Raw genomic sequence first — 115,343 nt, forward strand, 5'->3', positions numbered from 1 at the left:
GTCTTCTTCGTGGATGAGCGCTTCGTGCCGCCGGACCACGCGGACAGCAACTACCGCATGGTGGAGGACACGCTGCTCAAGCCGCTGCGGCTGCCCTCCTCGCAGGTGTTCCGCATGCAGGGTGAGCGCGAGGACCGCGACACCGCCGCGCGAGAGTACGAGGCCACGCTCCCGCCGGTGCTGGATGTCGTACTGCTCGGCATGGGGCCGGACGGGCACACGGCCAGCCTCTTCCCCGGCCACCCGGCGCTGGAGGAGCAGCAGCGGCGGGTGCTGGCGATAGTGGGCCCCAAGCCGCCGCCGTGGCGGATGACGTTGACGCTGCCGGTGCTGCTTTCGGCGCGCGCCGTGCTCAACCTGGTGGCGGGCGCGGGCAAGGCGGAAGCGGTGCGCCGGGCGCTGGCGGGGGACGTGTCCCTGCCGGCGGCACGGGTGACGAACACGCAGTGGATGCTGGACCCGGCCGCCGCCGGACGGTGAGCGGCAGGCGGGACAGGACTTCTGGAGGAACCATGGGTGACACAGCGGGCGCGCAGTTCGGCGTGGCGGGCATGGGAGTCATGGGGGCGGCCCTCGCCCTCAACATCGCGGACCACGGCTTCCGGGTGACGGCGTGGGACCGCCACACCGAGCGCATCGACGAGATGCACAAGAAGTACGGCCACGAGGAGCTGAAGGGCACCGCGTCGCTGGAGGAGTTCGTCCAGCGCCTGGAGCGCCCGCGCCGGGTGCTGCTGATGGTGACGGCGGGCGCGGCGGTGGACCAGATGATGGAGCGGCTCTTCCCGCTGCTGTCGCCCGGTGACGTCATCATGGACGCGGGCAACTCCTGGTTCCTCGACACGCGCCGCCGCGAGGAGCTGTGCAAGACGAAGGGACTGCACTTCCTGGGCATCGGCGTGTCGGGCGGTGAGGAGGGCGCGCGCCACGGCCCGTCCATCATGCCGGGTGGCCCGCCGGAGGCGTACGCGCTGGTGCGCCCCGTGCTGGAGGCCATCGCCGCGCGCGCGGAGTCCGGCCTGTGCGTCACCCACGTGGGGCCGGACGGCGCCGGCCACTTCGTGAAGATGGTGCACAACGGCATCGAATACGCGGACATGCAGCTGCTGGCGGAGACGTACGACGTGCTGCGCCGGGGCCTCGGCCTGAGCGCGGAGGCGGTGGCGGACCTGTTCTCCAAGTGGAACCAGGGCATCGCCGAGTCCTTCCTGCTGGAGACCAGCATCCAGGTGCTGCGCAAGAAGGACGCGGAGACGGGCAGGCCGCTGGTGGACCTGGTGCTGGACAAGGCGGGCCAGAAGGGCACGGGCAAGTGGACGGTGCAGGTGGCGTTGGACCTGGGCGTCCCGGTGCCCTCCATCGCCTCGGCGCTGGACGCGCGCAACCTGTCCGTCATGAAGGACGAGCGCGTGGCGGCGAGCGCGAAGCTGAAGGGCCCCACCGAGGCGCTGTCGGCGGAGGAGAAGGCGCAGCTCGCATCCTGGGCACATGACGCGCTCTACGCGGCGCGGGTGGTGACGTACGCGCAGGGCATGCGGCTCATCCAGGCGGCGTCCACCGAGTACAAGTGGAACATCTCCCTGGCGGAGATGGCGCGCATCTGGCGGGGCGGCTGCATCATCCGCGCGAAGCTGCTGACGCCGCTGCGCGAGTCCTTCGAGAAGCAGCCGGCCCTGCCGAATCTCATGGTGTCGGACGCCTTCGCGCCGGTGCTGGAGAAGATGGCTCCCGCGTGGCGCAGGCTGGTGGGCGTGGCCGCGAAGGCGGGCATCCCCGTGCCGGTGTTCAGCGCGTCGCTGGCGTACATGGACAGCTACCGCAGCCCGGAACTGCCTCAGAACCTCACGCAGGCGCAGCGCGACGCCTTCGGCGCGCACACGTACCAGCGCCGCGACAGGCCCGAGGCCGGCTTCGTCCACACGGAGTGGAACAAATAGCGCGCGGTGCTCACCAGGGCATGCGAGGCCGGGGGTGCGGGAAGCCCTCGGCCACGAGCGCGCCGGTTTCTCCGTTGTCGGAGATGGAGCAGATGAGGGCCCGGTTCGAAGAGGCGTAGCCCCGCGTGAAGGAGCGGGTCGCGAGACAAAGCGCGGCCACCCCACTGGCCGCGCCGATGTCGCCGAACGACACGGCGGGAAACACGGCCCGTGACGCGCTGAAGTCGACGTGCTCGTGCAGCAACTGCTGGGCATGACCCCAGACCCGTGCCTTCCACTCCTCGCCATTGAGGTCCAGGAGCAGCTCTCCCCGGAAGGGCTCACGCAGCCCCGCCGCCCCCAGGGCCGTCTTCACCGCGGTGGCCAGGTTGCGTCCCCACCCGGGCGCGAGGTGACTCCGGGAGCGCGGGGGAGCGTCTTCATCGTCCACCTCCAGGGGCTCGGGCGCGGGCCCTCGCACCGCGGCGAGGATTCGGGCTTCAGCCCGGGCCTCTCGCTGCTGCGCGGGCCAGGCCTTCTCCACCAGCACGCCCGCGGCGGCCTCTCCCGGACACAAGCCCACGGGACGCTCGGCGGTCTTCAACCGCCCCTGCTGGATGAGCTGGCTCATGCTGAGGTGGTCCAGCCACGAATCAGCCCCCAGCAGGAGCACGCGCTCCAGGCGGCTCTCGCGGAAGAGCTCCTGGATGTGACTCATCGCGATGGCGGCCCCCGCGGCGCCGCTGGTGATGAATCCGTTGGGAATCATCCGCAGGGGCAGCCCTGACAGGTCCGCCAGCAGCTCCGCGCAGTACTTCGACAACAGCGAGGGGACCTCCGGCTCGGGCCAGAGGAATCGCTCGAACGAGACCTCAGGAAGCACCCAGGCGACGCCCGTGCCCGCCCAGAAGCGGGAGTCCTCGCTCCCCGGCAGCCTCCCATAACGGACGAGGTCCTCCAAGGCCGTGGACGCCAGACGGACCCAGGCACCGGACTGGATGAACCCTTCGCTGAAGCCCTTGATGGGGGCCCCGGGCACGGGAGCCTCAAGCTCGCCCTGGTCGAATGACGTGTAGCCAGTCAGGGGATGACGCCCAATCAGTCCCGCCCGCTGCGCCGCGCTGGTGGTCACCACGTCGAACCCCAGGTTGGACACCATTCCCAGACCGCTGATGACCAGACCACTCGCGGATGACATCAGCGCCTCGGCTTCGGCAGGGAACGGAACGACTCGGGGACCTGCCAGCTCTGCGGTGCCGGGAGCTGACGGAGGTGGAACTTCCGGGCGATGCCGGGCGCGAGGGGATGCTCCGGCGCCACGGACAGCCGGGCCCGCCGGGCCAGCTCCAGCAGCGCCAGCACCTCCGTGGACACATGCGCCGTGGTCGCCGCCTCATCGGCGTTCAGCTCCTCGAATCGCCGAGCCTTCTCATAGGCCTTGACCTTCTGTTCGATGAGGCCTTCCAGTCCCTGGTCGAACAAGCGCTGATCGGCGTCCAGGAGGCCACGGCAGATGTCGAGGCGTGGGTCGGGGTTCTCCTCCGCCAGCTTCGCGAAGCGCTCCAGCTGCGGCTGCAGGGACTGGCGGGGGACGTTCCCGAAGAAATAGGCCATCGGCAGCCACACGGCGAAGAAGTCCTCCTCGTACTCCCGCGTGGTATCCGGCGCCGGTGGGCAGAGGGAGGCCATCTCCCGCGTCGCTTCGTCATCCCCGCAGGCGACGGCGTCGAAGAAGGCCTCGGCCTTCGACGTGAGCTTCTCCTTCTCGGGCGCGGTGCGGAGGAAGTGCACGAAGGCCCGGGAGCTCTTGAAGAGGTACGTGAAGAAGGGACGCGGGTCGCTCGTCGCCAACAACGAGCCGACAGCGAGCCGGCGGTAGAGCATGCAGACGTGCTGATAGTAGCGAAGCTCGGGCGCCGCCTTGATGACGTGCGGGAGCACCTCCTCGAGGGCGACACCCGAGTTCTTGATGGCGATGGGCAGGAAGTTCGGCTTCATGTTTCACAGCTCGCCTGTTGGCGTTTTCCCGAGCCGGCGGCCCGCGGCCCCACAGCGTACTCCCTGGGGCCGTCACCTGTCTTCTCCACGAGGCCCGCTTGCTTGACGCTCTCTCGTCGTTCCGGAACACTCGTGGCTCGGACACACGCAGCCCCGAGGCCACTTCATGTCGAAGAGCAAGGACTCTGGTCATTTTGGAGACGCGAAGCTCGACACGCTCCATGACATCCAGAAGAACACGACGGAAGGAGGCGCCTGTCTCACGGGGCACTCAGCGGACTTCAAGGACTTCAAGAACAAGGTCTCCTGCAACTACCGGTATCAGGGCCACGAGCAGGCGGACTCGAACGGCGACATCAAGTCCCGGCTGCACAGCTACAACGACAATCTGCCCGAGCGCCGCATCGAGACCTCGGCCTACCAGGCCAAGAAGGGCGGCATGACGCCCGACCGCTACTGCGCCCACCTCGCCATCCCGGAGCCGGGTGACTGGGACGTCCGCGGTCCGTTGAAGTCCGTCCGGCGCAGGACCTTCGACAAGTCGAAGGTGCGAATCCCCGCCGGCTACAACTTCACCCAGGACACCTGGCCCTACTGGAACAACGCCCACCACCTCATCCCCAAGGGGACGTTGGAGAAGAAGATTTTGGAGCAGGAGTACAAGGTCAGCAACATCATGCAGAAGGCCCTGCTCAAGGCCAAATACAACGTCAATCACAAGCGCAACATGTTGATGATTCCCCAGGACCGGGAGGTCGCGGCCCTGCTCAACCTGCCGCGACACATCCAGCTCAAGGATGATGACGCGCCCTCCCTGGCGGCCAGCTGCACGGACCACCCCATCTACAGCGCGATGGTCAAGGAGGTCGAAATGGGGTTGAACAAGATCATCGACGACTACAAGAGCATCTGCGACGGCGCGAAGCCCAAGCCGGGCGAGGAGCACGAAATCCCGGACGTGGACCTCGACAAGTCGAAGCTGGAAGACCTGTCGGAGCTGCTCCTGCAGATGCACTTGAACTGGGGCAAGCCAGGTGGCACCGGTCCCTCCCTGGACAAGAAGGCGACCCAGGTCCTCAAGAAGATTGGCCGGCTCTAACCCGCCACACGGAAACGCGTACGGATGCTCTACTACCTCATCTACCTGGACACCGATGAAGACCCGGCCTTCTGCTTCCTCGATGCTCCCCCCGAGGGACTCGGCATCAAGAGCTACAAGCTGGGGCACGGCAAGGAAGTAGGGGCGGACTACCCGGCGGACGCACGCATCTACATGGCCGACCGGTACAAGGGCATCCAGGTCCCCGACCTGGTCGGCAACACCTGCGGCATGCTGGTGACCAGCAAGCGCGTCAAGGACGCCTTCGCGCGGGTGAACCGGGGGCCCGTGGAGTACCTCCCCGTGGCCATCTACAACCACAAGAAGCGCGTCGCCTCCCCGGACCACTTCATCCTCAACCCGCTGGGCACGGTGGACTGCCTGAACCAGGAGGCCTCGGACATCGTGTACAACCAGGACAAGGTGGTCCGCGTCCGCAACTTCGTGCTCGACCCGGCGAAGCTCCAGGACGCGCCGGACCTCTTCCGGGTGCGCGAAGATTCGTACGCGTATGTCATGAGCGACCGGGTGCTCCAGGAACTGAAGGGCATCCAGCCGCGCGTCACCAACTTCGTCTTCGAAGAGCTGGACCAGGTCCCCTCGAAGGCGTCTGGGGCGCGGAGCTCCTAGCGAAGGGGCCCTGCCCCCCCGGCACGCGCCCCGGTGCGCTGTCACCCCGACTTCGGCGGAGTGGACCGCAGCTCCGCGCGGCGAATCTTCCCACTCACCGTCTTGGGCAGCTCGGTGACGAACTCGATGTCGCGCGGGTACTTGTACGGCGCCGTGGTGTGCTTCACGTGCTCCTGGAGCTCCTTCGCCAGCTCCTGGGACGCGGAGTGCCCGGGCGCCAGCACCACGTAGGCCTTGATGCGCTGGCCAATCTTGTCGTCCGGCACGCCGATGACGGCGGACTCCGCCACCGCGGCGTGCTCCAGCAGCGCGGACTCCACCTCGAAGGGGCCCACGCGGTAGCCGGACGTCTTGATGACGTCGTCGGCGCGGCCCACGAACCAGAAGTAGCCGTCCGCGTCCCGCACCGCCCGGTCTCCCGTCACGTACCAGTCGCCCCGGCGGCAGGCCGCGTTGGCACCCTCGTCGTTGAGGTAGCCGTGGAACAGGCCCACCGGCCGCTCCGGCGCCACGCGCACGGCGATGTCGCCCTCCTGCCCGTCCGCCACCTCGCGGCCCGCGTCGTCGATGACGCCCACCGTGAAGCCCGGCGACGGCTTGCCCATGGAGCCCACGCGCGGCTCCACCGAGGGGAACATGCCCACCACCACCACCGTCTCCGTCTGCCCGTAGCCCTCGCGGATGTGCAGGCCCGTGGCCTCCTTCCACGTGTCGATGACCTCGGGGTTGAGCGGCTCGCCCGCGCTCACCGTGTGCCGCAGCGAGGACAAATCGAAGCCCTTCAAGTCCTGCAGCACCAGCGCCCGCCACGCGGTGGGCGGCGCGCAGAAGGTCGTCACCTTCTGCGACTCCAGCACCTTGAGCAGCTTCGCGGGCTCGAAGCGGCCGCGGAAGTCGTAGACGACGTTGCACGCGCCCTGGCTCCACGGCCCGAAGAGCTTGCCCCACGCGCACTTCGCCCAGCCGGTGTCGCTCAGCGTCAGGTGCCTGTCGTCCGGCGTGAGGTCCAGCCAGTACCGCCCGGTAATCACGTGCCCCAGCCCGTAGCTGGCGTGCGTGTGCAGCACCATCTTCGGCATGCCGGTGGTGCCGGACGTGAAGTAGATGAGCATCGGGTCGTCCGCGCGCGTGGGCGCGAAGCCCTCTCCGTGCGCGCCCGTACCCGCCGCCCCCGGCGTGTAGCGCACCCACGGTGACGGCGCGCCCTCCCCCACCGCCACCCAGGTCTCCACCCGGCCCGTGCCGGCGAGCCCCTCGAAGCGGTCCAGGCAGCTCACGTCGGCGATGACGGCGTTGGCGTCCGCGGCCACCAGCCGGTAGCGGATGTCCTTGACGGTGAGCATGGGCGTGCCGGGCATGAAGACGATGCCGGCGCGGATGCAGCCCAGCACCAGGAACCACCACTCCGGCACGCGCGGCATGATGATGAAGGCCCTGTCGCCCTTGTGCAGCCCCAGGCCCGTGAGGAAGCGCGCGGCGTGCAGCGAGTGCCGCCGCACGTCCTCCCACGTGAAGCGCTGCTCCCGCCCCGCCTCGTTGGACCACAGCAGCGCGAGTGCGTCTGGCCGCTCGCGCGCGTGCCGGTCCACCACGTCCGCCGCGAAGTTGAAGTGCTCGGGCCGCTCCCACCGGAAGTCACGGCGGGTGGCCTCGTAGTCGCGCGGGTTGCGCGGGGCGGATGGGGGCATGAGTCACTCCTGGGGAAGGACCTCACCCAGGAGCCTGCCACGTGCCCCCCCGCGCCGGCCTCGCCTTCCGGGGCGCCTTCGCCCGGTGGACGACACGCGCGGGTCCCCAAAAGCGAAGAGGCCGGCCCTGTGCAGGCCAGCCTCTCCGAAGTCCACCTGCCTCCGTCACCGGAGGCCGCGCGTCAGTTGATTTCGGCGCAGTGGAAGAGATTGAGCCTTTCGTACGCCTCGCAGCTGCGCAGCGTGGCCAGCAACTGCTGCTCGGCGGCGACCTTGCGGCCCGTCAGGCCCTCGCTCCGCGCGAGCTCGCGCTCCACCACCAGGCTCAGCCACGGGTCCCTGGAGTCGCGAGCGAACCGCTGGAGCGCCTCGAGCGCCTCGGCGTCCTTCTGTGCCTCGCCCGTGTACACCAGCGCGCCGAAGTAGAGGTCCCACTCCTTCGAGCGGCGCAGCGCCTCCAGCATGCCCGGCGGCGGCTGTCCCTCGGACACCAGCTTCGCGTACTCGCGGGCCAACGGAGCGCGCGCGCTGAAGTCACGTGCCATCATGTCCCGGACGTAGTCCTGCAGCACGGCGCCGCCGCCCACGCCGTCCAGCTCGACGGCCAGCGGCCGCAGCGCCGCCACCTGGTCCGGCGTGGTGGCCGTGCGCACGGACTCGTAGAGCGCCGCGCGAGCCGCCGCCGGCTGCTTCTGCGCCAGCTGCTTCACGTCCGCCGTGCCCGCGGCCAGCTGCTGCCACGACTCCTTCACCTCCTTGCGCCACCGCGCGTCCTCGGTCTCCCGCAGGGTCTTCAGCTCGTTCGCCCGGGTCAGCGCCTCTTCCACCCATCCCGCGTCCTGCCCCGGCACCGCGGCCGCCTCGCGGAAGGACTCCTCCGCCTGCTTCGAAAGCCCGCGCCCCTGCAGCGCCAGCCCGCGGTTCCACAGCGCCTGCGGGTGCTTCGGCTCCTGGCGCAGCGCACTGTTGAGGAACTCCAGCGCCTCCTCGTACCGCCGCCGGCTCAGGACCACCGCCGCGCGGTCGTCCTTGTCCTTGCCCTCGTACCGCTGCCGGCTCAGGGCCACCACCGCGCGGTCATTGTCCTTGTCCGCGGACTCGGGGGCGCGGGCCAGGAAGGCCTCCGCCTGCTGCCAGTCCCCGCGCAGCCCGTACGCCGCGGCGATGCCGCGGAAGTCCTGCCGCTCCTCCAGCTCCGCCAGCGGCCGCAGCGGCAGCGCCTCCGAGGAGGTGCTCGTGCCGCGCATGGGCTCGAAGCGGCGGAAGTGGTCCGCGTTCGGATGGCTCAGCCGCGCCGCCAGCGTCCGCGTGTCCGCGCTGGCCAGGAAGACCTCGGACGGCATCCGGGGCTCCGCCTGCATCTGGTAGACGCCCACCGCCGCCAGGCCCGCCGCCAGCGCCACCGGCACCGCCGCCCGGTAGGCACGGTGCAGCCACGGGCGCAGCGGCGTCACCTTCCCACTCCCGGCCTGCTCGGCCCCGGTGCCCGCCAGGGCCCGCGACGCCAGGAGCTCCAGCTGGAGCAAATCCCTGAGGCCGACCTCGCACTCCTCACAGCGCGTCAGGTGCTGACGAAAGGCGTCCGCCTCGGTGGCGGACAGCTCCCCGTCCACGAAGAGGTGCAGCTTGGTGCATGGCGTGTTCATGAGCTCGTTGCCCCCTGCTCCCGGGCTACCGCCACCTGGGGCAGCAGCAGTTCCTTCAGGTCCCTGCGCGCCAGGGTGAGCCAGCTGCCCACCGTGCCTACGGGAACGTTGAAATGCTCGGCGATGGCCGTGTAGCGCTTGCCCTCCGCGTGGAGCCGGTAGGCGTCACGCAGGTGCGGCTTCAGTCGCTCGATGGCCTTCTGGAACTCGTCGGTGTTCACCAGCTCCCAGTTCTCCTGGGAGTCATCCGGCGACAACGCCGCGTCCTGAACCAGCGCCAGGTGAGGCAGCCCCCGGGTCTCCGTCCGCTGTCGGCGGCAGTAGTCCAGGAAGCGATTCGTCATGGTGGTGCAGAGCCAGGCCGCCGCCGCCGAGTCCGTCCTGTCCTTCAGGTGCTCGAACTCAGGCATCGCTCGCTCGAACGTCTCCTGGACCAGATCTTCCGGCTCCAGGCTCGAGCGTGCGCACAACCGGCGTGCCAGGCCCAGAAGGCCCGGACGATGCTGGCGGATGAACGCTTCGAAGCGCCGCCGCTCCCGGTTGAAGAGGTTTGCCATGATGCCCCACGCTTGCGCAGCTGGTGGTTTCCCACCAAAGACGCGCGGCGGCCCAATCCTTGAGAAGAAAAAAAGCTGCCGCCAGACAGTAAAATGCCCGGGAGGGTGAAAAACCCTTTCCGGGCAGGAGGATCAGCCGTTCTGGGCCGCGTCGCCGCTGGCGTCCGCCAGGGGAGGCGTGGCCGGCGGGGGCAGCGGCTGGCGCGGGCGCTGGACGTCCGCGTTGGTGGCGCAGTCCACGTAGGTGTTCTTCACGTTGGGCTCCCCAGCAATCGCCGCAAGGGAAGGGCTCTTCTTCGTTTCATTGGCACCGGGCGTCATGGCGCTCGCTCCTCGTGCTGGCGACAGGCAGCACGGACAAGTTGCGGATGTATGTAAAACGCAAACGGTCGCATTCCTTAACATGCCGATTGCGATTTCGTGAGTAGCCCCGGGTCGGACTGACTCCAGGAATCCAGGGAGTTCCAAATGAGCAGGGAAAATTCGCGGCTGACACCCGAGTGGCAATCGTGGCTGGTGGAGAACCTGGCGCTGGGGGTGAGTCACGACGAGGCGGTGCGGGCCCTGACAGGCTCGGGCGTGGCGGAGGACGTGGCGCGCGAGGAGGTGGCCTCCGTCCTGGCGCACCCCTACTACCAGGCGGCGCTGCGCGTGGGACGCCGGTATGGCTGGCTGGAGTCCGTCATGGACACCTACAGCTCGCTGCACCGGCAGGCGGGCGGGCACCAGACGCTGGAGCGGCGCGAGGGGCTGAGCCCGGAGGAGTTCTTCACGCGCTACTACTTCGGGCACCGTCCGGTGGTGCTGCGCGGCTTCATGGAGGACTGGCCCGCCCTGCGGCGCTGGACGCTGGCCTACCTGGCCGAGCGCGCGGGGGACGTGGAGGTGGAGGTGATGACGGGGCGCAACGCCAACCCGGACCATTCACCCGAGTACGAGAAGCACCGCTCCACCATGCGCTTCCGGGACTACCTGCGAATGATTGAAACGGGGGGCGAGACGAACGACTACTACATGGTGCCGCGCAACGAGAACTGGGCGCGGGAGGGCTTCGGTGCCCTGCGCGAGGACGTGCGAGCGCCCCGGGGCATCATCGACGCGGACTCGGGCCCGGACATGATGACGCTGCTATTGGGCCCGGCGGGCACCGTCACCCCGCTGCACCACGACAACATGAACGTGCTGCTGGCGCAGGTGATGGGGCGCAAGCACGTGAAGCTCATCCCCTCCTTCCAGCGCCACCTCATGTACCCGCGCTTCGGCACCTTCAGCGAGGTGGACGCGGAGCGCCCGGACCCGGCGCGCCACCCCCTCTACGCGGAGGCGAACGTGGTGGAGGCGGTGCTGGAGCCGGGGGACCTGGTCTTCATCCCCGTGGGCTGGTGGCACTGGGTGCGCGCGCTGGACGTGAGCGCCTCGGTGACGTTCCACCACTTCCGGGTGCCCAAGGGGAACACCTTCCTGCCCACGCCCCGCTGAGCCTTCGCGGCGGGCTACTGCGACGTCTCCACCAGCAGCACGAACTGCGTCCAGGCGTTGCGCGAGTCGCGGGCCAGCCACTTCTGCCGCTCGTCGCGCAGGGCCACGGCGGGCGTGGAGCCGGCGCGGATGCGCTGGCGCACCCCGTCGAAGAACCGGCCCGCGGCGTCCGGGATGTCCACGGTGGAGGCGAGCACCGCCCGCGCGCCCGCGTCGATGAAGGCGGCCGGCAGGCTGAAGGGCTCGTGGGTCGAGGAGGAGGCCAGCCGCCCCGCGCTGCACGCGGCGAGGAAGACGAGCGGCGCGCCCGCCAGCTTCTGCTGCCGGACGATGTCCGCGGTGAGCGCGTAGCGCCCGTTGCCCTCCGGCGACAGCACCACCAGCGACGCGTCCGACAGGGCGGGGTCGCTGATGCCGTGCGCGTGAATCTCGATTTCGGTGGCGTCCGCCATGCTCGACAGCACGCGCGAGGGCGTCGCCTCGGAGCCCGACAGCAATTCCGGCGGCGTGGGCTCCGGCTCCGGGGAAGGCGTCCACGAGGGCAGCCGGGGCAGTTGCAGCAACGAAGGGGCCTCCACGCTGGAGACGACGAGCCGGCGCCCGCTGGACGCGGTGCGCGGCTGGGCCGTCTTCCCCATGCGGAAGCTCCAGGCCATGTCCGGCGGCAGCAGGTCCGTGCGGCCGAAGACGGGCGCCCAGGCCAGCACGTCCACCCGCTCGCAGCCCCGCAGCACCTGCCGCAGCTTCTCCGGGACGAGCTTCGACGTCGGGCTGCGCGAGAAGGGCTCCTGGCGGTTCCCCTCGTATGCCCCCTCCACCTGGCCCTGGGGGCCGCGGGCCACCACCACCGCGCGCTCGTGGTGCACCGCCGCCGCCAGCGCGCACCGCTCGGGCACCGACGTGCCGAGCTGCGCGGCCATCAACTCCAGCACCCGGGGGTAGTCGCCCGTGCGCCCCGCGTCGGTGACGAGCGACGAGTAGCTCAGCGTCCACGACTCGCGCGCCATCGTGTCCGCGCGCGGGAGCTTCTGCGCGTCGCTGATGACGCGCTCGAGCAGGGCCTGGCCCTGGGCATGCTCACGGTCCAGGGCGAAGCGTCCCTCGATGTAGTGCGCGTAGACGGCGTCGCCGGGCGTCGGGTTGGAGACGCGGGTGGCGGCGAGCACCTGGCGAAGCTGCTCCGCGTCTCCCGGCGCGGGGCGGGCGCGGGCCATCTCCGCGAAGGTGGCGCCGAACACCACGTCCAGCGGCGCGGAGGGACACGCGGTGGCGGCCTCCAGCGCGCGGCGCGCATCTTCCGGCCGCATGTCCAGGTAGTGGATGTGCGCCAGATGGATTTGCGGCCAGTAGCAGGTGAGGCTGGCGCCCTTGCGCCCACCTCGCGCGGACCACTCCTCCACGTAGGCCCGGGCGCTCGAGAAGTCGCCGCGGTCTCTCGCGATGTGCGTCAGGTTTTCCAGCGACGTCAGCTCCAGCTCCCACTCCCGCAGCTGGCGCGCCCACGTCCACCCGGTGCGGGCGTGCTGCTCGGCCTCGGTGAGGCGCCGCAGCCCGGCGTAGAGGATGCCCAGGCGCAGCTCCAGCTCCACGCAGCCCGCGGAGAAGGCGCCCTCGCGGCAGCGCTGCAGGGCGCTGAAGAGCCGCTGCTCGGCCTTCCACCACTCGCCGTCCGCCGTCTCCTTCCGGGCCTGCTCGCGCTCCAGGTAGAAGTTGAACCAGGGGTCCTGCTGGCGCCGGCCGCGCTCCACCGCGTCCGCCACATACCCCATGGCATTGCCGCGGGTGCGCAGCAGCGCCCCCGCGAAGAGGTCGTCCTCGCTGGAGGCGCGCAGCGTCTCCAGCAGCGCCTCCGGAACCGGGCCCTGGGTGCGCACCAGCTCCGCGTAGCCCTTCGCCAGCGGGGCGCGGCGGGTGAAGTCCCGCGTCGCCACCTTGCGCACGTAGTCCCCCAGCGTGGAGCCGCCCTGCAGCCGGTCCAGCTCCTGCGCGAGCGGGAGCAGCGCCAGCGCGCGCTCCTTCGACTGTGCCGAGCGGACCACGTCATAGAAGCTCTGCCGCACCACGCCCGGCTGCTGGCGGGCCTCCTCGAGCGGCAGCGGGGCCCGGGGGTCCTCCATCAGCGCCAGGGTGGCATCGCGGGCGCCCTTCCACTTCCGGGCGCGCTCCAGCGTCTCCTCGCGCAGGGCGAGGGCGTGGGCATGGGCGTCGCGGCCCCAACCCTGCTCGTTGAGCGTGGCCACCTGCTCGTAGGTCTCCGACGCCTTCATGGTGAGCCCCATCTCCTGGAGCACCAGCGCGCGGTTCCACAGCGCCTGCGCGTGCTTCGGGTGGGCGGCGAGCACCGCGTCCAGCAGCCGCAGGGCCTGCTCGTGTGCCCCCCTCGCCAGGTGGACGGCCGCCAGGTCGCTGTCCCGGTTCGGGGAGGCGGGCATGCGCTCCAGGAAGGAGGCCGCCTGGTTCCACTCGCCCTGGAGGGCATAGGCCGCGGCGATGCCGCCCCAGTCACCCACCTCCTCCAGCTTCGCCAGTTCCTTCAGCGGAATGGGCTCCGGGGGCACGGGACAGCCGCCGGACGAGACGCGCGGCCGGTACTTGTCCGCCTCGGGGTGGGTGAGCCGGGCCTCGATGCGTGCCGCCGCCCGCCGCTCGGCCCAGAACTGGGGCGTGACGCCTCCGCCGTCCCCCTTGGAGGGGCTCCGCGCGAGCAGGACAGTCAATACGAGCACGGGCGTCGCCAGCGCCAGGACCAAGAGCTTGTCGTACGCCGGCTTCAACATACTGCCCCCTCGGGCGCCACCCCCAAGCAGTCGCCCACCTATCTGGTTCTACACCAACATCCCCTTGCCGCCGACTGCGCCGCCGGGCATCCCCCCATGCCGCGGGGCGTCTCGACGTTCCTCAACCCACGGAATTCCCGTATGCACGGGCACGAGCCCGTCCGGTTCCGGTATTTCCCAGGGGCTTTTCGAGGCCCTCGCGAAACACCCTCCCCTGCGGACGGGCCGCGCTGGGCCCCGTGGCCAGGCCGCAAACCGACCGGCCTTCACTAGAGACGATGTGCGCCGGAATCCTTGAATGACTCCCTGCGCGCATCCCTCTGTAATCATTGCATCCGCAACGTTGAGACGAAGGCACTAGCGGGGGCCCGCAGGGCAGGTCGCCCTCCGAAGGAGAGCGCGGGCGCGAGGCCGGGTGGGGGTTGGCAGACGGGCGTTGGCGGGAAGCGACACGCCGGCCCGGCTGTCCCATTGCGCCAACCCGAGACGAAAGGACCTCGCTTGCCGCATCTCCTTCGCCATGTCGCCCTGTTGTCCCTGCTGCCCATGCTCGCTTCCGCGGACGTGGCGTGGAAGGGCGACTTCGAAACGGGAAACATTTCACAGTGGACGCGCTCCCAGGCCGTCGCCAACAGCCGGCTCCAGGTCGTGTCGGACGTCGTGCGCGAGGGCCGCTATGCGCTGAAGGCCATCGTCCGCCAGGGGGATGACCCCATCGGCGCGAGCGGCAACCGCAACGAGCTGCTCTACATCAGCCAGGAGAAGACGGGCTCCACGTGGTTCTACAAGTGGAGCACCCAGTTCCCGAAGAGCTACCCCAGCTCCGACGCGTGGCAGGTCTTCGCCCAGTGGCACCAGGAAGGCTGCTGCGGCTCCCCGCCGCTCGAGTTCTTCGTGAACGGCGAGGAGATGAACATGCGCGTGGGCGGCGCCACCGGCACCGTGCTGTGGCAGGCGCCGCTGGACCGCGGCACGTGGCACGACTTCGTCCTGGAGGTGAAGTGGTCCTCCAACAAGAAGGTCGGCTACGTGCAGATGTGGCACAACGGCAAGCTGGCGGTGCCCAAGACTTTCGCGGCCACGCAGTACGGCAGCGAGTTCAACTACCTCAAGCTCGGCCTGTACCGCGACGACACCATCCGCCCGGAGGCCTTCGTGTACCACGACGGCTTCACCATGGCCTCCAAGCTGGAGGACGTGATGCCCCCTGCCCCCGCGCCGACGCCGGAGCCCACGCCCGCGCCGACGCCCCAGCCGCCGCCGGTGGTGACGCTGCCGGACCCGAGCCCCGCGCCCGAGACTCCGGCGGAGGAGGAGCCCGAGGCGCCCGTGGTGCAGACGCCCACCCCCGGCACCCAGCAGCCCGGCCTGGGCGCGCTTCCCGGTGACGACCTGGGCAGCGGCTCGCCCGCGGACGGCTCGCGTGTACCCGGCACGGCGCCCCAGGGCTGCGGTGCCTCGGCCACCGGCACGGGAGGCGTCCCCATCATGGCGGCCGCCGGCCTGCTCGCCGCCTTCGCGCTGCTCGGTCGCCGGCGGAAGCACGCCCACGCGGCCGCCCGCTCGCGGCGCTGACAGCAGCGGCCAGCCCCCCTGACGCACCCGGCGGGTCCATCCTTCGAGGATGGACCCGCCTTCTTTTTTCCGGGGCCGGGAAAAAGAAGCCAAAAAGCCGTGTCGATCTCCCGCGACGTCGTTCGTCGCAGGGTTGGAACCCACACAGGAGACTTGAAGCCATGGCGACCAGCATCTTCGTGAACCTGCCCGTGCAGTCCCTCAGCCGCTCCGTCGAGTTCTTCAAGCAGCTCGGCTACACGTTCAATCCCCAGTTCACCAACGAGAGCGGCACCTGCATGGTCATCAGCGAGAACATCTACGCGATGCTGCTGGTGCGGGACTTCTTCAAGACCTTCACCGACAAGGAGGTCGCGGACCCCTCCAAGGTCGTCGGGGCCATCATCGCCCTCTCCGCGGACAGCCGGGCCGCCGTGGACACGCTGGCGGACAAGGCCCTGAAGGCCGGCGCCACGAAGGCGAAGGACCCCCAGGACTACGGCTTCATGTACCAGCGCAGCTTCCTGGACCTGGACGGCCACCACTGGGAAGTCTTCTGGATGGACCCCAAGCACGTCCAGCCGCAGCAGTAGCCCGCGAAAAGCAACGGGCCCGTCCCCCGGAAGAGGACGGGCCCGTCAGGGGCTCCCACGTGACGACGGCGCGGTCAGTGCGCGCCTTCCACCTTCACGCCGGCGGCCGGCTTCTTGAGCATGAACACCAGCACCAGCGACAGGGCGAAGATGGCGGTCAGCACCGTGAAGTTGGCGTTGAACGCGCGCACCAGCGCCTGGCCGTTGATGCGCTGGCTGAGGATGCTGTAGGCGGCGCCCAGCGGGTCCGCCACGCGTGAGCCCACCGCGCCCCGGATGGCGGCGACCTGCTCCTGCGTCACCTGGCTGTAGGCGTCCACGTGCGACGTCAGCGCGGTGAAGTTCACCTTGGTCGTCCGGCTGAGCGCGCTGCTCATCCACGCCGTGCCAATGGAGCCGCCCAATTCACGCGTCAGGTTGTAGAGGCCCGCCGCGTTGCCGCGCTGGTCCGGCCGCAAGTCACTGAGCGCCATCACCGACAGCGGCACGAACACCATGCCCAGGGAGCAGGCGCGGATGAACACGGGCAGGATGAGCGTGGCCTCGTCCGCGGTGCTGGACAGGTGGCCGTTGGTCCACAGCGACAGGCACATGCCGATGATGCCCAGCCCCACCAGCATCCGCCCATCCACCTTCCCGCCGAAGCGGCCGATGAGCGGCATCAGCAGCAACTGGATGACGCTTCCCTTGAGGAAGATGAGGCCGATGTCGAGCGCCGAGTAGCGCATCACCGTGCCGCAGTAGAGGCTGAAGAGGAACGAGCCGGCGAACAGCGCCGTGCCGACGATGAAGTTGATGCCCGTGGCCGCCGTGTACGAGCGGTTGGCGAACACGCGCAGGTCCACCACCGGCTGCGGGGTCTCCAGTTCGTGGACGATGAAGGTGATGAGCGACACCCCCGCCACCACCGCGAGCAGCGTGATCTTGGCGCTGTCGAACCAGTCCTCGCGGTTGCCCTCCTCCAGCACGAACTGGAGCGAGGCCATGCCCACCGCCAGGAGGCCGATGCCATACCGGTCCACCTTGTCCTGGGTGGGCTCGAAGGCCGGCTGCTCGATGTGGCGCCACGCCATCCAGGCCGCGAACAGGCCCACCGGCAGGTTGATGAGGAATATCCAGTGCCAGCTCGCCGCCTCGATGAGCATGCCGCCCACCGTGGGCCCGAGCAGCGGCCCCGTCACCGCGCCCAGGCCGAAGAGCGCGCCCGCCATGCCGTGCTCCTGGCGCGGGTAGCGGGCGAAGAGGATGGCCTGCGAGGTGGGGATGATGGCGCCGCCGCCGATGCCCTGGAGGATGCGGAAGACCACGAGCGACGGCAGGTTCCACGACAGGCCGCACAGGACGCTGGCCGCGGTGAACATCAGGATGGAGGCGGTGAAGTAGCGCCGGTAGCCGAAGCGCCGCTGCAGCCAGCCCGTCATCGGGATGACCACCACGTTCGCCATCATGTAGCCGGTGGACACCCACGCAATCTGGTCCAGCGGCGTGCCGAAGCTGGCGCGGATGTCGCTGAGCGCCACGTTCACGATGGAGATGTCCAGCACGGACATCAGCGCCGCGGCCATGGCGGCGATGGTGATACCGGCCTTGGAGCCGGTGATGGTGTCGCCCTGCATGACTAGCGGCCCTTCGTATTCACGGTGACTTCGGCGCTCATGCCCGGACGCAGGCCCGCATCCTTCAGCTCACCATCGAAGCGGATGAGCACGGGGATGCGCTGCACCACCTTCACGAAGTTGCCGGAGGCGTTGTCCGGGGGCAGCAGCGCGAAGCGCGCGCCGCTGGCGCCGGCCAGGCTGTCCACGTGGCCCCTGAACTCGCGGCCGCCGAAGGCGTCCACCGTGAGCTCCACTTCCTGGCCGGGCTTCATCTCCCCGACCTGGTCCTCCTTGAAGTTGGCCACCACCCAGAGGTCGTCCTGCGGCACCAGCGCCATCAGCGGGCGCGCGGGGTCCACCACCTGGCCCACCTCCACCGTGCGGCGGCTCACCACGCCCGCCACCGGCGCGCGCACCTGCGTATAGGACACGGCCAGCTCCGCCAGCTTCAGCGCCGCCTGGGCCTGCTTCAGCTTCGCCTCGGAAAGCCGCACCGCCGCCTGGGCCGCCTGCACCTGCACCGCCACCGTCTCCGCCGCGGCCAGCTTGCCCTGCGCTGCCTCCAGGCCACCGGACGAGCCCTGCACACCGGCCTCCGTGGACGTCAGCCGCGCGCGCGACACGTCCAGGTTGGCCCTCGCCTGGTCATACCCGGCCTGCCGCGCGTCCAGGTCCGCCTGGGTGACGGCGCCCTCCGTCTTGAGCGTCTTCACGCGGCCCAGGTCCGACTCGGCCAGCTTGAAGCGGGCCTCGGCCGACTGCACGTCCGCGCGCGCCTGGTCCAACGCCGCCCTGGACGAGCTGATGCCGCTGGAGGCCTGCACCACGCCGCCGCGTGCCTGGCGCAGGTTGGCGCCGGCGTTCGTCTCGGTGAGGGCGAGCTGTGCCTGGGCGCTGGCGAAGCCGGCCTCCGCGCTCAGCACGTCCGCACGCGCCACGTCCAGCTTCGCGTTCAGGTCCGTGGCGTCCAGCTCCACCAGCACGTCGCCGGCCTTCACCGGCTGGTTGTCGCCCACCAGCACCTTCGCCACCTGGCCGGAGATGCGCGGCGCCACGTTGGCGATGCGGCCCTCCACCTGGGCGTCGTCGGTGGACTCATGTCCGTACGTCAGCGCGTAGCTGACGCCGCCGCCCAGCAGCGCCACCGCCAGCAGCGCGGGCAGCACCTTCTTCGCCCGCGACGAGCGCGGGGCGGCCGGCTTCGCCACGACGGCGGCGGGGGCCTTGGGTTCGATGCTGGGGATGTCCTTGTCGAGATTCGCGGTCTGGGTGCTCATGAGAGGCTCGGGTGATGCGGTGACAGATGGTTCGGTGGCTAACCATCCGGCCCCGCGAATACATCCGACGGGGCCAGAAGGAAGGAATCAGGGGTGTGGAAGGGAGGGCTTCAGGGGTCCCGGAGGGCGGGGATGCCCGAGCTGACCTTGGACATCAGCTCCTGGAGGGTGGCTCGCTCGGCCTCGCTGAGAGGAGCCATGAGGCCGGAGATGCGGCGGTAGTGGTCCGGCAGCATGCCGTCGAGCAGCTTGCGCGCCTTGGCGGTGAGCTTCACCGTGTACATCCGGCGGTCCTCGGGGTGGTCCTGGCGGGAGATGAGGTCGTCCTTCTCCAGGGTGTCGAGGAGGCCCGTCATGGTCGCCCGGCTGACGCACGAGCTCTCCGCCAGCTCCGCCGGGGTGAGGCCCCGCCCGCTCTCCGCGTCCTCGCTGGAGAAGAGGCGGATCAGCACGACGAAGCGGCCCATGGAGAGGCCGTGCCGCGACAGGTGCGCGTCGTAGGCCCCCGTCAGCTCGTGCGCCAGGTGCAGCATGGCGATGCACGTCTGGATGGCGCTCATGTCGAGCTGGGGGAAGCGCTCCGCCAGCCGCTTCAGCCGCTCGTAGCGGGGCACCGGAGGGAGCGATAGGAAAGGTGGGTTTCGTGCGGCCACAGTAACCTTACAATAAGGGACCTAACTAAATTCGCAACCCGAAGTTCGGAGCGCTTCTCATGGGGCGACCGGGCCGTCCAGGCGGGATGACGAGCGCCCGCCTGCCCGTCTGATGGGAGGCATGCCACGGCTTCACGGGAGGGGCGGGAGGCGTGGCGTTAGGAAGGGCTGAGATGGACGTGAAGGACCCCACGGTGCAGGCGGCGCTGCGGCGCGCATGTGAGGAAGCCGGACTGCCGGACTCGCTCCGGGGCTGCGTCTACCCGCTCCTCAGGGACCCGGAGGGCGAGTGGCCCGCGTGCTGCGGTGGAGGCTGCCTGCCGTGCTCCTCCACGCTGGCGGACGTGGCGGTGCGCACGCTGGAGCTCCTGGGCACGCCGCGGCGCGCGCCCGTCTGACGGGGTGGGCCCGGACCTGGGGGCGCGCGTGCCGCCTGGCGACATACGCTCACGGGCATGAACCCCATCGTCCATGGCGAGCTCGCGTGGCTCGCCGCCCAGGGCCTGCGCGAGCGCAGGGACCGCATCCTCGTCGTCTGCGCAGGGCTGGCTCCGGACCTGGACGGGCTCAGCCTGCTCGGAGGCAAGGACTGGTACGAGCGCTATCACCACGTCCTCTTCCACGGGTACGTGGGCGCGCTCGTCACCATGGCGGTGTGCACCGCGCTGGCGCGGCAGCGGGCGTGGGTGGCGGGCCTGTCACTGCTGGCCTTCCACCTCCACATCGTCTGCGACCTCGCGGGCAGCGGGCCCGGCTGGCCCATCCACTACTGGTGGCCGAACAGCATGCGCGAGTGGTTCTGGGACGGGCAGTGGGACCTGGCCTCGTGGCAGAACAGCATCATCGGCCTCGCGGCCACGCTGGCGTGCCTGGCGTGCGCGCTGCGCTTCCGGCGCACCATGGTGGAGGTGTTCTCCCCGCGCTGGGACGCGGAGGTGACGCGCACGCTGCGGCGCCGGTTCCTCGGGGAGGTGGACTCCCCGAGCTCCACGCCGCCGGTGCGGTGAGTCACTGCGGCTGCTTGCACTCGCGGCGCAGCGCCTCCACGCGGTCCTTGGGCATGGCGCGCACCGTGGCGGGCACCAGGGCGCGGAAGCGCTCGCAGCGCTCCGTCACGTCCTGCTCCTGCTCCAGTTGCTTCAGGGCCACGTCCGCCGCTTGCGACGGCTGGCCCTTGCGCTGGTAGAGCCGCTCCAGCAGCACGTACGAGCCCTCCGGCCGCGGGTTCTCCGCCACCTGGCGCTTCGCCGCGTCAATCGCCTCGTCCACCCGGCCCTCGCGCTCCAGGTCCGACGCGCGCTCCAGGTCCTCCGTCTGGGTGCAGTACGGAAGCAGCGACCGCACCTTCTGCATCATGTCGCTCTTCGACTGGTACAGCTTCGAGTCCACCGAGCGCCAGATTTCGCAGCGCGTGCCGCGCCGCTCGCCCTGGATGAGCTTCGACACCTTCTCCGCCACCTTCGTCGCCGCATCCGTCCGCCCCAGCTTCTCCAGCCGCTTCGCGAAGTTCAGGTGGTCCATCGCGTCCTGCGAGTCCCGGTACGGGCTCACCTCCAGGTGCTTCTCGTAGCTGCGCACCGCCGCGTCCACGTCGCCCTCGTTCAGCTCCGCCTGGGCCAGGTCCTTGTTCGCCTGCGGGTGGAACGGGTTGAGCGCCACCGTGCGCTTGAGCAGCGACACCCGCAGCGACTCGCTCTTCTGCCTCAGACTCAGCTCCCAGTAGGCCCGTGCGTCCTTCGTGCCCTTGTCCACCAGTCGCTGGTAGATGCCGAGCGCGCGCTGCTTCAGCTCGCCCCGTGAGCGCGCCTGCGGGGACTCGCGGAAGGACGTGTTCCAATACCCCTGCGCGAGCGCGAGCTGCACGTCGTTGTTGTCCGGGTCCCTGCGCTCCGCCTCCTGCAACAGCTTCACGGCCTTCTCGCAGCCCGCCTTGTCGAAGCCGTCCGATGCGCAGTTCTCCTGCGCCAGGCGGATGCCCTCCTTCGCGTCGCTCGACAGCACCGAGGGGGCCGCCACGGAGGGCGTGAGCGCGGCCGATTGCGGCGAAGGGGGCGCCGCCTGCGCGCGCTCCGGAGGAGGCAGGGCCTGGGCCTGGGCGTGGGACGGCAGGGGGACGAGCAGCGCCAGCAGGCACACGCAGCGGACATGAAACGCGGTCATGGAGGGTTCCTTCCTCATCGCTGCACGTGGACGTGGTCCGCGGCCGGGTCGTTGCAGTCGAGGAACGTCACCGGGCCGTTCTCGCTGAAGCTGTTGTCCTCGCCCGCCACGCGGATGCCCGCCAGCTCCACCACGCACATGAGCTGCCGCGCGTCCTTGCCGGGAATGGAGAGGCTGCGCGGGTCCAGATCCAACGCCAGCCCGCGCGTGTGCCGGCTGTTGATGGTGCCCGAGCCGATGAACTTGTTGCGCTGCGGGTTGCGGAACGCGCTGGTGATGATGCGCTCCAGGCTCACCCGGGTGGCGCGGTTGTTCGCGGGCGTGTCGGCGATGCCGTTGGGCCCGGCGCGGATGACGCCCGCGCAGCCGCCGTTGACGCGCGCGCCGACGCACACGTCGTCTCCCTTCGGCTCGGTGTCCCCCAACGCTCCCATCATCAGCACGGCCTGCCCGGGCGAGACCACGGTGGAGGAGGGACTCGCCGCCCGCGTCCCCACCGGCACCACCTGCACGTCGTCGTTGAGGATGCGGTTGACCTCCGCCTCCACGTCGCTGAGCAGCTTCTCCAGCTCGCCCGGCTTCTCCTCGACGATGATGGAGTAGTTGCCCCGGTTGAGCGTGGTGCGCCCCGGCACGCTCACGTTCGTCAGCGTCGGCTGGAAGGTCGTGCCGTAGTCCACGTACTCCTGCCGGAGGATGTCCGCCTCCTCCTGGCGGATGAAGGAGGTGGGCGGCAGCTTCGCCTCCAGCGTCCCGCCCTCCAGCACCAGCGTGGCCACCACCTCGTACTCCAGCGGAGGGTTGGGGTCCCTGCTGCCCGTCCTGGGCAGCGCCGAGGTGCCCTTGAAGACCAGCTCCGGGCCCGTCGCCACCGCGGGCACCGCGGGCCCGGACTGCGTCCCCACCGGCTTCACCGTCCAACGGATGCGGTCCACCAGCCCCGGCTCGCCGCCCTCCACCCGTGCGTGCGCCACCATCTCCTCGCGCGTAACGAAGGACGTGCGCGCCGTCGTGCCCTCGCGCCGGGTGAAGATTTCCGTGAGCGCCAGCGTCACCGGCTGGCCCCCAATGTCCTTCGTGACCTCGACCAGGGGGGGAGGCGGCGCGCCGCTGCCGCCCGTGGCCGGGCCGGCATCCTCCTTCGCCTCCTCGGTTCCGCACTTGCAGCCCGTGGCGAGCACGACGCAGGTCAGCCCCGCGGCCAGCCACCAACGTGGATTCCTTTTCACGAGCGCTTCACCCCCCGCCGCGCCGTCCGAGGTGACTCCCGTCGGGCGCGGCCGTGTAGCGACGCGCGCATCTTGCGTGAGCCGCCACGCGCCGCCGCGCGCTCCCGGGTCGCGGATGTCCGTGGGAGGACGCGCTCGCGCGAGACGACGCACTGCCCGACGCTGCGCCCGTCCCCGGGGGCAGCGCGCCCCTCTCCGCCGCCCCTCCCCGCGAGTCACCCACACGGTGAACGGAGCGACAGTTGCACCGCGGGCGGGCTGCCTGCGCGCCGCGAAGCAGGCCCTTCCCGCCCCGCCGCGCCGGGGCATCCTGCCCCCGATGGGGCGATGTGCCCCACTTCGACGGGGCCGGGCGCCCCGGGCCGCGGCCGCTTCCCGAGGGATGCTCCCTCCACGGGAGGCTGGCACGGCCAATGCTCCTGCTCCGGTCAGCCGCGCGAAACCCCGCGCGGCGCACCGGAGTGAAACCTCATGAAGCGCACCCTGTCCCTCGTTGCTGGCCTCGGACTTTCCCTTGCGTCGCTGGGAGCCTTCGCGGCCCCGCCGAAGGCCGCCACCACCGACGGTCAGAAGCCCGCCGCCGCTGCCCCGGCGAAGCCCGCCACCAAGGGCAAGAAGGCCAAGGCGCACGCCGCCGCCCCCGCCAAGCCTGCCCCGGCACCCGCCGAGGGCTCCAGCGGCAACTAACCGCCGCTTTCCTTGCAGCACTCGCGGTACGTTGTGAGTACCTACCTCCGGTCCGTGAGCTCCACCCCCTCGCCCACGGACCGGGGAAGCCTCTACAGACCTCCCGTGAGACTCGCTCGCAAGTTCACCCTGGCCCTCGTCCTGCTCGCTGTCGCCGTCATCTCCGGCCTGCAGTACATCCAGGTGCGCCGCGAGCTGGAGCGCTCCGCGCTGGACATGCAGCACGACCACCGCCTCCTCGGCCACACGCTCGCCGGCGCCATCGGCAAGGCGTGGCAGCTCGCCGGTGAGCGGGAGGCCCTCACCCTCCTCCACCAGTCCAACCGCTTCCAGGAGCAGGTGCACCTGCGCTGGGTGTGGCTCGACGGTGGCCCCGGCACCCCGTCCCTGGACGGCTTCCCGCCGAGACTGCTCGCCACGCTGCGCGCGGGGCAGGACGGCTCCATGGTGGACCCGAGCCCGGAGCCGGGCCTGCTGCACTCGTACACGCCGGTCATCATCAACAACCAGCGGCTGGGGGCCATCGAAATCACCGAGTCGCTGGGCGACCAGCAGCAGCACGTGCGCACCGTCGTGGTGGGCACCATCGCCGCCACCGCCGCGATTACGGCCGCCTTCTTCGTGGCCGCCATGGCCATGGGCCGGCGCCTCGTGGGCGAGCCCGTGGACCGGCTGGTGAAGCTCGCGCACCGCATCGGCCAGGGCGACCTCACCGCGCGCGTGCAGCTCCCCCAGCGGCGCGGCGACGAGCTGACGACGCTGGCCAGCGCGATGAACCGCATGGGCGAGCAACTGGAGGAGACGCGCGCGCGCCTCGCCTCGGAGACGGCCGCGCGGCTGTCCGCGGTGGAGCACCTGCGGCACGCGGACCGGCTCACCACCGTGGGCAAGCTGGCCTCGGGCGTGGCGCACGAGCTGGGCACGCCGCTCAACGTCGTCATGGGCCGCGCGAAGATGATTTCCAGCGGCGAGGCCGAGGGCGAGGAGGTGAACGAGTGCGCTCAAATCATCTCCCAGCAGGCCCAGCACATGACGGGCATCATCCGCCAGCTCCTGGACTTCGCCCGGCGCCGCGCGCCCCACCGCGCGCCGGAGGACGTGCACGGCCTGGTGGAGCGCTCGCTCAGCCTGCTGCGGCCCATGGCGTCCAAGCGCAGCGTGGCGCTGGAGGCCCAGGTGCCCGCGGGGCTGGCGCTGGAGGCGGATGGAGGACAGGTACAGCAGGTGCTCACGAACCTGGTGATGAACGCCCTGCAGGCCATGAAGCGCCCGGGCACCGTCCACGTGCGCGCCGAGGAGGTCCGCGCCACACCGCCGGCCGCGGAGGGCGGCGCCGAGGCCGACTACGTGCGGCTGGACGTGGAGGACCAGGGCGACGGCATCCCCGCGGACGTGCTGCCCCACGTCTTCGAGCCCTTCTTCACCACCAAGGACGTGGGCGAGGGCACGGGCCTGGGTCTGTCCGTGTCCTACGGTCTGGTGAGAGACCATGGGGGCTGGATTGGCGTGCGCAGCGAGCCCGGACGCGGTAGCTGCTTCTCCATCTACCTGCCACGAGGAGGGAACTGATGCCGGGCCGCGTCCTGGTCGTCGAGGACGAGCGCGAGATGCGCGCCATGCTGGAGAAGGGCCTCACGCGCCGGAGCTTCACGCCGGTGGCGATGCCCTCCGCGGACGAGGCGCTGGCGAAGCTGGCCGCCGAGGACTTCGACGTGGTGCTCACCGACTTGCGCATGCCCGGCATGGACGGGCTCGCGCTGTGTGAGCGCATCGCCCTCAACCGCCCGGACATCCCGGTGGTGGTGGTGACGGCCTTCGGCAGCCTGGAGACGGCGGTGGCCGCCATCCGCGCGGGCGCGTACGACTTCGTCACCAAGCCCATCGACGTGGACGCGCTGGTGCTGGTGCTGGAGCGCGCGGTGCAGCACCGCGCCCTGCGCGAGGAGGTGCGCCGGCTGAGGCAGGCGCTGGGCCGACGCGACGACGGCGGCGCGGTGGTGGGCGAGAGCCCGGCCATGAAGCAGGCCTACGCGCTCATCGACCGCGTGGCGGACCTGGACTCCACGGTGCTGATTACCGGCGAGAGCGGCACCGGCAAGGAGGTCGCCGCGCGCGCCGTGCACACGCGGGGACGCCGCAAGGACGGGCCCTTCGTGGCCCTCAACTGCGCGGCCATGCCGGAGGCGTTGCTGGAGAGCGAGCTGTTCGGCCATGCGAAGGGCGCCTTCACCGATGCGAAGGCGGCGCGCACCGGACTCTTCGTCCAGGCGCATGGCGGCACCCTCTTCCTGGATGAAGTGGGGGAGCTGCCCCTCACGCTCCAGCCCAAGCTGCTGCGCGCGTTGCAGGAGCGCGTGGTGCGCCCGGTGGGCGGAGACACGGAGGTGCCCTTCGACGCGCGCATCGTCGCGGCCACCAACCGCGACCTCGAGCTGGCGGTGGAGGAAGGCCGCTTCCGCGAGGACCTCTACTACCGGCTCAACGTCATCGGCATCGAACTGCCGCCGCTGCGCGCACGCGGCAACGACGTGCTGGCCCTGTCCCAGCGCTTCATCGAGCAGTTCGCCGCGCGCACCGGCAAGCGCGTGGAGGGCCTGTCCCCCGCGGCGGCGCAGCGGCTGCTCGCCTACGGGTGGCCGGGCAACGTGCGCGAGCTGCAGAACTGCATCGAGCGCGCAGTGGCGCTCACCTCCTTCGAGCAGCTCACCGTCGACGATTTGCCCGAGCGCGTGCGCAACTACAGCCAGCCGAAGGCGGTGCCGGAGAACACGGACCCGTCGGAGCTGGTGACGCTGGAGGAATTGGAACGGCGCTACATCCACCGCGTGCTGGAGGCGGTGGGCGGCAGCCGCACGCTGGCCGCGCGGGTGCTCGGCGTGGACCGCAAGACGCTCTACCGGAAGCTGGAGCGCGACGACGAGGCGAAGAAGCCCTGAGTCAGGGGAGCGACTGGAGGACGAGTCGCGCGAGGGCCTCGAAGTCCCCGTCGAAGTGGTGGCCGCCCTTTCGTGCCACCACGCGCCAGCCGGGCCTGGGCGGCAGCTTCGGGCACAGGCTCTCCGACGCCTCCTTCGCGCCGTAGACGCACAGCAACGGTGTGTCGCCGAGCGCCTCCACGTCGGGGAGGACGGGAAGGCTGGGGTGCTTGCCGATGCCGAAGAGGTCGGTGACGTGCACCTCGAACTCCGCCTCCTGTCCTGGAGCGATGAGGGCCACCAGTCGCAGCCGCTCGCGCAGCTCCGGTGGCAGGCGGGCCGCGATGGCCGGCACCAGGTCCGCGCCGCGCGAGTACCCCACCAGCAACACGCGCTGCCGGCCCCACGCGGGCAGGTAGTGCCGCAGCGCGCGCGCCACGTCCGCCGCCGTCTCCTCCGGCGTGCGCCGCTTCCAGAAGTAGCGGAGCGAGTCGAGCGCCACCACGGGAATGCCCGCGTCCGAGAATGAGGTGGCCAGGGCCCGGTCCAGCGCCGCCATGCCGCCGTCGCCCGTGACGATGAACGCCAGCGTGTCACTGCCCTGCGTCTTCGCGGCCACCTCCACCAGCGGCAGGTCCTTCACCGCATCCGAGGCCGTGGAAGGCAGCGGTGCGGGCACGGAGGCCGCGTCATAGGCGGACAGCAATTGGGGCAGCGTGCGCGCCGGCACCAACTGCTGGCCCGAGGTGTGCCCGTGCTCGCGCCCAGGCCCCGCGCAGAAGGTGACAGACAGGGACTTCGCCGGGTGCACGTCCATGCCCACCGCGCCGGTGAACGTCCCCGCGGGAGCCTGGGCCAGCGCGGCGTCCGCCAACCCCGCGCCGGCGCCCACGCCGACGAGCGTCGGGTGGAGGTACTCGGGCAGGCCCGCGTGCTGCTGGAAGCCCTGGCTCAGTGCCTCCAGGTCTCCCGCCGGGTACGCACAGCCGGACTCGCGCTCCAGCGCGCGCAGGTATGCCCGCGCGTCCACGCCCAGCACCAGCGCGCCGTGCTCCGCCAGCACCGACGCCAGCTCCGCGCCGCGCCCGCTTCCCGGGGGTCCGTCCGACAGCAGTAGCGCCACCGACGCGGGCGGGGCCCTGGGGCGCGTCACCACCACCGTGCCCAGCCGACCGAAGCGCGCGGTCTCCGAGCTCGCATCCACCGGCACCGCGGCGCACGTGGCGAACAACAACCCCAGCACTACGAGTCCCCTGCGTCTCATCGCGCCACCACCCCGCCCAGTCCTCGCGACACCAGCGCGGAGACGTTGGCCAGCACCCGGGGCAGTGCCAGCCCTCCGGGCGATGCGAGGAAGCGGGGCGCCCATGCCGGCTTGAACTTCTCCTTGTACTGCCGCAGCCCCTGGAAGTTGTAGAAGTGCTCGCCGTGCCGGAAGAGGAACGCGCCCATCCGGTTCCACATCGGCGCCAGGCTCCGGGCCTCGAAGCCGCTGAAGGGCGCCATGCCCAGGTTGAAGCGGCCATAGCCCTGCCGCCGTCCCCACAGCATCAGCGACACGAAGAGGAAGTCCATCACCCCGTGTGGACTGCCCGGTCGGTAGCGCATCAGGTCCAGGCTCAGCTCGTCCTTCACCTCCGGCGCCCACACGTTGGCGAACCCCCAGGGCCTGCCGTCCCGGCGCACCACGGCCACCGGCCCCTCCTCCAGGTAGCGCGGCGAGAAGTAGCCCAGGCTGAAGCCCTTCTCGCGCGTGTGCTTCTCCTCCAGCCACGCGTCGGAGATGGCCTTCAACTCCGGCAGCAGCGCCGGCACCGCCTCGCGCGGCAGCACCTCGAAGGTGAGGCCCTCGCGCTCCAGCTTGTGCACGATATGGCGCAGCCCCCTGCGCTCCGGCCCGTCCAGGCCGAAGTCCGCCAGTGGCACCGTGGCCTCCTCGCCCAGCTTCAGCAGCGACAGTCCCAGGTCCAGGTAGCGCGGCAGCGACCTCGCGCACACCTGGTAGAAGCAGGCCTGTCCCTCGTGCCGGTCCGCCAGCGCCTGGAAGTGCCACGCCAGCTCCGTGGCCTCGCCCTCCGGCCCCACCGGGTCCCCCATGGACACCCAGCTGCGCCCGGCCACGCCGTACATGAGGAAGGCCGAGCCCCCGTTGTTGAAGAGCAGCGACTTGTCCCCCACCAGCGCCAGGTACGCCGCGGACTCCGGTGAGTGCGACACCAGTGGCCGCACGCGCGCCAGCGCCGCCGCGTCCGGAGGCCGGGGACGTGCGGACGCGGGCCGCAGCAACGCGGCCACGCCGAACAGCAGCCCCGCGCCCAGCACGCCCACCGTGGCCCGCATGAAGCGCGGCGCGTCCCCGCCGAAGGTGAACTGCCACCACAGCGCATGGCTGTAGGCCACGTGCCGGTACGCGAGCAGCCCCAGTCCCACCGACGCGGCCACCACCACCCCCGTGGCCAGCAGCCACCCCGGGCTGAAGACGTCCTCGAGCAGCGACGCGCGCCGGTGGAAGCGCGCGCGGAAGGGCACCAGCGCCAGGGCCAGCGCCAGGAGCAGCGCCGCCTCCTCGTAGTCCACGCCCTTGATGAGCGAGAACACCGCGCCCGCCACCAGCGCCACCTGCGTCATCACGTAGGCCCCATCCAGCCGGCGCTGGAGCCCCTGCGCCAGCACCAGCAGCGCCAGTCCGGCCAGGCTGCCCAGCAGGTGCGACGCCTCCATCAGCGGCAGCGGGACGAGGTCCTTCAGGAAGGACAGCCGCTCGGGCACCGTGGGCGTGGCACCGGAGAAGAGCAGCACCGCACCGGCGATGAAGGCCGCCGCGGACGCCATCCACGGCACCACCGGAGCGAAGGTGTCCCGCGTCACACGCGCCGCCCGTCCCAGGCGCTCGCGGTGCAGCCCCACTTCGTGGAGGGCCAGGAGCAGCACCGCCACGGTGAAGGGCAGCAGGTAGTAGACGACGCGGTAGACGAGCAGCGTGCCCAGCACGAGGGGCGCCGGCACGGCGGGCGACAGCGCCGCGAGGATGAGGGACTCGAACACGCCCAGTCCTCCGGGCACCTGACTGGCGATGCCCGCCAGTTGCGCCAGCGCGAAGAGTGCCACCAGTCCCGGCAGCGACACGCCCGCGCCCTCGGGGAGCAGCACCCACAGCACCAGCGCCGCCAGCGCCCAGTCCAGGCACGACACCGCGAGCTGGGCCACCGCCAGCCCGGGCGTGGGCAGCGTCACCTCCACGTCGCGCACCCGCAGCGGGCGGCGCACCCACGCGCAGGCCCCGAGGTACACCAGCAGCAGGCCCAGCATGCCCAGCCCCAGCGCTCGCGCCACCTCCGGCGGGAGTGACAGCAGCGCCGACGCCCCGCGGCCGGCCACCAGCGCCGTGCCCGCCACCGCCAGCAGCCCCGACCAGAACGTGAGCGCGTTGAAGGTGGCCACCTGCGCGACGTCCAGCGCGGACAGGCCGTGGGCGGAGTAGAGCCGGTAGCGCACCGAGCCTCCGCTGAAGAACGACATGCCCACGTTGTGGCCGAAGGCGTAGCCGATGAAGGACGTGAAGCCCACGTGCCGGTACGGCAGCCCCCGGCCGACGTGCCGCAGCGACAGCACGTCATACAGCGTCAGCGCGAGGTAGTTCGCGCCGGTGACGAGCAGCGCCAGCAGGACGCGGCCCGGGGGAATGGCCGCCAGGCCCGCCCGCACCTCCCCGCCCCGCAGCGTCGCCAGCTCGCGGTGCAGCACCCAGGCCGCCACGCCCAGCAGCACCAGGGGCAGCAGGGCGAGGGCCACGCGCCGCAGCCTGTCCATGCAGAAGCCCTCCCCTCCACCAGCATGCGCATGCCACGCCCGGCGGGCACTGCCAGCCAGGCAGGGGCTCAGCGCGGCGGCGGCATGAAGCCGGGCGGAAGGCTCAGTTCTCGCCCGGCGCGGGCTCCAGGCGCACCTCGAAGAGCTTCGGCCACAGCTTGCCCGTCATGAACATGCGGCCGGTGCCCGGCTCCACGGCGATGCCGTTGAGCACCGCCTCGTTGCTGCGCAGCTGCGGGGCCACCGCGCGCGTCAATTCGGACGCGTCGATGACGGCCACCACGTGGCCGGTGTGCGGGTCGATTTCGAGCACCTCCGAGGTGTGCCAGACATTGGCGTAGATGACGCCGTTGGCGCACTCCAGCTCGTTGAGCTGGTCCACGGGCTGGCCCTGCAGCGTCACCTCCACGGTGCCCAGCGGACGGAAGTCCTCGGGCGCGTGGAAGGTCAGCGTGGAGCTGCCGTCGCTGCGCACCAGCTTCCCCTCCCAGTAGCACAGGCCCCAGCCGTCACCCTCGTAGCGCGTGGTGCGCTCGCGGCGCGGGGGCATGCCACTCCACGTGAAGAGCAGCCCCTCCGTCCAGGTGAGCTGGTAGAGGCGCTCGCCGTCGCTGGCCAGCCCTTCCGTGAAGATGTCGCCCAGCTCCTCCATCCACACCGGCTCCGCGGAGTCGAAGGAGAGCTGGCGCAGGGTGCCCTCGTGGCCGGTGCTCTCGAAGAGGTGGCCCTGGTGGAACACGAGCCCCTGCGTGAAGGCGTCCGTGGAGTGCGGGTACTCGCGGACGATGCGCGCCACGCGCCGCAGGGGCGTGGCGCCCTCCGGCACTTCCGCGACGGACCGGTGCGCGGGCGTGCACGTCGCGCTCAGCGCGCACAGCGGCAACAGCCAGGAGGACTTCCGCAGGGAGGGCTTCATGGGTGCGCACCTTATCGCGCGGCACTGGCCGCGTTGACCAGCGACTCAGCGCGGTGGAGGGACGAGCGCCTCCACCGCGGCGCAGAGGTCCTCCATGGCGAAGGGCTTGTTGAGCACGCACGACGCGCCGAGCTGCTTCGCCTCCTCATGGAGCTGCGCGTCACCAAAGGCGGTGATGAGGATGACCGGTGTGGTCCACCCCTCGCGCCGCAGCCGGGCGAGCACCTCCAGGCCGGAGTAGCCGGGCATGCGCACGTCGGTGACGATGAGGTCCGGCACCAGCGTCTGCGGCGCCAGCAGCCCATCCACAATCGCCTGCACCAGGTGCGGCCCGTCGGGCGCGTCCACCACCTCATAGCCCCGGCGCATCAGCGCCCGCCGCAGCAGCACGCGCATCTCCGCCTGGTCCTCCGCCACCAGGATGCGCGGCGCTCCGCGCCCGTCCGCCCACTCCCGGGTCGAGCCAGGCCGCTGTCGCGACGCCGCCTGCTCATTCACGTTGTCTTCCGGCCCCATCATCAATGTCGGCTCCTTGGGAATTCGTGGTGGGCTCGTCAGACAGAGCATTCGCCATGCCACGCCCGCTTCCTCGGAGCGGGGCGCGTTTCCCGCGGAGAAATGCCCCGACCGGGGCACTTTGCCCCGCCCCATCCCGCCCCATCGGGGCGCTCGCACCCGCCCATCTAGAGGAAGACACGCCCTGTCTTGGATTGGCCCGGGGCCTGCAATGACTCGCGGCATCGGTTCGGGCGTGGGGAGTCGCACGAAGGTCCCCAGGCACCAATGACCGCCGCGTGGAGTCGGGGGACGCCTCGCGCGCGGTCATCGCGTCCACCCTGCGCCCGGACCGAGATTTCCACCCTTTTGAGGCCGGACTCCCTCCGGCCCACATGGAGAACGAACGATGCCTTGCTCGCTCCCGACCCGCCGCCTCCTCGGTGCCCTGGCCCTGCTTCCCGCCGCGACGTTCGGCAGTGCCTGCGGCCAGGCCCTGGGCACCGCGTCCGCCGCGACTCCCACGGCCGCACTCTCCGCGCCCGCGAAGCCTGCCGCCTCGCCCAACGTGCCCGTGCAGCAGGCGCTCTACAGCCCTGCGGCCTCTGGCGCGCCGGGCACGCTCACCTCGCTGGCGCCGCTGGTGGACGCGGTGAAGGGCGCGGTCGTCAATGTGGAGGTGACGTCGCGGCCGCGCCGTGTGTCCGGCATGCAGGGCCTGCCGCCGGGCATGGCGGAGCGCTTCGGCCTGCCGCCCGGCATGGGCTTCGAGGGCCAGACGCCGTCGCGCCAGGGCGCGGGCTCCGGCTTCATCATCGAAACGGGCGGCATCGTCCTCACCAACAACCACGTGGTGGAGGACGCGGACGTGGTGCGCGTGAAGCTGGACGACGGCCGCGCCTTTGATGCCGAAGTGCTCGGGAGGGACCCGCTCACCGACGTGGCGCTCATCAAACTCAAGGGCGCGCCGGGCAACCTGCCCTCCGTGCCGCTGGGGGACTCGGACGCGCTGCGCGTGGGCGACGCGGTGATGGCCATCGGCAACCCGTTCGGCCTCGCGTCCAGCGTGAGCGCCGGCATCCTCTCCGCCCGGGCGCGCGACATCCACGCGGGGCCCTATGACGACTTCCTCCAGACGGACGCCGCCATCAACCCCGGCAACTCCGGCGGGCCGCTCTTCAACATGAAGGGCGAAGTGGTGGGCATGAACACGGCCATCATCGGCGGCGCCACCGGAATCGGCTTCGCGGTGCCCAGCAACCTCATCCGCAACCTCCTGTCGCAGCTCCAGGACACGGGCGCGGTGCGACGCGGCTGGCTGGGCCTGTCCGTGCAGGACCTCACGCCGGACATCGCCAGGGCGCTGGGCGTGCAGGCGACGAAGGGCGCGGTGGTGGCCGGCGTCAACCGAGGCAGCCCGGGCGCTCGCGGCGGCCTGCGCGAGGAGGACGTCATCACCTCCGTGGAAGGCAAGCCGGTGGACTCGGCGGGCGCGCTCACCCGCGCGGTGGCCCAGCTCAAGCCCGACAGCAAGGTGAAGCTGGAGCTGCTGCGTGACGGCAAGCCGCAGACGCTGGAAGTCACGCTGGGCACGCGCCCGGCCATGGAGGGCGAGGAGGAGGTGGCGCCGCGCAATGGCACCGCGTCCCAGCGCCAGCGCATCGGTGTGCAACTGAGGGACACGGAGAACGGCCCGCAGGTGATGGCGGTGGAGCCCGGCAGCCCCGCGGACAAGGGCGGCTTGGTGCCCGGCATGGTGCTGGTGCAGGTGGGTGACCAGAAGGTCTCCAGCGCGGCGGAGGCGGTGCAGGCCTTCACCTCCGCGAAGCCCGGCGCGCCGGTGCTGCTGCGCGTGCGCGCCCCCAACTCCGACACCGCCCTGCTGCGCGCGGTGGAAGTGCCGGAGCGCTGAGGTTCCGCGTTCAGGCTTTGCTTGGACAAACCCCGCACAAACGGGAAGGTTGTCCAAGCCCGGGGCGGCGCGGTGGGGGACGACCCACCGGGTCGCCCCGCGGCCGTCCGCCCGATTCTGAATTGGCAGTGGACCTGACGTAGAGTGTCGTCCCGTGCCGCGCTGCCAGACATGCGGGCGGCGCTGGGAGGGTTCCCACGCGCCGTGTCCGCCAGGCCCACCCCTTCCCGGGGGAGGCCCCGCGCCGTCCGCCGTGCCCTCCGCGCCGCCCACCGTCCCGGGCTACCAGGTGGAGCGGGTGGTGGCGCACGGGGGCTTCGGCGTGCTGTTGGGCGCGTGGCGCGCGTCGGATGGCAAGCGGGTGGCCATCAAGGTGGCGCGCAGCGGCAACGTGCTGGGCAGCGCGCAGCTCGTCCGCGAGTCCGAGGCCCTCAAGGTGCTGGGCCCGCCCACCGTGCCCGCCCTCTACGAGTTCGGCACGCTGCCGGGCGGCGCGCGCTTCCTCGCCATGGAGTACGTGCCGCTGCCCACGCTGGCCGAGCGCCTCGCGCACGCCTCCGGGCCCCTGCCCGCGGACGAACTGGCCGCGCGCGCCCTGGCCGCGGTGGACACGGTGGCCGCCGTCCACGCGCGCGGGCTGGCCCACTGCGACTTGAAGCCGGAGCACCTCTTCCTGGACGAAGTCGCCGGCCGCATGCGCGTCTTCGACTTCGGGCTGGTGCGCGGCACCTCCACGGAGGGAATCGCCCTGCCGGTGGGGGCCACGCCCAGCGACACGTCCGGCTTCGCCGGCACCGCGGAGTACATGGCGCCCGAGCAGTGCGCGGGCAACCTGGACGTGGACGCGCGCACGGACGTGTACGCGCTGGGCGTGCTGCTCTACGAGATGCTCACCGGCCGGCCGCCCTTCTTCGGCGTCACGCCGGACGTGCTCCAGGCCCACCTGTCCCTGCGGCCGCCGCCGCCGTCGGACTTCGCGCAGGTGCCGCCCGCCCTCGAGGAGGTGGTGCTGCGCTGTCTCGCCAAGGAGCGCGCGCGCCGCCCGGAGGACGCCGCCGCGCTGGGCACCCTGCTGCGCGGGGCCTTCGAGCACGCGCACCGCGCCTCCGATTCAGCCTCGCAGCGGCCGGTATCCCCCGGCGAGCCGCGCCCCGCCCAGGTGCGCCGCTCCGTCGCCGTCCTCTTCCTCACCTCGCGCGCCAACCCCGTGTCCCTCCAGAAGGCGCTGGGCTCCTACGGCGGACACATGGCCTTCACGGACGGGCCGCGCATCGCCGCCGTGTTCGACCCGGACGTGGGAGAGAATCCGGTGCGCCGGGCCATGCGCGCCGCCGAAGGGCTGGCCGAGCGCGGGCTGGCCCCGGGCGCGCTGGTGGACGTGTCCGCCGTCACCGTGCAGCGCCGCCCCACCGGCGCGCCGCGCTACCTGGGCGCCATCTTCTCGCGCGAGGACCACTACCCCACCGGGCCGGACGCGCACGGACTCCTGCTGACGCCGGCGGCCGCCGAAGCAGTGCCGGAGGTGCCCTGCATGGAGGTGCCGGGCCTGCGCGGCCTGGTGCGCCCCGCGCCCCCGGGGGCCGCGCCGCGTCCGGACATCACCGTCCTCCAGCTCGGCAGCGAGGTGCTGGTGGGCCGGGAGGTGGAGCTGGCCTCGCTGCTGGAGAGCGCGCGCTCGGCGGTGGGCGAGGCCGCGCCCACCGTCGTCACCGTGCTGAGCGAGCGGGGCCACGGCAAGAGCCACCTCGCGGCCACGCTGGCCCGCAGGCTCCAGGCGCTGCTGCCGCACACGCGGGTGTACTCCACGCGCTCGCGCGAGCCGGTGCAGGGCGACCCGGACGGAACCCTGCGCACGCTGCTGCGCTGCGCGCTGAGCGCCTTCGAGCACGACGACACGGACTCGGAGGAGCAGGGCTACGCGGCGATTCAGCAGCGACTGGGCCCCACGCTGGGCACGGAATTGTGGCCCGGCGTGGCCGCGACGCTGGGCTGGTACGCGCCGGGTGGGCCGGAGCTGCAGAGCTGGGCCGCGGCGCCCGGCGCGCTGCGCTCGCTGGCCATGCGCGCCGCGGGCGAGTTGCTGGCCGCCAACGCCCGCGAGCGCCCGCTGTGCCTCATCGTCGACGACGCGCACTTCGCCGAGGAGACTGCGCTGGACGCGCTGGAGTACGCCTGCCTCGCGGAGGCCAGCGTCCCCCTGTGGGTGTGCGTGCTGGCGCGCCCGGGCTTCGAGAAGAGCCGCCCCACGTGGGGCACCCGCGCCGCCCGGCAGGCCACGCTGTCGCTGGCCGCGCTGCGCGCCGACCAGGCCCAGCAGTTGTGCCGCATGCTCCTCAAGCCGGTGGAGAACGTGCCCGCGCAGGCGGTGGAGCGGATTGTCGAGCGCGCCCAGCACGTCCCGCTCTACGTGGTGGAATTGGTGCGCGGGCTGAAGCGCCAGGGACTGGTGCGCCAGCGCGCGCCGGGCGGCAGCTGGTACCTCGTCACCGACGGGCTGGAGAAGGTGCCCGAGCTGCGCCTCGTGGAGTGGCTCGCGGACCGTGAACTGGGCGCGCTGCCTCCGTCGCTCGCCGCGCACGCGCGCCTGTGCGCGCTGCTGGGCACGGACTTCACCGCCGCCACCGCGGAGGGCGTGGTGCGCGAGCTGGAGCGTGACGGCGCCGCGGGCGGCTTCCCGCTGGACGCGGGCCACGCGACGAAGCGCCTCCTGGACTCCGGTCTGCTGGTGGCCCACCGGCAGGAAGGCCTGAGCTTCCGCAACGAATTGCTGCGCGAGGCGGTGGCCGCCACCCTGCCCGCCGCGGAGCGGCTGCGCATCCACCACGCCGCCTACCGCTACTACCTGGGCAACGCGGGCGCCAGCGAGCGCCAGCGGCTGCCCCGCCTGGCGCTGCATGCCGCCGCCGCCGGCCTGCGGGACGAGGCCGCCGCGCTCTCCATCGACCTGGCCGAGTCCGCGCGCGGCCGCCACGCCTTCCTCGACGCGGAGGCCATGTACACGCGCGCGCTGGAATTGCTGGAGCCGACGGACGAGCTGCGGTGCCTCACCGCGCTGCGCGGCCGGGGCCTCATGCGCATCCGCATCGGCCGGTATGACGACTCGCTGGCGGACTTCGCCGCCGCGCGCGAGAAGGCCCGCCGCCTGGACGACACGCGCACGGAGGTGGAGCTGCTGCTGGACGAGGCCATGGCGCTGGACTGGACGAACGACTACGCGCGCAGCGAGGCCCGCGCGCTGGACGCCCAGGCCCTGGCGGCCCGCGTGGAGTCGCCCTACGTGCAGGCCCGCTGCTGCTGGCGCTGGGCCGCGCCCAGTTCCGCAAGGGCGAGTGGCAGGAGGCGCGCATGCCCCTGGAGGCCGCCGCCGAGCGCGCCCGCCGCCTGGGCGACGCGGGCTACGAAACGCAGGTGGTGGCGCAGTTGCTGCTCGCCGTCATCCTCCCCAACCTGGGCGACATCGACGAGACGGACCGGGTGCTGACGGAGGTCATCGACGCGTGCACCGAGCGCGGAGACCGCTTCCACCTGGGCAGCGCCATCAACAACCGCCGCAACCTCTGGGTGGCGCGGAAGGACCTGGCCAGCGCGCTGAAGGACCAGGAGCGCTTCATGCACCTGGGCCGCGAGCTGGGCATGGTGGGCTGGGAGTACTTCGCCGAGCACAACCTGGGCGAGCTGCACTACCAGGCCGGCGACGTGGAGGCGGCCACGCCGCACATCGCCCGCGCGATTGCGCTGGAGCGCCGGCACCCGGAGGTGGCGCCGCGTCCGTGGGCGCTCTTGCTGCAGGCGCGGGCCATGGCGTGGACGGGCCGGCACGCGCGCGGGCGTGAGCTGCTGGCGCAGGTGCGGCAGGTGCTGGCGGACGGCCGGCACGGCGTGGACCTGAGTCCCTCGGAGGAGGTGCTCTTCGCCATGGTGGAACTGGCCACGCGCGAGGCCACGGCGGACGCGTGGCGCGCGCTGCGCGAGCGCTCCGCCCAGGTGTCCGTGGAGCAGGAGCCCCTGGAGGTGCTGGAGATGATGGGGCTGGCGGCGCTGCGGCGGAACGACTTCGACGAGGCCGCCCGCGTGCTTCAGGAGGCGCTGGAGCGCGCCCTCCACGTGCCGAACCTCATGGAGGGCCGCATCCGCCGCTCGCTGGAGCGCGTGAGGGACCTCACCCCTGCTGCATGAGGCCCAGCGCCATCAGCGCGGCGATGAGCACTCCAGTCAGTGACTCGCCGGCAATCGCGCCCGCGCCGAACCTGACAATGCCCCTTCAAACTGAGCGGGCCGCTATCCGGTCCTGCTTAGCATGTGCGCGGACCACAACTCCGCAACAGGATGGTAGGGGGTATCAAGAAACCCACTCCCCGTTGAATGCGATCTTATTGACCCATACCGCCAAGGCTCCCACTTAGATAATTACGATGCCAGAGCCGCTTTGACACCCTGAAGTCCACACAGAAGCATCCCACACCACACCATTCTCCTAATTAAGACGAAGTCCCCATAAAGACTTCACCATCAAGAACTACCAACATGAACCGAGCTCACAAACCATGCGCCTAATCAATTTCAACGCATCCAAAGTCCACGGATACTTAAACTTCAACATAAACTTCAACGACAACATAACATTTCTCGTCGGACTAAACGGCTCAGGCAAGACAACTGCACTACGCCTCATAATGGGCCTAATAACTCCCTCCCTGGAGAACCTTGCCGAGATTGAATTTGACTCCTGCTCAATCAAAGTTCGCGCAGAGCAGGAGTTTGAAATCATCGCCACAGACAAGGATGACCGCATCTCCGTTAGCATTAGCGGCCATTCCGAGACGTTCGTCTTTGACAAGCCAGACCCCAGCATTCTTGCTGGCTCGCGATCTCGACACGAATACTTCACGAGGCTCCAGACCGAATCACGACTGCATCCTGTTGTCATGAAGATCGCCCGATCCGCCACCCCCATGTTTCTTGGGCTCGATCGGCGATTCCTCGCACAAGAGCGCGCTATCACAGAGCGGACTTTCGACGAGCCCATCTATGAGGCCAGACAATCAGTCGTATCTGCACGCCACTCACGCAGAGACCTAGGTGCAAGTCTTCAGGATGTTCAACTACTAGTTCGAGACACGATGGCGGAACTTCGCACAAAACAAGAGGAAATTGACGGCGAACTTCGACGCAAAATCATTATCGATGCCTTTGCATATGTCCCTACCAATTCCGGCATTGTCTTCCAAGGCCCTTCACCAGAAGTAATTGCTTCTTTCAAGAAAAAGAAGGCGTCAATCGAGCAAGCCGTTGGCAGCCTTGGAGTCAACCCATCAGAAGTGGAGGAACGCCTGACGGAGTATTTTAATCGAATGGAGAAGGTCATCGGGGCGTTCGACAGTTTCGAGCACGCTCGAGGAACAAAGAAACAGCGCACTCCTCCTGCCGATCTCGTCATGGAGTGGATTGTCAACAAGCCACAAGTTGACCGAATCAACACTCTATTTCAAATGATCGAGCGATATGTGGTCATGCGAGCAGGAGTTTCTGCCCCCATAGACAACTTCCTTTCCCTCATAAATAGATTTCTCGCACAAACCAGCAAGAAGCTTGTCCTATCCGCTCAGGACTACCTAGCTGTTCAATTCGATTCTGGCGAGTCACGCCCCCTCTCCGCGCTCTCATCAGGAGAGCGCCAAATCGTAGTAATGTTGGCGCATTTGTCTCTCAATAAGCGTTCCGAAACCGAGGGAGTCTTCATTGTCGACGAACCGGAATTGTCACTCCACATTGCTTGGCAAGAAATGTTCGTGGATGCCATCCGCCAAGCCAACCCTTCGGTACAATTAATCCTAGCAACACATTCACCCGCGATTATTCTTGGCAGAGACGACCTCTGCGTCGTGGTTGGTGGGGTAAACTAAATGCTCAAATGGCCAGCAAAGGCACTGGAGAGCATTGCTACACTCTTCCAACCACTGCAGGACATTGACGTATACGTCGAAGACGAAGGTTCTGAGATTTTCTACCTAGAACTGCTATCGCGACTAACAGACGGCGAATTCAAGATCGTGAGAGTCTTACCACTTGGCGGACGCAAGCGCGTTATCGAGAAGTGCCAAAGCGCCCAAGGCAATGGTCGCCCATCTATTTTCATTATTGATGGAGACCTTGAATGGGTAAGAGGAGGCAGCCCCCCTCCACTGAAGGGCCTTTATCACCATGATGCCTACTGCATCGAGAACTACCTATTCTGTGCTACTGCCGCCACAGAACTCATAGCCGAGTCCCACGGCAAGCTTTCGAGGCAGCAAGCTCGTGATTTGCTTTCTTGGGATTCGTTCTTGAGCCAGACCATCACCCCACTTGTCGAACTTTTCTGCGTCTTTGCAGCAGCTCAGAAGCTGGCACCCTCAGTACCGACTGTAAGCAGAGGAGTCGGAGCCATACTGACACCAAGTAGGAAAGGGGCTCCGTCTCAAGTCGACAAGGACCGACTCAATCAACTTCGAAACGAGGTAAGCGCAGAGGTCATTTCCGCGACTGGCAAAGAAGCATTCGATGCAGCCGTCAAGGAGATCAGCGATCGAGTCAACTCCCTGTCTGCTAAGCATTCGGCTATTTCAGGCAAGGACTTTCTACTACCACTACTCCGATTTCGCATCATCACCCTGGCAAAGTCACAACACCCTGATGACTCATTTCGATTCAGACTTGCAAAGCACTGCTCCCTTGAACGACTCACCCCTCTCAAATCGGCCCTAAAGAGCGCCGCACAGAAGAAGTAGGGACCGTTCAAAGACGATTGTGCCTCCGTGAAAACACACGTTCGTCAGAACACTGCTTAATCAGAATCCTGCTCAAGACGGGCGACTGTAGAGGCGTCGGCAGGAATGAGATGGCGGGGCCTCTGCGCACAACCAGGCCAGCTGCTTCGGCAAGGCGAGTGCGTCCGGCCGTCTCCCTCTCGACCACCATTCGCCGGTCGCGGTAGGGACGGCCCTTCGCCGTTTCCGGCTGAGGCCGCCCCCCGCACAGATCCCAGCGAGCGGAACTACCGCACTGGGCTCTTGCCTCGGGTTCTGACGTCAAACCGCTCCTCGGGCCAGGGATGCAGGATGCGGGCGGGCGGAATCCACCGTCGAACGAGCCTGGCCATCTTCTCCCAGTTCGTCCGGTCTCTCTGGCCGCGTCGCCGCAGCGTATCCGTACGGCGGATGACGTGCCGGGCCGCTTGAGGACGGGCGAGTGCTGTGCTCAGCGGTGTTCGCGAGCCTGGGCGTGAGCGGTTGGGTGGGTTGAAGCCGAGAGAGGAGACTCAGGAAGAGTTGACGGCACGCAGGTGCTTCCACTCGTGCGGCAGCAGCTCACCGATGGTATCCGTACGGCGGATGACGTGCCGGGCCGCTTGAGGACGGACGAGTGCTGTGCTCAGCGGTGTTCGCGAGCCTGGGCGTGAGTGGTTGGGTGGGTTGGAGCCGAGAGAGGGGACTCAGGAAGAGTTGGCGGCACGCAGGTGCTTCCACTCGTGCGGCAGCAGCTCACCGATGCGCGAGTCGGGGTGGGTCTGCACACGCAGCAGCACGTCCGCGAGATACGCCTCGGGGTTGACGTCGTTGGCCTCGCAGGTGGCCACCAGCGCGTAGAGTCCGGCGAGGTTCTCGCCCGCGGCCTCGTGGCCGACGAAGAGAAAATTCTTGCGGCCCAGAGCTGCCCTACGCAGGGCACCCTCGCTCCGGTTGTTATCCAAGGGCAGGCGCTCATCGGAGACGAAGCGGCTCAGGGCGTCCCATTGCTTCAGCGCGTAGGAGATGGCCCCGCCCAGCGGCCCCTTCGGCGGATGCCGCGGAGCCTGCTGCTCGAGCCAGACTCGCAGACGCGCGAGGACGGGCGCGCTGTGCAACTGGCGCAGCTCTCGGTGGGTGGCCGTGCGCACCACGTCCGCCTCGCGCGCCTGGGCCTCCACCCGGTAGAGCGCGAGGATGAGGTCCATGGCTTCGCGCGCTTCGGGCGCGGTGGCGAGCGCGTCGAAGAAGCGGCGCCTGCAATGCGCCCAGCACCCCACGCGCTTACGCCCGTCCGGCAGCGTCACCGGGTTGTAGCCGGTGTACCCGTCCACCACGAGCGCGCCCGTCGTGCCACCCAGCACGTCCAGGGGCGTCTTGCCCCCGCGCCCCATGCTGAAGCGGTAACCGATGAGCCACTCGCCCTTCTCGTTCTGTGTGAGAAACGTCCAGAGGTAGCCCAGACGCGTCTTCTTCACGTCCAGTACGCGCAGCGGCGTCTCGTCGGCCCACACCACCTCGGCGGACGCAATGCATTGCAGCAGATGCCGGGACAGCGGCAGCAGCACCGAGGCGGACAGGTGGAAGAGGTCCGTCAGCGTGCTGCGACTCATCGGCACGCCGCCCCTCTCAATGCGCTGGGCCAGCCGGTGCAGGGGCATGGCATCGGCGCACTTGGACGTCACCACGTGGGCGAGGAAGCCAGGGCCATACTCGCCCTTGTCCACCACCTTGGCGGGTGCGGGTGCTGTCACCACGCCCCCGCCGCACTTGCACGAGAGGACTTCCTGCACGTGCACCTGCCGCTCGAAGCGGGCCGGCAGGTACTCGTACACCTCGGTGGTGCGGCCCTTGCCCAGCAGCTTCAAGTCCTCGCTGCCGCAGGCGGGGCAGTGACGCGCCTCGGCCGGGACGGTGTGGTGAATCTCACGCGTGGGGCACTGCTCCGCCCTGCGGGCCGCGCGCTCGCGTCGCTTCTTCAGCGCCGCCTCGTCCCGTGCCGCCTTCGACTCCGCACTCGCCTCTTCCCCGCGCAGCTCGGCTGCCACGGTCGGCAGCTTCTCCGCCTTCTTGCCGAAGACGTGGCGCTGGAGGGCCGCCATCTGGCCCTTGAGAGTGTCCAACTCCCCGCCGATGCGGCCCACCTCGGCCTTGAGTTCCTCGGCTTCCTCGCGCCAGGGGCAGTGGTGGTCGAGTGGCAGCGGACGGGGCACCCGCGAGGAACAACCCGTCGGGTGGGCCATTGCCCGCGTGACGTGCTCAGCTCCCTGGCCGTCCTGGGGGCGTCCAGGCGGGCTGGCGCTTCACCTCGGCCACGTCGATGCCGTCCAGCAGCATTGCCAGCTGCGTGGCGTCGAGCGCGACGGACTGCGCGTCGGCGTCCACCGGCGGCAGTCGGAAGCGGCCCGTCTCCAGGCGCTTGTAGTACAGGACGAAGCCGCCCCGGCTGAAGGTGAGGATTTTCACCCGGTCTCCTCGCCGGCTGACGAAGGCGAAGAGGTGGCCCGAGTAGACGTCCTCGCCCCAGCCGGTGCGTACCAGGGCCATGAGCCCGTCTATCGACTTGCGCATGTCCACCGGCCCGGTGGCCAGCAGGATTCGCACCGAGGCCGGCAACGTCAGCACGCCGTACGCCCCAGGGACGCCACCAGTCGCGCCACGTAGTCGACGTCCGTGCCCGACGCGAAGCGCACGCGCGCCCCACTGACGGTGAGCACCTCCAACGGCATCCCCTCCGCCATGGGCGCTCCGCTCATCTGCACGGGCAGCAGGCGCACGGGCGGCTCCGCCTCGGTACTCACCTGGCGTCGACGCCGGTACACCCACGACTGCAGCGTGCTCAGCCGCAGCCCCCGGCTCTCGGCGAAACCCCGCTGCGTCTGCCCGCTCGCTTCGAACTCCTCGGCGACGCGCGCCCACTCCGGCTTCTCAGCTCTCTTCGGCACCCGACAAGGGATGACCTGACTTGCTCATCCCCTCAAGGCCCTGCGGCACGTCGTCCGTCGTACGGATACCACCGATGAGCGAGTCGAGGTGGGTCTGCACACGCAGCAGCACGTCCGCGAGATACGCCTCGGGTTGACGTCGTTGGCCTCGCAGGTGGCCACCAGTGCGTAGAGTCCGGCGAGGTTCTCGCCCGCGGCCTCGTGGCCGACGAAGAGAAATTCTTGCGGCCCAGAGCTGCCCTACGCAGGGCCCCCTCGCTCCGGTTGTTGTCCAAGGGCAGGCGCTCATCGGAGACGAAGCGGCTCAGGGCGTCCCATTGCTTCAGCGCGTAGGAAATGGCCCCGCCCAGCGGCCCCTTCGGCGGATGCCGCGGAGCCTGCTGCTCGAGCCAGACTCGCAGACGCGCGAGGACGGGCGCGCTGTGCAACTGGCGCAGCTCTCGGTGGGTGGCCGTGCGCACCACGTCCGCCTCGCGAGTCTGGGCCTCCACCCGGTAGAGCGCGAGGATGAGGTCCATGGCTTCGCGCGCTTCGGGCGCGGTGGCGAGCGCGTCGAAGAAGCGGCGGCGGACATGCGCCCAGCACCCCACGCGCGTACGCCCGTCCGGTAGCGTCACCGGGTTGTAGCCGGTGTATCCGTCCACCACGAGAGCGCCCGTGGTGCCCCCCAGCACGTCCAGGGGCGTCTTTCCCCCGCGCCCCATGCTGAAGCGGTAGCCGATGAGCCACTCGCCCTTCTGGTTCTGGGTGAGAAAGGTCCAGAGGTAGCCCAACCGAGTCTTCTTCACGTCCAGCACGCGCAGCGGCGTCTCGTCGGCCCACACCACCTCGGAGGCCGCAATGCATTGCAGCAGGTGCCGGGACAGCGGCCGCAGCACCGAGGCGGACAGGTGGAAGAGGTCCGTCAGGGTGCTGCGGCTCATCGGCACGCCGCCCCTCTCAATGCGCTGGGCCAGCCGGTGCAGGGGCATGGCATCGGCGCACTTGGACGTCACCACGTGGGCGAGGAAGCCGGGGCCATACTCGCCCCTGTCCACCACCTTGGCGGGCGCGGGCGCCGTCACCACGCCCTGGCTGCACTTGCACGAGAGGACTTGCTGCACGTGCACCTGCCGCTCGAAGCGGGCCGGTAGGTACTCGTACACGTCGGAGGTGCGTCCCTTGCCCAGCGGCTTCAAGTCCTCGCTGCCGCACGCGGGGCAGTGGCGCTCCTCGGCCGGCACGGTGTGGAGAATCTCGCGCGTGGGCGCTTGCTGGGCCTTCCGGGCTGCGCGCTCGCGTCGCTTCTTCAGCGCCGTCTCGTCCCGCGCGGCCTTCGCCTCCGCGTCCGCCTCTTGCCCACGCAGCTCGGCTGCCACCGTCGGCAGCTTCTCCGCCTTCTTGCCGAAGACGTGGCGCTGGAGGGCCGTCATCTGCCCCTTGAGGACGTCCAGCTCCCCGCCGATACGGCCCACCTCCGCCTTGAGCTCCTCGGCTTCCTCGCGCCAGGGGCAATGGTGGTCCAATGGCAGCTCTCGTGGCACCCGCGAGGAACAACCCGCCGGGTGGGCCATTACCCGTGTGACGTGCTCAGCTACCTGTGCGCCTCGGGGGCGTCCAGGCAGGCTGGCGCTTCACCTCGACCACGTCGATGCCGTCCAGCAGCATCGCCAACTGCGTGGCGTCCAGCTGCACCGACTGGGCGTCCGCGTCCACCGGCGGCAGCCGGAAGCGGCCCGTCTCCAGCCGCTTGTAGTACAGGACGAAGCCGCCCCGGCTGGAGGTGAGAATCTTCACCCCGGTCCCCACGGCGGCTGACGAAGGCGAAGAGGTGGCCCGAGTAGACGTCCTCGCCCCAGGCGGTGCGTACCAGGGACATGAGCCCGTCTATCGACTTGCGCATGTCCACCGGACCGGTGGCCAGCAGGATTCGCACCGAGGCCGGCAACGTCAGCACGTCGCACGCCCCAGGGCCGCCACCAGTCGTGCCACGTAGTCGACGTCAGTGCCCGACGCGAAGCGCACGCGCGCCCCGCCGACGGTGAGCACCTCCAGCGGCACCCCCTCCACCACGGGCGCTCCGCTCACCTCCACGGGCAGCAGGCGCACGGGCGGCTCCACCTCGGTCCTCACCTGGCGCCGACGCCGGTACACCCACGACTGCAACGTGCTCAGCCGCAGGCTCCGGCTCTCGGCGAACTCCCGCTGCGTCTGCCCGCTCGCTTCGAACTCCTCGGCGACGCGCGCCCACTCCGGCTTCTCGGCTCTCTTCGGCATCCGACAAGGGATGACCTGACTTGCTCATCTCCTCAAGGCCCCGCGGCACGTCGTCCGTCGTACGGATACGAGCGGTCCGACAACACGTCCCGCACGCAGTTCGCTTCCAGGTCGACGAGGATGGAGCCGTAGGTGAGTCCGTTACGCATAGCCCAGTCGTCAATTCCCAGGACGCGGGAGGGACTAGGAGGGGGCAACGGCGCGCGGCGAATCAGTCGCAGCAGGTTGCCTAGGCTGGGGTATCGCCAGCCAGAGGAGCAGCCTGCTCCCAGCTTCTGCACCGACCGTCATGGCGACGGCGCACTGAGCCGTGGCCAGCCTCCAAGTCCGCCGGGATTTACGAGGCAACAAGCGGGGCACACGCTCTGCGAAGTGCGTCGAAGGTATTGCGTGTTTCAACAGAGGAAGCGGCGCATGTGCAGTTCTAGCTACACAACACGCCCGGCAGAGGGCTGGTCCTGAGAAGCAAGCCGCAAGCATGTGCTCAGGAAACGCTGGAGCGCGTGAGGGACCTCACCCCTGCTGCATGAGCCCCAGCGCCATCAGCGCGGCGATGAGCACACCCGTCAGTGACTCGCCGGCAATCGCGCCCGCGCCCAGCGGGGCCACGTTGCGGTCCGTCGCGTCCGGCCAGCGCCTGCGGGCCAGCGCCATGCCCACCGCCCCCAGGCAGATGGACACCGCGTAGAAGGCCGGAAGGATGAAGCCGATGCCCATGGCCAGCGGCAGCGGCAGCCACTTCGCCGCCCGGCTCTTCGCCGCCAGCGTCAGCGCCGCGCCCACCACCGCCGCCACACCTCCCGCCAGCCCCGCGTGCGGAGGCAGCCCGGCCAACCCGCGCACCGCCAATTCCGCCACCGCGCGGAACTGGGTGGCGAAAGGCGCCGGCAGCGCCTGCGAACCCAGGCCATAGGCCTTCGCCAACAGCAGGTAGGCCGGCACCGCCACCAGCGAGCCCGCGAGCACGCCCACCAACTGCGCCACGAGCTGCCGGCGCGGCGAGGCACCCAGGAGGTGCCCCGACTTGAGGGACCACATGCTGACGCCCGTCTGCGCCGCCGCGCCCGACGTCACCGCGCCGGACGTCACGTTGGGCGCCATCGCCCCGGGCAGCAGCGCGCCGAACACCACCTGCGTAATCTGGCCCATCTGCGACACCGGTGACACGTCCGTCTGCCCCGCGCCGCGCGCGCACACCGCGCACAGGGGCAGCACCAACACGAGCGCCAGCAGCATGTACGGCACGCTCAGGCCGAAGACGAACGCGCCCAGCCCCACCGCCAGCGCGCACGCCGCCAGGCCCACGCCCACGGCCCAGCGAGGCAGCGCATCCGCGCGCCCCAGCGAGCCCACGTCCTTCGCGGCCCGCAGGAAGTCACGCGCCTGCACCGCCAGCGCCGCCAGCGCCGAGCCCACCAGCAGCCCCACGCCCGGCCAGGTGAGCCACGTCACCATGTCTCCCTCGTAGCCGGCGGCCTTGAGGATTCCCGAGCCCTCCAGCCACGGCGCGAGCACGCCCCACCCCACCACCGCCCCGGCCAGCATGCTCAGCCCCAGGCGCAGGCCCGTCATCATCCCAATCGCCAGCAGCATGGGGCTCCAGCCGATGCCCCACGTCAGCGACGCCGCCGGCACGCCGCCCAGCGAGCCCGGCATCGCCGTCATCCCCGGCAGCACCTTGAACGCGTCCCGCAGCGCGGTGATGGCCACGGACACGCCGGCCACCGCCGCCAGCAGCCACCCGCGGTGCCCGGTGCGGACCTCGGGCTGGGTGGGCGCATGCATGGCGGTGATGAGCTCCGCGGTGGCGGTTCCAGTGGGAAAGGGCAGCGCCTCCTCCACCACCAGCCTGCGCCGCAACACGTGCGCGGCCAGCACGCCCAGCGCGCCCAGGGCCACGCTCCAGGCCACCACGCCCCAGCCGGGCACGGACAGGCCCAGGAGGCTCAGCGCGGGCAGCGCGCCCAGCAGGCCCGCCGCAGCGGGCATGGCGCCCACCGCGGACGCGGCCGTCTGGGTGACGTTGTTCTCCAGCGGTGTGTACGGCGAGCCCCGCCGCCGCGACACCGTCGCCAGCGCGCTGAAGCCCAGCACCGCGGCGGTGACGGAGCCGCTCTCCCACCAGCCCGTCTTCAACCCCATGTACACGTTGGTGACGGCCAGCAGTCCACCGATGAGCAGCCCCATGCCCAGCGCGCGCGCCGTCAACTCCCGGGGCGCCTCCGGCGTCGGGGCCACGGAGGACAGCAGCGGCCGTCCGTCGGAAGGAGCCGGCTCGGCCACCGGGAGGCCGGAGGCGGAGGGGCGCACGGGAGGACTCATCGCACCGCCGCCTCGGCGGAGCGGCCCACCAACTCGCGAAGCTGCGTGAGGTCCAGCGGCTTGGAAATCTTGAGGTTGGGCACTTCGCGCAGGAAGGAGACCGTGCGTGGGGTGAAGGCGCCGCCCGTCATGAACACCATGCGTCCTGCCTGCTCCGGGGCACAGCGGCCCAGCTCGTTGTAGAGGTCCATGCCCGTCATGCCGGGCATCATCACATCGCACAGGATGAGGTCGTAGCGGCTGCCCTCGCTCACCAGCCGCAGCGCGGCCTGCGCGCTGTTGGCCGTCGCCACCTCGTGGTCCGCCGCCAGCGAGCGCTGCAGCGCCAGCGTCACGTTGGGCTCGTCGTCCACCACCAGGATGCGCGCCCGCGCGTTGTTCTGTACCGCGGCGGCCAGACGCGGCAGCACCTCCAGCTCGCGCGTGGCCGCGCGCAGCACCACGCGGAAGGTGCTGCCCCGGCCGGGCTCGCTCTCCGCCTGGATGGAGCCGCCCATGGACTCGATGATGCCGTGGCAGATGGACAGCCCCAGCCCCGTGCCCACACCCACCGGCTTGGTGGTGAAGAACGGGTCGAAGATGCGGCCCAGCACCTCCGCATTCATGCCCACGCCGGTGTCGCGGACCTCCACCACCACCCGGCCCCGCTCCTCGGCGCGGATGACGACGCGGATTTCGTGCTCGTTGGCGTGCGGGCCGTCCTCCGGAATGGCCTGCGCCGCGTTGAGCAGCAGGTTGAGGAACACCTGGCACAGCCGGGACTCGCTCGCCTCCACCGGGGCCACCGGCTCGAACTCCGTCACCAGCCGCGCGCGGTGGCGCACGACGTTGTCCGCCATCTTGCACGCCAGCTCCACCGCCCGGCGCACGTCCACCGGCATCAGCCGCTGCTCCTGCTCTCCACGCGCGAAGACCTTCAAGTCCCTCACAATCGTGGCGATGCGCTCGGCGCCCTCCGTCGTCTCGCGCACCAACTGCTGGAGCGACGCGACGGGCGCCGCGGGCACCACGTGCTCCAGCCGGTCCAACCCCTCGCGGATGAGGTGCAGGTTGACGAGCATGTAGGCCAGCGGGTTGTTGATTTCGTGCGCCACCCCCGCACCCAGCGTGCCCACCGACGCCAGCCGGTCCGCCACCACCAGGTGCGCCTGGAGCTGCTTGCGCTCCGTGGTGTCGCGGTGGACCATGATGTTCGCAATCGCGCGCCCCTCGCTGTCGCGCAGCGGCACCACCACGGACTCGCACCAGCACGTGGTGCCGTCCCTCCGGCGGAACTCCAGCTCCCCGCTCCAGCGTCCCTGCTTCTCCAGCGCGGTGAGCACCTGCGCGGTGGTCTTGTCGGACTCCTCCGGGTGCAGCACGCTGAAGAGCGTCTGTCCCAGCGCCTCGGACTTGTTGCGCCCGAACATGCGCTCCGCGCTGGTGTTCCAGTCGATGATGCCTCCGCCCAAATCCGTAATCACCACGCCGTCGTAGATGCTCTCGAAGATGAGCGACTGGCGCTGCAGCTCCTGCTCCGCCTGCTTGCGCGCGGTGATGTCCATCACCGTGCCCGTCACCCGCGCGGGCGTGCCGGACGCGTCGCACAGCACGTCGCCTTTGCACGAAATCCAACGCCAGCCACTGCCCTGCGGTTCGATGCGGTATTCCACATCCACCTGCGTCTTCTTCTCCAGCGCGGCGCGCAGCACCTCGCGCACGCGGGGCAAATCGCCGGGATGCACCACCTCGTCCAGGTCCATGGCCCGGCCGGACAGCTTGCCCACCGCGAGCCCCAGCAGCCGGTCCACCTGCTCGCTCCACGTCACCCGGCCGCTCTGCGCATTCCAGTCCCAGATGCCCACGCGCGCGGCGGACAGCGCCTGGCGCAGTTGCTCCTCGCGATGCTCCAGCACCTCGCGCTTGGAGAAGCGGAAGACGGTGACGGTGCCAATCTGGAGCCTGTCCCCCTCCTGCAATTCGGCGGTGGTGACGGGCACGCCGTTGAGCAGCGTGCCGTTGGTGGACTCGAGGTCCGTGACGTGGCAGCCGCCGTCGTCGGTGCGGATGATGCGCGCGTGCTTGCGCGACACCCCGTGGTCGTCGATGCGCACCGTGGCCTCGGAGCCACGACCGATGGTGTGCTCGCCCGGCTCCAGCCGATACGCCTTGCCGATGGCGGCCGGTGTCGTCGTGCTGATGAGGATGAGGCAGGCACCGGTGGAAGACGGCGGAGCCAAGGCAAGGCCCGCGCACGTCGTGAGGTCATCCAGCGTCGTCATGTCCACTCCCCCCGGCGCCCACCCGCGGCCCCGAACGACCCACCCGACCCCTGCCGCTGCGCGTGTCGCCACGTCCCGAAATCCAGCAGCCCCGGGCACTTGCCGTCCAATCCCCCCGGGTGTGGTGGGAACCCCGAGCATATGCCAGCCGACACCCGGCCTGCCCGAAGGGCACCGGGCTGACAGGTGGTGAACGCACGGACGGTATTGATGCAACCAGACGAGCCTCAGGGGCCCGGGCCGTGCAGCGGGTACATGGAGGAATGGTGGTAGAGTCGTCCACCCATGGCGGCGGATTCCGAGAGTACCTTCCGCATCCAGGCCCGGTCTGACCTCGGCGCCTTCGAGCGGGAGCGTGGAGAGACGACCAAGGCCGAACGCGGCCCGGGAACGCTGGCCGGTGAGTACGTCCTCAAGGCGCTGCTGGCCTCGGGTGGACACGGCAGCGTCTACGAGGCCGAGCACCGCATCCTCGGGCGCCGGGCCGCGGTGAAGGTGCTGCACCCGCACCTCGCGGATCAGGGCGAGATGCTCAAGCGCTTCGTGCGCGAGGCGCGGGTGGTGAACCAGATTCACCACCCCAACATCGTGGATGTCTACGACTTCGGCCTGATGCCGGACGGCAGCCCCTACTACGTCATGGAGCTGCTGACCGGGCGCACGCTGAGCCAGGTCGTCCAGGAGCGCGGCAGGCTGTCCGCGTCCCGCGCGCTCGCGTACCTGGAGCCGGTCTGCGCGGCGCTGGATGCCGCGCACAAGGCCGGCGTCGTCCACCGCGACTTGAAGGCCAGCAACGTCCTCGTCATGGAGGAGGGCGAGCGTCCCCGGGTGAAGCTGCTCGACTTCGGCATCGCCAAGCTGCTGTACGCGGAGCCTTCGCAGGAGGGGCTCACCATCGCCGGCCAGCGACTGGGCACCGCGCACGCCATGGCGCCCGAGCAGTTCCGCGGCGGCCCCATCGGTCCGCACACGGACATCTACGCGCTGGGCGTGCTGCTGCACCAGTTGCTCACCGGCCGCTACCCCTTCCAGTGCGAGGACCGCATGGAACTGGAGCGGCTGCACCTGGAGGCGCCCGCGCCCCGGCCCAGCGCGATTGCTCCCGTGTCTCCGGCCGTCGACGCGGTGGTGCTGCGCTGCCTGGAGAAGGACGGCGGCCGGCGCTACGGCAGCGTGGGCGTCTTCCTCGCCGCGCTCAGCGAGGCCGCGGAAGAACCCGTGCAGCCCGCCCGCCGCACCCGCCTGGCGCTCGCCGTCCACTGCGAGGTGGTGCTCGCCTCGTCCGCCCAGGACGACGACGCCGTCTACGCCGTGCTGGCGGACGTGCTGGACGGACTGGAGCAGGGCCTGCGCGGCGGAGGCTTCCTCCTCGCGCTCCAGTCCGGCACCACGCTGCTCGCCATCCGCCCGCTGGAGAATGGCGCCCCCAGCCCGGAGCGCACCGCGTACCTGCGCGAGGCGGAGAACTCGCTGCGCATCCTCCAGCAGGCCGCGCAGAAGCTCGCCGACCCCGTGAGCGCCCACGTCCACCTGTGCATGCACCTGGGCCAGGCCGAGACGCGCGGCGACTCCGGCGAGTCCGAAGTCGTGGGTGGCCCCGTCACCGACGTCGGCGCCTGGAGGCTGCGCGCCGCGGACGGCTTCGCCCTCACGCCAGCCGCCTCACTCGCCCTGGAATTTCCGGAGCCTGAGTAATCACTGGAACACAGGCGAATCTGTGAGTCCAAGACAACCCGTTTCGCACCACACACACCGGGTGTCTGTGTTTTAACCCAGACGGCAATATTCCATCTGGTCGCATTTCATCTCACCGCCTCGCCTCGTCACACTTCCCTTACCTGCCAGCGACAGCGTTTTTGTTTTTCGACGCTGGAACTGGTGGGCGCCACGGCGACCGGCCGCAAGCCGGGCGCTTCAAGCGGGGGGAGTCATGCGCCTCACACCAGCATCGCAGTCTCGCAGTGGAAGTCGTGTCAGCCGTGAGTGGAGCCAACGCTGGCTCACCTGGGGCCTCCTGGGACTGACACTGGGGGTGGGAAGCGCAGGATGCGGTTCAGCAGACGTGCCCGACACGAGCCCCGACGCGAGCCCCGGAGACGAGCTCGGGGTGGTGCTCGCGGCAGAACAGACAGACAACGGCCTGTCGACGAATGGCTTGTCAACAAATGGCCTGTCAACGAATGGCCTGTCAACGAATGGCCTGTCGACGAATGGGCTCTCCACCAACGGCTTCAAGACGTGGTTCAACCAGGACGTCGCCACCGCCAACGCGGTGATGCAGTACGTGGTGAAGTGCGCGGTGCCGGCGGGGCAGACGCGCAGCTTCACCAACCCACTGACGGGGGTGACGTACACCTGGGCCGGCAGCCTGGGGCTGGCGTCGGCCTGGGCCTCGGGCTCGACGGCGACGGAGCTGGAGCAGGAGGTGGTGTCCGCCTGCCTCGCGGCGCACGCCAACAAGTACGGCATCCACATCCCCATCTCCGTGCAGGGCCGCACCGCGCAGGGCGCGGTCATCCCCTACACGAGCTCGGAGCTGTCGACGTACAGCGAGCAGGAGGCGTGCTTCTTCGGCAACCTCTTCGACGGCACCGGCATCTTCGCCGCCAACGACCGGGCCTACCTCAGCTCCGAGGAGAGCACCTCGCGCGCCTGCGGACTGTCCTCCAGCGCGACGGCCTCCGACTGCCCGCCCATCGTCCACATGGGCTCGTGCGCGAGCCTGTGCGAGCGGGCCGGCCCCTCCTCCGACCCGAAGCCGTACTACCTGCGGTGCACGTACAACGGGAAGAACTACCGGCCCATCTCCACGCGCATCCGGCCGCAGGAAATCTACCGGTGCGGCGACGGCACGTGTCAGTTCACCGAGAAATGCGGCACCGGCACGGCCTACAACAACTGCCAATCCGACTGCGGCACGTGTGGGCCCTGAGCGGTGCGAGGCCTTGACGTGGCTCGAAGTCCGCGCCGCGTGTCTCGTGACGCCGCGCGGCCCCGCTACCGCTCAATCACAAACACAGGCCCGCCGGAGCGGCCCCTCCGGCGTGTTGCGCGGCGGACACCCTCCTGCCCGGGGGCCCGATGCCCCGCCGGACAGCTGGAGACCTCTCGGGTTTTGATATAGCGAGACCCTCCGCGGGTTGTCTGGCGAAGCCTCCAGCGCCTGGGGGTCTGGATGAACACGGAACACATGCTGGAAGCGCCGGAGGGCACCGACCTCGCCGGCGTCGCGGTGGACGGCCTGCTGTGCGAGGCGCCACCGGAAGCGGGGCCCTCTCCCGATGGCCACCCCGAGTCGCTGGAGTCCTGGCTTCCGGCCCGTGAGGCCTGGGAGGAGGAGGGCGCGAACCGCGACAGTCCTTCGCGACGAGGCCAGCGCGCGTGGAGGGGGGAAGAGGCAGAGCCGCTGGAGGCCAGGGACAGGCCGACGTTGAGAATCCGGGCGCCACTGGTCCCCGAGGCCGCGACTCCGGCGAGCGTCATGTTCCGCGCCACGGCGGTGCTGGGCATGGCCCTGGGGCTCGCAACGGCGGTGCTGGCGGTGCTCGGGTGGCGGCCCTCCGTGAAGCTCTCGGACCTGGTAGGCCCCCAGCCTGGGCGGGACGCAGCCGTGACTCCGAGGAAGACGCCCGAGCCTCCAGCCCTGAAACCACAAGCCCGCCAAGGTGTGGCTCGCCCCCCGGACAAAGCCGCTGTCAGTCCGTGACCTGTCTGTACCCGCGCTCCTCCACGGCCATGCGCCCACGATAGCGACTCCATCAGAGCGGCCATCCACGCGCCTGATGCAACCACTCCCACGCGTCAGTCTTTACTACTATCTCCCGAATTACCGGGAGAAGACGCATGACCGGTGGTTGCGTGGGTGCCCGAGCTGTCGCGGCGTTGGCGCTGATGGGACTGGTGCTGCTGTCGGGTTGCCAGGGCTGGGGAGGCCAGCGGCTCGAGCCCTGGCTGGAGAGCACCCCGCTTCGCTACCGCCCCGCGTCGCCTCCACCGTTTCCCCGTGCAGCGCCGCGCGATGATGGCGGAGGCGGCACCCTGGGCGGCGCCGAGCTGGGCCGCTTCATGGCCTTCGTGCGCGAGAAGCAGGTGGCACTGCGCCGTCCCCGGGTGACGGAGGCCGAGCGCCGCACGGGGGAAGCGGCGCTGCTGGAGCTGCTGGCCTGGCTGAATGAGCGGAGCGAGGAGCAGCTGGCGCGCGAGGAGCCGGAGGAGGTGTACCTGCGCTTCAAGGTGGCGCGGGTGCAGCGGGGCCGCGAGGCGGACGCGCGCGACAGGGCCGTGGAAGCGAAGCTGGAGGAGCACTGGCAGTGGGCGCGGGAGCGCAGCCGGCTGCTGGCCTCGCGACACTTCCGCAAGGCGGGCCGCGAGTGGCTGGTGACGGAGAGTGCGCTCTACGAGGGCGCGCAGGACGCCCTTACGTCGGCGGTGCTGGCCTGGGCCTACGCGCACACGGAGGACCCGGACTACCTGCGCAAGAGTCCGCAGGAGGTGGCGGTGTACCTGCTGGCGAAGCGCAGCGCACTGGCCACGGCGCTGGAGTTGGGCCACGCGTCGCCGCCGCACCTGGACTGGGTGCCCGAGTCCATGGAGGCCGTGCCCGTCGAGGAGGTGCTGGTGGAGGTGGCGGTGGGGCTGGTGCCGCTGGTGGGTGAGTCGGCGGACCTGCTGGGCGCGGCGACGGGCGTCAGCGTGCTGGGCCGGGAGCTGAGCCCCGAGGAGCGGCTGCTGTGCGCGGTGGCGGTGCTGATTCCCGTGGTGGCTGGCAGCGCGCTGGCCGAGGGCGCTGGTGCTTCAAGGGCGGCGCTGCTGACCGGGCGAGGATTGCAGGAGGCGCAGGTGCTCCAGCGCGTGGCGCAGCATTTGGCGCCCGGGGAGGGAGAGCGGGTGCGGCGACTGCTGCGGCTGGCCGGGCAGGGCAGGACGGTGCCCGCCGAGGAGCTGAAGTGGATGCACGCGCTGGCGCAGCGGCTGCGCGGCCCGTTGGCGGAAGTCGCGGAGGCGGTGAAGGCGGGGGCCCGGGTACCGCTGCTGGGCTCGCGCGCCACGGCGGAGGGCATGAGACTGGTGCCGGGCAGTGCCGAGCACCTGGCGCAGGCGTGGGTGGACTACCAGTTCCGCCACCCGGGCAGGTATCCACACTTCGAATTCGCACCGGACTCCACGTGGGAGCGGATGTACCGCACGGTGCTGGAGAACAAGGGCAAGGGAAGTGAGTTCGAGCAGCAGGTGCTCAAGGCGCGAGGCTACGAGAAGAACACGGCCATGATGCTGCCTCCGCCCGGTAGCAGTGTGGAGCAGGGCTTCATCCCGGACTCGGTGGTGGGGAGTCCCGAGGAGCTCGTGTGGGGCAGGCCCTACCGCTTCGTCGAGGTGAAGGGCCGAGCGGAGATGTCCCTCACCGGCAATCTCGAAGCCATGCTCGACTATGTCGAGAGATATGGCGGGCATGTCGAGGTATGGTTTCGCTCGGCGCGACACTCCAGCGGACAGACCCGCCTTTCGGAGCCTCTGCACAAGCGACTCACCGAGCAAGGCACCCGAAGCGAGGCGTTGGTCCGGTGGTACCCTTGAGTCAGTGATGGCACCACGCCACCTCAGTACCTCCATCCATTTGCCGCCAGGCCCTCCGTCCTCGGAAGCCATGCGCAAGCTCGTTCATCTCCTGTTCAACGAGTACCGCTGGTTCCGGCCCGTGCACTTCGGACGGGCACGCATGGTCGGACGTCTGGACGCCGCCGACCAGGACTACAGCGCGCTGCTGACCTACTTCGAGGAGTTCCAGAACATCACCATCACCGCGCACACGGACCGGGACTACGTGATGGTCTTCCCAGCGAAGAATGCCGCTCAACCCTTTGCGGGAAAACTCATCTGGGGAACCTCCATCACCGAGGCGAAGAAGCCTGGATGGCGAGGCGCGCACCTGAATCAGGTGGCCGAGGTCATGAAGCTGCTGGACTCGCCCCTGGCCCAGACGGGAATGGCCGATGACATGGACCGCAAGACCCTGCGGCTCGTCCCCAGCCCTGACGGCTTCGGCTCCATCGAAACCTTCACCGTCCGAGACCCCAGCGAAGGCCTCGCCGGGCTCTACTGGCGCAACTTCTTCGGCCCGCCCTTCGTGCGCCTGTTCGGAGACCACCTCCTGTCCCTCCCTCCGGACACCGTCCAGGAGCTCGGCGGCGGGCGCATCCTCGTCCAGCCCTACGCGCTCCCCACCCAGGTGATGACGCCGGAAGGAAATGCCGCCGAGCAGCGCCTCATCACCGTGCTCGGTCCCGAGTGCTTCTATGACCACTCGCGGCACCGGAAGCCCACACGCTGCCCGGAGCTTTCTCTACCCACACCGTGATTCGCCGCGCGCAACGGACGCGAGAACATCCAGTCGCCAACGTCGCGGCATCCCGGTAGAGCGCCACCTGACAAGAATCCGAGCAGGGCAGCGGGGGGCACGCCGGTTCCTCACCTCTGCTCCCTTGCCGCCACCCCCATCCCGGTGTTGACTGCACGGGTCTGCCGCGACTTCCGGGCCCCGTTTGTGGGCAGGCACCGACCGCCGGAGCAGGATGTGATGACGCTACGAGCGAGGGTGTTGCTGATGGCGGCGGTGGCGCGGAGGCGCGGAACGCTCCGGCGCGCCTTCGACGCGGTCCACGGCCCCACCGGCCGGCCCCGTCGCGAGGACACCACGCTGCTGGAGGACACCGTGCGGGAGCGGACGGCGGAGCTGGAGGCCGCCAACGCCAAGCTGTCCCGCAGCCTGGAGCAGCTTCGCGCCACCCAGGCCCAACTGCTCTTCGCGGACCGGCTGATTGCCCTTGGCCGTATCGCCGCCGGCGTGGGTCACGAAATCAACAACCCGCTCGCCTTCATCCTCAGCAACCTCGAGTACATCCACCAGGAGCTCCAGCAGAAGGCGCAGCTGTCCGAGCAGGAGCGCCAGGAAGTCCTGGAGGCCCTCGCGGAGACGCGCGACGGCGCCGAGCGCATCCGGCTCATCGTCCGTGACTTGCAATCGCTCTCACGCGCCGAGGACGTGGGCACCGGCCCGTCGGACCTGGCCTCGGTGCTGCGCACGGCGGCGAAGATGGCCATGCACGAGCTGCGTCCCCGCGCGCGCCTGGTGGTGGAATGCGAGGGCGTGCCGCCGGTGCAGGGCAACGGCTCGCGGCTGGGCCAGGTGTTCCTCAACCTGCTGCTCAACGCGGCGCAGGCCATTGCCCCGGGCAATGTGGCGGAGAACGTGGTGCGCGTGGTGGCCCGGACCGCCCTGCCCGGCCGCATCGAGGTGGAGGTGAGCGACACCGGCTGCGGCATCTCCCCCGAGCACCGCGAGCGCATCTTCGACCCGTTCTTCACCACCAAGCCGCTGGGCGTGGGCACCGGCCTGGGGCTCGCGGTGTGCCATGGCATCGTCACCTCGCTGGGCGGCACGCTGACGGTGGACAGCGCCCCGGGCCGGGGCAGCACCTTCCGCGTCAACCTGCCCGTGGCGGGCGCCTTCGCGCAGCCCTCGCGCCCTCAGGCGGACGCGGCGGCCTGAGCACGCCCCGCAGCGCCAGCTCCGCGTCCAGCGTCGGCGTCACGCTCGCGTCGTACCGCGTCATCCCCACCATGGGCGGCGCGTACAGGTGCAGCGACACGGCGCCATGACGGGATGCGTTGTGGATGCGGTGGATGGTCTCCGCGCGCTCCAGGAGGAAGTCCCCCTCCTCCGCGGCCGAGCGCTCGTCGGGCAGCAGCCGGTCCCCACCCCAGGCGTAGCGCGTCTCCTGGAGCTGGCCGCGCACCACCCAGGACACCCCCGAGGAGCCGCCATGGTCATGCACCCGGGAGACCTGTCCCGGCAGCCAGCAGACGAGCAGCAGCTCACACGCGTCCGTCCTGTCGAGGACGCGCCGCGCATAACCCGCGGCGTCGTAGCGGACGAGCGACTCGAGGAGCCGCCAGTCGGGCCGGCTCGAGCGGAGCCGCTCCACCAGCCAGTCCAGGGACGGCACCTCATGGGTCTGCTCTGGGAGCGACCAGCCGAGCACGTCCATGGCCCTGGGACAGCCCTCGCTCCCTTCCTCGCCGGAGTGCTCGCGCATGGTGTCCTCCCGGGTGTGCGTCGGAGTGTGCGCATCGTCTCCGACCCTGGCCAGGGTGGATTGTCACCTTGTCGCTCGTGACGCCTGGACGGTGGGCAGCCTCCGAGGGTGCCCCCGGGGCGGACACGACATACGATTGCGGCGTGCGAGCACAGATGGGTTGTTGGGACGTGGCCATCGTTGGAGGGGGGGCCAGCGGGACGCTGCTGGCGTTGAACCTCTTGAAGAGCGCGAGTGCGCCCCTCCGCGTCGTACTCGTGGAGCGGAGCGGACGGGTGGGCCGGGGCCTAGCGTACTCCACGGACAGCTCGCGTCACCTGCTCAACGTTCCCGCCGGGAGGATGGGCGCCTTCCCGGACGACCCCGAGCACTTCCTGCGCTGGATGCGGCGCGAGGCCCCCGACACGGCCCCCGGCGACTTCGTCCCGCGCCAGCGCTACGGCCACTACCTGGAGTCGGTGCTGCGGGACTTCGTCGCGCACGCGCCGACGGGCATCCACCTGGAGGTGGTGGCGGCGGACGTGGTGTCGGTGCGCGAGGACGCGGGCCGGGTGCTGCTCTCGCTGTCGGGCGGTGGACAGCTGGAGGCGCGCGCGGCGGTGCTGGCGCTGGGCAACGCGCTGCCGGCGGACCTGCGGGTGCCGGACGGAGGGCTGTACGCGAGCGCGCGCTACCACCGCTCACCGTGGGCGCCGGGGGCGCTGCTCGACGTGGGTCCCCGGGACACGGTGCTGCTCATCGGCACGGGGCTCACCATGGTGGACACGGTGCTGTCACTGGAGGAGCGCGGGCACCGGGGCATCATCCACGCGGTGTCACGGCACGGGCTCCTGCCGCACGTGCACCGGCGCGGAGCGCTGAGCTACTCGACGACGTATTCATCTCCCGGCATCCGGGACGTGCTGCGCGCGCTGCGCCAGGAAGTGCTGCGGGTGTGCGAGGAGTGGGAGGGCGCCGACGGCCGCATGCACCCGATTCCCATCCGCATCCGCGCGGTGCTGCGCATCATGCGCCAGGAGGTGAAGCGGGCAACGGACGCGGGGGCGGACTGGCGGACGGTGGTGGACGCGCTGCGCCCGGCCACGGTGCCCCTGTGGCACCGGCTGACGGAGGGCGAGCGGCGGCGCTTCCTGCGCCACCTGCGCTCGCACTGGGAGGTGCACCGGCACCGGATGGCGCCGAGCATCGGCGACACGGTGGAGCGGCTGCGCGGCGAGGGCCGGCTGTTCCTCCACGCGGCGCGCGTGCGGAGCTTCCGGCTGGAGGACGCGGGCGTGGAGGCGCGCCTGCGGCCGCGCGGGGACACCCAGGAAACCGTGTTGCACGTACAACATGTAGTCAACTGTACCGGACCCGAGGGCGCCATCACCCGGGGCCACCCGCTGCTCAAGGCCATGGCGGATGCGGGGCTGGTGAGCCCGGACGTGCTGGGCATGGGGCTGGCGACGGACGGGGACGGCGCGCTGCTCGACTTGAGCGGCCGGGCCTCCGGGCGGCTCTACACGCTGGGCCCGCCGCGCCGGGGCGAGCTGTGGGAGACGACGGCCGTGCCCGAGATTCGCACCCAGGCGCGGGCGCTGGCCGAGCACCTGCTGCAGCGGCTGGGGCCCGCGCCGGTGACGCGCGCGCCGGTGGAACTGGAGCACGGCGGGGTGCCGCTGGAGCGTTGAGCGGAGGACTCCGGCGGGACGGTGCGCCCGGCCCGAGCGGCGAACCAGGGCGGGAGGACGCCTCGGGACTTCCGGCGCGCTGCTCGTGCGGAGGGCGCCCGGACAGGCGGTGAAGTCCTCCAGGCGACAGGAGGGAACCCCGGTGCGCGGCATTTCGTGAGAACCTCGGGGCGCCTCGCTGGAGTCCCCCCGCATGCCCTCCCCCCGACCCCTCCTCGCCCTTGCCGGCGGCGTGCTCGCCATCATCCTCGCGAGCCTTGGAGGCGTGGCGTACGTGACGCTGCGCACGGGACCGCTGGCCGAGCGGCTGGTGCGGGACGTGGAGGCGATGGCCCGGACCCGCTACCCGCGTCCGTCGCATGTGACACCCGCGGTGCCCGGGACGTTCGCGCAGCACCTGGACCCGCTGATGGGAGAGGTGCTGCGGCTGTACCGCGAGCGGTCCGTGGCCTTCCAGTCCGTGGCCCCCGCATTTCCGTGCCGCGCCGTCATCGAAGGCCGGGAGCCTGTCTCCGCGCTGCCCACGCCGTGCCAGGAGGAATGGAAGAAGGGACGGGAGCTGGTGGCACGGGTGCTGGCGGCCACCCACGCGGAGGAGGGCGGGCTGCCGGAGGGGATGGGAGACCTGGCGTCTCCAACGCATCCGTACGCGGACACGGGTATGCCGGCGCTGCTGCATGTGATTCAACTGGCCGCGCTGGAGACTCGGTTACTGCTGGCGGAGGGACAGGCGGAGAAGGCGGTGGACACCTGCCTGGACACGCTGGCGCTGAGCCGGGAGCTGACACTGGGTGGAGGGCTGATAGGACAGATGACCTCCGCGACGGGACAGGGGCTCCTGTACCGGCCCTGCGCGGCGGCGCTGGATGCAGCGCCGATGGAGCGCAAGCGGAGCGCGGTGGCGCAGCTATCGCGGCTGGCGGAGGGGCAGCTGCCCTTCTCGCAGATGCTGAAGCAGGAGTCCGTCGTGATGCAGCTCATGCTCTTCGGCGAGCTGATGCCCGCGGAGCTGCTGGCCGCGCTGCCGGAGGGTGCTCGGGAGGCCGCCACGAAGCCGCCCGCCCTGTCGATGGCCCTGGAGGATTCCCTCACCACCCGGTTCATGTGGCGGAAGGTGGTGGAGGGATTCGACGCGCTGATTGCAGTAGCGGACCGCGAGCCCGCGGCACGGCGGCGAGCCTTCGAGACCTTCGACGCACAGAGCGCCAGCGCGCTGTTCCCCGTCGATGGCCCGAGCGGCGTCAACTACAGCGAGTACGCGGAGCGGGTGGACCTGGCCCGGCTCCAGCACGACGCGCTCATCTCCCTGGTGGAGGCGGACCTGAAGCGCACGGAGGAGGGCCGCTGGCCGGAGCGGGTGACGAGCCGGGCGCACCGGTCCTTCGTGCTGGAGTCCAGCAACCTCGGCGAGGCCCGGCTCAAGCCCTGCGCGCCCTCGCAGGCGGAGCAGGCGCTGCGGGTGACGGCGGATGTGCCTTCCGGCGTGTGGGTGCGACAGACGCCGTGATGAGGAACGCCGCGGCCGCTTGAGCCCCGCCCGCCCCCTCCACCCCCGAGCAGGCAGGCCACGACCGCCAGCCTGTCCGGGTGCGCCTCGAGGGCTACCTTCCTGGCGGACCTCACACAGCCGGGGAGCGAGCATGGGCCTGTTGGCACACACGAGTCTGCGCCTCGCCGAGCGCGCGGGAAGTCGTCGGGCACTGGAAGGACTGGGCGGGCTGCCCATGGGCGCGCTGCGCAGCACGTGGCACCAGGTGAACGACCTGCGCATCCACACGCGCGTCTCCGCCCAGCCCGTGCCGGGCCGCGCGTGGAGCGTCGTCCTCCTCCACGGCCTCGTCGCGTCCAGCACGTACATGGTGCCCACCGGCATGGGCCTCGCGCCGTACTTCCGCGTCTACGCGCCGGACCTGCCCGGCTTCGGCCGCAGCCAGAAGCCCCGCCGCCCGCTCGACGTGGCCGGCCTCGCGGACTCGCTCGCCGCGTGGATGGACGCCGCCGGCCTCGAGAACCCCGCCCTCGTCGCCAACTCCTCCGGCTGCCAGTTCGCCGTGGACTTCGCGTCGCGCTACCCCGAGCGCTGCGGACCGCTGGTGCTGCTCGGGCCCACGCTCGACACCCGCCACCACGGCACCCCGAAGCAGGTGGTGCGCTGGCTCGCGGACGGCGTGCGCGAGCCCCCGTCCCTCAACGTCATCATGGCGCAGGACTACCGCACCTTCGGCCTCCTCCGCGCCCTGCGCTCCCTCCGCTCCGCACGCAAGGACGTGCCCGAGGAGAAGCTCCCCCACGTCCGCTCACCCGTGCTCGTGGTGCGCGGCGCGAAGGACCGCATCTTCCCGCGCACCCGCGCCGAGGCACTGGTGCAAAGCCTCCCCCAGGGCCGCCTGGAGGAGGTGCCCGGCGCCGGCCACACACTCAACTTCAACGCGCCGGAAGCCGTGGTGAAGCTCATCCGCCGCTACCTCTACGAACTGGAGGCGCGCGGCGAAGCCCAGCCCTGACTCAGGCCGACGACACCGCCACCGAGCCCAGCCCCTCCACCGTCAACTGCACCCTGTCTCCGGGCCGCAGCATGTGCGCGGCCGTCGCGGCGCCCGCCAGGACGATGCTCCCCGCCGGCAGCACCTGCCCGCGCTGCGCCAGCAACTCGCAGAGCTGGATGACGGACACCACCGGGTCCCCGGAGATGGCATCCGAGCGCGCCGCCTGCACCACCTCGCCGTTGACGGACATCTTCATCTCCAGCCGCGTCAAGTCGAGCGCGCGCGGCGGATGCTCCGCGGTGCCGAGCACGAACAGCGATGACGACGAGTTGTCCGCCACCACGTCCGGCAGGGAGAAGTACTTGAAGTCCCGGTAGCGTGAGTCGAGGATTTCCATCGCCGCGAAGACGGACGCGCACGCATCCAGCACCTGCTCGCGCGTCACCTTCCCGCCCAGCTCGCGCGAGGTGCGGAAGGCAATCTCCGGCTCGATTTTCGGGTGGATGCCCTGCCCCACCTGGATGACGCCGTCCGCCGGCACCTGCATCCGGTCCGTGAGGACGCCGTACACCGGCGAGTCCAGGTTCATCTGCCGCCGCTTCGCCTCCGAGGTGAGCCCCATCTTCAGGCCCACCACGCGCTCACCCCGCGACAGGCGCAGGCGGATGCCGCCCTCTTGGATGGCGTAGGCGTCCGCCAGCGCGAGGTGCGGCAGCTCGCGGGTGAGCGGCGCCACCTCGCGGCGCTCCAGGCGCGCGGAGTCCAGCGCGAGGGCAAGCTGCTCGTGGTCCACAGGTGCGGTCATCCCCGTCCCTCTCTCTCTCGTCAAAAGTGGCCGGCGAGCTTCTGGCACCCGCGCGCGGGCGCGCAAGCACACCGTGCCGCACTGTCAGCGGTTGAAGGCAACCAGGGTCATGAAGGCCAGAAGCGCGAGCGTCCCCAGGGCGACGAGCCCGTACGCCCCCACGCTCACGAGCCGCGCATTCCCCGGCACGCCCACCCGGCCCAGCCCCCGGTAGACGACGGCGATGCCCGCCAGGAAGGTGGCCGCCGTCAGGCCGAGCGTCACCATCATCCCGAAGCCCGCGCGGGCGCCCAGCGCCTTGCCCGCAATCAGGAGCCCCACCATCAGCCACGCACCGGAGATGAAGAGACTGCCCGCGAAGGTCGCAGCCGCGACGAGCAGCCCCCGGACGGCGGTGTTCATGACGGCACCACCCTGTCCAGGGTCAGCGGCTCCAGCACGCGCGCGTCCGGGGTGTTCACCATGCGCCGGCAGGCTACCCGAGACGCCGGGAGGACTCACGGCGCCCCGCGTGAATATTGGCCTTCGCCCTCCGTCCTGCTGCATAACGTCGATAGCCCAGGCCGGACGGGCCCATTCGGTTCAAGGAATCTCTTCATGCGACACACTCCATGGATTGTCTCGGCAGTGCTGCTCACGGCGACCGCGGCGAGCGCCCGCGACGAGGACCGCCGTGACGACGGCTTCCACGAGCACGACGGCTTCTACCTGCGCCTGCAGGTGGGCGGTGGCTACAACCGCGCCTCGGTGGTGGGCGAGGACGTGGCCGTCAAGGGCGGCGCGGCCGGCGTCAACGCCGAAATCGGCGCCGCGCTGACGCGCAACTTCATCCTCTACGGGAAGCTCTTCGGCACGTCCGTGCCCAGCCCGGACATCGAGGTGGGCGACCTGACCATCGAGGGCCAGGACGAGGACGTGAGCCAGAACTACGGGGCGCTCGGCGTGGGCTTCACGTACTACATCATGCCCGCCAACGTGTACCTGTCCGGCGCGCTCTCGTTCGCCCAGCTCACCATCAACGAGAACGGCGAGAAGATTGCCGAGACGGACGTGGGCGGCGGCCTCCACCTGGGCATCGGCAAGGAGTGGTGGGTGAGCAAGAACTGGGGCCTGGGCCTCGGTGCCGAGCTCGCGCTCGGCCGCGTGCCGGAGAAGGACGAGAGCGCGAAGTGGAACGTCGTCAACGGCATGGTCTTCCTGTCCGCGACGTTCAACTGAAGTGACGGCACGGTGGGCGGCCCCGTGCCGCCCGCCTCAGCCCTGCTGGTTGAGGTTCGCCGCGACGGAGCGCACGGCGAAGCGGGGGCTGAAGCGCACCATGAATGCGCCCAGCCAGTTGAGCACGCCGTGCACCGCGAGCACGCTCCCGCGCATCATCGCCGCGTAGGCGTGGGCGGCCACGTCCGGCGCCTTCGCCACGCCGGACCGCTGGAACAGGCGCGACTTGTGGTTGCCGGCCCGCTGGGCGAACTCGGTGTGCGTGGCGCCGGGGCAGTGGCACGTCACCGTCACCCCGGTGCCATTCAGCTCGTGCGACAGCGCCTCCGACAGCGACATCACGAAGGCCTTGGTCGCGTAGTACGTGGCCATGTACGGCCCGGGCTGGAAGCCGGCGGTGGAGGCGACGTTGAGGATGCGCCCGGCGCCGCGCTCGCGCATGGGCCGCGCGAACAGGTACGTCAGCTTCAGCAGGGAGGTGCAGTTGACCTGCACCATCTCCGCCTCGCGCGCCAGGTCCTGCTCCAGGAACGCGCCGGCGGAGCCGAAGCCCGCGTTGTTGACGAGGAAGTCCACCGTCAGCCCCTTCGCGCGCACCGCCTCGAAGAGCTTCTCGGGCGCGTCCGGCTGGCCCAGGTCCGCCGGCAGCACGTGGGCCTTCACCCCGTGCTCCTTCTCCAGCTTCTCCGCGAGCGCCTCCAGCCGCGCGGCGCCGCGTGCCACCAGGATGACGTCGTGTCCGTCCCGGGCGAAGCACTGCGCGAACTGCTCGCCGAGTCCGGCCGAGGCGCCGGTGATGAGGGCCACTTTGCGCGACATGAGTATTGCCTCCTGGGGCACCTTATATCTTTTGGCATTGCATTCATGCACGCGGGCGGGAAAGCCTTCCCCCATGTCCTCTGACAAGACTGACGCGGAACTCGAAAGTCCCCAGCTCGCGCGCGACGGCTTCGACGTCGCCAGCTTTCGCGACCTGCTCGCCCGGCTCAAGCGCGGGGAGCTCGCCGAGGCCGCGGCGCCCACGAGCGCGCTGCAGCCGCTCCACGAAGGCGACGTCCAGCCCCTGCCCCGCCCGGGCACGCCCGACTACGAGAAGTACCGCGCGCGCGGTGAGGAAGCGTTCCGCAAGGGCCAGGTGGCCGCCCTCATCGTGGCCGGCGGCGCGGGCACGCGCTTCGGCGGCGCGGTGAAGGCGCTGGTTCCCGTCTACGGCGAGCGCACCTTCCTGGACATCAAGCTCGAGGAGGGACGCCGACTGGAGGCGCGCTTCGGGCGTCCGGTGCCCATGGCGGTGATGACGTCGTACCTCACGCACGACGGCATCGAGGAGCACCTGAAGAAGACGGGGCAGACGAAGAACGTGCACCTGTTCCGCCAGCGGATGCTGCCGCGCCTGACGGCCTCGCATGAGCTGTGGCGGGACGCGGAAGGCCAGCTGTCCTTCGCGCCGTCGGGCCACGGCGACGTCTTCCGCGCCCTGCGCGACAGCGGCGTGGGCGAGGCGCTGCGCAAGCAGGGCGTGCGGCAGGTCTACTTCTCCAACGTGGACAACCTCGCCGCCACGCTGGACCCGGCCGTCATCGGCATGCACCTGGAGCTGGGCAAGCAGATGACGGTGGAAGTCACGCCGCGCGCCAACCCCGGCGGTGCGCTGGACGCGGGCGCCGCGCCGGTGCGGCTCAACGGCATGCTCCAGCTCGTGGAGAAGGTGGACCCGACGAAGCACGCCACCATCTCCACCAACAACATCACCTTCGATTTGGAGCCCCTGCTCGACAAGGCCATCCCCATCCCCTACCGCGTCGTCACCAAGAAGGTGGACGGCCAGTCGGTGATTCAGTTGGAGCAGGTGACGGCGGAGGCCAGCAGCCTCACCCGGACGGACGGCCAGCCGCTGCTGCCCGTGACGTTCATCGAGGTGGAGCGCGTGGACCCGGCCAACAGTCGCTTCGAGCCGGTGAAGGCCCCGGAGGACTTCCCGCGCGTGAAGGACCGCCTCCGGGCGCGGATGGGGAGCTGACGCTCACCGGGGGAGGACCACCTCGAAGCGGCTGCCCTGTCCGGGCGTGCTGTGGACGTGGACCTCCCCACCGTGGGACTCGACAATCTGCCGGGTGATGTAGAGCCCCAGCCCGAGTCCCCCGTAGTGCCGCTCACTGACAGCGCGGCCGAAGCGCTCGAAGATGCGCGACAGGTGCTCGGGGGCGATACCGATGCCCGAGTCCTCCACGACGATTCGCACGTGGGCCTCGTCCCCGCAGAGCGACAGGTGCACGGGCTTGCCCGCGCCGTACTTCAGCGCGTTGGTGAGCAGGTTGGTCACCACCTGGTCCACCCGCAGCCGGTCCCAGCTGCCGCGCATGTCGTCCCGCGCGTGCAGCGTCACCGGGCACCCGGCCTGGTTGGCGGGGAGCGAGAAGCGCGTCACCACGTCGCGCGCCAGCTCGGCCAGGTCCATGGGCTCGCGGTCCAGCGTCAGCCGCCCGCTGGAGATGCGGGACACGTCCAGCAGCCCATTCACCAGCGCCGACAGCTTCGTCACCTGCCGCTGCACCACGTCCAGCTGCGAGGCCACCGTCGCCGTGGGAATGGTGGGGGCGCCCTTCTGCGTCTCCCGCCGCAGCGACTGGAGGCGCAGCTGCATCGGCGTCAGCGGTGTCTTCAACTCGTGGCTGGCGATGGAGAGGAACTCGTCGCGCAGGAGCACCGACTTGCGGGCCTCGCGGTAGAGGATGGCGTTGTCCAGGAGCAGCGCGGCCCGGCGCGCGAGGTCCTGCGCGGTGACCAGGTCCGCCTGCGTGTAGCGCCGCGAGGGCTGCACCGCGAGGAAGGTGAGCGCGCCCAGCGAGCGCCCGCGCGCCAGCAGCGGGACGGACATGATGCAGTGGAAGCCCACGGCGCGCATGACCTCGTAGTGCCGCTCGCTCACCGATACCTTGCGCAGCCACGCGTCGGAGACGTCGTCCACCAGCACGGACTCGGCGCTGCGCACCACGCGCGTGGTGGGGTGATTGGAGCCGGGGGCGCCGGGCGGGAAGTCGCGCACCTCCCGGGCGAGCGCCTCGTCCGCGGTGTCCGCGTGGGCCACCGACATGCGGTGCACGGTGCCCGAGTCGTCCACGACGTCCACGAAGCACCAGTCCGCCATTGTCGGCACGGTGAGCCAGGCGAGCGCGTCGAGCGTCGCCTTCGGGTCGAGCGAGGAGGAGGTCAGCACACGGCTCGCCTCGGACAGGAAGGCCGCTCGCTGCTCGGCCACCTCCGCCAGGGTGCGCGCCGCCTGCTCCTCGCGCAGCAGCCGCTCCAGCTTGCCCTCGGCGGCCCGCATCGGGGCGAGGTGGGTGTTGATACCCACCCACTCGCGGGCGGTGCCGTCCTCGTTCAGCAGCGGCACGCCGCGCGCGAGGGTGGGGAAGTACGAGCCGTCGCTGCGGCGCAGCCGGTACTCGCACTCGTAGTTGCCACCCATCAGGGCGGTGCGGCGCACCACGTCCGCCACCCGGGCCTGGTCCTCCGGGTGGATGGCGGACATCCATCCCCAGCCGGAGTATTGCTCGTGCTCCTGCCCGGTGAAGTCGCCCCAGGCGGTGCACAGCCGGGTGATGGTGCCCTGCGCGTCCGCCATCCACACCACCTGCTTCGACGCGCGGACGAGCGCCTGGAAGCGCTCCTCGGACTGGTGGAATTGCTGGCGCAGGGTCGCGTTCTCCTCGCGCAGCCGCACGGCCTCCAGCGCCATGCCCGCCAGGTCCGCCAGGCTGTTGAGCGCGGCCTCGTCCTCCGGCGTGAAGTCCCTCCCCGACTCCGCGTCGAAGACCTGGAGGGTGCCCGTGGCGCCCTGGAGGGGCACCGACAGCCAGCCCCGCGACGGGGCCGGACGGGCCTCCCAGGAAGGGAGCGGCTCGCGCCTGCCATGCTCCAGCCTGAGCCGCGTCTTCTCCGTACGGGGGAGCGGCGTGCTCGAGCCCGGGGGCGGAACCAGGTAGCCGCCCCACGCCTGGTAGGCCTTCGACAGCGACGTGGCGAACAGGGGCTGCGGCCGGCCGGCGTCAGCCCCCACCGTCACCGTGGCCTGGTGTGCCCGGACCAGGCCGCGCGCCGTCTCCGCGAGGAGGAAGAGGGCTTCCTCGAGCGTGGGCGCGGTGGAGAGGGACCGTGGGCCCTCCCCCTCGGACGGGACCTGCGGCAAGGGCACGGCGGGTTCCATGGGCATGGTGAACGAATCCCCTTGAGCCAGAACCCCTACGGGACACGTCCACCTCCGCCGGGGCCGCCCCGGGCACGGGACGGCCGCACACCAACCGGGCAGGCGCGCGGAGACCGCGGACTCAGCGCGTGTCGAGGACCCCCAGGTCGAGCTCGCGAAGACTCGCCGGCTCGGCGACCACGTCAATCTGTACGACCTTCCCGTGCAGGAGCGTGAAGCGCAGGGCGAGGAGCAGCCGCCCGCGCGGAGCCACGACGATGCCCACCGCCCCATCCACGAGCGCGGGCCGTGCGGAGACGGCGCCGCGCGAGACGTTGAGCGCCAGCGTGGCCGCGGTCCGTGCACCGCGAAGGTCCGTCGGTACACCCGGGGGCACGGAGGCGCTGTCGGCGCGGAGCACGACGTCCGGGTCCAACACCGCGAGCAGCGCGTCCAGGTCCCCGGCGCGCAGGGCCGCGAGGAAGGCGTGGACGGCGGCGCGCTGAGGGGCGAGCTCGGCCTCGGGAATCGCGGCGGCGCCCTGCACGCGTCGTCGCGCGCGGCTCGCGAGCTGCCGGGTGGCGGCCGGGGCGCGCCCGACGATGGGGGCAATCTCCTCGAAGGGCATGGAGAAGAGGTCGTGCAGCACGAAGGCGACGCGCTCGGCGGGCCCCAGGGTGTCGAGGACCACGAGCAGCGCGAGGCCCACGGAGTCCGCCATCAGCGCCTCCTGCTCGGGGGAGGCTCCGCCCTCGCGGTCGAGGAGGGGCTCAGGCAGGTGCACGCCCTGGGGCTCCTCGCGCCGTGCCTCGCGGGCGCGCAGCAGGTCCATGCACACCCGAGAGACGACGGTGGTCAGCCAGCCCCCGAGGTTCTCCACGCCGCTCGTGTCGGCGCGGCTGAGCCGGAACCAGGACTCCTGGACGGCGTCCTCCGCCTCGCCCAGCGAACCAAGCATCCGGTAGGCCACCCCGCGCAGGTGGGCCCGGTGTGCCTCGAATCGCTCCGCCAACCCCTTTTGTTCGTGCATCGGTCACATCTCCTTTTCGCGATTCGTCATCCCCGTGAAAGCCCGATGAACCCCGAAGGAGATGGCCATGCAAGCACGAATGAAGAACCCCGCGATGCTCCACCCCGAGGCCCTACAGGCGCTGATGGCACTGGCGAAGGCCTTGAAGCAGGGCGGCGTGCCCGCACACACGCTCGAGCTCGTCCACCTGCGCGCCAGTCAAATCAACGGCTGCGCCTTCTGCGTGGACCTGGGCGTGCGCGAAGCCCGCAAGGCGGGCGAGACGGATGAGCGCCTCTTCGCGGTGGCGACGTGGAGGGAGTCGCCGCACTTCAACGACGCCGAGCGCGCGGCACTGGCGTTCGCCGAATCCGCCACCCGGCTCAGTGACCGCCCGGACCCGGTGCCCGACGACGTCTGGAAGGAGGCCGCGCGATACTACGAGGAGCCCGCGCTCGCGCAGCTCGTCATGTACGTCGCCATGACCAACATGTGGAACCGCCTCAACGTCCCGACGCGGCAGGTGGCGGGCTCGGGCTGGTGAGCGGCAGCTCCACCGTGAAGGTCGCCCCCTGCCCCGGCGTGCTGTCCACGAGGATGCGGCCGCCAAGCCCGCGCACCACCTCGCGCGAAATCCACAGCCCCAGCCCGAAGCCCCCGTAGTTCTCAGACACCGCGCGCTCGAACTTCTCGAAGATGCGGGGCTGGTCCTCGGGGGCAATGCCCATGCCCTCGTCGCGCACCACCAGTCGCGCATGCTCTCCGTGTTTCCGGATGGAAACGTGGATGGGCTTGCCGGGCCCGTACTTCATGGCGTTGCCCAGCAGGTTGTCGAGCACCTGTTCCAGGCGCAGTCCATCCCAGCACCCGACCACCGGCTCGGGTGCCTCCAGCGTGGATTCGCACTTCGCGCGCACGAGCTCGTCCTTCCACCGGTCCACCGCCTCCACCGTGAGCGCGGCCAGGTCCACCGGCTCCCGGCGCACCGGCAGCCGGCCTTCGGACATGCGGGACACGTCGAACAGGTCCTCCACCAGCTTCGCCAGCCGCTGCAGGCGCGTGTTGGCCGTCTCCAGCTTCGTCACCCAGGACTCCAGACCCGCGGCCCGGGCCGGGTTTCGCAGCGCGCCCAGCAGCCCCTGCATGTAGAGGCGCATGGGCGTGAAGGGCGTGCGCAATTCATGCGAGGCCACGGCGAGGAACTCGTCGCGCTTGCGCAGCGCGGCCTGGGCCTGCTGGTACAGCCGTTCCCGCTCCTCGGAGAGGGCATTCACTTCGGCGAAGCCCCGCGCGTTCTCCAACGCGGCGCCAGCCAGCGTGGCGATGTACTCCGCGATGCGCAGCTCCTCCGGCCCGAAGGCTCCCGCCAGCTTGTGGTTGGTGACGCGGAAGACGGCCGCGACTTCACCGCGCACCAGGATGGGGGCGCACAGCACCGAGCGTGCCTCCACGCAGCCCGCGCGCTCGAGCTCCTCCGTGGAGGGAACGAAGGGACGCCGCTGCTCCAGCGCGCGGCGCATGAAGGGGCCGAGCCTGTCATCGGACAGGGCGGGAACGAACGACCCCTCCGGAGTGACTTCGACGAGCACCGGGTCCTCGCCGCGCAGCAAGCCCGACACGGCCTCGCACACGGCCAAGCACACCGCCCCCCGCGTCAGCGCCGAGGCGATGGCGCGCCCTGCGGCCAGGATGCGGGGGAATCGGTCCACCAGGGACAGGCTCGCCGGGACTTCCTCGACGGTTGCGGGCTCCAGCGCCGCGCGCATCGGCCGCATCGCCTCTTCGCCAGCGGCGGCATCCCCGGCTGCCTCGGGCCACCCCACGGCCGCGCCCACCTGGGCGCGGGCCAGCAGAGTGCGGGCCCGCTCGTAGCGCATGTCCAGGCGCTCGGCGATGGCGAGGCTCCGGCCGAAGTACCGGCGCGCCCGGGCATTGCGTCCTTCCATCGCGGCCATCAGCCCCAGCTCACGGAAGATGCTCGCGAGGTTGTTCCGGAAGGGCAGCGGGTGACGGCACTCCCTCCGGGCAATGGCCCTGGCCTGGCGCAACAGCCCGGCACAGACGGAGAAGGCCCAGGGTGGCACCTGGGCGGCCTGCTCCCTGAGGGCCCTCACGAGCAGTGCCCGGAGCTCGGCCAGAAACAGGGTGACGCGAAGCTTCGAAGCCGTCGCATGTTGGAGGGCCTGTCTCAGGGCGGCCACGGCCTGCCCGGCCTGTCCCACGCGGAGGAGCCGGAGTCCCTCCGCCTGAAGAAGCTCGGCCCTGCCGAGCTCGAAGCCATACGTGGGGGCGTCACCCGCGGAACGCGCAAGCTCCGCGGCGATGGCTTCCGCTGGCAGCAGCCCTTCCGATGCGCTCGCCCAGAGCTTCAGTCCGAGGCCACACATGATGGGGTTGTCGCACGCCAGACCCTTGCGGTACCGCGCCTGACCGCGGGAGACGGCAGCCGGCAGGTCCCCCAACAGGTAGAGCCCGATGCCCAGGAAGTCATGGGCATTGCCGGACCGCCACTCATGGACCCCACCCGTCTGCCGGCGCAATCGCGCCGCGCCAAGACCGGCCTCGACACTCTCCTGGTACCGCGCGCAGGAGAGCAGCGTGAACTGATACGCGAAGAGCGTGCCTCCATGCTCGTAGACGTCACCGAACGACTCTCGCAAGGCCAGCGCCCGATGGAAGTACGTCTTCGACCAGGCCAGGGCCAGGACCGCGAGGAAGAGGGGCACCCGCGGAATGAATTGCACGAGCAGCGCAAGCCCGGCGCCGTGGTTCGCGTAGGCCGTTGCCAGCTCCGAACCGGGGGCGTACTGCCCGGCGGTGTTCAGTCCACGCAGGTGGGCCCACAAGGCGGTGGCCAGCGGCCGGACCCGGGCCCAATACGTCTGTGAGAGCCTCGCGAGCAGGTGTGCCGTGAGCAGCGCCTCCCCCTCCAGGGAGGGCGAGCGGTGGACCCACCTCTTCAGCCGGGGGATTCGCAACACGTGGATGAGCAGCTCCCAGAGCAGGAACACGGTACGGGACGCGAGGCTGCGTGGAACCCACCGTCCAAGGATCCGGAGCGCGGACTCCATCCGGTCCGCGGCGTCCTCTCCTTCGAACCGGCCGAACAAGACTTCTCCCCGCCGTCCCTCCAGTCGGGCCCGGTCCAGGCGCGTCGTGGCGAAGGCTTGCGCCCGTGCATAGGTCGGCTCGGCCCCCGGGCATCCCCGGATGCGCAGGACGTCCCCCAGTCCTTCCAGGATGCGCATCCGCGTCGCGTCGTCCGCGTCCACCGCCCCGCGGTCGGCCAGCCGGTAGTAGCGCTCGGCGACATCCAGTGTGTACCTGCGCCGGGCCTCTTCCGCTGACTTCAAGGCATGGGGCCACGCACGCTCCGGAGCTCCCGCCTCGTCGAAGTGCCACGCCAGCTCGAAGCTCCGCTCGGGAGCCCTGCGCTCCAGCTCCATCGCGGCCGCGAGGTGCAGCGCCCGCTGCTCCTCCGCCGGGAGTTGCTCCAGCAGGGTCTCCCGGATGAGGTCGTGCGCGAAGGTGTACTGGCCCCGGGGCAGCTCCGCCCAGACGAGGCTGCGCCGCCGGGGCTCCTCCAGCAGGGCGATGGCCCGCTCCCGGTCCTGCTTCACGAGGACCGCCACCTGGTGCACCTCGAACTCCCTGCCGAGCACGGCCCCCGCGGCCAGCAGGGAGCGCGACTCCTCCGGCAGGTGCGCCAGACAGTTCAGCAGCAACGAGGCGGCCCTCAGTGAGGAGCGCACCTCCGCGAGCCGCTCCGGCACCACGTGCCATCCGGAGGCCACGGGCTCCATGGCCCCGCTCTCGACGAGCCCTCGCACCAGCGCGGCGGCCATGAAGGGGTTGCCTTCGGAAATCCTGACGACGACCTCCAGCGCCGCGTCGGGCAGACGCCCCGCCATGGACTCCGCCAGGTCCCGCAGGTCCGGCGCGGTGAGCGGCGGCAAGGAGAGGTGGAGCATGGGAGCCCTGCGGCGGAGCAGGTGTCCCTCGGGCACCGCTTCCGTCCGGAAGGCCGCCACCACGGTGACGAACTGGCGGGCTTGCGGTGCATCCTTGGAGGGCGTCCCCAGCGCGGCGAGCAGCTTGAGGGTCAGCTCATCCGACCACTGGCAGTCATCCAGCAGCACGAGGGCCGGAGTCTCCGCGTCCCCCAGCACCCTGACCACTGCGGCGAGCGCCCGCACCATGCGGGCTTCTCCCAGGCTCTCCGGCCCTTCGACCTGACATTCGGCGGCAGGCATCTTCAACATCTGTTCGAGCTTGTGAGAGTCGGCACAGAGTGCACCGAGGGTTCCCCCACCCGCTCGCAGTGCCTCGGCCAAGGCGGGGGAGCGCTCCACGGCCGAAGCCAGGTCTTGCAGGACGCCCAGCAGCGCCTGCAGCGGCTGCGGAGCCGCGTGGTTCATGGCCTGGCCACGGAAGACCCGTGCTCCATGCGCCAGGGCCCGCCGCTCCAGCTCATCCAGCAGCATCGTCTTGCCTCCACCCGACACGCCCTCCACGAGGACGAGTCCCCCTTCCCCCCGCGCCGTTGCTTCCCGCGCGCGCTCCAGCGCCGTCAGCTCCTGGGCCCGACCGACGAAAGCGGGCTCGATGATTCGGGGGTGACGGTCGGTCCTGCCCACCACCACGGCCGGGTCCGCGAGGCCGCGCGCCAGCTCCACGGCAATCTCTTCGAGGTCTCGGAGCGCAGCCTCCGCCGACTGGTAGCGCTCGCGCGGCTCCTCGCACAGCAGATGCTGAACCACCTGCTCCAGTGCGCGAGGAACAGGCAGCCCCCGGGCGCGCAGCTCCGGGACGGTGCTGAGGTGCTGCTGGAGGAGCTCTCCCAGCGTCTTCCCCGGAAACGGGAGCGTCCCGGCGAGGCACTCGAAGAGCATCAACCCCACGGCGTAGAGGTCGGAGGCCGGGCCTGGCTCGGCGGCCATGAGGCCCAACTGCTCGGGAGCGAGGTACTGGATGGCGGGAAGGGGGAGCGCCAGGAGGGACGCTTCCCGGAAGTCCTCCAGCGCGAGCCCGAAGTCGATGAGCGCCGCCTCCTGGAACGTCCCTTCCGAGGCGATGACGACGTTGGAGGGCTTGAGGTGGCGATGAAGCACCCGCTGGGCATGGGCCTCGTGCAGCACTCGCAGGAGGCCCTGCCCCAGCATGAGGGTTTCGTGGAGCGCGAGCGGACCCCGCGCCAGCCGCTCAGCCAGCGTTCCGGACGAAGCGTCGGGGCGCACACGGAGCAGCGACTCGCCTTCCACCCCGCTGTGCAGGGGAGGCGAGAGCCAGGGGCTGCGCAGCTCGCGCAGGACGTCGTCGTCTCGCGACATGCGATCGAAGGCCCCCACCTTGAGCGCGTGAAGGGGCGCCGTCTTCATCACCACCGCGGCGCCCGTGGCGAGGTCCGTCCCCTGCCACGTCTGGAGCGCGCCCTGTTGGTGAAGACACTGCTGCTTCAGGAATCGCTCATCCCCCCGCGGGGAGGAGCAGTCCTCGGTGGCACGGTTCCGTTCGCCGGTCATACGCATTGCAAGGCCTCCAGCGGTCCTCGAAGGCAGACAGCGCACGACGGGGATGTGATGCGCCCCGGAGAAGGACCTCCGGCCAGCTATGCGCCCGGAGTGCCGAGGAGCGCTGCCCGGTGCGCGCGCACCCAGGACTCGAAGGAGCGCCAGCCAACCTCGGGAAACTCCCGGCGCAGTCCGGCGACGTCCGCGCTGAAGCCCGTGCGGGCCATCCACGCGAGGGTGGCCGCGACGTTCTGTCCCAGCTCGCCCTGCGCCGGAAAGGAGGCCAGGGGCAGCTCGACGGGGTGGATGGGCCTGCCCAGCACGCGGGAGAGAATCGCGGCGGCCTGGGTGCCATCGAGCGCGTCGCCCGCGAGGTCGACCCTGCGCCCGAGGAACGACTCGCGCCGCTCGAAGGCGAGCACGCAGAAGCGTCCGATGTCCTCCACGGCGATGTACTGGACGCGCCGCTCCACCGGCATCCAGCGGGAGAACGTGCTGGCACCCAGCGCGGACACGCTGAAGGGCGTGAGGAGGTTCTCCAGGAAGTACGCAGGCGCGACGATGGTGAAGGGCACGCCGGAGCGCGCCAGGTGCTCCTCGACGCGGCGCTTGCTCTCGAAGCTGGGGATGCCGGTGCCCCGGTCGGCATTGCACGCGGAGGTGAGCACGAAGTGCGCGACCCTGACCTCGCGCGCCGCATCGACGAGCGCCAGACCCTTCATGGCCTCGGCGGCGATGCCGTCGAAGGGCGTGGTGACGCCGAAGACGGCATCCACGCCCGCCGTGGCGCGCACCAGGGACGCGAAGTCCTCGAAGCGGCCCGGGACGAGCACCGCCCCGAGGCGCTCGAGCTCACGGGCGGCCGGCGCCTCCGGGAAACGGACGAGCGCGCGGACCCGATGGCCCCGCTCCAGCAGGCAGCGAGCCACGGCGCCGCCCTGCTGTCCCGTGGCCCCTGTCACGAGCACCTTGCGTGGTACCGACATCACATGCCTCCCGCGCCCGAACCCCACGGCGCATTCCCTGTTGGGGAGGACTGCCCGCGGATGTGACGGGGACTCCACCAGCATGGCTGCTGCCCCTCAGAAGGAGGCGTCCTGGGGCAACGCGTCATCCCCGGGTACACGAGTGGACGGCGCGTGTGCGCGGCGCTGGTGACAACCCCCTCGGTTTCATACATTGCGCCGCGTCCTGCACAGCGCGGCGCGGCCCCCTCCCCTGCGAGCGACCAGGGAAGCGGGAGTCCGTGGCCGGGCCGTGGGGTTGGCACACACAGAGGGCCCGGCCATGGAGAAGGTACTCAACTACATCGGCGGTGAGCTGCTGCCCGCCAGCAGCGGCACGTGGCTGGACAAGCCCGAGCCGGCCACGGCGGAGACGTACGCGAAGGTGCCCGACTCGGACGAGCCGGACGTGCAGCGCGCCGTGGAGGCCGCCTCGCGCGCCTTCCCCGCCTGGTCCGCCACCCCGGCCACCGAGCGCTCCCGCATGCTCCGCCGCATCGCGGACGCGATTCGCTCCCGCCTGGACGCGTTCGCCCGCGCGGAGTCCATCGACACGGGCAAGCCCCTGTCCGTCGCCTCCACCGTCGACATTCCGCGCAGCATCCTCAACTTCGAGTTCTTCGCGGACGCCGTCACGCAGTTCTCCAGCGAGGCGCACCAGACGGACAACGTCGCCCTCAACTACACCCTGCGCTCGCCGCTGGGCGTGGTGGGCTGCATCTCCCCGTGGAACCTGCCGCTCTACCTGCTCACGTGGAAGATTGCCCCGGCGCTGGCCATCGGGAACTGCGTCGTCGCCAAGCCGTCCGAAGTCACGCCGATGACGGCCTATCTGCTGTCCCAGGTGTGCCGCGAGGCGGGCCTTCCGCCGGGCGTGCTCAACATGGTCCACGGCCTGGGCCCCAAGGTGGGCGCGGCGATGAGCCGCCACCCGGACATCAGCGCCATCTCCTTCACCGGCAGCACGCGCACCGGCGCGGAGATTGCCCGCGTGGCCGCCCCCGCCTTCAAGAAGCTGTCGCTGGAGATGGGCGGCAAGAATCCCAACGTCATCTTCGCGGACTGCGACTTCGACGAGGCGCTCGCCACCACGGTGCGCTCGTCCTTCGCCAACCAGGGGCAAATCTGTCTCTGCGGCCCGCGCATCTTCGTGCAGCGCCCCATCTACGAGCGCTTCAAGGAGGCGCTCGTCGCCCGCACCCGCGCCCTCAAGGTGGGTGACCCGCTGGAGGCCGGCACGGACCAGGGCGCGCTGGTGTCGCAGCAGCACTTCGACAAGGTGCTCGGCTACGTGGACATCGCGAAGCAGGAGGGCGGCCGCGTCCTCACCGGTGGCAAGCGCGCCAGCGTCCCGGGGCGGTGCCGCAACGGCTGGTTCGTGGAGCCCACCCTCATCGAGGGCCTGGACGCCGCGTGCCGCACCAACCAGGAGGAAATCTTCGGGCCGGTGGCCACGCTCATCCCCTTCGACCAGGAGGAGGAAGTCCTCGCCTGGGCCAACTCCACGAAGTACGGCCTGGCCGCCAGCGTATGGACGCGCGACTTGCAGCGCGCGCACCGCTTCGCTTCGCGGCTGCACAGCGGCATCGTCTGGGTGAACACCTGGATGCTGCGCGATTTGCGCACACCGTTCGGTGGGGTGAAGGACTCGGGCGTGGGGCGCGAGGGCGGCTGGGACGCGCTGCGCTTCTTCACCGAGCCGAAGAACGTCTGCATCAAGCTGTGAGCCGCAAACCCGTCAGGAGCGCATCGTGAGCAGCGAGCGAGTCGATTCCCAGAAGGCCCCGGAGCCGGTGGGCCTGTACCCCCACGCACGGCGCGTGGGGAACCTCCTCTTCCTGTCCGGCGTGGGCCCGCGCGAGCGCGGCACCAAGCGGATTCCCGGCGTGACGCTGGACGCCGAGGGCAACATCTCCTCGTACGACATCGAGGCGCAGTGCCACTCGGTGTTCCGCAACGTCCGCTACATCCTGGAGGACGCGGGCTCGTCCTGGGACAAGCTGGTGGACGTGACGGTGTACCTGACGAACATGAAGAAGGACTTCCCCACGTACAACCGGCTGTGGGCGGAGTACTTCAAGGACAACCCGCCGTGCCGGACGACGCTCGAAATCAACTGTCTGCCCACGCCGATTGCCATCGAGCTCAAGTGCATCGCCACCATCGGAGATGAATGAATGGGCCGTCTGACTCCCATCAACTTCAAGAAGTGGATTGACGAGCACCGCCACCTGCTCAAGCCGCCCGTCGGCAATCAACAAGTCTGGGCCGATCGCGAGTTCATGGTCACCGTCGTCGGCGGCCCCAACGCGCGCACGGACTTCCACATCAACGAGGGCGAGGAGTTCTTCTACCAGCTCGAGGGCAACATCACCCTGCGCGTCATCGACGAGGGCGAGGTGCAGGACATCCCCATCATGGAGGGGGAAATCTTCCTGCTGCCGCCCAACGTGCCGCACTCGCCGCAGCGGCCCGCGGGCACGGTGGGGCTGGTGCTGGAGCGCCGCCGCCAGCCGAAGGAGATGGACGGCTTCATGTGGCTGTGCCCGAAGTGCGGCGACAAGCTCTACGAGGAGTTCGTGCACGTCACCAACCTCGTGACGCAACTGCCGCCCATCTTCGAGCACTTCTACGGGAACCCCGACCACTGCACGTGCAAGAAGTGCGGGACGAAGGTGACCAAGGGGAGCCCGGCGCGTTGAAGATCGACATCCATACGCACCTGCTGCCGGAGAAGCTCCCCCGCTTCGCCGAGCGCTATGGCTACGGCGGCTTCATCACCCTGGACCACCACGCGCCCTGCCGCGCGCGCATGCTCCGCGATGACGGGAAGTTCTTCCGTGAAATCGAGAGCAACTGCTGGGACCCGGTGAAGCGCATCGAAGAGTGCGACACCCACGGCGTCCACGTGCAGGTGCTGTCCACCGTGCCGGTGATGTTCAGCTACTGGACGAAGCCCGAGCACGGCGCGGACATGGCGCGCTTCCTCAATGACCACCTCGCCGGCATCGTCCGCGAGCACCCCAAGCGCTTCGTCGGGCTGGGCACGGTGCCGCTCCAGTCGCCGGACCTGGCGGTGCGCGAGCTGGAGCGGTGCGTGAAGGAGCTGGGCTTTTCGGGCGTGCAGATTGGCAGCCACGTCAACGACTGGAACCTGAGCGACCCGGCGCTGTTCCCCTTCTTCCAGGCCGCGAGCGACCTGGGCGCCGCCATCTTCGTCCACCCGTGGGACATGATGGGCGAGGCGAAGATGCAGAAGTACTGGCTGCCGTGGCTGGTGGGCATGCCGGCCGAAGTCTCACTCGCCATCTGCTCCGTCATCTTCGGCGGTGTCATGGAGCGGCTGCCGAAGCTGCGCTTCGCCTTCGCGCACGGCGGCGGCTCGTTCCCGATGACGCTGGGCCGGATTCAACACGGCTTCGAAGCGCGGCCGGACCTCGTCGCGGTGGACAACAAGGTCGCGCCGAAGGACTACGTGGGCCGCTTCTGGGTGGACTCGCTGGTCCACGACGTGGAGGCGCTGCGCTACATCGTCCGGCTGTTCGGCCAGGACAAGGTGGCGCTCGGCAGTGACTACCCCTTCCCCCTGGGCGAGGACCGCCCGGGCACGCTCATCGAGTCCCTGAGGGAGCTGGAGCCGGCCGCGCGCGAGCGGCTGCTCTGGCGCAATGCCCTGGAGTGGCTCGGACGCTCGCGCGAGGACTTCGCACCATGACGACGCCGTACTCCTTCGAGGACACCGAGGCCTTCGCGCGCAAGCAGGACGCGGAAGACCCCCTGCGCGCCTTCCGCGACGAATTCCTCTTCCCCAAAGGGCCGGACGGCAAGCCCGTCGTCTACCTCGCGGGCAACTCGCTGGGGCTCCAGCCGCGCAACGCCGCGCGCTACATCCAGGAGGAGCTGGAGGACTGGGCCCGCCTGGGCGTGGAGGGCCACCACGAGGGCCGTCACCCGTGGCTGCACTACCACGAGCTCGTCACCGACCTGGCCGCGCGGCTGGTGGGCGCGAAGCCGCGGGAAGTGGTGGTGATGAACACCCTCACGGTGAACCTCCACCTGATGATGGTGTCCTTCTACCGGCCCACGAAGGAGCGCTTCAAAATCCTCGTCGAGGGAGGCGCCTTCCCGTCGGACCAGTACGCGGTGGCCTCGCAGGTGCGCTTCCACGGCTACGACGCGCGCGAGGCGGTGCTGGAATTGAAGCCGCGCGCGGGCGAGGAGACGCTGCGCACCGAGGACATCCTCGCGACGATTGAAAAGCACGGGCACGAGGTGTCCCTGGTGCTGCTGGGCACGGTGAACTACCTCACCGGGCAGGCGTTCGACATCGCGGCGATTACGAAGGCGGCGCACGCGAAGGGCTGCTTCGTGGGCTTCGACCTGGCGCACGGCGCGGGCAACCTGAAGGTGTCCCTGCACGACGACGGGCCGGACTTCGCGGTGTGGTGCTCGTACAAGTACCTCAACGGCGGCCCGGGCGCCCTGGGCGGCGTCTTCGTCCACGAGCGCCACGCGCACGAGAAGGACCTGCCCCGCTTCGAGGGCTGGTGGGGGCACGACAAGACGACGCGCTTCCAGATGGGCCCGACGTTCGACCCGCTGCCGGGCGCGGAGGGGTGGCAGTTGTCCAACCCGCCCATCTTCCAGCTCGCGGCACTGCGCGCGTCGTTGGAGCTGTTCGACAAGGCCGGCATGGAGGCGCTGCGCGCCAAGAGCGAGCGGCTCACCGGCTACCTGGAGTTCCTGCTCGACAAGCTGCCCCCGGGCTTCGTGCGCATCACCACGCCCCGGGACGCGAAGCAGCGTGGAGCGCAGCTCTCGCTGCGGTTCAAGGGCGAGGCCCAGGGCATGCTGAAGCGGCTGGCGGACGCGGGCATCGTCTGCGACTTCCGCAAGCCGGACATCATCCGCGCGGCGCCCGCGCCGCTGTACTGCAACTACACCGACGTGTACCGCTTCGTGAGGACGCTCGAAGGCCATGCCCGAGACTGACCGGAAGGAAGCCGTCACCGTGGTGGGCGCGGGCCTCGTCGGCTCGCTGCTCGCCATGTACCTGGCCCGCCGGGGCTACACCGTGGAGGTGCTGGAGCGCCGCCCGGACATGCGCCGCGAGGTCATCGACGCGGGGCGCTCCATCAACCTCGCCATCTCCACGCGCGGCCTGCACGCGCTGCGGCAGGTGGGGCTGGAGGCGGAGGCGCTGAAGCACGCCATCCCCATGCGCGGAAGGATGATTCATTCCGCGAAGGGCGAGCTGACGTACCAGCCCTACGGCAAGGACGACTCGCAGCACATCAACTCGCTGTCGCGCGCGTGGCTGAACAAGTTCCTGATGACGGAGGCGGAGGGCACCGGCCGCGTGCGCATCCGCTTCAAGCAGCGCGTCACCCACGCGGACTTCGGGACGGGCGCGCTCACGGTGCACGACGAGGCCACGGGCGAGACACGCCGCGAGGAGGGCCGCGTGCTGTTCGGCACGGACGGCTCGGGCTCGGCGGTGCGGCAGGAGCTGGACCGGGTGCCGGGCTTCCACGCGTCGAACGAGCAGCTCGGGCATGGGTACAAGGAGCTGACGATTCCGGCGGGTCCGGGCGGCGCGTTCCAGATGGAGAAGCACGCGCTGCACATCTGGCCTCGCGGCACGTACATGCTGATTGCCCTGCCCAACGAGGACGGCAGCTTCACGTGCACGCTGTTCCTCCCGTGGAAGGGCGGCGCGGTGAGCTTCGAGACGCTCGACACGCCAGCGCGGCTGGAGGCGTTCTTCGAGGAGCAGTTCCCGGATGCGAAGAGGATGATTCCGGACCTGGTGGACGCGTTCTTCTCGCGGCCCACGGGCAGCATGGTGACGGTGAAGTGCGCGCCGTGGCGCGTGGGCGGGCAGGCGCTGGTGCTGGGCGACGCGGCGCACGCCATCGTCCCCTTCTTCGGACAGGGGATGAACTGTGGCTTCGAGGACTGCGTCGTCCTGGACGGGCTGCTGGACACGCGCGGACGGTGGGAGGACGTGTTCGCGGACTTCGAGCGGCTGCGGAAGACGAACGCGGACGCCATCGCGGACATGGCGGTGGAGAACTTCATCGAGATGCGCGACAGCACCGGCAGCCCGCGCTTCCTGCTGGAGAAGGCGGTGGAGAAGGTGCTGCTCAACGCCTTCCCCGGTGAGTTCGTCAGCCGCTACACGCTGGTGAGCTTCAGCCGCGTGCCGTACCGGCTGGCGTACGAGGTGGGGGCGATTGCCGGCGGCATCGTCTCGGAGCTGTCCGAGGGGCTGGCTCGGGCGGAGGATGTGAACCTGGAGCGCGCGGGGCAGCTCATCCGCGGCCGGCTGGTGCCTTTCATGAAGGAGCACGCGGATGGATTTCGGACTCAAGGGTAGGCGCGCGCTGGTGATGGGCGCGTCCGCGGGCCTCGGCTACGCGATTGCCCAGGCGCTGGTGAAGGAAGGCGCCACGGTGGCCATCTGCTCGCGCGGTGGAGACAAGCTGGAGAAGGCCGCGAAGGAGCTGGGCGCGGCGCTGGCGGTGCCGTGTGACTTGACGCAGCCCGGAGCGGCGAAGCGGCTGGTGGAAGAGACTGTCGCGAAGCTGGGCGGCGTGGACGTGCTGGTGGTGAACACGGGCGGGCCTCCGGCGGGCGGCTTCGAGTCGCTGACGGGCGAGCAGTGGCAGCTCGGCTTCCAGAGCCTGTGGATGGCGGCGGTGGATGGCATCCAGGCGGCGCTGCCCGGCATGAAGGAGCGCAAGTGGGGCCGCATCGTCCTGGTGACGTCGCTGGCCGCGCGCGAGGCGATGCCGAACCTGACCATCTCCAACGGCCTGCGCGCGGGCCTGCTGGGGTTGGTGAAGTCGGTGAGCAACGAGGTGGCGCAGCACGGCGTCACCCTCAACGCGGTGCTGCCGGGCTTCCACGCGACGGAGCGGATGACGCAGCTCGGGCTCACCGACGAGAAGGTGGCGCCGCAGATTCCCGCGCGGCGCCTGGGACGTCCGGAGGAACTGGCCGCGCTGGCCGCGTTCCTGTCGTCCGAGCAGGCCTCGTACATCACCGGCCAGTCGATTGTGGTGGATGGCGGGGCGGCGCGCGGGTTCTGAGTGACGCAGGGTTGGGTTGGGCCAGCGGCGGAGTTCGGTCAGGCTCCGTGGGTGGCAGCCATGAAGGCTGCCCTCCTCGGAGGTAGCGATGCACCTGTCGAGACTTCGCTGGCTGGCGCTCCTGCTGTGTGGTTGTGGCGCCACGGCTTCGGAACCCAGACCTGATGCGCTGACGTCACAAGGTCAGGCGGTGGTTCCCGTCGAGTCCTTCCGGGACTCCTTCAACGGCGCCAACAACGCGAACAACACGGGCCTCAACGACAACCTGGCGGCCCGGCAGTCCGGCACGCTGGCACCGGCGACGTACACGCGAGTCCCCGGCCTCTGGTACCCCGCGCCACCTCCGAGCATCTGGTGGGCCCAGGTCAACCACATCTGGCACCCGGACACGCTGTCCTTCCACGTGTCCACGTCGGCGCTGCGGATGGACAAGTCCTTCTCCCGGGACGCCTCGGGGGCCTTCCGGCTCTCCTTCGTGACGGAGCCCGTCGTCGAGGACGCTCGCGACAGCTCCAACTGGGCGTCCGTCATGCTCAGCGCGTCGTCCGCCTCCAGCGGGTTCGTGTCCAACACGGACATCGACTTCGCCTTCGCCATCCGCTCCTACGGAGGGCTGGAGATCCATGACAACGGCGTGCGAATGACGGTGACGCCGGGAAGCGTGCCCGCGGCGGACCGGTACGTGGTGAGCCTGGCCGTGCGAGACGGACAGGTGCTCGGCACCGTCAACGGCACGTCCTTCTCCGCGCCCCTGAGTGGACCCGGCGCGCTTCCCGGCTCGGCGTATCTGTACCTGGGCGCCTATGTGGACGCGGGCCAGGTGACCCGGTTCGATGACGTGGTGGTCTCTCCCGTGGTGGAGCACCTGAAGCACTACGGCTACTACTGGGCCCAGTCCGGCACCTACGGCGCCCACCTGGACGAGGTGACGGCCCACACCAACCTCAACTTCGTCCAGCGTCCCGAGGACCTCGCGGTGTGCGCCGCGCGCGGCGTGAAGTGCCTCCTGGAGACGCGCTGGCAGTTCTTCAACGGCTCGACACTGCGCCTGGATTACCCGCAGGCGTGGGGTGCGCTCGTCAGCGCCATCAGCCCGTATATGGGAAGCGTGGGCGGCTTCTACGTCATCGACGAGCCGTACTGGAATGGCGTGTCCGTGCAGGACCTCACGACGTGCGTGAACACCATCAAGGACACCTTCCCGTCCATCCCGGTGATGGTGGTCCACGCGGTGCCGTCGCTGTCACCTTCCCTCGTGACTCCGGCGCGGGCGGACTGGGTGGGCTTCGACCATTACGGCCCGCTGTCGGAAGTGGTGGGCCACCTCAACACGCTGCGCTCCACCCTGGCTCCGAATCAGAAGCTCTGGCTGATACCGCAGTCGTACCGCCTCAACACCTTCACCAGTGACGCGGCGCTCGCTCGCGCGAACTGGGAGTACTACGACCTGGCGCGCACCGACCCGCGCATCCTGGGGCTCCTCAACTTCGGCATGTGGAGCATGGACAGCCCCGCCGTGATTCCGCAGACGTTCGCGGCACAGCGGACCATCGGCAACGAATTGCTGCGGCGGTGAGGGGTGCGTTGCCGGAGTGGAGCCTCGTGCATCGAGCGAGGTGACTCCGGCAACGGCGGACATGGCGCGAAGTGTCCGCGTCATGCCCGCGCCGGGTCAGGGATTCAGCCGCTGGAGATAGAGGTCGCCCTCGGGGTCCACGGCAACGGAATCTCAGAGGAGTGAGCGCACCGCTTCCACCACCTGCGGCCACTCGCGCGAGCGCGGGCCGATGACCTCGAAGTGTCCGGCTCCGGGGAGCACGACGAAACGCACGGGGTCACCCAGTTCACGGCCTCGTGCGTGGAAGGCCTCACTCATGGACACGGGCACGGTGTCGTCCTCGGTGCCATGCACGAGCACCTGCGGCAGCCCGAGCGGCTGAAGCGCCGCGGGTGACGCCAGGCGGTAGCGCTCGGGCACCCGGGCAGGCGAGCCTCCGAGGAACTCCTCCACGATGCCCTCGCTGAGCCGCAACTCGAAGGTGCGCTCCAGGTCCACGGCGCCCGCCAGGGACACCACCCCGCGCAGGGGCAGCGGGTCCGCGCGGTGGAGCGGTCCGCCCGCGGGCAGCCGGTGACGCGCGCCGAGCCACACGGCCAGGTGCCCACCCGCCGAGTGCCCCATCGCCACCACGCGCGAGAGGTCCAGGGGATGGGTGCGCGCCAGCGTGCGCAGGAAGTCCGTGCCAAGCGCCACGTCCTCGAAGGTTCCCGGCCAGCCGCCGCCTTCATGGCCCACGCGGCGGTACTCCAGGCTCCATGTGGCGAAGCCCTGCCGGGTCAATTCCGCGCAGAGATGACCGATGTGCTCCAGGTCGTACTTCGCGCGCCAAAAGCCACCGTGGATGACGACCACCACCGGATGCGGCCCGGGGCCCGCGGGCAGCCTCAGGTCACCGAACTGGTGCTCCAGCGGACCATAGGGAATCCGCGCATCGGCGGCGGGCGGAGGCGTGTCGAGAACCCACATCGAAGTCATGGCGGCATTCATACGAGCCGCCCCCACCATCGCAAGCCCGCCCGTCTACCCCCCAGCCGGCCATACAGTCCGTGTAGCCCGTCCTCTGTCCACCGCCCATCACTCCAGGCCCCCGGCGGACATGTAGGTCTGTCCTCCAGCGAGCTACAAGCTTTGTGGACCCAGGTTTTAAGGCTTCATGGCTTGAATTTTAGGCTTGATTTCTGAACGTCAAATGTAAATACCTGCGCCCACGGATTTGACCCGCCGCGTTTACGGCGTGGAACCCGGCCTGGGAGGCACGGACATGGAGACGAAGGGCCTGCGGACGTTCCTGGAGATTCCCTACGACGAGCTCGAGGAGCGCAACCTCCGCGTGAAGGAGCAGCGCCTCAAGCACGAGTCGCCGGACAAGGTCCGTGAGGAGCGGCTCAAGTACCTCACCGACGAGCGCAACCTGAAGGCCGTCACCGTGTGCTTCACCGACCTCGAGGGTCGGATGCACATGCTCGACTACGACAAGAAGTTCCTCCTCAAGAGCGCCGACAACCTCACCTTCGACGGCTCGTCCATCCGCGGCTTCTCGCAGCAGGCCGAGAGCGACCTGCGCCTGAACGTGGACTGGGGCTCCTTCTACTGGCTGCCCTCGGACATCTTCGGGCCCGGCAAGGTGCTGGTGTTCAGCGAAGTCCTCGAGCGCGACGGCACGCCGTACCACGCCGACCTGCGCGGCCAGCTCAAGCGCGTCACCGAGGCCATGTACCAGAAGGACGGCACCGTGTTCCACGCGGCGCCGGAAGTGGAGGGCTTCCTCTTCAAGGGCCGTGACGCCGAGCGCCACTACCACGAGACGGGCAAGTTCGAGTTCATCTCCACCGGCGGCTACTACCACTCGCTGCCCGGCGACCCGCTGCGCGCCTTCATCGACAAGGCCGCCGAGGCCCAGCGCGCCATGGGCTTCCAGAACGAGAAGGACCACCCCGAGGTGGCCCCCAGCCAGTTCGAGATGAACTTCTCGTACAGCGAGGCGCTCGTCTCCGCCGACCAGATCCAGCTCTACAAGCTCTTGTGCCGCCAGGTGGCCGCGCAGATGGACACCACCGCCTGCTTCCTCCCGAAGCCGGTGACGGGCGTCAACGGCAACGGCATGCACATGAACATGTCGCTGTCCAAGGGCGGCAAGAACCTCTTCTACGACAAGGGCGGCCAGGACGGCCTGAGCGCCATGGGCTGGGAGTTCATCGACCGGCTCCTCACCAACGCGAACGACATCTGCCTGACGCTCAACTCCAGCGTCAACGCGTACCGCCGGCTGGACCCGCACTTCGAGGCGCCCAACCAGATCAAGGCCAGCGCCAACAACCGCGGCGCCATGGTGCGCATCCCCTACGGCAACGAGCGCAGCGCGCGCGTCGAGTGCCGCTCGGTGGCTCCGGACGCCAACCCGTACCTGGTCCTCTACACGCTGCTGCGCACCGGCCTGGAGGGCCCGCAGCCGCAGGAGGACGCGGAGACGAAGCGCAGCCGCACCCGCTTCCTGCCGGACAACATCTTCGACGCCGTCCGCCTCTTCAAGGGCAGCCAGTTCATCACCAGCATCCTGGGTGAGAACGTGCAGGGCAAGTTCGCCGAGCTGAAGACGGCCTCCGCCGAGCGCTGCCCCAAGCAGCTGGGCACCCGCGTGAAGGAAGCCGAAATCATGTTCCACCACGAGGTCACCAACCAGTACCTCTGGAGCCAGTTCTAGGAACCCGCCGTCGCCGAGGCTCCGGCGCTCCGGGGCCTCGCGACGCGCAGCAGCACCAGGCCCGCCACCACCGTCAGCGCGGTGGTGGCGGCCTCTCGCACGGTGGCCCCGTACGCCACCAGCGTCAGCCCCAGCACCAGCGTGGGCACGGCCAATACGGCATGCAGCGGCTTCAGGCCGCGCTCGCGCCGGAAGGCCAGCGTGGCCAGCGCGGCGGCGGTGACGCCGTACTGCATCAGCACCGCGATGCTGGAGAGCGCGAAGAGCTCCGACAGGTTGCCCAGGTTGACGAAGAGCAGCACCAGCGCCCAGGTGACGGCCAGCGCCCGCACGGGCACGCCCGCCGGGGACATGCCGTCCAGGCCGAAGAGCGTGCGCTCGCCCGACGCCAGGGCCGACAGGTAGCGCGGCGTCGTCACCATCATCCCCAGGCAGATGCCGAGCGCGGAGATGCTGGTGCCCGCCCCCACCCACCACTCGAGCCTCGCCCCGCCCCAGACACCCGCCGACGCGGCCAGCGGCGCCGGGGACGTGGCCAGCCCCGGCAGCGCCGCGACACACGCCCAGGCGAGCCCCACGTAGAAGAGCACCGCCACCAGCAGCGAGCCCACCGTGGCCAACGGCACGCTGCGCGAGGACGAGCGCACCTGGCCGGCAATCACCGGGACGATTTCGAAGCCCTGGTACGCGAACATCACCGTCAGCCCCGCGCGCAGCCACGCGGTGTCGGTGGCGCCCGCGGCCACCACCGGCACGGGGCCCGAGCCCGCCACCGCGAGGAAGGCCACGAGCAGCGCGGCCAGCGGCAGCAACTTCAGCACCGTGAGCGCCGTCCACGCCCGCGCCGACACGCGGATGCCCGAGGCCACCACGCCCGCGAGCACCGTGGCGAGGACGGACGACAGGGCGCGCTGCCCCAACGGTCCTTCCAGACCCAGCGAGGGCGCCAGGGCCTGCGACAGCCCGGCCACCACCGCGGAGGTGCTCAGGAAGGCGCTGACATAGGCCACCCAGCCCACGAGGAAGGAGGCCCGCTCGCCGAAGGCCGTCCTCGCGAAGAGCACCGGCCCGCCGTCCGCGTCGAAGCGGCGACCCAGCACCGCGAAGGCGAAGGCCACCGGCACCAGCGCCAGCCCCGTGAGGGCGAAGGCGAGGATGGCGGCCGCGCCGGGCGCCTGGGCAGCGACCTCGGCGGGGGCGAAGAAGATGCCCACCCCGACGATGCCGTTGACGCCGAGCGCCAGCAATTGGAGCGGGCCAACGGGGCGGTCCTGCGGCGCGGCGGGGGCGGTTGCGGAGGCGGGCACGACCGGAGTTCACTACAGGCCCGCCCCCGGCACCAACCCGCCAGGGACGGACGGTCCGATATGTCGGGAGCCTCCGAGCGTTGCCCGGGCAAAGGGGCACTGGCTCGAGGCGGTCCGCCTGCCCGGCTGCCAAGGAGAACGTGATGCGTCTGTACGGGATGCTGCTGGGGGTGGGACTGGTGTGCTCGGGCTGTGCGACCCTGACCCGGCCGCTGGGGGCGGTCCGCGACGACGAGACGGGGGAGTACGAGACGCCGAAGGAAGAGACGGTGTACCTGGTCCCCATCGAGGACGCGATGATGATGACCCGTCGCATCCTCGAGGACCAACGCTACGACGTCCTCGAGAAGGAGGGCGGGATGGAGATGTTCACCTCCGCCCAGGAGCCCGGGAAGAACGTCGTCGGCTCGCGCACCTTCGAGCGCTACTACATCCGGGGTGAGAAGGTGGGCCCCCGGCAGTCGCTCGTCCGTGTCTTCCGGCTCCGCTACGACGAGACCAATCGGGTGCTGGAGATTCCGAAGCAGGCCCTGGGCCCGTCCGATGAAACGCACGGCGCCGTCAACGACCCCGACCACCCGTTCGACGCCAACCGCGCCATCAAGTCGTCGCCCGCCTCGCAGGCGAAGATGCACGACTACAACGCCAACCCGTTCCCGGACGCGCCGGGCATCGAGGGCTTCCAGCTCGTGCGCGGCAACCGGGACGTGGGCATCGAGCACACGCTGCTGGAGCGGCTGGAGATGGTGCCCTCGCTGGAGCTGGTGGGTGGCAACACCTCCGTCCCCGCCCGCTCGGTGGTGCTGGAGGGCTGGGCGGAGCCCTCCGAGACGGAGCCCATGCCCCAGCCCGACTGCGGCGCGCCCGTGGACGGCGCGGCGCCGCTGATGGCCCAGGGCCAGACGCTGCTGCTGGCCGACCCGCTGGGCACCCGCGAGCTGCCCGCTGCCGCCCTGCGCATGCTGTGCGAGGCCGCGTCCAAGGGGATGCCGGTGACGCTGGCCCTCTCGCTGCCCGTCGCCGAGCAGCCGCTGCTGGACACGTACCTGGCCAGCGCGGGCTCGTCGCAGGACGCGCAGGAGCTGCTGCGGGGCAGCTCCTTCTGGCGTCGCACGCACCAGGATGGGCGCAGCAGCCGCGCCATGCTGTGGCTCGTCGAGCAGGCGCGACGGCTGCGCGCGTCCGGCAAGGCCGTGTCGCTGGTCGCCTTCGACGTCGACAAGGGCAAGGGCAACGAGCGCGAGGCGCAGATGGCGCAGAACCTGCTGGACGCCCGGAGCAAGGCTCCCGACACGTGGATGCTGGTGCTGGCCGGTGGCACGCACGTGCGGACCTCCAGCGTGGGCTGGGACAGTGACTACGAGCCGCTCGGCATGCGGCTGGCGAAGGCGCTGCCTTCGGTGAAGGCGCTGGACGTGGGCTTCACGCGCGGCTCGCAGTTCTCCTGCCGCTACAACGTCTGGGACGCCGTGGAGTGCGACGTCTTCGCCATCAGCCCGACGAAGCAGGCGCGGCAGGGCTCGAAGGTCTCCGCGGGCGTGCAGCTCTACTCCGAGGCGCAGCGGGAGGGATTCAACGGGCGGCTCTACGTGGGCGCGCTGAATGCCTCGCCCCCGGCGCTGCAGGCCGGCGCCGCCGCCGTCAGCAGCGCCCCCGCGAGCCCCGAGAAGTAGGGCTCGGCGGTGATATGCCGTGTGTCTTCCGGGCGTTGCCTCGTGTGAGCGAGGCAACGGAAGTGAGCCAGAACTCACGGAGGATGTGATGCGTCTGTACGGGATGCTGCTGGGGTTGGGGCTGGTGTGCACGGGCTGTGCGACGGTGTCCCGGCCGCTCGGGGCCGTCCGCGACGACGAGACGGGAGAGTACGAGACGCCGAAGGAAGAGACGGTGTACCTGGTCCCCATCGAGGACTCGATGATGATGGCCCGCCGCATCCTCGAGGAGCAGCGCTACGACGTGCTCGAGCAGGAGGGCGGGCTGGTGATGTTCACCTCGACCCAGGAGACCGGGAAGAATACCGGGGGCTTGCGCTCCTACGAGCGCTACTACATCAAGGGCGAGAAGGTGAGCCCCCGGCAGTCCCTCGTCCGCGTCTTCCGGCTCCGCTACGACGAGACCACCCGGGTGCTGGAGATTCCGCACCAGGCCATGGTCGCCGGCACCGCGGAGGAGAGTTTCAGCGCGCTGGTGGACGAGCACCCGTTCGACGCCAACCATGCCACCAAGTCGGCGCCCAGCTTCCACGGCAACCGGCTGATGAAGACGGACAACCCGTTCCCAGAGGCGCCGGGCATCGAGGGCTTCCAGTTCGTGCGCGGCAACCGGGACGTGGGCATCGAGCACACGCTGCTGGAGCGGCTGGAGATGGTGCCCTCGCTGGAGCTGGTGGGCGGCAACACCTCCGTCCCCGCCCGCTCGGTGGTGCTGGAGGGCTGGGCGGAGCCCTCCGAGACGGAGCCCATGCCCCAGCCCGACTGCGGCGCGCCCGTGGACGGCGCGGCGCCGCTGATGGCCCAGGGTCAGACGCTGCTGCTGGCCGACCCGCTGGGCACCCGCGAGCTGCCCGCCGCCGCCCTGCGCATGCTGTGCGAGGCCGCGTCCAAGGGGATGCCGGTGACGCTGGCCCTCTCGCTGCCCGTCGCCGAGCAGCCGCTGCTGGACACGTACCTGGCCAGCGCGGGCTCGTCGCAGGACGCGCAGGAATTGCTGCGGGGCAGCTCCTTCTGGCGCCGCACGCACCAGGATGGGCGCAGCAGCCGCGCCATGCTGTGGCTCGTCGAGCAGGCCCGCCGGCTGCGCGCGTCTGGCAAGGCCGTGTCGCTGGTCGCCTTCGACGTCGACAAGGGCAAGGGCAACGAGCGCGAGGCGCAGATGGCGCAGAACCTGCTGGACGCCCGGAGCAAGGCTCCCGACACGTGGATGCTGGTACTGGCGGGCGGCACGCACGTGCGGACCTCCAGCGTGGGCTGGGACAGTGACTACGAGCCGCTCGGCATGCGGCTGGCGAAGGCGCTGCCTTCGGTGAAAGCGCTGGACGTGGGCTTCACGCGTGGCTCGCAGTTCTCCTGCCGCTACAACGTCTGGGACGCCGTGGAGTGCGACGTCTTCGCCATCAGCCCGACGAAGCAGGCGCGGCAGGGCTCGAAGGTCTCCGCGGGCGTGCAGCTCTACTCCGAGGCGCAGCGGGAGGGATTCAACGGGCGGCTCTACGTGGGCGCGCTGAACGCCTCGCCCCCGGCGCTGCAGGCCGGCGCCGCCGCCGTCAGCAGCGTGGCGCGCTGAAGCCGCGGGGGCGCCGGATGGACTTCCCGGCGCCCCGCGAGCGGGCCTGCTACGGGCTGACGTAGACGGGCACGAGCACCTCGGCGAAGTTGCCGGCCGCGTCGCGGGCCTGCACCAGCACCATGCTCCAGTCCGTGTTCACCAGGTCCACGGTGTGGGTGACGCTACCGGTGCCGCTCTCCACCGTGGAGGTGTGCACGAACTGCGTCGTCACCGTCACCGGGCTGTCGTCCTCCACGGCCGTGGTGACGTCCACGATGGGGCTGTCCAGCGTCGCCTGCGCCTCCGGAGACACCACGGTGACGACGGGCGGCGTGAGGTCCACGCGCATCACGCCCTCCTTCGTGGTGGTGCGCCCGTTGGCGTTGCGGGCGGACAGGGTGATGACGTGCTCGCCCTCCTCGAAGGTGTACGGGAGGCGGACGAAGCCGGCGTTCAGGTCCGGCGTCACGGGGATGGGCTCGCCGCCGTCCACGGAGAACCACGCCTCGACGATGCCGCTGTCGTCACCGAAGGACGTGGTGAAGCCGCACAGCTCCCGCTCCGTGTCGCGCGTGTAGCGCGGCAGGTTGCACAGCGCCACGTCCGAGGCGTACGCCTGCGTCACCTGGGCGCTCGCGGACACCGACGAGGTGCCGTCGTTCGCCGTCAGCGTCACCGTGAAGGTGCCGGCCGCGTCGCACTGGAACGACGTGGTGAGCTGGTCCGGCGAGCCGAAGGTGCAGGTGGCACCGGCCGGCACGTCCTCGCCCGGGGTGACGCTCCACTGGTACGTGAGGGGCTGGCCGTCCGGGTCCGACGCGGAGCCGTTCAGCGTCAGCTCGCTGTTCACCCAACCGCTGGAGTCCGGGCCCGCGCTCACCACCGGCGGCTGCTGGCTGACCCGCCACGCCGCGAAGCCGTACTCCACCTGGTCATTCACCGTGGCCTTCAGCAAGTCGAAGGACTGGCTGGTGCGCGTCTGGCACCACGCGGCCTGGCCCTCGGCATCGGTGGCAACCGTCACCGCCTGCACCGGCCAGCGCAGCGCGGTGAAGCCCACGTTGATGTCGGGGACGCCCTGGCCATTCACGTCCGCCACCTTCGCCGTCACGCACACCTCGCCGCCCACCTGGCCGATGCGGTAGCGCGGCGTCAGCTTCAGGCCCTCCACCGCCGCCACGGGCACCAGCGACATGCCGCCCGGGTAGGCGTACGTCACGTCCGTGCCCACGCCGTAGACGGAGACGCCGAAGGGCAGCGGCGACGTCAGCCGGTGCGTGCCCGGCGTCACCTCCAGCTGCGCGCCGTAGTAGTTCCAGGTGATGTAGCGGAGCTTCGTGAGGGGAATCATCTTCCCGTCCACCATCACCTGGTGCCACGTGTTCCCCCGCACGATGACGTTGAGGTAGCTCTTGCCGGACGCCGTCGAGGCCGGCGCCGTCACCGTGTACTCGTTGAGGAACTGGGCGACGGGCGGCACGAGCATCATCGACGGGCCGCCGTACGCGTACTGCGCCACCAGCACGGGCTTGTTGGCGCTGATGACCGCCGCGGACTGGAGGCTGGTCTGGTACGTCTGCCCGCGCCGCAGCGACACCTCCTTCGCGTTGACGCGCACCCGGGTGCCGTCCACCGAAGCGGTGATGCGGAAGGTGTCCGCCCCGCGCGAGCCGGCCAGCGGCAGCGTGAGGAAGTAGCGGCCCCAGGACTTCGTCGGCGGGAGCTGCTCCACCTGGAGCCCGCAGGGGCCCGAGGACGCGCCGGGCGCGCTGGCGCACCGGCTGCCGCTGAACACCGCCACCGGCTGGTCCGCCGTGAGGAAGCCTCCCGTCAGGTCCGCGCCGTTGCTGGTGGTGCCGGCGTACTGGAAGACCTGACCCGCGTTGAGGGTGAAGGAGGACGTGACGCCCTGGCGCGTGAAGGAGACGTGCGTGCCGGCCACCGTGCCCACGACAGAGACCTGCGTGCCCTGCGAGGCCTGGGTAGCGCCGGAGGAGAGCACCGCGTACTCCGTGCCCAGCGCGGACACCGGCAGCGCGAGGAAGGCCTCCGTCGAGCGGCTGTTGCGGCTCTGCACGTGGACCGTCACCTCCGCGTCCGCGGTGACTTGAAGCCCCTTGTTCTCCACCCCGTTGGCCGTGGCCAGCGCGGCGCCCGAGGGCACCGTCACCGACGTCACCTGCCCCGGCGTCACGGAGAAGCCCTGCGCGTGGACGAGGCCGGGGATGCGCACCGTGCCCGTGGCCGCCGTCTCTCCGCTGATCTTCAACGTCAGCTCCGCCGACGTGCCGCTGGTGACGTTCGTCGGGAACGCAATCCAGAACTCACGCCCCCGGCTGCCCGGCTTCACGGGCGCGGGGCCCGCCTCCAGGGCCTGCCCCTGCCGGGACGCGACCTCCGCCCCCTCCTGCCCCGCCGCTCCGTCCTCCGCGCCGCCACAGCCCGCCGTAAGCCCCAGGAAACAGGCCCAAACCAGTCCCTTCCACATCGATGTCCGCACGAAAACCCCCGAAGAATTCGGTCCCGCGCCCCCGTTACAGGAGCGACTCGATTTCAATTGACCGAAAACTTTCCGATTGGATCACCCGTCTGACTTTGACGTTCCGGGCCCACTCCGGGTGTCAGGCGGGGCATGCGGCAGGTGGAAGGCGGCAGTCACTGCCGGGGCCGGCAAGCCTTGCCGGGCCAGGGCACCCCGATTGCGGCAAGGGTTGCCGGAGGCGCGTGGGTCCCCCTGGGAAGGCGCGCCGTCCGGGGCTGGCATCGCGGTTGCTCTAGGGGTCTGCACGCACGCATCCCCGGCCCGCATGACGCGGCTTCACACGGGAGACGCGCGGCTCAAGGAACATCCCCATGAAGAAGACCCACGGTTTCGTGTCGAAGTCCGTCGTTGCCCTCGCGATGCTGAGCGCCCTGCCCGCCGCCGCCGGTACGGCGAGCTACCCGGGCTCGCTGTGCACCTCCGTGTCGGGCTTCGGCGCGCCGACCATCTTCCGCAGCGGCCGCCTCCTCAACCAGTCGGCCAGCGCCATCGAGGTGGTCTGCCCCATCCAGCGCAACATCCTCTCCCCCTACACGGAGGACATGTCCCTCACCGTCACCGTGAGTGACCCGCACCTCACCGCGGATGTCTGCTGCACCGGCTACGTGGCCGACAACGATGGCTCCACGCTCGCCTACGACGAGGCCTGCACCCCGGCGGGCACGGCGGACATCACCAATCCCCGGCTGCTCAGCATCAACCTGCCCGCGGTGAACGCGACCTACAACGGCTACCTGAGCCTGCGCTGCGAGCTGCCGGCGCAGTCCACCACCGCCGGCGTGAAGTACTCCTCCGTCCTCGCCAGCTTCGTCGTCTACGAGTAACCGCCATGCGACAGGTCCGCTGGGGAGTCCTGGGTTCGGCCGTCGTCGTGGTAGCCGCCGCTGGAGCGTGGAGCATGAGGGGGAGTGCGCCGGAAGCGGCCACCGCGCCCCCGGTGGCCGCCGAGGCCCGGGCCCCCGCGGAGCTGGAGCGTGAGCTGCGTGCATTGCGCGCGGAACTGGAGTCGCTGCGTCAGGGACAGGGGCGCCTGACGCGGCAGGTGGAGTCCGCCGCCGTGCCCGCCCCGGTGGCCGCCGCCCCGGCCGGGACGGAAGCACCGCCGACGGGCGCGCGGTCCGCCGAGGAGGAGCGGGCCGCGGCGGAGGAGGCCCGCAAGGAGCGGCTCATGGAGCTGGACGCCCGGCTGGAGGCCGCCGTCCAGACGGAGGCCCGGGACACGACGTGGGCGGGGCCCACCGAGGACAAGCTCAGTGGCGCCTTCCACGCGCCGGAGCTCGTCGGCTCGCACCTGACCCGGGTGGACTGCCGCACGAAGCTGTGCGTGCTGGAGGTGGAGCATGACACGCCGGAGGCCCGCGCGGAGCTGCTGATGTCGCTCCAGCGCTCGGCCGGAATCCGGGGGGCGCAAGCGGTGATACGGCCCGCGGGTGACGGCACCCGGCTGGCGTCTCGCGTCTACCTGTCACGCCCGGGCGAGCGCCTGCCGATGAAGTCCCACCCGTGAGCTTCGCGGCCCCACCTCCCTGGAGGCGGCGCGCGGCCCCGCCGCCCCCGGGTTGCTCCCTTCGTCGCGGGCGTGCCAGCATGGACGCCCGCGCGATGTCCGTCCCGCACCCCAGCGCCCGCGACACCCGGCCCCTCGGGGCCACATCGGAGTCGTCCGAGTCTGGCGCCGCGTACCTGCTGGTGCTGGAGGGCGACTCCTCCTGGCGCTTCCCCCTCCCCGATGAGGGCATGGTGCTGGTGGGCCGCGACGAGCAGGCGGACCTGCGGCTGCGAGACGACAGCGTGTCGCGCCGCCATGCGCGCATCCTCCTCACGGACGACGGCGCACGCGTGGTGGACCTGGGCAGCCACAACGGGACGTCCATCAACGGCCGGCCCGTGGACAGCGCGCAGCCGGTGCTGTCCGGAGACGTGCTCTCCTTCGGCGCGGTGGTGGCGGTGGTGCGCGCGCGCACGCGGCCCACGCCGGCTCGCCGGGCCCTGGAGGCGGAGCGGCTGATGGGGCAGCTGCGCGAGGAGGTGGAGCGCGCGCTGCGCTACAGCCGCCCCCTGACGATGCTGGTGCTCGCGCTGCCGGACGCGGGCACTGCGGGCCGCGAGGCGGTGGAGGCGGTGCTCGCCACCGACGCGGGCCCGGCCGAGGCCGCCGGCTGGCTGGACGCCACGCACCTGCTCTGGGTGCTGCCCGAAGTCTCTGGCGAGCCGGGCGAGGAGGGCCTGGGCGAGCGCGTGGAGGCGCTGCTGGGCGCCTGTCCCCAGGCACGGCTGGGGCTCGCCGCGTGCCCCGCGGATGGCTGCGACGTGGAGTCGCTGGTGGCCGCCGCGCGCACCGCCGCGCAGACGGCCGCGCCCGGGGCGTGGGCCTCCGCCGACGAGGGCATCACCCGGATTGCCCTGGGAGAGCGCACCGTGCTGGTGGCGGACCCCGCCATGGGCCAGCTCTACGCGCTGCTGCGCCGACTGGCCGCCAGCGAGCTGCCGGTGCTGGTGTGCGGCGAGACGGGCGTGGGCAAGGAGAACGCCGCCTTCGCGGTGCACCACTGGTCGCCCCGCTCCGCCGGCCCCTTCATCGCCGTCAACTGCGCCGCCCTGCCCGAAGCGCTGGTGGAGAGCGAGCTGTTCGGCCACGAGCGCGGCGCCTTCACCGGCGCCACCACCACGCGCACGGGCCTCTTGGAGAGCGCGCAGGGTGGCACGGTGTTCCTGGACGAGGTGGGCGAGCTGCCGCCTTCCGCGCAGTCCAAGCTGCTGCGCGCGCTGGAGGTGCGCCGCATCACCCGCGTGGGCGACGTGCGTGAGCGCCCCATCGACATCCGCGTGGTGGCCGCCACGCACCGGGATTTGGAGGCGGAGGTGGCGGCCGGGCGCTTCCGCGAGGATTTGTACTTCCGGCTCGGCGCGGCCACCGTGCTGCTGCCCCCGCTGCGTGAGCGCCCGCGCGAGGTGCCCATGCTGGCGCGCGACTTCCTGGCCCGGGCGTGCCGGGCGCTCGGGCGGGGCGAGCTGGAGCTGGCGGCGGGCACGCTGCTGGCGCTGGCTCGCCATGGCTGGCCCGGCAACGTGCGCGAGCTGCGCAACCTGATGGACTACGTGGCGGCGGCGGTGACGGGGGACGTGGTGGAGCCGCACCACCTGCCGGCGCGCATGCTGGGACGAGGGGCCGCCTCCACGGCCGCGCCGCCGCAGCCGGCGCCGTCCGCGACTCCGGTGGCGGAGACGTCGCGGGAGTCGCGGGTGCCGCTCGCGCAGGAGATTCGCGAGCTGGAGCGGCGGCGGATGCAGGAGGCGCTCGACGAGGCGGAGGGTGTGCAGACGCGCGCGGCGGCGTCGATTGGGATGCCCATCCGCACGTTCTCCTTCAAGCTGAAGCAGCTGGGCCTGCAGGCGCGTCCCTCGCGGAAGGGGACGCCTACCGGATGAGCGCGGGCCCCGGGCTGCTGGAGCCTCCTCGCGAGTTCGAGGAGTACCGGCTGCTGCGCCCCCTGGGACGCGGCGCGATGGGGCAGGTGTTCCTGGCGCAGGACACGCTGCTGGAGCGACTGGTGGCGGTGAAGTTCATCGCCACGCCCGCGGGGAGGCTGCCGGACGCGGCGGCCCGGGCGCGCTTCTTCCAGGAGGCCCGCGCGATTGCGCGCCTGCAGCACCCCAACGTGGTGGCCATCCACCGCGTGGGCGAGGTGCGCGGGCAACCGTATCTGGTGTCCGAGCTCGTGCGCGGCGAGCCGCTGGACCGGCTGGTTCGGCCCGTGGACGGACGGCAGGTGCTGCGGCTGGGGATGGGCCTGGCGCGAGGGCTCGCCGCCGCGCACCGGTGTGGCGTGCTCCACCGCGACATCAAGCCGGCGAATGCCATCCTCTCCGAGGATGGTGAGGTGAAGCTGCTCGACTTCGGCCTGGCGGAGCAGCGCGAGGTGGCGCGGGAGCGTCCGGACGGAGCGGCGGGGCACGCTGTTCCTGAGCGGCCCGTGGATGCGAAGGCGCGGGAGACGCGGCCCGTGGATACGCGCCCGCTGCCTGGCTCCAAGCCGGAGGACGCGCATGGCGGTGGAGCGCGGTCCTCGCCTGGAGTCGAGGCGGGTGGAGCGCGGCCGGTCCACGAGGGAGTCGGGCAGTCACCCCTCGCGGTGGACACGCACCCGCTGCCTGGAGACATGCAGCCTGCTCCGCCGCGCGCGGGCGAAGCTCCGAGCGCGCTTGCGGTGGACACGCGCCCGCTGCCTGGAGACATGCAGCGTGCCCCGCCGCGTGCGGGCGAGGCTCCGAGCGCGCTCGCGGTAGACACGAGGCCGCTGCCCGGTGACTTGCAGCGTGCTTCACCACGCGCGGGCGAGGCGCCGGGCGCGTTCACGGTGGACACGCGCCCGCTGCCTGGAGACATGCAGCGTGTTTCGCCTCGCGCGGCGCATTCGACGCACCCCGTGCGCGCTGAAGCCGACGCCGCGTCGGACACACGACCCCGGCCCGGGGACGCACCGCCGAGCTTCGGCACCGCGCCGACCGGCGACGTAACGCGCACCTCATCTCCGGAGCAGTGGAGGATGGTGCCCGGCACCCCGCTCTACCTCGCTCCGGAACTCTGGCGCGGAGAGCCCGCCAGCCGCGCGAGCGACGTGTACGCGCTGGGCGTGGTCCTCTACGAGCTGTGTGCCGGCGCTCCGCCCTACCAGGACGTCTCGCTCGAAGACCTGGGCCGCACGGTGCTGGAGCACGCACCTGCGCCGCTCGCAACGCTCGCGCCCGGACTTCCACCAGGTCTCGCCGCCGTGGTGGACCGCTGCCTCGCCGCCGAGCCCTCCCGCCGCTTCGAGTCCGGGGACGCGCTCCGCGAAGCACTGGAGGCGCTGTCCGTCCCCGAGCGTCCCGCCGGCGCCCTGCCCTCCGGCAACCCCTACCTGGGCCTGCGCGCCTTCGACGCCGAGCACCGGGGCGTCTTCTTCGGCCGCGAGGCCGAGTTGCGCGAGGTGGTGGACCGGCTGCGCGGTGACGCCTTCGTGCTGCTCGCGGGCGACTCCGGCGTGGGCAAGTCCTCGCTGTGTCGCGCGGGCGTGTTGCCCCTCGCCGCGACTTCCGGCCTGGAGGAAGGCGGGCCCCCTCGCGTCGTCGTCTCCTGCACGCCCGGGCGCCGCCCGCTGGAAGCACTGGCGGAAGCGCTGGCCCCCGTGCTGGATGAAGGCCCGGACGCCCTGCTCGCTCGCGTGGCCACCGAGGAGCCCGGAGCCCTCGCACGAGCCCTGCGCCGCCGTCCCACGAGCGCTCCACCCGTGCTGCTCTTCCTCGACCAGCTCGAGGAGCTGGTCACCTTCTCCGAGCCCGCCCAGGCCGCGCGGCTCGCCGAGGAGCTGGCCCTGGTGCTGCGCCGCGCCCCGCGCGTCCGCGTGCTGGCCACCGCGCGCAGTGACTGCCTCACCCGACTGGTCGCGCTGCCCGGCCTGGGCGAGGAATTGCCGCGCGCGCTGTACCTCGTGCGCGCCCTGACGGAGCACGGCCTGCGCGAGGCCGTGGAAGGCCCTGCCCGCGCGCTGGGCGTGCGCTTCGAGTCCCCCGCCATGGTGGACGCGCTCGTCGCCTCCGCCGCTCGCGCCGACGGGGGCCTGCCCATGCTCCAATTCGCGCTGGAGGCGCTGTGGGAGGCACGCGACAGGGAGCGCCACCTCATCCCCGCCGCCGCGCTGGAGTCCCTCGGCGGCGTCGAGGGCGCGCTGGCCCGCCACGCGGACGCGGTGGTGGCGCGACTGCGGCCGGAGCAGCGCCCCCGCGCGCAGGCGCTGCTGCTGGAGCTCGTCACGCCCGAGGGCACCCGCGTGCGCCGCACCCGCGAGGAGCTGCTGCGCGGGCCCGACGACATCACCGGGCGCGCGGTGCTGGACGGACTGGTGCGAGGCCGGCTGCTCACCGCGGGCGAGGCCGAAGGCGGCGAGGGCGTCTACACGCTGGCCCACGAGAGCCTGGTGACGGGCTGGGACACGCTGCGCGGCTGGCTCGGCCAGGACGAGCAGCGCCGCGCCGCGCGCCACCGCCTGGAGCGCGCCGCCGCCGAGTGGGAACGCCTGGGCCGCCCCGTGGAGCTGCTCTACGGCGAGCGCCAGCTCTCCGAGGTGCGCTCCGTGGGAGCCGCCGCCAAGGGGGCTCGTGAGCAGGACTTCCTCACCCGCTCCGACCAGACCTACCGCCGCCGCCGCGCCGCACGCTGGGCGGTGGCCGTCGCGGTGCCGCTGGTATTGCTGTCGGCCGTGGGTGTCACCCGCGTGCAGGCCCGCGCGCAGTTGGAGGCCCGCATCACCGGGCACCTGGACGAAGCACGCCGGTACCGGGACGCCGCCCTCGCGCGAGGCGCCGAGGCGGACCGGCTCCGAGACGAGGCCTTCGCCCTCTTCGACACGCCGGGACAGGCCCGCCGCGACGCCGCCGAGGCCCTGTGGTCCCGCGTGTTGACGGAAGAGCGCGGCGCCGAGGCGAGCGCCCTCAAGGCCATGGCCGCGCTGGAGACGGCCTGGGGCCTGGACCCGGGAAGTGCCCGGGTGAAGGAGCCGCTGGCGGACCTGCTGGCCGACCGCGTCGAGTGGGCCACGCAGCGGCGCCAGCCCGAGCAGCGCGCGCAGTGGCTCGCGCGGCTGGCGGCGTACGACGACTCGGGAAGTCGAAGCCATCAACTGGAAGCCCCGGCGCGGCTGGCCCTCGTCACCTCGCCTCCGAGCGCGCGCGTGCAGTTGCTCGGCACCGGGCCGGATGGCCCCGAGAGTCGCGTCCTGGGCGAGACACCGCTGCGCGACACGGAGCTGCCGTCGGGCTCCCATCTCCTCCTGCTGGAGGCACCGGGACGCGTCCCCGTGCACGTGCCCGTCCTGCTCGAGCCTGGGGAGCACCTCTCGCTGGAGCTCGCGCTGCCAGAGGCCTCCGCGGTGCCGGAGGACTTCGTCTACGTGCCCCCCGGGCGCTTCCTCCAGGGCGTGTCGGAGAGCGAGTACCTGCGCCGCTCCTTCTTCTTCGCGCCGCCCCTGCACACGGTGGAGACAGGCGCGTACCTCATCGCCCGGCACGAGGTGACCTTCTCCCAGTACATCGCCTTCCTGGAGGCACTGCCCCCGAGCGAGCGCGCCGCGCGCATGCCGGGCGCCCGCCTGCGCTCCAGCGTGGTGGACCTGTCACGGGAGGCGGATGGCCGGTGGCGCCTGGACCTGCGCCCGGCCTCCGCGAGCTACAGCGCGCGCGACGGAGAGCCGGTGCGCTACGGCAAGCGCAGCCGCCGCGCGGTGCAGGACTGGCTGCGCTTCCCCGTGTCGGCCATCTCCTTCGACGACGCGCTGGCGTACGTGGCCTGGCTCGACAAGACGGGGCGGGTGCCCGGCGCGCGCATCTGCACGGAGCGCGAGTGGGAGCGGGCCGCGAGGGGCGCGGACGGGCGCCGCTACCCCTCGGGTGAGTGGCTGGCCCCCGACGATGCCAACCACGACGTGACGTACGGCCGTGAGTCCTGGGGCTTCGGGCCGGACGAAGTGGGCAGCCACCCGCGCTCGCGCAGCCCCTTCGGCGTGGACGACCTGGCCGGCAACGTGTGGGAGTGGACGCGCTCCGATGTGGAGCCCGAGCAGCCCGCCGCGCAGGGCGGCAGCTGGTACCAGAGTGACTTGACGGCGCACTCCGCCAACCGGGACCGTGTGGAGCGAACCCAGCGCGAGGCCCTCATCGGCCTGCGCGTGTGCGCCACGCCCCGGCCCTGAGCCCGGCCCCCCCCCGGCAAACCTTGCCGACAGGAACCGCCGCCACCCCGGCAAACCTTGCCGGCAGGCACTGCCCGCGAGAACCACCAGCGAGTCACTCCAGACCGATGACTTCCGCGTGAGGACGTTGGTGTCGGTGGCATGCCGGATGCTCCGGAATTGCCGACAAGAACGAGAACGAGGTCCTCACGTGACGCCCTTCCTCCGCCTGCTGTCGACGTGTCTGAGTGTCTGTCTCCTGGCCGCCTGCGACGTGCCTCCAGAGGGGGCCGAGTCTCCTCTGGAGGCGCAGTCCCTCGCCGTGAGCAACGACGGCTTCCACACCCAGGGTACCCAGCTCCACGGCACGCCGATGACGTCCGTGTCCTTCACGGGGGCCACCGTGAATTTCGAGGGTGCCGACCGGAGCGCCACGCTGAAGCTCATCCAGGGAGAGCTGGCCGCCACCATGCCGCTCCAGGTCGCCAACACCACGGCGAGCCTGCAGGCCTGCGACGGCATCTACGCATCAGGCACGTCACGAAACTGTGGCTGGAAGGTGGAAGGACAGGGCACGTGTACGCCGGGCACCACCATCCAGCTCACCAGCGGCGCTTGTGGAACCGAGGCTGGAAGCTGCCTGGGCAACCCCATGGTGCGCGTCTGCGCGGGCGAGCGGACCTGCGAGTACCGGGGCCATGACTACCTCGCCTCGGGAGACAATGCCTCCGCGTGCGTGTCGTCCTGCCCGGACGTCTCGTTCGTCTGCCCCCCGAGCGGCGTCTACACGGCGCTCTCCACTTCGGCCTCCTCCACCACCCTGCGCTGGACTCTGACGCTAGCGGCGAACAAGGGCCGCTACCCCGCGACGACCAAGGAGCTGCGCGGCACGGAGCTGATTGGCGCGACGATGCTGACGCAGCCCGGAGCCACCACGGGCTTCCACATGGAAGTGGTCGACGCCATCAACGCCGACAGCGTCGCCAGCCCCGAGGCAGACGGGCCGTGGGACTCGACGGGTGACACCTTCCTGTATCGGGTGCGCTACGGGCCCAGCTACGGCACGCCAACGACGGAGCTGTGTGCGCCGAGCGCGGGCCCGGCGGGCTGGGCCTGGGCCGTGCCCATCAAGGGCGTCTTCAACAGCGTGACGGGAAACCGGACCGACAGCACCACCGTCTTCACGCTGGGATGTGAGTCGGGCGTCATCGCCAAGTGCTACCGCTGGGGCTACAAGCCGTGGCTGGATGGTTCATCTTCGTTGCCGAAGGTGACGCAGGCGCACCATGCCTGCACCCGCATGGCGCGCGCGGACTACTGCGGCAACGGCATCTCGCACACACAGAACGGCACGCCCATCCGCCCCTGGGACAGCCTGGTGCCGAACATCATCCCCACGCCTCCCGCGGATGCCGGGACGTTGGGTGTGACGTTCGAGGCGGGCTGGAAAACGAGCGGCCCCGCGTGCCTCAGTCACTGGCGCTGGAAGCACCTGCCTGCCCAGAACTGCATCGAGCTCAACCCGCCCATCTACGAAAGCGACGGCGGCATCACGAACGACTGCCGGAACCCGGGCAACCTCTCCGGCCCCTATACCGGCCCCGCCAGCAAGTGCTCGCAAATCTGCGACAGCGCCGCGGAAGCGCAGCAGGTCTACGGCAGCCAGGTCTTCAACGAGTCCGCCAGCAACACGCTGGACGGCGGCGTGGGGAACTGAAGCGGCCTACTCCGCCAGCTTCACCCAGTCCTCCTCGTCGGAGAACACGTGCACCCCCAGGCGCAGGCTCACCTCCGGCCAGGCCTGCGCCGCCGGGCCACCCAGCCAGAGCGGCACGCCCGGGGGCAGCGCCTCCACGAGGCGCGACAGCGTGTCCTGGAACACCTCCGCGCCCTTGTTGTTCACCGCCGACAGGCCCACGAAGTCCGGCCGCAATTCCGCCACCGCGCGCCCCAGGTCCACCGCCGGCATGCGCTGCCCCAGCAGCGTCACCCGCACGCCCGAGTGCCGCAGCCGCAGCGCCACGCCGAGCAGCCCCAGTTCGTGCTCCTCGTCCGGGAAGCACGCCAGCACCGCGTGCTTGCGCCCGACGTTCGGCGCCGCGTGCAGCAGGCTCACCACCCGCGCCCGCACCACCTGCGTCACCAGGTGCTCCTGCGCCACCGACAACTGCCCCGCGTGCCAGCGCTCTCCGACTTCCCGCTGCAACGGGGCCAGCACGTCGTCGAAGGCCCGCAGCGGCGGCAGCGCGGCGAGCACCTCGTCCATCACCGCCGACACGCGCGCCTGGTCATACGCTTCGGCCGCGGCCAGCGCCGCCTCCAGCCACGCGTCCACGCGCGTCCCCTGGACGTCGCCCGTGACGGCGGGAGCCTCCGCGCCCAGCTCCGCGCGCAATTGCGGCAGCAGCTTCGCCGCCTCGCTGATGGCGACGCCCTCGTCGGTGAGCTTCTTCAGCCGCCTGAGCAGGGCCACGTCCCGGTCCGTGTAGACGCGGTAGCCGGCCGGCGTGCGCCGCGGCTGGAGCACCCCGTAGCGCCGCTCCCAGGCGCGGATGAGCTCCACTCGCACTCCGGAGAGCTCGGCGGCGATGTGGATTCGGTAGGTGCGCTCGGCCATGTCGCGAGTGAAGTCAGGTACGACGATTCTGGGCGTTGCGCACCTGGTTCCAGATGGCGACGAGCTCTTCCGAGGACTCCGCGTACTGCGCCCCGAGCGTGAAGAGCGTCTTCAGGTGCTCGCGGGCGCCGGCCCCTCCTACCACGACGGGGAAGGGCGCACAGGCCCGCAGTGCGTCCCCCAACACCTCCAGGAACTCGTCCGGCTCGCGCCGGCGCACGAAGGACAGCGCCACGACGTCCGGCCGCACCTGCGCGCAGGCGCCGTGCAGCGCCTCGGCCGGCGTATCCGCGCCCAGCATCGTCACCCGCCAGCCCTTGCGCTTGAGGTGCAGCGCCAGCGCCAGCAGGCCGCCCTCGTGGTGGTCCCTCGCCGGGCACGCGAGCAGCGCGCGGGGCCCGTCGTCCACGGGCTCCACCGCGTCCAGCACCTGACGCAGCCGGTGGCGGAGGAAGGCGGACGCCAGGTGCTCGCGCGCGATGTCCAGGCGCACGCCCATCTCCCGCAAGAGCGGCATGAGGAAGCGGTCGCAGTACGCCTCCACGTCCATGGCGGCCTGCGCCTCGTCCAGCACGCGCGTCACCTCGTCCCCGTCCAGCACCATGACGGCGGACCAGAAGCGCTCGTTCAACTGCACCGGCGGGGGCAAATCCCGCAGCGGCGTGGCGCGCACCTGCGCAATCGCCTCGCTCACCGACAGGCCGTCCTGCTGGATGAGCCGCGCGACGCGGCGGATGGCCTCCACCTCGTCGCGCGAATACACGCGGTAGTTGTTGCTCTCGGTGCGGTGCGGGCGAGGGAAGCCATAGCGCCGCTCCCACGCGCGCAGCGTGGCCTCGCGGATGCCCGTGAGTCGGGCGATGGTGCGGATGCGCAACGTCATGGCGCCAGCCCCCGGGCCGCATCCCAGCGCTCCGCCACGCCCCGCGCTCCGGACACCTTCTGCGTGAAGCCCTCCAGCGACGTCGCCGCCGCCACGCGCTTCACCACCGACTCCAGCCCCTGCTGGAAGAGCGCCAGCGGCCCCGGCGGATGCGGCGTTCCCACCTCCAGCAGCACGTCCGGGCGCTCGTGCTCGAAGAACGCGTAGCGCACGGCGATGGGCACGCACTCCACCTTCGACACGCGCGCCAGCAATTCCACGCCCCGCTCCAGTTGCAGGGGCAGCACGCCGAAGGGACGGTGCTCGCCTTCCGGGAAGACGTACAGCGCGGAGCGCGGCCGGCGCAGCAGCGCCTTGGCGTAGCGCAGGGACTCCACCGACGAAACCGCATCCTTGCGGCGGATGCTGAAGGCGCCGATGCGCGCGAGGAAACGGTAGCGCCGCAGGTTCTCCTCCTCCATGAGGCAGTAGGAATCCCACCCCGCCGCGCGGCCGAGCTGGTGCAGCATGAAGCCGTCCCACCAGTTGCAGTGGTTCAGGTACACGAGCCGGCCTTCATCGCCCGTGGGGAGCGTGCCGCGCACCCACAGGCCGCGGAACGCCGAGCGGAACTTCCACCCGATGTACGCGTCCAGGGCCCACCCGAAGGGGCCACCTTTGGCATCGCGAATCAAGACGCCCGCGCCTCCCGCGCCCGGGACACCAGCGCGGTGAACAGGGCCAGCCCCAGCGACACGAGGATGCTGGTCAGCAGGAAGAAGAGCACCTCCTCCAGCGGGACGAGCCCCAGGTACACACCCAGGTGCCGGCCCTCGCCGAAGTTCCAGATGCCCGTGGAGATGGCCAGGTGGTCCGCCACCGAGAGGTACACGCCGATGACGAGCGCCGGAGGCAACACCGCCCTCAGCACCGCGCCCGAGCGCTCCTTGTAGTGGCGCACCAGCGCGATGGACTGCAGGAGGATGAGCGGCAGCGTCCACGCGAGCAGGTGGATGAGGTAGGCCCACTGCGTCTCCATCATGGCGCCGCCTCCCGGGCCGTGAGCTTCCTGCCTTCGGAGCGGGGCTCGGGCTGACGGGCCGCGGGCTTCTGCTCCAGGGCCCGCGTCAGGCGCGCGCGCGCCCACAGGCCCACGAGCAGCGTCTGCAGGCCGAAGAAGAGGTACTCCTCCAGCGGCAGGTAGCCGAGCTTGATGCCCCAGATGCGCTCCGGGTCGAAGCCCCACAGGCCCCACTTCACCGCCAGGTTGTCCCACGGCGACGTCGCCGCGTAGACGACGACGAGCAGCAGTCCCATGGGCGCCAGGCTCCGCGCGGTGAAGGTGCGGCGGTAGCGCCACACCAGGAAGAGGATGGGCAGCACGACGAACAACCCGAGGAATCGCGCGTAGGTCATCCCGGTCCTCCGCTCAGCTCCGGCGACACGCGGACCATCCGGCCCCCGGGTTGAAGTGCATAGGTGCGGCCCCGCCACGTCACCGTGCCCTGCTGCCACAACGAGCACAGGAAGGCCGCCAGCAAGAGCCCTTCCCCAAGTAACCAGTCCGTCAGCGCGTACGCCCGGCCCGTGTCCGCGCCCGGAGTCCCCGTGGGCGCACTGAGCGAGGCCAGCCGCAGGGCCAGCAGCGTGCGCACCACGACGAGCAGACCCACCGTGCCCGCGAGCACCGGCGAGCCGAGCACCGTGGCCAGCAGCACCAGCGGCAGCGTGGGCGTGAAGAGCAGCGGCACCGTGGGGTAGAGCGCGGGACGGTGGCTGGCGAGCACCTGCATCCACCGCGTGAAGCGCGCCAGCGGCGTGCCCCAGGACTCCACCGTGCCCAGCGGCACCACCGCCGGGGCCGTGCTCAGGGCCACGTCGAGCCCTCGTGCATGCAGTCGCTTCGACAACTCCAGGTCCTCGCCGATGTGGTCCGCCAGTTCCTTCAGCGCGTCCATCGCCACGGGGGACAGGCCCAGGGCCTTGCCGCACACCGCCTTCGCTCCGGCGCTCATCACATCCAGCGCGCGAAAGCTGTGGTGCGTGTAGCGCAGCAGGCCGGCCATGGCGCGGCTGGCTCCATCCTCCGGCCCCACCGGCGTGGGCGCCGCGGTGCTCAGCGCCGCGCCCGAGGCCACGGGGGCCGCGAGCCCTTCCACCAGCGCGCCCGTCACCGCCACGTCCGCGTCCACCGCGAGCACCACGCGGCCCTGTGTCTGGAGCACCTCCAGCGCGTAGAGCAGGTGGCCGACCTTGCGGTTCGGGGTGAGCGGGTCGCTCGGAAGCCAGCGCACGCCCGGGGCGAGGCGCGGACGGTACGGAGACACCACCACCTGCTCCAGCGGCCCCGCGTAGTCGATGGGAGTGGCCAGGTTCTCCAGCTCGCGTGGCGTGGGTGCGTCCACCGGGCGAAGGAGCAGCACGGGGACCTGTGTGCTCGCCGCGGACGCCGGACGCCGGGAGCGCAGCAGTCGCGCCAGCGCCACGCCGCTGAAGCCCGTGGCCAGTGCGGCCCACGACAGGGACATGAGGACCCACGCGTTCATGCCGCCCGTCCCACGCGCGTGCGGAAGTGCGCCATCCAGCGGATGAAGGGGGAGTGGAAGCGACGGAAGTCCGCCACCTCGCCCAGCGAATCGAACCGGCCCTTGCGCGCCTCCAGCCGTGCATAGAAGGGCGACGACTCCAGCAGCCGGGCCTCGCCCACCACCTCATTGCCCGCGTGCAGCCGCGACGGCACCCGCAGCCCCCACCCCGTCATGCTGGTGGGCCGTGCCTCCTGTGCCGGCCCCCGCTCGCACCGCACCCCGCCCTCCCCCGCCACCATGCTCAGCGGCGGCACCCCGTCCGGCAGGTGGTAGTCCACCACCGTCGTGTCCTCGCGGTGCGTGCGTGCCCAGTGCCAGCCGGACAACCTCGCGCCCAGCAACTCATCACCGTGGTTGGTGTCGTGGTAACCCAACCCATCCGCCTCCACGCCCAGCGACGACACCTCCAGTCGAGCCCGCGCACGCGGCGCCAGCGCCTGCCAGTAGTGCGGCAACTCCGGCATCAACCGCACCACCTCGCCCACCGGCGTCATCGGCTCCAGCGTGAGGCTCGCGCGCACCGGCCGACCCCACGGCGCCGTCCAGTCCTCCACGTCCATGCGCACCGTGCCCGCGCCCGAATACGTCAGCGTGGACCGACCAATCCGCAACTGCCCCGGCGACACCAGCTCGGCCCTCGGGTACTCGCTCAGCACCCAGAGCCGGCGCACGCCCTCGTGGTACAGCGCGAAGTTCACCGCGCTGTGCTCCTGCGGCCGTCCGCCGCGCCGCGCCGCCACCGAGTAGCGCGGGGAGAAGAGCGAGCCCAGCATGAAGATGCATACCGCGCTGAACGGCCCCGCGGTGACGTCCGCGTAGAACCAGCGATATGCGCCCGCCGCGTCGGGCAGCGCGGGAAGCTCTCCCAGCGGCCTCATGCGCTCCTCCGCAGGTGCTGCGAGGCCAGCTCCGCCGCGAAGCGTCCGGACAGCATCACCAGCGGCACCCCGCCGCCCGGGTGCGTGCCTCCGCCCGCGAAGAACAGGCCCGGCGTGCAGCCGCGAATCCGCGGCCGGCGGAACGGACCGAACTTCCCGTGCGGCAGGAAGCCGTAGATGGAGCCACCCGGAGCCCCCTGCGCAGCCAGGTCCACCGGCGTGCGCTGGCCGATGACGCGCGTGCGCCCTCGCAGCTCCGGGAAGTGCTGGTAGAGCTTCTCGAACATCTGCGCCTTCGCCCGCTCGGCGCCCAGCTCCCAGGCCCGCTCGGCGCGCTCCGCCTCCATCTGTCCCACGGGCAGTGCCGGCGCGTTCACCATGACGAACAATCCCGTGCGCCCCTGCGGCGCCATGGTGGCGTCCGTCGCGGACGGGTTGCAGAAGTACACCGTCGGGTCCGTCGCGAGCTGCCCGCTGAACAGCTCCTCGAACTCGCGTCGGTAGTCCCCGCCAAAGAGCACCGTGTGGTGCGGCAACCGGGGGCGCCCGTCCACCTCCATCAGCAGCACGAAGCCCGACAGCGCGAGCGGCTCGTCGGCCCGGTGCAGCGACTCCAGCGGGTCCGCGTTCACCACCACGCTGTCATAAGGCTCCGCGTCGCCCTGGGGCCCCACGCGGTAGCCACCTGCACTGCGCTCGAAGCGTGCGCGCGTGTTGAGGTGCACCGTCACGCCCAGCCGACGCACCGCCACGCCCAGCGCCTCCACCAGCGCGCCCACGCCGCCGCGCGCGTGGTGCACGCCGTAGGCGTGCTCGATGTGCGGAATCAGCGCGAAGGCCGCGCTCGCCTGGTACGGCGACGCCCCCGCGTAGGTGGCGAAGCGCCCCGCGTACTGCTGCATGTGCTCCGTCTTGAAGTGCCGCACCGCCAGGTCATGCAGGGTGCTGAGCTTCATCCCCGCCATGATGGCGCCCACGCCGCGCTTCGCCACGCGCGCCATGAAGCCGGCCATGCCCTCGAAGGGAGCCTCCAGGTACGGCTCCCCCGCCGCGCGCCAGATGGCCGCGGACTCCTCGTAGAAGCCGTGCACGCCGCGCCGCTCACTCGGCCTCAAGCCAGAGGCGCTCTCGGCCATGCGCTCCAGGTCCTTGTACGCGGTGAAGCCGCACCCATCCGAGAACCGGTAGGTGCACTGCGGCTCCAGCTCCGTGAGCGGGGGCATCAAGTCCAACGCGTCCAGCTTCTCGAAGGTGCCCCGCACCAGCTCCGGCAGCGTCAGCAGCGTGGGCCCGGTGTCCAGGGTGAGGCCGTCCACGGTGACGGCCTGGGCCTTGCCGCCCAGCGAGGCGCTCCCCTCGAAGAGCGTCACGGCGTGGCCTTCCTTCGCCAGCAGTCCGGCCGCCGTGAGGCCACCGATGCCACCGCCCACCACCGCGACGCGGGTGCGCTTCATCCCCGAGCCTCCTTCCGCCGGGCGACTTCCGCCGCGAGGATTTCCCTCGCGCGCTCCGGCCGGTAGACGCGCTCGCGCGCCAGCCGCTCCGCGACGATTTCGATGAGCTCGCCCTGCGCCCCCGCCTCCGCCGCCACGCGCCGCGCGTGCAGCGCCATGTGGCCCTTCTGGATGCCCTCGGTGGACAGCGCCTTCAGCGCCGCCAGGTTGGTGGCCAGCCCCGCCGCCCCGGCGAGCCCGGCCAGGTCCAACGCACCCGAAACCCCCGCCAGCTTCAGCGCCCGCTGTACCCCCGGGTGCGTGCGCGCCGCGCCGCCCGCGGTGGAAGTGGCCAGGGGCATGAGCAGCTCGCCCTCCAGCATGCCGTCCCCCGCCGCGCGCCACGTGGTGAGGGGACGATAGTTGCCCGAGCGTGCCGCCCACGCATGCGCCCCCGCCTCCACCGCACGCCAGTCATTGCCACACGCCACCAGCACGGCGTCCACGCCGTTCATCACGCCCTTGTTGTGGGTGACGGCCCGGTACGGGTCCAGCTCCGCGAAGCGGTGCGCCGCGAGGATGCCGTCCCGCACCGCGCCACCATCCGCGAAGCGCTCGGACACCAGCGCCGACGCCGGCACCCGGGCGCGCACGTGCACCTTCCGGCGGTCCGCCAGGTTGGTGAGAATCTTCAGCCCCGGCCGCGCGCGGGCCAATTCCGCCAGCCGGGGCGCCATGCCCTCCGCCACCGAGTTGACGCAGTTGGCGCCCATCGCATCGCGCGTGTCGATGTGCAGGTGCACCACCAGCGTCGTGGCGTCCAGCACACGCACCTCCAGCTCGCGCGTGCCGCCTCCTCGCGCGCACATGGCGGGGATGAGCGCATCCGCCTCCGCCAGCAGCAGGGCGGCATGCGCATGCAGCGCCGCGCGTGCGTCCTCCAGCGAGGGCACATCCAGCAACTCCACCTGCGCGGTGGTGATGGGCGCGTCCGCCTCCACCGTGAAGCCGCCGCCCTCCGCGCACAGGCGCGCGGCATACGAGGCCGCGGCGATGATGGAGGGTTCCTCCACCGCCATGGGAATCAGCCGCTCCCGCCCGTCCACCACGAAGTTGAGCGCCAGGCCCAGTGGCAGCCCGTGGATGCCGACGACGTTCTCCACCATGGCGTCCGCGCACGCCTCGTCGAAGCCGGCCAGCCCCGCCAGCGACTCCGCGTCCTCGGGAGCCACCCAGCGCGCCTCCACCAGTCGCGCGCGACGGCGCTCCGGGGACTGCCGGTAGAAGCCCGACAGGCGGGAGGTGCGCTTTATCTGGAGACTCTTCACGCGGTCATCGCTCATCGCGTCCTCACCCTCCCGTCCCCGTGGGCAGCAGCGGCGCGCCCGCGTCACCCCGGGGCACGGGCAGCGCCGTGCCGGGTCGCATGAAGACGCCCGTGGCCAGCGCCAGCTTGCGGCGCGTCGTCACGTGCGCCCGCGCGCTGAACACGTCGTAGTCGCGCGCCTCGATGTCCCTCAGGATGTCGCCATAGATGGCGCCCATCATCCGCACCATCCGCTGGCTGCCGAAGCCCTGGAGGTAATGCACGCCCGCGGCGGCCCGCGCGTAGTACACGCGCGCGCGCTCCACCTGGAAGCGCATGAAGGCCCGCCACCGCTCGTCCACCTTCCCGCGCCGCAGGTCGCTCTTGCTCAGCCCGAAGGCGGCCAGCTCCTCGGAGGGCAGGTACACGCGGCCCCGCTCCAGGTCCTCGCGCACGTCGCGCAGGATGTTGGTGAGCTGCATCGCCCGACCCAGGTCCGCCGCCGGTTGGGACGCCTTCACATCGGCGCAGCCCAGCACCGGCGTCAGCATCAGCCCCACCACGCCCGCGACGCGGTAGCAGTAGAGGTCCAGCTCCTCCCACGTCGTGTAGCGGCTCTTCGTCAGGTCCATCTCCATGCCGGAGATGAGGTCCTGGAAGGGCTGCTCCGGAATCCGGTAGTGGCGCACCGTGTGCTTCAGCGCGGCGAACTCGCTCGGCTCCCACGGCGACTGCGCCTCCGCCGCCATCAGTCGCTCGGCTGGGGAGCCCAGCTCCTGCGACGCCAGCTCCGGCATGGGCAGGTACAACTCCGCCACCATCTGCCGCGCCTTCGCCAGGCGCACCGACAAATCAGCGGGCACCACGTCGGGCCCGTCACCGTCCACCATGTCGTCCAGCCGCCGGCAGAAGGCATAGAGGGCGAACGCCGCCTTCCGCCGCTGGCCGAAGAGCAGGTACGAGGCGAAGAAGAAGCTCTTCGCGTGGTGGCGCGTCACCTCCTTCGCGCGCCGGTAGCCGTCGTCCACCAGGTCCTGCGGGTCGTGCGGGTTCATGCGGCCACCTCTTCCAGCGAGCGGGGCGCGCTCTCGCGCGGAGTCAGCGAGACGCCCGCGTCACGGGCCCAGTTCAGGAGCCGCTCGGTGACGAGGCGCGCGGAGATGAGCACCGTGGGAAGCCCCGTGCCGGGCTGTGTGGAGGCGCCCACGAAGAAGAGGTTCTTCACCCGTGCGTCCTGGTTGCGCGGGCGGAACGGGCCAATCTGCGTGAAGTTCTGCGCCAGCCCGAAGGCACTGCCGCGCGCGAGGTTGAAGGTGGACGCCCAGTCGTCCGGGGTGAAGATGCGCTCCACCTCGATGTCGGACTCCAGCCGGGGGAAGCCCAGCTCCGCCAGCCGGGCGAACACCTTCGCCCGCACCTTCGGGCCCTCGTCCTTCCAGTGCACGTCCGGGTTCTGGTGCGGCACCGGCACCAGTACGTAGAGCGCATCCTTGCCCTCGGGCGCGAGCGACGCGTCGGTGCGCGTGGGCACGTTGACGTAGAAGCTCGGGTCTTCCGGCACTCGGAAGCGCTCGAAGATGTCGTCGAACGAGCCCTTGTAGTCCCGGCCGAACACCACGTTGTGGTGCAGCAGCCCCGGGACCCTGCGCTTCATGCCCAGGTACAGCATGTAGCCGCTGGACGTGTAGCGCAGCTTCTCCGGGCGCTTGAGCCTGGTGGCGTTCGGGTCCAGCAGCTTCTCGTACGCGTAGGGCAGGTCCGCGTTGCACAGCACCGCGTCCGCCTCCACCACCTCGCCGCCCGCAACACGCACGCCCGTGGTACGGCCGCCGTCGGTGAGGATGCGTTCCACTGGAGTGCCGTAGTGGAACCTCACGCCCTCCTCGCGCGCCAGCCGCTCCAGTGCGCGGGGAATGGCATACAGGCCGCCCTTGGGGAACCAGATGCCCACGCCCAGCTCGGTGAAGGGCAGCAGGCCGTAGACGGCGGGCGACGCGAAGGGCGACACGCCCAGGTACATCGTCTGGAACGTCATCGCCGCGCGCAGCCGGTCGTCCTGGAAGTAGCGGCTGACGTCCGCGTACATGCGGCGGTGCGCGCGGACCTTGAGGATGCGCGCGAGCACCTTCGGCGAGAAATAGTCGGAGATGCCGTCGTAGTTGCGGCCCACCAGATGGTCCAGCGAGGTGCGGTACTGGACGCGACCCTGGGCCATGAAGGCGAGATAGCGCTCGTAGCTGCCCGGCTCCACGCGCTCCAGCTCGCGGCCCATGGCGCACAGCTCGGAGGTGAAGGTGACGTCCGAGCCGTCGCGGAAGTGAACGCGGTAGTTCGGCTCGCACCGCAGCAGCGTCAGGTAGTCCTCGATTCGGCGGCCCAGCGCGCGGAAGGTCTCCTCGAACACCTCCGGCATCAGCACGATGGTGGGGCCGATGTCCCACGTGAAGCCCTCCACGCGCAGTTGGTTGCAGCGCCCTCCGGGCCCGTCCGTCTTCTCGAAGACCTGGACGTCGAAGCCCTGGTGCGCCAGCCGCGCCGCGGCCGCGAGGCCTCCGACGCCCGCGCCCACCACCACCACCCGCCTGCCCTGGGTCCGTGCGCTCGTCATGGCGTCCTCATGCGGCGCGCCGTGCCAGGCGGGAGATGAGGGCATCCAGCAAATCCCTCACCCCGTGCGGGTTGGGCAGCGACTGGAGCGAACGGCGCGCGGCGCGCGAGGCCCGGTCCACCATGCGCTCACAGGCGGCGCGGCCGCCCCACTGCTCCACCAGCACGCGGGCGCGGTCGAGCGCGGCCTCGTCCTTCTGCTCCACCGACAGCGACCAGAGCGCCTCCAGCTCCTCGCGCGCGGCGGCGTCGGCGCGCGCGTAGGCGGCCAGCACCGGGAAGGTGCGCTTGCCCTGCGTGAAGTCGCCGTCCGCGGCCTTGCCCGCCACGCTCGAGTCACCGAAGAGGCCGATGAGGTCATCGCGCAACTGGTAGGCGAGCCCCACGTGGCGGCCCACGCGCTCCAGCCCTTCCAGCAGCTCCGCTCCGGCGCCGCCGAGCATGGCGCCGCACACCAGCGGGGCGCAGAAGCCGTAGCGCGCCGTCTTGAGGTACGCCACGCGCAGCGTCTGGAAGAGCGTCACCTCCGACAGCGGCGCGCGCCCCAGGTCCAGGTCCAGGTACTGCCCGGCCGCGGTGTGACGGCACACGCCCAGGTAGTACTGCATCACCCTCGGCGCACCGGGCAGGTCGGAGGCGAGCATGGCCTCCAGTGAGCGGGCGAAGAGGTGGTCTCCCATGACGACGGCGAGGTCCTCTCCCGCGCGACCGGGCGACAGCATGCGGTGCAGCGCGGGCCCTCCGCGCCGCAGCTCCGCC

General features: G+C 70.7%; 89 protein-coding genes and 3 pseudogenes (2 of these 92 cut by a window edge). 44 read left to right on the top strand and 48 right to left on the bottom strand.

Annotated features, from left to right (window positions below; genetic code table 11):
• Nucleotides 1–480 carry the 3' portion of a 6-phosphogluconolactonase gene (pgl, locus tag OV427_RS14275; RefSeq protein ID WP_267856648.1) on the top strand. The gene continues 192 nt to the left of window position 1, outside the view, so 480 of the gene's 672 nt are visible here — the last part of the coding sequence; its start codon lies off the left edge, out of view; its stop codon occupies nucleotides 478–480.
• Between the two features lie 32 nt (nucleotides 481–512).
• Nucleotides 513–1,937, top strand: a complete 1,425-nt coding sequence (gene gndA, locus OV427_RS14280) for an NADP-dependent phosphogluconate dehydrogenase (RefSeq protein ID WP_267856649.1) — start codon at nucleotides 513–515, stop codon at nucleotides 1,935–1,937.
• A 10-nt stretch (nucleotides 1,938–1,947) separates the two neighbouring features.
• Here the strand turns inward: gndA and OV427_RS14285 are convergent, their stop codons facing one another.
• Together OV427_RS14285 and OV427_RS14290 are read right to left on the bottom strand one after the other, a co-directional pair.
• A complete protein-coding gene (locus OV427_RS14285) occupies nucleotides 1,948–3,114 on the bottom strand; it encodes a hypothetical protein (protein ID WP_267856650.1) in 1,167 nt (388 codons plus the stop codon).
• Nucleotides 3,114–3,914: an Imm49 family immunity protein gene (locus OV427_RS14290; protein ID WP_267856651.1), complete on the bottom strand. Its 801-nt coding sequence runs from the start codon at nucleotides 3,912–3,914 to the stop codon at nucleotides 3,114–3,116. Before OV427_RS14290 ends, OV427_RS14285 begins: the two co-directional genes overlap by 1 nt.
• 166 nt (nucleotides 3,915–4,080) lie before the next feature.
• On the opposite strand from OV427_RS14290, the gene OV427_RS14295 reads away from it, so the two are divergent.
• Nucleotides 4,081–5,013, top strand: coding sequence for an AHH domain-containing protein (locus tag OV427_RS14295; protein ID WP_267856652.1), 933 nt, complete (start codon nucleotides 4,081–4,083; stop codon nucleotides 5,011–5,013).
• A 24-nt stretch (nucleotides 5,014–5,037) separates the two neighbouring features.
• The gene (locus tag OV427_RS14300; protein ID WP_267856653.1) at nucleotides 5,038–5,643 is read left to right on the top strand and encodes an imm11 family protein; all 606 of its coding nucleotides are present in this window, start codon (nucleotides 5,038–5,040) and stop codon (nucleotides 5,641–5,643) included.
• A 41-nt stretch (nucleotides 5,644–5,684) separates the two neighbouring features.
• Here OV427_RS14300 and OV427_RS14305 read toward each other — a convergent pair whose 3' ends face one another.
• From OV427_RS14305 to OV427_RS14320, 4 genes are all read right to left on the bottom strand, one after another.
• Entirely contained in the window at nucleotides 5,685–7,331 is a 1,647-nt protein-coding gene (locus tag OV427_RS14305) for an acyl-CoA synthetase (RefSeq protein ID WP_267856654.1), read from the bottom strand.
• A 182-nt stretch (nucleotides 7,332–7,513) separates the two neighbouring features.
• Nucleotides 7,514–8,977, bottom strand: coding sequence for a zf-HC2 domain-containing protein (locus OV427_RS14310; protein ID WP_267856655.1), 1,464 nt, complete (start codon nucleotides 8,975–8,977; stop codon nucleotides 7,514–7,516).
• Nucleotides 8,974–9,534: an RNA polymerase sigma factor gene (locus tag OV427_RS14315; RefSeq protein ID WP_163990225.1), complete on the bottom strand. Its 561-nt coding sequence runs from the start codon at nucleotides 9,532–9,534 to the stop codon at nucleotides 8,974–8,976. The genes OV427_RS14310 and OV427_RS14315 overlap by 4 nt, the downstream gene beginning before the upstream one ends.
• A 132-nt stretch (nucleotides 9,535–9,666) precedes the next feature.
• Nucleotides 9,667–9,855, bottom strand: a complete 189-nt coding sequence (locus OV427_RS14320) for a hypothetical protein (RefSeq protein ID WP_267856656.1) — start codon at nucleotides 9,853–9,855, stop codon at nucleotides 9,667–9,669.
• Nucleotides 9,856–10,002: 147 nt separating this feature from the next.
• Between OV427_RS14320 and OV427_RS14325 the strand changes: the two genes are divergently transcribed.
• On the top strand, nucleotides 10,003–11,013 hold the full coding sequence (locus OV427_RS14325; protein ID WP_267856657.1) for a cupin-like domain-containing protein: 1,011 nt from the start codon (nucleotides 10,003–10,005) through the stop codon (nucleotides 11,011–11,013).
• Between the two features lie 14 nt (nucleotides 11,014–11,027).
• On the opposite strand, the gene OV427_RS14330 is transcribed toward OV427_RS14325, so the two are convergent.
• Nucleotides 11,028–13,790, bottom strand: a complete 2,763-nt coding sequence (locus OV427_RS14330) for a CHAT domain-containing protein (RefSeq protein WP_267856658.1) — start codon at nucleotides 13,788–13,790, stop codon at nucleotides 11,028–11,030.
• Nucleotides 13,791–14,291: 501 nt separating this feature from the next.
• On the opposite strand from OV427_RS14330, the gene OV427_RS14335 reads away from it, so the two are divergent.
• The gene (locus OV427_RS14335; protein WP_267856659.1) at nucleotides 14,292–15,365 is read left to right on the top strand and encodes a polysaccharide lyase; all 1,074 of its coding nucleotides are present in this window, start codon (nucleotides 14,292–14,294) and stop codon (nucleotides 15,363–15,365) included.
• Nucleotides 15,366–15,526: 161 nt separating this feature from the next.
• Nucleotides 15,527–15,937 (top strand): VOC family protein, encoded by a 411-nt coding sequence (locus OV427_RS14340; protein ID WP_267856660.1) that lies wholly within the window; start codon nucleotides 15,527–15,529, stop codon nucleotides 15,935–15,937.
• Between the two features lie 74 nt (nucleotides 15,938–16,011).
• On the opposite strand, the gene OV427_RS14345 is transcribed toward OV427_RS14340, so the two are convergent.
• The 3 genes from OV427_RS14345 to OV427_RS14355 all read right to left on the bottom strand — a co-directional run bounded on the left by OV427_RS14345 (nucleotide 16,012) and on the right by OV427_RS14355 (nucleotide 19,426).
• A complete protein-coding gene (locus tag OV427_RS14345; protein WP_267856661.1) occupies nucleotides 16,012–17,553 on the bottom strand; it encodes a DHA2 family efflux MFS transporter permease subunit in 1,542 nt (513 codons plus the stop codon).
• Between the two features lie 2 nt (nucleotides 17,554–17,555).
• Entirely contained in the window at nucleotides 17,556–18,812 is a 1,257-nt protein-coding gene (locus tag OV427_RS14350) for an HlyD family secretion protein (protein WP_267856662.1), read from the bottom strand.
• 110 nt (nucleotides 18,813–18,922) lie between these two features.
• A complete protein-coding gene (locus OV427_RS14355) occupies nucleotides 18,923–19,426 on the bottom strand; it encodes a MarR family winged helix-turn-helix transcriptional regulator (RefSeq protein ID WP_267856663.1) in 504 nt (167 codons plus the stop codon).
• Nucleotides 19,427–19,638: 212 nt separating this feature from the next.
• On the opposite strand from OV427_RS14355, the gene OV427_RS14360 reads away from it, so the two are divergent.
• Nucleotides 19,639–19,863 carry a hypothetical protein gene (locus OV427_RS14360; RefSeq protein ID WP_267856664.1) on the top strand — a complete coding sequence of 75 codons (225 nt, stop codon included), beginning with the start codon at nucleotides 19,639–19,641 and terminating at the stop codon, nucleotides 19,861–19,863.
• A gap of 57 nt (nucleotides 19,864–19,920) precedes the next feature.
• Nucleotides 19,921–20,472, top strand: a complete 552-nt coding sequence (locus tag OV427_RS14365; protein ID WP_267856665.1) for a metal-dependent hydrolase — start codon at nucleotides 19,921–19,923, stop codon at nucleotides 20,470–20,472.
• Nucleotide 20,473: 1 nt separating this feature from the next.
• On the opposite strand, the gene OV427_RS14370 is transcribed toward OV427_RS14365, so the two are convergent.
• A complete protein-coding gene (locus OV427_RS14370; protein WP_267856666.1) occupies nucleotides 20,474–21,625 on the bottom strand; it encodes a tetratricopeptide repeat protein in 1,152 nt (383 codons plus the stop codon).
• Nucleotides 21,626–21,639: 14 nt separating this feature from the next.
• Entirely contained in the window at nucleotides 21,640–22,854 is a 1,215-nt protein-coding gene (locus tag OV427_RS14375; RefSeq protein WP_267856667.1) for a hypothetical protein, read from the bottom strand.
• A 471-nt stretch (nucleotides 22,855–23,325) separates the two neighbouring features.
• On the opposite strand from OV427_RS14375, the gene OV427_RS14380 reads away from it, so the two are divergent.
• The 3 genes from OV427_RS14380 (at nucleotide 23,326) to OV427_RS14390 (ending at nucleotide 26,477) form a co-directional block, all read left to right on the top strand.
• Entirely contained in the window at nucleotides 23,326–23,541 is a 216-nt protein-coding gene (locus OV427_RS14380) for a hypothetical protein (RefSeq protein WP_267856668.1), read from the top strand.
• A 105-nt stretch (nucleotides 23,542–23,646) separates the two neighbouring features.
• On the top strand, nucleotides 23,647–25,110 hold the full coding sequence (locus OV427_RS14385; protein ID WP_267856669.1) for a sensor histidine kinase: 1,464 nt from the start codon (nucleotides 23,647–23,649) through the stop codon (nucleotides 25,108–25,110).
• On the top strand, nucleotides 25,110–26,477 hold the full coding sequence (locus tag OV427_RS14390) for a sigma-54-dependent transcriptional regulator (RefSeq protein ID WP_267856670.1): 1,368 nt from the start codon (nucleotides 25,110–25,112) through the stop codon (nucleotides 26,475–26,477). The genes OV427_RS14385 and OV427_RS14390 overlap by 1 nt, the downstream gene beginning before the upstream one ends.
• A gap of 1 nt (nucleotide 26,478) precedes the next feature.
• Here OV427_RS14390 and OV427_RS14395 read toward each other — a convergent pair whose 3' ends face one another.
• From OV427_RS14395 to OV427_RS14410, 4 genes are all read right to left on the bottom strand, one after another.
• The gene (locus tag OV427_RS14395; protein WP_267856671.1) at nucleotides 26,479–27,720 is read right to left on the bottom strand and encodes an AcvB/VirJ family lysyl-phosphatidylglycerol hydrolase; all 1,242 of its coding nucleotides are present in this window, start codon (nucleotides 27,718–27,720) and stop codon (nucleotides 26,479–26,481) included.
• Nucleotides 27,717–30,266, bottom strand: a complete 2,550-nt coding sequence (mprF, locus tag OV427_RS14400) for a bifunctional lysylphosphatidylglycerol flippase/synthetase MprF (protein WP_267856672.1) — start codon at nucleotides 30,264–30,266, stop codon at nucleotides 27,717–27,719. The genes OV427_RS14395 and mprF overlap by 4 nt, the downstream gene beginning before the upstream one ends.
• Nucleotides 30,267–30,369: 103 nt before the next feature.
• Nucleotides 30,370–31,182, bottom strand: coding sequence for a glutaminyl-peptide cyclotransferase (locus tag OV427_RS14405; RefSeq protein WP_267856673.1), 813 nt, complete (start codon nucleotides 31,180–31,182; stop codon nucleotides 30,370–30,372).
• A gap of 45 nt (nucleotides 31,183–31,227) precedes the next feature.
• Nucleotides 31,228–31,698, bottom strand: a complete 471-nt coding sequence (locus OV427_RS14410; RefSeq protein ID WP_267863426.1) for a response regulator — start codon at nucleotides 31,696–31,698, stop codon at nucleotides 31,228–31,230.
• Between the two features lie 388 nt (nucleotides 31,699–32,086).
• Between OV427_RS14410 and OV427_RS14415 the strand changes: the two genes are divergently transcribed.
• From OV427_RS14415 to OV427_RS14430, 4 genes and pseudogenes are all read left to right on the top strand, one after another.
• Nucleotides 32,087–33,589 carry a Do family serine endopeptidase gene (locus OV427_RS14415; RefSeq protein WP_267856674.1) on the top strand — a complete coding sequence of 501 codons (1,503 nt, stop codon included), beginning with the start codon at nucleotides 32,087–32,089 and terminating at the stop codon, nucleotides 33,587–33,589.
• Between the two features lie 154 nt (nucleotides 33,590–33,743).
• Nucleotides 33,744–37,765, top strand: a pseudogene (locus tag OV427_RS14420) (serine/threonine-protein kinase PknK).
• Between the two features lie 368 nt (nucleotides 37,766–38,133).
• On the top strand, nucleotides 38,134–39,492 hold the full coding sequence (locus OV427_RS14425) for an AAA family ATPase (protein ID WP_267856675.1): 1,359 nt from the start codon (nucleotides 38,134–38,136) through the stop codon (nucleotides 39,490–39,492).
• The gene (locus OV427_RS14430) at nucleotides 39,493–40,356 is read left to right on the top strand and encodes a DUF4435 domain-containing protein (protein ID WP_267856676.1); all 864 of its coding nucleotides are present in this window, start codon (nucleotides 39,493–39,495) and stop codon (nucleotides 40,354–40,356) included.
• A 704-nt stretch (nucleotides 40,357–41,060) separates the two neighbouring features.
• On the opposite strand, the gene tnpC (OV427_RS14435) is transcribed toward OV427_RS14430, so the two are convergent.
• From tnpC (OV427_RS14435) to OV427_RS14470, 9 genes and pseudogenes are all read right to left on the bottom strand, one after another.
• Nucleotides 41,061–42,554 carry an IS66 family transposase gene (gene tnpC / locus OV427_RS14435; protein ID WP_420718357.1) on the bottom strand — a complete coding sequence of 498 codons (1,494 nt, stop codon included), beginning with the start codon at nucleotides 42,552–42,554 and terminating at the stop codon, nucleotides 41,061–41,063.
• 58 nt (nucleotides 42,555–42,612) lie between these two features.
• On the bottom strand, nucleotides 42,613–42,978 hold the full coding sequence (gene tnpB, locus OV427_RS14440) for an IS66 family insertion sequence element accessory protein TnpB (protein ID WP_267856678.1): 366 nt from the start codon (nucleotides 42,976–42,978) through the stop codon (nucleotides 42,613–42,615).
• A complete protein-coding gene (gene tnpA / locus OV427_RS14445) occupies nucleotides 42,972–43,298 on the bottom strand; it encodes an IS66 family insertion sequence element accessory protein TnpA (RefSeq protein WP_267856679.1) in 327 nt (108 codons plus the stop codon). The genes tnpB (OV427_RS14440) and tnpA (OV427_RS14445) overlap by 7 nt, the downstream gene beginning before the upstream one ends.
• Nucleotides 43,282–44,803 (bottom strand): annotated as a pseudogene (gene tnpC / locus OV427_RS14450) (IS66 family transposase). The gene tnpA (OV427_RS14445) and the pseudogene tnpC (OV427_RS14450) overlap by 17 nt, the downstream one beginning before the upstream one ends.
• A 64-nt stretch (nucleotides 44,804–44,867) precedes the next feature.
• The gene (gene tnpB, locus OV427_RS14455) at nucleotides 44,868–45,074 is read right to left on the bottom strand and encodes an IS66 family insertion sequence element accessory protein TnpB (RefSeq protein WP_267856681.1); all 207 of its coding nucleotides are present in this window, start codon (nucleotides 45,072–45,074) and stop codon (nucleotides 44,868–44,870) included.
• Between the two features lie 13 nt (nucleotides 45,075–45,087).
• Nucleotides 45,088–45,234, bottom strand: a pseudogene (gene tnpB / locus OV427_RS50790) (IS66 family insertion sequence element accessory protein TnpB); the annotation flags it as partial.
• Nucleotides 45,228–45,554, bottom strand: a complete 327-nt coding sequence (gene tnpA / locus OV427_RS14460) for an IS66 family insertion sequence element accessory protein TnpA (RefSeq protein ID WP_267856682.1) — start codon at nucleotides 45,552–45,554, stop codon at nucleotides 45,228–45,230. The pseudogene tnpB (OV427_RS50790) and the gene tnpA (OV427_RS14460), both read right to left, overlap by 7 nt.
• A 513-nt stretch (nucleotides 45,555–46,067) precedes the next feature.
• Nucleotides 46,068–47,864 carry an OPT/YSL family transporter gene (locus OV427_RS14465; RefSeq protein ID WP_267856683.1) on the bottom strand — a complete coding sequence of 599 codons (1,797 nt, stop codon included), beginning with the start codon at nucleotides 47,862–47,864 and terminating at the stop codon, nucleotides 46,068–46,070.
• 8 nt (nucleotides 47,865–47,872) lie between these two features.
• The gene (locus OV427_RS14470; protein WP_267856684.1) at nucleotides 47,873–50,137 is read right to left on the bottom strand and encodes a PAS domain S-box protein; all 2,265 of its coding nucleotides are present in this window, start codon (nucleotides 50,135–50,137) and stop codon (nucleotides 47,873–47,875) included.
• A 285-nt stretch (nucleotides 50,138–50,422) separates the two neighbouring features.
• On the opposite strand from OV427_RS14470, the gene OV427_RS14475 reads away from it, so the two are divergent.
• The 6 genes from OV427_RS14475 to OV427_RS14500 all read left to right on the top strand — a co-directional run bounded on the left by OV427_RS14475 (nucleotide 50,423) and on the right by OV427_RS14500 (nucleotide 57,683).
• Entirely contained in the window at nucleotides 50,423–51,832 is a 1,410-nt protein-coding gene (locus OV427_RS14475) for a serine/threonine-protein kinase (RefSeq protein WP_267856685.1), read from the top strand.
• 235 nt (nucleotides 51,833–52,067) lie between these two features.
• Entirely contained in the window at nucleotides 52,068–53,069 is a 1,002-nt protein-coding gene (locus OV427_RS14480) for a hypothetical protein (protein WP_267856686.1), read from the top strand.
• A 243-nt stretch (nucleotides 53,070–53,312) separates the two neighbouring features.
• The gene (locus tag OV427_RS14485) at nucleotides 53,313–53,843 is read left to right on the top strand and encodes a hypothetical protein (RefSeq protein WP_267856687.1); all 531 of its coding nucleotides are present in this window, start codon (nucleotides 53,313–53,315) and stop codon (nucleotides 53,841–53,843) included.
• A 137-nt stretch (nucleotides 53,844–53,980) separates the two neighbouring features.
• Nucleotides 53,981–55,711: a hypothetical protein gene (locus OV427_RS14490; protein WP_267856688.1), complete on the top strand. Its 1,731-nt coding sequence runs from the start codon at nucleotides 53,981–53,983 to the stop codon at nucleotides 55,709–55,711.
• Between the two features lie 70 nt (nucleotides 55,712–55,781).
• Nucleotides 55,782–56,492: a hypothetical protein gene (locus OV427_RS14495; RefSeq protein ID WP_267856689.1), complete on the top strand. Its 711-nt coding sequence runs from the start codon at nucleotides 55,782–55,784 to the stop codon at nucleotides 56,490–56,492.
• A gap of 219 nt (nucleotides 56,493–56,711) precedes the next feature.
• Nucleotides 56,712–57,683, top strand: coding sequence for a sensor histidine kinase (locus OV427_RS14500; RefSeq protein WP_267856690.1), 972 nt, complete (start codon nucleotides 56,712–56,714; stop codon nucleotides 57,681–57,683).
• Here the strand turns inward: OV427_RS14500 and OV427_RS14505 are convergent.
• Nucleotides 57,619–58,230, bottom strand: coding sequence for a cysteine dioxygenase (locus tag OV427_RS14505; RefSeq protein WP_267856691.1), 612 nt, complete (start codon nucleotides 58,228–58,230; stop codon nucleotides 57,619–57,621). The genes OV427_RS14500 and OV427_RS14505 overlap by 65 nt on opposite strands.
• A 143-nt stretch (nucleotides 58,231–58,373) precedes the next feature.
• Between OV427_RS14505 and OV427_RS14510 the strand changes: the two genes are divergently transcribed.
• The 3 genes from OV427_RS14510 to OV427_RS14520 all read left to right on the top strand — a co-directional run bounded on the left by OV427_RS14510 (nucleotide 58,374) and on the right by OV427_RS14520 (nucleotide 62,404).
• The gene (locus tag OV427_RS14510) at nucleotides 58,374–59,900 is read left to right on the top strand and encodes an FAD/NAD(P)-binding protein (RefSeq protein WP_267856692.1); all 1,527 of its coding nucleotides are present in this window, start codon (nucleotides 58,374–58,376) and stop codon (nucleotides 59,898–59,900) included.
• Between the two features lie 193 nt (nucleotides 59,901–60,093).
• Nucleotides 60,094–61,407 (top strand): hypothetical protein, encoded by a 1,314-nt coding sequence (locus tag OV427_RS14515; RefSeq protein ID WP_267856693.1) that lies wholly within the window; start codon nucleotides 60,094–60,096, stop codon nucleotides 61,405–61,407.
• Nucleotides 61,408–61,540: 133 nt separating this feature from the next.
• Entirely contained in the window at nucleotides 61,541–62,404 is an 864-nt protein-coding gene (locus tag OV427_RS14520; protein ID WP_267856694.1) for an alpha/beta fold hydrolase, read from the top strand.
• A 1-nt stretch (nucleotide 62,405) separates the two neighbouring features.
• On the opposite strand, the gene OV427_RS14525 is transcribed toward OV427_RS14520, so the two are convergent.
• Both OV427_RS14525 and OV427_RS14530 read right to left on the bottom strand, forming a co-directional pair.
• Nucleotides 62,406–63,191 (bottom strand): 2-keto-4-pentenoate hydratase, encoded by a 786-nt coding sequence (locus tag OV427_RS14525; RefSeq protein WP_267856695.1) that lies wholly within the window; start codon nucleotides 63,189–63,191, stop codon nucleotides 62,406–62,408.
• 84 nt (nucleotides 63,192–63,275) lie between these two features.
• Nucleotides 63,276–63,593, bottom strand: coding sequence for a hypothetical protein (locus OV427_RS14530; protein ID WP_267856696.1), 318 nt, complete (start codon nucleotides 63,591–63,593; stop codon nucleotides 63,276–63,278).
• 195 nt (nucleotides 63,594–63,788) lie between these two features.
• Between OV427_RS14530 and OV427_RS14535 the strand changes: the two genes are divergently transcribed.
• Nucleotides 63,789–64,409: an outer membrane beta-barrel protein gene (locus OV427_RS14535; RefSeq protein WP_267856697.1), complete on the top strand. Its 621-nt coding sequence runs from the start codon at nucleotides 63,789–63,791 to the stop codon at nucleotides 64,407–64,409.
• Nucleotides 64,410–64,445: 36 nt separating this feature from the next.
• Here OV427_RS14535 and OV427_RS14540 read toward each other — a convergent pair whose 3' ends face one another.
• Nucleotides 64,446–65,228: an SDR family NAD(P)-dependent oxidoreductase gene (locus OV427_RS14540; RefSeq protein WP_267856698.1), complete on the bottom strand. Its 783-nt coding sequence runs from the start codon at nucleotides 65,226–65,228 to the stop codon at nucleotides 64,446–64,448.
• Between the two features lie 73 nt (nucleotides 65,229–65,301).
• On the opposite strand from OV427_RS14540, the gene OV427_RS14545 reads away from it, so the two are divergent.
• Entirely contained in the window at nucleotides 65,302–66,429 is a 1,128-nt protein-coding gene (locus OV427_RS14545; RefSeq protein ID WP_267856699.1) for a UTP--glucose-1-phosphate uridylyltransferase, read from the top strand.
• Nucleotides 66,430–66,432: 3 nt separating this feature from the next.
• On the opposite strand, the gene OV427_RS14550 is transcribed toward OV427_RS14545, so the two are convergent.
• Both OV427_RS14550 and OV427_RS14555 read right to left on the bottom strand, forming a co-directional pair.
• Nucleotides 66,433–68,622: an ATP-binding protein gene (locus OV427_RS14550; protein WP_267856700.1), complete on the bottom strand. Its 2,190-nt coding sequence runs from the start codon at nucleotides 68,620–68,622 to the stop codon at nucleotides 66,433–66,435.
• Between the two features lie 115 nt (nucleotides 68,623–68,737).
• Nucleotides 68,738–69,625, bottom strand: coding sequence for a sigma-70 family RNA polymerase sigma factor (locus OV427_RS14555; RefSeq protein WP_267856701.1), 888 nt, complete (start codon nucleotides 69,623–69,625; stop codon nucleotides 68,738–68,740).
• Between the two features lie 67 nt (nucleotides 69,626–69,692).
• Here OV427_RS14555 and OV427_RS14560 point away from each other — a divergent pair, with 67 nt between their 5' ends.
• Nucleotides 69,693–70,148, top strand: a complete 456-nt coding sequence (locus OV427_RS14560; RefSeq protein ID WP_267856702.1) for a carboxymuconolactone decarboxylase family protein — start codon at nucleotides 69,693–69,695, stop codon at nucleotides 70,146–70,148.
• On the opposite strand, the gene OV427_RS14565 is transcribed toward OV427_RS14560, so the two are convergent.
• Nucleotides 70,108–75,126 (bottom strand): ATP-binding protein, encoded by a 5,019-nt coding sequence (locus OV427_RS14565; RefSeq protein ID WP_267856703.1) that lies wholly within the window; start codon nucleotides 75,124–75,126, stop codon nucleotides 70,108–70,110. The two genes, OV427_RS14560 and OV427_RS14565, sit on opposite strands and share 41 nt — an antisense overlap.
• A gap of 86 nt (nucleotides 75,127–75,212) precedes the next feature.
• Entirely contained in the window at nucleotides 75,213–76,100 is an 888-nt protein-coding gene (locus tag OV427_RS14570; RefSeq protein WP_267856704.1) for an NmrA/HSCARG family protein, read from the bottom strand.
• 301 nt (nucleotides 76,101–76,401) lie between these two features.
• On the opposite strand from OV427_RS14570, the gene OV427_RS14575 reads away from it, so the two are divergent.
• From OV427_RS14575 to OV427_RS14610, 8 genes are all read left to right on the top strand, one after another.
• Nucleotides 76,402–77,844 (top strand): aldehyde dehydrogenase, encoded by a 1,443-nt coding sequence (locus OV427_RS14575; RefSeq protein WP_267856705.1) that lies wholly within the window; start codon nucleotides 76,402–76,404, stop codon nucleotides 77,842–77,844.
• Nucleotides 77,845–77,866: 22 nt separating this feature from the next.
• Entirely contained in the window at nucleotides 77,867–78,295 is a 429-nt protein-coding gene (locus OV427_RS14580; protein ID WP_420718358.1) for a RidA family protein, read from the top strand.
• Nucleotides 78,296–78,820: a 3-hydroxyanthranilate 3,4-dioxygenase gene (gene nbaC / locus OV427_RS14585; RefSeq protein ID WP_267856707.1), complete on the top strand. Its 525-nt coding sequence runs from the start codon at nucleotides 78,296–78,298 to the stop codon at nucleotides 78,818–78,820. It begins immediately after the preceding gene.
• Nucleotides 78,817–79,833: an amidohydrolase family protein gene (locus tag OV427_RS14590; RefSeq protein ID WP_267856708.1), complete on the top strand. Its 1,017-nt coding sequence runs from the start codon at nucleotides 78,817–78,819 to the stop codon at nucleotides 79,831–79,833. The genes nbaC and OV427_RS14590 overlap by 4 nt, the downstream gene beginning before the upstream one ends.
• Nucleotides 79,830–81,110, top strand: a complete 1,281-nt coding sequence (gene kynU, locus OV427_RS14595) for a kynureninase (protein WP_267856709.1) — start codon at nucleotides 79,830–79,832, stop codon at nucleotides 81,108–81,110. The genes OV427_RS14590 and kynU overlap by 4 nt, the downstream gene beginning before the upstream one ends.
• Nucleotides 81,097–82,497 (top strand): FAD-dependent oxidoreductase, encoded by a 1,401-nt coding sequence (locus tag OV427_RS14600; RefSeq protein ID WP_267856710.1) that lies wholly within the window; start codon nucleotides 81,097–81,099, stop codon nucleotides 82,495–82,497. Before kynU ends, OV427_RS14600 begins: the two co-directional genes overlap by 14 nt.
• Nucleotides 82,475–83,212 (top strand): SDR family oxidoreductase, encoded by a 738-nt coding sequence (locus tag OV427_RS14605; protein ID WP_267856711.1) that lies wholly within the window; start codon nucleotides 82,475–82,477, stop codon nucleotides 83,210–83,212. The genes OV427_RS14600 and OV427_RS14605 overlap by 23 nt, the downstream gene beginning before the upstream one ends.
• An 88-nt stretch (nucleotides 83,213–83,300) precedes the next feature.
• Nucleotides 83,301–84,788, top strand: a complete 1,488-nt coding sequence (locus OV427_RS14610; RefSeq protein WP_267856712.1) for a hypothetical protein — start codon at nucleotides 83,301–83,303, stop codon at nucleotides 84,786–84,788.
• 153 nt (nucleotides 84,789–84,941) lie between these two features.
• On the opposite strand, the gene OV427_RS14615 is transcribed toward OV427_RS14610, so the two are convergent.
• A complete protein-coding gene (locus tag OV427_RS14615; protein WP_267856713.1) occupies nucleotides 84,942–85,748 on the bottom strand; it encodes an alpha/beta hydrolase family protein in 807 nt (268 codons plus the stop codon).
• A 286-nt stretch (nucleotides 85,749–86,034) separates the two neighbouring features.
• On the opposite strand from OV427_RS14615, the gene OV427_RS14620 reads away from it, so the two are divergent.
• Complete coding sequence (locus tag OV427_RS14620) at nucleotides 86,035–87,474, top strand: glutamine synthetase family protein (RefSeq protein ID WP_267856714.1); 1,440 nt, start codon at nucleotides 86,035–86,037, stop codon at nucleotides 87,472–87,474.
• Here OV427_RS14620 and OV427_RS14625 read toward each other — a convergent pair.
• Entirely contained in the window at nucleotides 87,471–88,781 is a 1,311-nt protein-coding gene (locus OV427_RS14625; protein ID WP_267856715.1) for an APC family permease, read from the bottom strand. The genes OV427_RS14620 and OV427_RS14625 overlap by 4 nt on opposite strands.
• A gap of 143 nt (nucleotides 88,782–88,924) precedes the next feature.
• Between OV427_RS14625 and OV427_RS14630 the strand changes: the two genes are divergently transcribed.
• A complete protein-coding gene (locus OV427_RS14630) occupies nucleotides 88,925–90,454 on the top strand; it encodes a hypothetical protein (RefSeq protein WP_267856716.1) in 1,530 nt (509 codons plus the stop codon).
• 88 nt (nucleotides 90,455–90,542) lie between these two features.
• Complete coding sequence (locus OV427_RS14635; protein WP_267856717.1) at nucleotides 90,543–92,063, top strand: hypothetical protein; 1,521 nt, start codon at nucleotides 90,543–90,545, stop codon at nucleotides 92,061–92,063.
• A gap of 49 nt (nucleotides 92,064–92,112) precedes the next feature.
• Here the strand turns inward: OV427_RS14635 and OV427_RS14640 are convergent, their stop codons facing one another.
• Complete coding sequence (locus OV427_RS14640; RefSeq protein ID WP_267856718.1) at nucleotides 92,113–94,545, bottom strand: IgGFc-binding protein; 2,433 nt, start codon at nucleotides 94,543–94,545, stop codon at nucleotides 92,113–92,115.
• Between the two features lie 353 nt (nucleotides 94,546–94,898).
• On the opposite strand from OV427_RS14640, the gene OV427_RS14645 reads away from it, so the two are divergent.
• The 5 genes from OV427_RS14645 to OV427_RS14665 all read left to right on the top strand — a co-directional run bounded on the left by OV427_RS14645 (nucleotide 94,899) and on the right by OV427_RS14665 (nucleotide 104,010).
• Nucleotides 94,899–95,411 carry a hypothetical protein gene (locus OV427_RS14645; RefSeq protein ID WP_267856719.1) on the top strand — a complete coding sequence of 171 codons (513 nt, stop codon included), beginning with the start codon at nucleotides 94,899–94,901 and terminating at the stop codon, nucleotides 95,409–95,411.
• 74 nt (nucleotides 95,412–95,485) lie between these two features.
• A complete protein-coding gene (locus tag OV427_RS14650) occupies nucleotides 95,486–96,094 on the top strand; it encodes a hypothetical protein (protein ID WP_267856720.1) in 609 nt (202 codons plus the stop codon).
• A gap of 95 nt (nucleotides 96,095–96,189) precedes the next feature.
• The gene (locus OV427_RS14655; protein ID WP_267856721.1) at nucleotides 96,190–98,016 is read left to right on the top strand and encodes a sigma 54-interacting transcriptional regulator; all 1,827 of its coding nucleotides are present in this window, start codon (nucleotides 96,190–96,192) and stop codon (nucleotides 98,014–98,016) included.
• Nucleotides 98,013–102,314 carry a protein kinase domain-containing protein gene (locus OV427_RS14660; RefSeq protein WP_267856722.1) on the top strand — a complete coding sequence of 1,434 codons (4,302 nt, stop codon included), beginning with the start codon at nucleotides 98,013–98,015 and terminating at the stop codon, nucleotides 102,312–102,314. Before OV427_RS14655 ends, OV427_RS14660 begins: the two co-directional genes overlap by 4 nt.
• Before the next feature lie 190 nt (nucleotides 102,315–102,504).
• Nucleotides 102,505–104,010 carry an ADYC domain-containing protein gene (locus OV427_RS14665; RefSeq protein ID WP_267856723.1) on the top strand — a complete coding sequence of 502 codons (1,506 nt, stop codon included), beginning with the start codon at nucleotides 102,505–102,507 and terminating at the stop codon, nucleotides 104,008–104,010.
• A 6-nt stretch (nucleotides 104,011–104,016) separates the two neighbouring features.
• Here OV427_RS14665 and OV427_RS14670 read toward each other — a convergent pair whose 3' ends face one another.
• The 12 genes in view from OV427_RS14670 to OV427_RS14725 are tightly spaced (at most 13 nt apart) and all read right to left on the bottom strand, a layout consistent with a single transcriptional unit that may run on beyond the window.
• Complete coding sequence (locus OV427_RS14670) at nucleotides 104,017–104,910, bottom strand: MerR family transcriptional regulator (RefSeq protein WP_267856724.1); 894 nt, start codon at nucleotides 104,908–104,910, stop codon at nucleotides 104,017–104,019.
• 13 nt (nucleotides 104,911–104,923) lie between these two features.
• Nucleotides 104,924–105,793 carry a MerR family transcriptional regulator gene (locus OV427_RS14675; RefSeq protein WP_267856725.1) on the bottom strand — a complete coding sequence of 290 codons (870 nt, stop codon included), beginning with the start codon at nucleotides 105,791–105,793 and terminating at the stop codon, nucleotides 104,924–104,926.
• Entirely contained in the window at nucleotides 105,790–106,467 is a 678-nt protein-coding gene (locus tag OV427_RS14680; RefSeq protein ID WP_267856726.1) for a lysophospholipid acyltransferase family protein, read from the bottom strand. The genes OV427_RS14675 and OV427_RS14680 overlap by 4 nt, the downstream gene beginning before the upstream one ends.
• On the bottom strand, nucleotides 106,464–106,814 hold the full coding sequence (locus tag OV427_RS14685) for a lycopene cyclase domain-containing protein (RefSeq protein WP_267856727.1): 351 nt from the start codon (nucleotides 106,812–106,814) through the stop codon (nucleotides 106,464–106,466). Before OV427_RS14685 ends, OV427_RS14680 begins: the two co-directional genes overlap by 4 nt.
• Nucleotides 106,811–107,188, bottom strand: a complete 378-nt coding sequence (locus tag OV427_RS14690; RefSeq protein WP_267856728.1) for a lycopene cyclase domain-containing protein — start codon at nucleotides 107,186–107,188, stop codon at nucleotides 106,811–106,813. The genes OV427_RS14685 and OV427_RS14690 overlap by 4 nt, the downstream gene beginning before the upstream one ends.
• Complete coding sequence (locus OV427_RS14695) at nucleotides 107,185–108,318, bottom strand: glycosyltransferase (RefSeq protein WP_267856729.1); 1,134 nt, start codon at nucleotides 108,316–108,318, stop codon at nucleotides 107,185–107,187. Before OV427_RS14695 ends, OV427_RS14690 begins: the two co-directional genes overlap by 4 nt.
• Nucleotides 108,315–109,238 carry a carotenoid 1,2-hydratase gene (locus OV427_RS14700; RefSeq protein WP_267856730.1) on the bottom strand — a complete coding sequence of 308 codons (924 nt, stop codon included), beginning with the start codon at nucleotides 109,236–109,238 and terminating at the stop codon, nucleotides 108,315–108,317. Before OV427_RS14700 ends, OV427_RS14695 begins: the two co-directional genes overlap by 4 nt.
• The gene (locus OV427_RS14705; protein ID WP_267856731.1) at nucleotides 109,235–110,692 is read right to left on the bottom strand and encodes a phytoene desaturase family protein; all 1,458 of its coding nucleotides are present in this window, start codon (nucleotides 110,690–110,692) and stop codon (nucleotides 109,235–109,237) included. The genes OV427_RS14700 and OV427_RS14705 overlap by 4 nt, the downstream gene beginning before the upstream one ends.
• A complete protein-coding gene (locus tag OV427_RS14710) occupies nucleotides 110,689–112,014 on the bottom strand; it encodes a hydroxymethylglutaryl-CoA reductase, degradative (RefSeq protein ID WP_267856732.1) in 1,326 nt (441 codons plus the stop codon). The genes OV427_RS14705 and OV427_RS14710 overlap by 4 nt, the downstream gene beginning before the upstream one ends.
• 7 nt (nucleotides 112,015–112,021) lie before the next feature.
• Complete coding sequence (locus OV427_RS14715; RefSeq protein WP_267856733.1) at nucleotides 112,022–113,032, bottom strand: phytoene/squalene synthase family protein; 1,011 nt, start codon at nucleotides 113,030–113,032, stop codon at nucleotides 112,022–112,024.
• Entirely contained in the window at nucleotides 113,029–114,585 is a 1,557-nt protein-coding gene (locus OV427_RS14720) for a phytoene desaturase family protein (RefSeq protein WP_267856734.1), read from the bottom strand. Before OV427_RS14720 ends, OV427_RS14715 begins: the two co-directional genes overlap by 4 nt.
• A gap of 7 nt (nucleotides 114,586–114,592) precedes the next feature.
• Nucleotides 114,593–115,343, bottom strand: the 3' portion of a protein-coding gene (locus tag OV427_RS14725; RefSeq protein WP_267856735.1) for a polyprenyl synthetase family protein. 335 nt of this gene lie beyond the right edge of the window; only the last 751 of its 1,086 coding nucleotides appear in the window; its start codon lies beyond the right edge, outside the window — the gene reads right to left on this strand; its stop codon occupies nucleotides 114,593–114,595.

Origin of the sequence: Pyxidicoccus sp. MSG2, assembly GCF_026626705.1 — a bacterium.
Lineage (GTDB): Bacteria > Myxococcota > Myxococcia > Myxococcales > Myxococcaceae > Myxococcus.

Coding starts and splice junctions, on each gene's coding strand:
- OV427_RS14620 (WP_267856714.1), top strand. CDS start 86,035: ATGGAGACGAAGGGCCTGCGGACGTTCCTGGAGATTCCCTACGACGAG.
- OV427_RS14575 (WP_267856705.1), top strand. CDS start 76,402: ATGGAGAAGGTACTCAACTACATCGGCGGTGAGCTGCTGCCCGCCAGC.
- OV427_RS14330 (WP_267856658.1), bottom strand. CDS start 13,790: ATGTTGAAGCCGGCGTACGACAAGCTCTTGGTCCTGGCGCTGGCGACG.
- OV427_RS14515 (WP_267856693.1), top strand. CDS start 60,094: ATGCCCTCCCCCCGACCCCTCCTCGCCCTTGCCGGCGGCGTGCTCGCC.
- OV427_RS14535 (WP_267856697.1), top strand. CDS start 63,789: ATGCGACACACTCCATGGATTGTCTCGGCAGTGCTGCTCACGGCGACC.
- OV427_RS14425 (WP_267856675.1), top strand. CDS start 38,134: ATGCGCCTAATCAATTTCAACGCATCCAAAGTCCACGGATACTTAAAC.
- OV427_RS14360 (WP_267856664.1), top strand. CDS start 19,639: ATGGACGTGAAGGACCCCACGGTGCAGGCGGCGCTGCGGCGCGCATGT.
- OV427_RS14610 (WP_267856712.1), top strand. CDS start 83,301: ATGCACCTGTCGAGACTTCGCTGGCTGGCGCTCCTGCTGTGTGGTTGT.
- OV427_RS14565 (WP_267856703.1), bottom strand. CDS start 75,126: ATGACCGGCGAACGGAACCGTGCCACCGAGGACTGCTCCTCCCCGCGG.
- OV427_RS14430 (WP_267856676.1), top strand. CDS start 39,493: ATGCTCAAATGGCCAGCAAAGGCACTGGAGAGCATTGCTACACTCTTC.
- OV427_RS14415 (WP_267856674.1), top strand. CDS start 32,087: ATGCCTTGCTCGCTCCCGACCCGCCGCCTCCTCGGTGCCCTGGCCCTG.
- OV427_RS14630 (WP_267856716.1), top strand. CDS start 88,925: ATGCGTCTGTACGGGATGCTGCTGGGGGTGGGACTGGTGTGCTCGGGC.
- OV427_RS14315 (WP_163990225.1), bottom strand. CDS start 9,534: ATGGCAAACCTCTTCAACCGGGAGCGGCGGCGCTTCGAAGCGTTCATC.
- OV427_RS14650 (WP_267856720.1), top strand. CDS start 95,486: ATGAGGGGGAGTGCGCCGGAAGCGGCCACCGCGCCCCCGGTGGCCGCC.
- OV427_RS14480 (WP_267856686.1), top strand. CDS start 52,068: ATGCGCCTCACACCAGCATCGCAGTCTCGCAGTGGAAGTCGTGTCAGC.
- OV427_RS14570 (WP_267856704.1), bottom strand. CDS start 76,100: ATGTCGGTACCACGCAAGGTGCTCGTGACAGGGGCCACGGGACAGCAG.
- OV427_RS14290 (WP_267856651.1), bottom strand. CDS start 3,914: ATGAAGCCGAACTTCCTGCCCATCGCCATCAAGAACTCGGGTGTCGCC.
- OV427_RS14715 (WP_267856733.1), bottom strand. CDS start 113,032: ATGAACCCGCACGACCCGCAGGACCTGGTGGACGACGGCTACCGGCGC.
- OV427_RS14710 (WP_267856732.1), bottom strand. CDS start 112,014: ATGAGCGATGACCGCGTGAAGAGTCTCCAGATAAAGCGCACCTCCCGC.
- gndA (WP_267856649.1), top strand. CDS start 513: ATGGGTGACACAGCGGGCGCGCAGTTCGGCGTGGCGGGCATGGGAGTC.
- OV427_RS14505 (WP_267856691.1), bottom strand. CDS start 58,230: ATGCGCGAGCACTCCGGCGAGGAAGGGAGCGAGGGCTGTCCCAGGGCC.
- mprF (WP_267856672.1), bottom strand. CDS start 30,266: ATGGACAGGCTGCGGCGCGTGGCCCTCGCCCTGCTGCCCCTGGTGCTG.
- OV427_RS14550 (WP_267856700.1), bottom strand. CDS start 68,622: ATGCCCATGGAACCCGCCGTGCCCTTGCCGCAGGTCCCGTCCGAGGGG.
- OV427_RS14615 (WP_267856713.1), bottom strand. CDS start 85,748: ATGACTTCGATGTGGGTTCTCGACACGCCTCCGCCCGCCGCCGATGCG.
- OV427_RS14670 (WP_267856724.1), bottom strand. CDS start 104,910: ATGGCCGAGCGCACCTACCGAATCCACATCGCCGCCGAGCTCTCCGGA.
- nbaC (WP_267856707.1), top strand. CDS start 78,296: ATGGGCCGTCTGACTCCCATCAACTTCAAGAAGTGGATTGACGAGCAC.
- OV427_RS14405 (WP_267856673.1), bottom strand. CDS start 31,182: ATGAAGCCCTCCCTGCGGAAGTCCTCCTGGCTGTTGCCGCTGTGCGCG.
- OV427_RS14410 (WP_267863426.1), bottom strand. CDS start 31,698: ATGGGGCCGGAAGACAACGTGAATGAGCAGGCGGCGTCGCGACAGCGG.
- tnpA (WP_267856682.1), bottom strand. CDS start 45,554: ATGCCGAAGAGAGCCGAGAAGCCGGAGTGGGCGCGCGTCGCCGAGGAG.
- OV427_RS14475 (WP_267856685.1), top strand. CDS start 50,423: ATGGCGGCGGATTCCGAGAGTACCTTCCGCATCCAGGCCCGGTCTGAC.
- OV427_RS14695 (WP_267856729.1), bottom strand. CDS start 108,318: ATGAACGCGTGGGTCCTCATGTCCCTGTCGTGGGCCGCACTGGCCACG.
- OV427_RS14370 (WP_267856666.1), bottom strand. CDS start 21,625: ATGACCGCGTTTCATGTCCGCTGCGTGTGCCTGCTGGCGCTGCTCGTC.
- OV427_RS14720 (WP_267856734.1), bottom strand. CDS start 114,585: ATGACGAGCGCACGGACCCAGGGCAGGCGGGTGGTGGTGGTGGGCGCG.
- OV427_RS14500 (WP_267856690.1), top strand. CDS start 56,712: ATGACGCTACGAGCGAGGGTGTTGCTGATGGCGGCGGTGGCGCGGAGG.
- OV427_RS14635 (WP_267856717.1), top strand. CDS start 90,543: ATGCGTCTGTACGGGATGCTGCTGGGGTTGGGGCTGGTGTGCACGGGC.
- OV427_RS14655 (WP_267856721.1), top strand. CDS start 96,190: ATGTCCGTCCCGCACCCCAGCGCCCGCGACACCCGGCCCCTCGGGGCC.
- OV427_RS14600 (WP_267856710.1), top strand. CDS start 81,097: ATGCCCGAGACTGACCGGAAGGAAGCCGTCACCGTGGTGGGCGCGGGC.
- OV427_RS14470 (WP_267856684.1), bottom strand. CDS start 50,137: ATGACGACGCTGGATGACCTCACGACGTGCGCGGGCCTTGCCTTGGCT.
- OV427_RS14340 (WP_267856660.1), top strand. CDS start 15,527: ATGGCGACCAGCATCTTCGTGAACCTGCCCGTGCAGTCCCTCAGCCGC.
- OV427_RS14295 (WP_267856652.1), top strand. CDS start 4,081: ATGTCGAAGAGCAAGGACTCTGGTCATTTTGGAGACGCGAAGCTCGAC.
- OV427_RS14540 (WP_267856698.1), bottom strand. CDS start 65,228: ATGTCGCGCAAAGTGGCCCTCATCACCGGCGCCTCGGCCGGACTCGGC.
- OV427_RS14490 (WP_267856688.1), top strand. CDS start 53,981: ATGACCGGTGGTTGCGTGGGTGCCCGAGCTGTCGCGGCGTTGGCGCTG.
- OV427_RS14285 (WP_267856650.1), bottom strand. CDS start 3,114: ATGTCATCCGCGAGTGGTCTGGTCATCAGCGGTCTGGGAATGGTGTCC.
- OV427_RS14300 (WP_267856653.1), top strand. CDS start 5,038: ATGCTCTACTACCTCATCTACCTGGACACCGATGAAGACCCGGCCTTC.
- OV427_RS14390 (WP_267856670.1), top strand. CDS start 25,110: ATGCCGGGCCGCGTCCTGGTCGTCGAGGACGAGCGCGAGATGCGCGCC.
- OV427_RS14350 (WP_267856662.1), bottom strand. CDS start 18,812: ATGAGCACCCAGACCGCGAATCTCGACAAGGACATCCCCAGCATCGAA.
- kynU (WP_267856709.1), top strand. CDS start 79,830: ATGACGACGCCGTACTCCTTCGAGGACACCGAGGCCTTCGCGCGCAAG.
- OV427_RS14545 (WP_267856699.1), top strand. CDS start 65,302: ATGTCCTCTGACAAGACTGACGCGGAACTCGAAAGTCCCCAGCTCGCG.
- OV427_RS14380 (WP_267856668.1), top strand. CDS start 23,326: ATGAAGCGCACCCTGTCCCTCGTTGCTGGCCTCGGACTTTCCCTTGCG.
- OV427_RS14345 (WP_267856661.1), bottom strand. CDS start 17,553: ATGCAGGGCGACACCATCACCGGCTCCAAGGCCGGTATCACCATCGCC.
- OV427_RS14525 (WP_267856695.1), bottom strand. CDS start 63,191: ATGACCGCACCTGTGGACCACGAGCAGCTTGCCCTCGCGCTGGACTCC.
- OV427_RS14310 (WP_267856655.1), bottom strand. CDS start 8,977: ATGAACACGCCATGCACCAAGCTGCACCTCTTCGTGGACGGGGAGCTG.
- OV427_RS14530 (WP_267856696.1), bottom strand. CDS start 63,593: ATGAACACCGCCGTCCGGGGGCTGCTCGTCGCGGCTGCGACCTTCGCG.
- OV427_RS14520 (WP_267856694.1), top strand. CDS start 61,541: ATGGGCCTGTTGGCACACACGAGTCTGCGCCTCGCCGAGCGCGCGGGA.
- OV427_RS14560 (WP_267856702.1), top strand. CDS start 69,693: ATGCAAGCACGAATGAAGAACCCCGCGATGCTCCACCCCGAGGCCCTA.
- OV427_RS14685 (WP_267856727.1), bottom strand. CDS start 106,814: ATGATGGAGACGCAGTGGGCCTACCTCATCCACCTGCTCGCGTGGACG.
- OV427_RS14305 (WP_267856654.1), bottom strand. CDS start 7,331: ATGCCCCCATCCGCCCCGCGCAACCCGCGCGACTACGAGGCCACCCGC.
- OV427_RS14645 (WP_267856719.1), top strand. CDS start 94,899: ATGAAGAAGACCCACGGTTTCGTGTCGAAGTCCGTCGTTGCCCTCGCG.
- OV427_RS14555 (WP_267856701.1), bottom strand. CDS start 69,625: ATGCACGAACAAAAGGGGTTGGCGGAGCGATTCGAGGCACACCGGGCC.
- OV427_RS14485 (WP_267856687.1), top strand. CDS start 53,313: ATGAACACGGAACACATGCTGGAAGCGCCGGAGGGCACCGACCTCGCC.
- OV427_RS14395 (WP_267856671.1), bottom strand. CDS start 27,720: ATGAGACGCAGGGGACTCGTAGTGCTGGGGTTGTTGTTCGCCACGTGC.
- OV427_RS14495 (WP_267856689.1), top strand. CDS start 55,782: ATGCGCAAGCTCGTTCATCTCCTGTTCAACGAGTACCGCTGGTTCCGG.
- OV427_RS14320 (WP_267856656.1), bottom strand. CDS start 9,855: ATGACGCCCGGTGCCAATGAAACGAAGAAGAGCCCTTCCCTTGCGGCG.
- OV427_RS14700 (WP_267856730.1), bottom strand. CDS start 109,238: ATGAGGCCGCTGGGAGAGCTTCCCGCGCTGCCCGACGCGGCGGGCGCA.
- OV427_RS14690 (WP_267856728.1), bottom strand. CDS start 107,188: ATGACCTACGCGCGATTCCTCGGGTTGTTCGTCGTGCTGCCCATCCTC.
- OV427_RS14325 (WP_267856657.1), top strand. CDS start 10,003: ATGAGCAGGGAAAATTCGCGGCTGACACCCGAGTGGCAATCGTGGCTG.
- OV427_RS14365 (WP_267856665.1), top strand. CDS start 19,921: ATGAACCCCATCGTCCATGGCGAGCTCGCGTGGCTCGCCGCCCAGGGC.
- OV427_RS14675 (WP_267856725.1), bottom strand. CDS start 105,793: ATGACGTTGCGCATCCGCACCATCGCCCGACTCACGGGCATCCGCGAG.
- OV427_RS14705 (WP_267856731.1), bottom strand. CDS start 110,692: ATGAAGCGCACCCGCGTCGCGGTGGTGGGCGGTGGCATCGGTGGCCTC.
- OV427_RS14660 (WP_267856722.1), top strand. CDS start 98,013: ATGAGCGCGGGCCCCGGGCTGCTGGAGCCTCCTCGCGAGTTCGAGGAG.
- OV427_RS14605 (WP_267856711.1), top strand. CDS start 82,475: ATGGATTTCGGACTCAAGGGTAGGCGCGCGCTGGTGATGGGCGCGTCC.